Annotated in this window: 70 protein-coding genes, 3 tRNA genes and 1 pseudogene (1 of these 74 only partly in view); 29 read left to right on the top strand and 45 right to left on the bottom strand. The window is 65.8% G+C overall.

Translation table 11 applies throughout. The features are described 5' to 3' along the window. Window positions 1-212: 212 nt before the first annotated feature. Window positions 213-1,187 (top strand): acyl-CoA thioesterase, encoded by a 975-nt coding sequence (locus ACFVVK_RS09590; RefSeq protein WP_390266184.1) that lies wholly within the window; start codon window positions 213-215, stop codon window positions 1,185-1,187. A gap of 57 nt (window positions 1,188-1,244) precedes the next feature. Here ACFVVK_RS09590 and dnaB read toward each other — a convergent pair whose 3' ends face one another. Beyond that, window positions 1,245-2,627, bottom strand: a complete 1,383-nt coding sequence (gene dnaB / locus ACFVVK_RS09585; protein ID WP_390266183.1) for a replicative DNA helicase — start codon at window positions 2,625-2,627, stop codon at window positions 1,245-1,247. A 688-nt stretch (window positions 2,628-3,315) separates the two neighbouring features. On the opposite strand from dnaB, the gene ACFVVK_RS09580 reads away from it, so the two are divergent. Together ACFVVK_RS09580 and ACFVVK_RS09575 are read left to right on the top strand one after the other, a co-directional pair. Then, window positions 3,316-3,780, top strand: a complete 465-nt coding sequence (locus tag ACFVVK_RS09580; protein ID WP_390266182.1) for a hypothetical protein — start codon at window positions 3,316-3,318, stop codon at window positions 3,778-3,780. A gap of 3 nt (window positions 3,781-3,783) precedes the next feature. Beyond that, entirely contained in the window at window positions 3,784-4,356 is a 573-nt protein-coding gene (locus tag ACFVVK_RS09575) for a hypothetical protein (RefSeq protein WP_390266181.1), read from the top strand. A 13-nt stretch (window positions 4,357-4,369) separates the two neighbouring features. Here ACFVVK_RS09575 and ACFVVK_RS09570 read toward each other — a convergent pair whose 3' ends face one another. Both ACFVVK_RS09570 and ACFVVK_RS09565 read right to left on the bottom strand, forming a co-directional pair. Then, on the bottom strand, window positions 4,370-4,732 hold the full coding sequence (locus ACFVVK_RS09570) for a zf-TFIIB domain-containing protein (RefSeq protein ID WP_390266180.1): 363 nt from the start codon (window positions 4,730-4,732) through the stop codon (window positions 4,370-4,372). 55 nt (window positions 4,733-4,787) lie between these two features. After that, the gene (locus tag ACFVVK_RS09565) at window positions 4,788-5,414 is read right to left on the bottom strand and encodes an FMN reductase (protein ID WP_390266179.1); all 627 of its coding nucleotides are present in this window, start codon (window positions 5,412-5,414) and stop codon (window positions 4,788-4,790) included. Between the two features lie 128 nt (window positions 5,415-5,542). Here ACFVVK_RS09565 and ACFVVK_RS09560 point away from each other — a divergent pair, with 128 nt between their 5' ends. Then, window positions 5,543-5,965: a DUF1801 domain-containing protein gene (locus tag ACFVVK_RS09560; RefSeq protein WP_390266178.1), complete on the top strand. Its 423-nt coding sequence runs from the start codon at window positions 5,543-5,545 to the stop codon at window positions 5,963-5,965. Between the two features lie 218 nt (window positions 5,966-6,183). Here ACFVVK_RS09560 and rplI read toward each other — a convergent pair whose 3' ends face one another. From rplI to rpsF, 4 genes are all read right to left on the bottom strand, one after another. Then, entirely contained in the window at window positions 6,184-6,636 is a 453-nt protein-coding gene (rplI, locus tag ACFVVK_RS09555) for a 50S ribosomal protein L9 (protein WP_018775331.1), read from the bottom strand. 17 nt (window positions 6,637-6,653) lie between these two features. Then, the gene (gene rpsR, locus ACFVVK_RS09550) at window positions 6,654-6,893 is read right to left on the bottom strand and encodes a 30S ribosomal protein S18 (RefSeq protein ID WP_003800144.1); all 240 of its coding nucleotides are present in this window, start codon (window positions 6,891-6,893) and stop codon (window positions 6,654-6,656) included. Between the two features lie 125 nt (window positions 6,894-7,018). Then, window positions 7,019-7,591: a single-stranded DNA-binding protein gene (locus ACFVVK_RS09545; protein ID WP_090954879.1), complete on the bottom strand. Its 573-nt coding sequence runs from the start codon at window positions 7,589-7,591 to the stop codon at window positions 7,019-7,021. A 53-nt stretch (window positions 7,592-7,644) separates the two neighbouring features. Next, the gene (rpsF, locus tag ACFVVK_RS09540) at window positions 7,645-7,950 is read right to left on the bottom strand and encodes a 30S ribosomal protein S6 (protein WP_026266755.1); all 306 of its coding nucleotides are present in this window, start codon (window positions 7,948-7,950) and stop codon (window positions 7,645-7,647) included. A gap of 267 nt (window positions 7,951-8,217) precedes the next feature. Between rpsF and ACFVVK_RS09535 the strand changes: the two genes are divergently transcribed. Next, complete coding sequence (locus ACFVVK_RS09535) at window positions 8,218-8,901, top strand: DUF1345 domain-containing protein (protein ID WP_390266177.1); 684 nt, start codon at window positions 8,218-8,220, stop codon at window positions 8,899-8,901. A gap of 12 nt (window positions 8,902-8,913) precedes the next feature. Here ACFVVK_RS09535 and ACFVVK_RS09530 read toward each other — a convergent pair whose 3' ends face one another. The 12 genes from ACFVVK_RS09530 to ACFVVK_RS09475 all read right to left on the bottom strand — a co-directional run bounded on the left by ACFVVK_RS09530 (window position 8,914) and on the right by ACFVVK_RS09475 (window position 25,417). Further along, window positions 8,914-10,242, bottom strand: a complete 1,329-nt coding sequence (locus tag ACFVVK_RS09530) for a M18 family aminopeptidase (RefSeq protein ID WP_390266176.1) — start codon at window positions 10,240-10,242, stop codon at window positions 8,914-8,916. A 337-nt stretch (window positions 10,243-10,579) separates the two neighbouring features. After that, window positions 10,580-12,136 (bottom strand): amino acid permease, encoded by a 1,557-nt coding sequence (locus ACFVVK_RS09525; protein WP_390266175.1) that lies wholly within the window; start codon window positions 12,134-12,136, stop codon window positions 10,580-10,582. Window positions 12,137-12,510: 374 nt separating this feature from the next. Continuing rightward, window positions 12,511-13,236 carry a response regulator gene (locus ACFVVK_RS09520; RefSeq protein WP_390266174.1) on the bottom strand — a complete coding sequence of 242 codons (726 nt, stop codon included), beginning with the start codon at window positions 13,234-13,236 and terminating at the stop codon, window positions 12,511-12,513. Next, window positions 13,196-14,614, bottom strand: coding sequence for a sensor histidine kinase (locus tag ACFVVK_RS09515; RefSeq protein WP_390266173.1), 1,419 nt, complete (start codon window positions 14,612-14,614; stop codon window positions 13,196-13,198). The genes ACFVVK_RS09520 and ACFVVK_RS09515 overlap by 41 nt, the downstream gene beginning before the upstream one ends. Before the next feature lie 35 nt (window positions 14,615-14,649). Then, window positions 14,650-15,540 carry an ABC transporter permease gene (locus tag ACFVVK_RS09510; RefSeq protein WP_390266172.1) on the bottom strand — a complete coding sequence of 297 codons (891 nt, stop codon included), beginning with the start codon at window positions 15,538-15,540 and terminating at the stop codon, window positions 14,650-14,652. 2 nt (window positions 15,541-15,542) lie between these two features. Then, window positions 15,543-16,481 carry an ABC transporter ATP-binding protein gene (locus ACFVVK_RS09505; RefSeq protein ID WP_390266171.1) on the bottom strand — a complete coding sequence of 313 codons (939 nt, stop codon included), beginning with the start codon at window positions 16,479-16,481 and terminating at the stop codon, window positions 15,543-15,545. Window positions 16,482-16,659: 178 nt separating this feature from the next. Further along, window positions 16,660-18,156 (bottom strand): bifunctional phosphatase PAP2/diacylglycerol kinase family protein, encoded by a 1,497-nt coding sequence (locus tag ACFVVK_RS09500; protein ID WP_390266170.1) that lies wholly within the window; start codon window positions 18,154-18,156, stop codon window positions 16,660-16,662. Between the two features lie 88 nt (window positions 18,157-18,244). Further along, entirely contained in the window at window positions 18,245-19,432 is a 1,188-nt protein-coding gene (locus ACFVVK_RS09495; RefSeq protein WP_390266169.1) for an MFS transporter, read from the bottom strand. Between the two features lie 97 nt (window positions 19,433-19,529). After that, complete coding sequence (locus tag ACFVVK_RS09490) at window positions 19,530-21,212, bottom strand: ABC-F family ATP-binding cassette domain-containing protein (protein WP_390266168.1); 1,683 nt, start codon at window positions 21,210-21,212, stop codon at window positions 19,530-19,532. Between the two features lie 135 nt (window positions 21,213-21,347). Beyond that, on the bottom strand, window positions 21,348-23,369 hold the full coding sequence (locus ACFVVK_RS09485) for a penicillin-binding transpeptidase domain-containing protein (protein WP_390266167.1): 2,022 nt from the start codon (window positions 23,367-23,369) through the stop codon (window positions 21,348-21,350). 69 nt (window positions 23,370-23,438) lie between these two features. Continuing rightward, window positions 23,439-24,095 (bottom strand): response regulator, encoded by a 657-nt coding sequence (locus tag ACFVVK_RS09480; protein ID WP_390266166.1) that lies wholly within the window; start codon window positions 24,093-24,095, stop codon window positions 23,439-23,441. Then, window positions 24,092-25,417: a sensor histidine kinase gene (locus tag ACFVVK_RS09475; RefSeq protein WP_390266165.1), complete on the bottom strand. Its 1,326-nt coding sequence runs from the start codon at window positions 25,415-25,417 to the stop codon at window positions 24,092-24,094. Before ACFVVK_RS09475 ends, ACFVVK_RS09480 begins: the two co-directional genes overlap by 4 nt. A gap of 188 nt (window positions 25,418-25,605) precedes the next feature. On the opposite strand from ACFVVK_RS09475, the gene ACFVVK_RS09470 reads away from it, so the two are divergent. Both ACFVVK_RS09470 and ACFVVK_RS09465 read left to right on the top strand, forming a co-directional pair. Beyond that, entirely contained in the window at window positions 25,606-26,712 is a 1,107-nt protein-coding gene (locus ACFVVK_RS09470; RefSeq protein ID WP_390266164.1) for an ABC transporter permease, read from the top strand. Between the two features lie 42 nt (window positions 26,713-26,754). Continuing rightward, window positions 26,755-27,480 (top strand): ABC transporter ATP-binding protein, encoded by a 726-nt coding sequence (locus ACFVVK_RS09465; RefSeq protein WP_390266163.1) that lies wholly within the window; start codon window positions 26,755-26,757, stop codon window positions 27,478-27,480. Here ACFVVK_RS09465 and ACFVVK_RS09460 read toward each other — a convergent pair. The 5 genes from ACFVVK_RS09460 to ACFVVK_RS09440 form a co-directional block, all read right to left on the bottom strand. Beyond that, window positions 27,477-28,925, bottom strand: a complete 1,449-nt coding sequence (locus ACFVVK_RS09460) for a phytoene desaturase family protein (RefSeq protein ID WP_390266162.1) — start codon at window positions 28,923-28,925, stop codon at window positions 27,477-27,479. The two genes, ACFVVK_RS09465 and ACFVVK_RS09460, sit on opposite strands and share 4 nt — an antisense overlap. Next, window positions 28,918-30,387, bottom strand: a complete 1,470-nt coding sequence (locus ACFVVK_RS09455) for a glycosyltransferase family 87 protein (RefSeq protein WP_390266161.1) — start codon at window positions 30,385-30,387, stop codon at window positions 28,918-28,920. The genes ACFVVK_RS09460 and ACFVVK_RS09455 overlap by 8 nt, the downstream gene beginning before the upstream one ends. A gap of 198 nt (window positions 30,388-30,585) precedes the next feature. Continuing rightward, the gene (locus ACFVVK_RS09450; protein ID WP_390266160.1) at window positions 30,586-30,816 is read right to left on the bottom strand and encodes a hypothetical protein; all 231 of its coding nucleotides are present in this window, start codon (window positions 30,814-30,816) and stop codon (window positions 30,586-30,588) included. Window positions 30,817-31,475: 659 nt separating this feature from the next. Beyond that, window positions 31,476-32,060 carry a histidine phosphatase family protein gene (locus tag ACFVVK_RS09445; protein WP_390266159.1) on the bottom strand — a complete coding sequence of 195 codons (585 nt, stop codon included), beginning with the start codon at window positions 32,058-32,060 and terminating at the stop codon, window positions 31,476-31,478. Beyond that, window positions 32,061-33,539: a CCA tRNA nucleotidyltransferase gene (locus tag ACFVVK_RS09440; protein ID WP_390266158.1), complete on the bottom strand. Its 1,479-nt coding sequence runs from the start codon at window positions 33,537-33,539 to the stop codon at window positions 32,061-32,063. Between the two features lie 170 nt (window positions 33,540-33,709). Here ACFVVK_RS09440 and ACFVVK_RS09435 point away from each other — a divergent pair, with 170 nt between their 5' ends. From ACFVVK_RS09435 to trxA, 5 genes are all read left to right on the top strand, one after another. Next, complete coding sequence (locus ACFVVK_RS09435; RefSeq protein WP_390266157.1) at window positions 33,710-34,258, top strand: NUDIX hydrolase; 549 nt, start codon at window positions 33,710-33,712, stop codon at window positions 34,256-34,258. Between the two features lie 81 nt (window positions 34,259-34,339). Then, window positions 34,340-36,391, top strand: a complete 2,052-nt coding sequence (gene murJ, locus ACFVVK_RS09430; protein ID WP_390266156.1) for a murein biosynthesis integral membrane protein MurJ — start codon at window positions 34,340-34,342, stop codon at window positions 36,389-36,391. A gap of 171 nt (window positions 36,392-36,562) precedes the next feature. Beyond that, window positions 36,563-38,209, top strand: coding sequence for an ABC transporter substrate-binding protein (locus ACFVVK_RS09425; protein WP_390266155.1), 1,647 nt, complete (start codon window positions 36,563-36,565; stop codon window positions 38,207-38,209). Window positions 38,210-38,413: 204 nt separating this feature from the next. Continuing rightward, entirely contained in the window at window positions 38,414-39,370 is a 957-nt protein-coding gene (gene trxB / locus ACFVVK_RS09420) for a thioredoxin-disulfide reductase (protein ID WP_390266154.1), read from the top strand. A gap of 39 nt (window positions 39,371-39,409) precedes the next feature. Next, window positions 39,410-39,736 carry a thioredoxin gene (trxA, locus tag ACFVVK_RS09415; protein ID WP_090954833.1) on the top strand — a complete coding sequence of 109 codons (327 nt, stop codon included), beginning with the start codon at window positions 39,410-39,412 and terminating at the stop codon, window positions 39,734-39,736. Between the two features lie 5,697 nt (window positions 39,737-45,433). On the opposite strand, the gene ACFVVK_RS09410 is transcribed toward trxA, so the two are convergent. The 8 genes from ACFVVK_RS09410 to rpmH form a co-directional block, all read right to left on the bottom strand. Continuing rightward, window positions 45,434-46,744: a ParB/RepB/Spo0J family partition protein gene (locus ACFVVK_RS09410; RefSeq protein WP_390266153.1), complete on the bottom strand. Its 1,311-nt coding sequence runs from the start codon at window positions 46,742-46,744 to the stop codon at window positions 45,434-45,436. A gap of 68 nt (window positions 46,745-46,812) precedes the next feature. After that, entirely contained in the window at window positions 46,813-47,880 is a 1,068-nt protein-coding gene (locus ACFVVK_RS09405) for a ParA family protein (protein ID WP_390266152.1), read from the bottom strand. A gap of 87 nt (window positions 47,881-47,967) precedes the next feature. Then, window positions 47,968-48,618: a 16S rRNA (guanine(527)-N(7))-methyltransferase RsmG gene (rsmG, locus tag ACFVVK_RS09400; RefSeq protein ID WP_390266151.1), complete on the bottom strand. Its 651-nt coding sequence runs from the start codon at window positions 48,616-48,618 to the stop codon at window positions 47,968-47,970. Window positions 48,619-48,634: 16 nt separating this feature from the next. Further along, the gene (locus tag ACFVVK_RS09395; protein WP_390266150.1) at window positions 48,635-49,222 is read right to left on the bottom strand and encodes a protein jag; all 588 of its coding nucleotides are present in this window, start codon (window positions 49,220-49,222) and stop codon (window positions 48,635-48,637) included. Next, complete coding sequence (gene yidC, locus ACFVVK_RS09390) at window positions 49,222-50,199, bottom strand: membrane protein insertase YidC (protein ID WP_390266149.1); 978 nt, start codon at window positions 50,197-50,199, stop codon at window positions 49,222-49,224. Before yidC ends, ACFVVK_RS09395 begins: the two co-directional genes overlap by 1 nt. A gap of 16 nt (window positions 50,200-50,215) precedes the next feature. Further along, entirely contained in the window at window positions 50,216-50,626 is a 411-nt protein-coding gene (gene yidD / locus ACFVVK_RS09385; protein WP_390266148.1) for a membrane protein insertion efficiency factor YidD, read from the bottom strand. Beyond that, window positions 50,619-51,029, bottom strand: coding sequence for a ribonuclease P protein component (gene rnpA, locus ACFVVK_RS09380; protein WP_390266147.1), 411 nt, complete (start codon window positions 51,027-51,029; stop codon window positions 50,619-50,621). The genes yidD and rnpA overlap by 8 nt, the downstream gene beginning before the upstream one ends. A gap of 41 nt (window positions 51,030-51,070) precedes the next feature. Next, complete coding sequence (gene rpmH / locus ACFVVK_RS09375; RefSeq protein ID WP_003800212.1) at window positions 51,071-51,208, bottom strand: 50S ribosomal protein L34; 138 nt, start codon at window positions 51,206-51,208, stop codon at window positions 51,071-51,073. Between the two features lie 462 nt (window positions 51,209-51,670). Here rpmH and dnaA point away from each other — a divergent pair, with 462 nt between their 5' ends. From dnaA to ACFVVK_RS09320, 11 genes are all read left to right on the top strand, one after another. Continuing rightward, on the top strand, window positions 51,671-53,092 hold the full coding sequence (gene dnaA, locus ACFVVK_RS09370; protein ID WP_390266146.1) for a chromosomal replication initiator protein DnaA: 1,422 nt from the start codon (window positions 51,671-51,673) through the stop codon (window positions 53,090-53,092). A 584-nt stretch (window positions 53,093-53,676) separates the two neighbouring features. Next, window positions 53,677-54,801, top strand: coding sequence for a DNA polymerase III subunit beta (gene dnaN, locus ACFVVK_RS09365; RefSeq protein ID WP_390266145.1), 1,125 nt, complete (start codon window positions 53,677-53,679; stop codon window positions 54,799-54,801). Between the two features lie 126 nt (window positions 54,802-54,927). Further along, window positions 54,928-55,812 carry a phosphogluconate dehydrogenase (NAD(+)-dependent, decarboxylating) gene (gene gnd / locus ACFVVK_RS09360; protein ID WP_390266144.1) on the top strand — a complete coding sequence of 295 codons (885 nt, stop codon included), beginning with the start codon at window positions 54,928-54,930 and terminating at the stop codon, window positions 55,810-55,812. A gap of 27 nt (window positions 55,813-55,839) precedes the next feature. Then, window positions 55,840-57,054, top strand: a complete 1,215-nt coding sequence (gene recF, locus ACFVVK_RS09355; RefSeq protein WP_390266143.1) for a DNA replication/repair protein RecF — start codon at window positions 55,840-55,842, stop codon at window positions 57,052-57,054. Between the two features lie 6 nt (window positions 57,055-57,060). Further along, window positions 57,061-57,618 (top strand): DUF721 domain-containing protein, encoded by a 558-nt coding sequence (locus ACFVVK_RS09350; RefSeq protein WP_390266142.1) that lies wholly within the window; start codon window positions 57,061-57,063, stop codon window positions 57,616-57,618. Window positions 57,619-58,029: 411 nt separating this feature from the next. Beyond that, window positions 58,030-60,111: a DNA topoisomerase (ATP-hydrolyzing) subunit B gene (gene gyrB / locus ACFVVK_RS09345; protein ID WP_390266141.1), complete on the top strand. Its 2,082-nt coding sequence runs from the start codon at window positions 58,030-58,032 to the stop codon at window positions 60,109-60,111. 59 nt (window positions 60,112-60,170) lie between these two features. Continuing rightward, window positions 60,171-62,918, top strand: coding sequence for a DNA gyrase subunit A (gene gyrA / locus ACFVVK_RS09340; protein ID WP_390266140.1), 2,748 nt, complete (start codon window positions 60,171-60,173; stop codon window positions 62,916-62,918). Further along, on the top strand, window positions 62,915-63,526 hold the full coding sequence (locus tag ACFVVK_RS09335) for a DUF3566 domain-containing protein (protein ID WP_390266139.1): 612 nt from the start codon (window positions 62,915-62,917) through the stop codon (window positions 63,524-63,526). Before gyrA ends, ACFVVK_RS09335 begins: the two co-directional genes overlap by 4 nt. 97 nt (window positions 63,527-63,623) lie before the next feature. Continuing rightward, window positions 63,624-63,697, top strand: a tRNA-Ile gene (locus ACFVVK_RS09330). Between the two features lie 62 nt (window positions 63,698-63,759). Further along, on the top strand, window positions 63,760-63,882 hold the full coding sequence (locus ACFVVK_RS09325) for a DLW-39 family protein (protein ID WP_371261721.1): 123 nt from the start codon (window positions 63,760-63,762) through the stop codon (window positions 63,880-63,882). Between the two features lie 72 nt (window positions 63,883-63,954). Continuing rightward, a tRNA-Ala gene (locus ACFVVK_RS09320) sits at window positions 63,955-64,030 on the top strand. 59 nt (window positions 64,031-64,089) lie between these two features. Here ACFVVK_RS09320 and ACFVVK_RS09315 read toward each other — a convergent pair. Next, on the bottom strand, window positions 64,090-64,458 hold the full coding sequence (locus ACFVVK_RS09315; RefSeq protein ID WP_390266138.1) for a cupin domain-containing protein: 369 nt from the start codon (window positions 64,456-64,458) through the stop codon (window positions 64,090-64,092). Between the two features lie 118 nt (window positions 64,459-64,576). On the opposite strand from ACFVVK_RS09315, the gene ACFVVK_RS09310 reads away from it, so the two are divergent. Continuing rightward, entirely contained in the window at window positions 64,577-65,521 is a 945-nt protein-coding gene (locus ACFVVK_RS09310; RefSeq protein ID WP_390266137.1) for a DMT family transporter, read from the top strand. Here the strand turns inward: ACFVVK_RS09310 and ACFVVK_RS09305 are convergent. Together ACFVVK_RS09305 and ACFVVK_RS09300 are read right to left on the bottom strand one after the other, a co-directional pair. Continuing rightward, window positions 65,518-66,411 carry a glycosyltransferase gene (locus tag ACFVVK_RS09305; RefSeq protein ID WP_390266136.1) on the bottom strand — a complete coding sequence of 298 codons (894 nt, stop codon included), beginning with the start codon at window positions 66,409-66,411 and terminating at the stop codon, window positions 65,518-65,520. The genes ACFVVK_RS09310 and ACFVVK_RS09305 overlap by 4 nt on opposite strands. Window positions 66,412-66,630: 219 nt before the next feature. After that, window positions 66,631-67,605 (bottom strand): hypothetical protein, encoded by a 975-nt coding sequence (locus tag ACFVVK_RS09300; protein WP_390266135.1) that lies wholly within the window; start codon window positions 67,603-67,605, stop codon window positions 66,631-66,633. A 154-nt stretch (window positions 67,606-67,759) separates the two neighbouring features. On the opposite strand from ACFVVK_RS09300, the gene ACFVVK_RS09295 reads away from it, so the two are divergent. Together ACFVVK_RS09295 and ACFVVK_RS09290 are read left to right on the top strand one after the other, a co-directional pair. Then, complete coding sequence (locus ACFVVK_RS09295) at window positions 67,760-68,305, top strand: peptidylprolyl isomerase (RefSeq protein ID WP_390266134.1); 546 nt, start codon at window positions 67,760-67,762, stop codon at window positions 68,303-68,305. Between the two features lie 9 nt (window positions 68,306-68,314). Continuing rightward, on the top strand, window positions 68,315-69,184 hold the full coding sequence (locus ACFVVK_RS09290; protein WP_390266133.1) for a rhomboid family intramembrane serine protease: 870 nt from the start codon (window positions 68,315-68,317) through the stop codon (window positions 69,182-69,184). Window positions 69,185-70,189: 1,005 nt separating this feature from the next. Here the strand turns inward: ACFVVK_RS09290 and ACFVVK_RS09285 are convergent. Next, window positions 70,190-70,792, bottom strand: a complete 603-nt coding sequence (locus ACFVVK_RS09285; RefSeq protein WP_390266132.1) for a DNA-3-methyladenine glycosylase I — start codon at window positions 70,790-70,792, stop codon at window positions 70,190-70,192. Window positions 70,793-70,953: 161 nt separating this feature from the next. After that, window positions 70,954-71,208 carry a cell division protein CrgA gene (locus ACFVVK_RS09280; protein ID WP_390266131.1) on the bottom strand — a complete coding sequence of 85 codons (255 nt, stop codon included), beginning with the start codon at window positions 71,206-71,208 and terminating at the stop codon, window positions 70,954-70,956. 184 nt (window positions 71,209-71,392) lie between these two features. Here ACFVVK_RS09280 and ACFVVK_RS09275 point away from each other — a divergent pair. Together ACFVVK_RS09275 and ACFVVK_RS09270 are read left to right on the top strand one after the other, a co-directional pair. Then, window positions 71,393-72,200: pseudogene (locus ACFVVK_RS09275) on the top strand (class E sortase). Between the two features lie 170 nt (window positions 72,201-72,370). Continuing rightward, a complete protein-coding gene (locus ACFVVK_RS09270) occupies window positions 72,371-73,012 on the top strand; it encodes an anthranilate synthase component II (protein WP_390266130.1) in 642 nt (213 codons plus the stop codon). Window positions 73,013-73,043: 31 nt separating this feature from the next. On the opposite strand, the gene pknB is transcribed toward ACFVVK_RS09270, so the two are convergent. The 7 genes from pknB to ACFVVK_RS09235 form a co-directional block, all read right to left on the bottom strand. Beyond that, a complete protein-coding gene (gene pknB, locus ACFVVK_RS09265; protein WP_390266129.1) occupies window positions 73,044-75,023 on the bottom strand; it encodes a Stk1 family PASTA domain-containing Ser/Thr kinase in 1,980 nt (659 codons plus the stop codon). A gap of 6 nt (window positions 75,024-75,029) precedes the next feature. Beyond that, on the bottom strand, window positions 75,030-76,880 hold the full coding sequence (locus ACFVVK_RS09260) for a protein kinase (protein WP_390266128.1): 1,851 nt from the start codon (window positions 76,878-76,880) through the stop codon (window positions 75,030-75,032). After that, window positions 76,877-78,334 (bottom strand): peptidoglycan D,D-transpeptidase FtsI family protein, encoded by a 1,458-nt coding sequence (locus tag ACFVVK_RS09255; RefSeq protein WP_390266127.1) that lies wholly within the window; start codon window positions 78,332-78,334, stop codon window positions 76,877-76,879. The genes ACFVVK_RS09260 and ACFVVK_RS09255 overlap by 4 nt, the downstream gene beginning before the upstream one ends. Then, window positions 78,331-79,773, bottom strand: a complete 1,443-nt coding sequence (locus ACFVVK_RS09250) for an FtsW/RodA/SpoVE family cell cycle protein (RefSeq protein WP_390266126.1) — start codon at window positions 79,771-79,773, stop codon at window positions 78,331-78,333. The genes ACFVVK_RS09255 and ACFVVK_RS09250 overlap by 4 nt, the downstream gene beginning before the upstream one ends. Further along, window positions 79,770-81,575 carry a protein phosphatase 2C domain-containing protein gene (locus ACFVVK_RS09245; RefSeq protein ID WP_390266188.1) on the bottom strand — a complete coding sequence of 602 codons (1,806 nt, stop codon included), beginning with the start codon at window positions 81,573-81,575 and terminating at the stop codon, window positions 79,770-79,772. Before ACFVVK_RS09245 ends, ACFVVK_RS09250 begins: the two co-directional genes overlap by 4 nt. Window positions 81,576-81,646: 71 nt before the next feature. Further along, window positions 81,647-82,129, bottom strand: a complete 483-nt coding sequence (locus ACFVVK_RS09240) for an FHA domain-containing protein (protein WP_390266125.1) — start codon at window positions 82,127-82,129, stop codon at window positions 81,647-81,649. After that, complete coding sequence (locus ACFVVK_RS09235; RefSeq protein WP_390266124.1) at window positions 82,126-82,875, bottom strand: FhaA domain-containing protein; 750 nt, start codon at window positions 82,873-82,875, stop codon at window positions 82,126-82,128. The genes ACFVVK_RS09240 and ACFVVK_RS09235 overlap by 4 nt, the downstream gene beginning before the upstream one ends. Before the next feature lie 384 nt (window positions 82,876-83,259). On the opposite strand from ACFVVK_RS09235, the gene ACFVVK_RS09230 reads away from it, so the two are divergent. Continuing rightward, a tRNA-Leu gene (locus ACFVVK_RS09230) sits at window positions 83,260-83,342 on the top strand. Window positions 83,343-83,422: 80 nt separating this feature from the next. Here ACFVVK_RS09230 and ACFVVK_RS09225 read toward each other — a convergent pair. Next, window positions 83,423-83,484, bottom strand: partial view of a TetR/AcrR family transcriptional regulator gene (locus ACFVVK_RS09225; RefSeq protein WP_390266123.1) — the 3' portion only. The gene runs 631 nt beyond the window's last position; the window shows 62 of its 693 coding nt (coding positions 632-693); the start codon falls outside the window, past its right edge — the gene reads right to left on this strand; it ends in the stop codon at window positions 83,423-83,425.

The raw sequence follows: 83,484 nt of genomic DNA, 5'->3' as shown, positions 1-83,484 counted from the left end.
CGGGGGCGCTCCGGGGGGGCCCCCCCCCGGGCCCACCCACCCCCCCCCCCGGGTTGGGGGGGGGGGGGGGGGGGGGGGGCCCCCCCCCGCGGGGGCCCCCCCCGCCGTCGTGCGTCCGGGCAACGGCGCAGTGGCGCGGGGTTATGGCGTCCCGGACAGCGATTGTGTCGCCCGACCCCGGCCCCTGCCTGGCCGTTCAGTAAACTTCCAGCATGAGCGAGACTGCGCCCAATGCCGTGACCCTGCGCTTCCTGGCCGCGCCCACCGACGTCGGCCACAGCGGCTCCGTCGACGCCGGCACCGTGCTGGAGTGGGTGGACAAGGCGGCCTATGCCGCCGCCGTCGGCTGGGCGAAGTCCTACTGCGTGACGGCGTATGTGGGGAACATCCACTTCGCTGACCCGGTCAACAGCGGGGACATGGTGGAGGTCGAAGCAACGATCGTCTATACCGGGCGGTCCTCAATGCATATCCGCACCGTGGTGTCCTCGTCCGATCCGAAGGGCGGACCGGCCACCATGCGCAGCCAGTGCATCGTGATCTTCGTGGCCGTGGGCGCGGACGGCAAGCCCATTCCCGTGCCGGAATTTGAACCGGCGACGCCGGCAGAAATCGAGCAGCGGGACGACGCGCTGGCCCGGATCAAGGTCCGCGAAGAAATCGTCCAAGCCATGGGCGGACAGGAATATACCGAGGCCGGAACGGCCGAACAGGTGGTGCTGCGGTTCATGGCGGCGCCCACCGACGTGAACTGGGGCGGGAAGGTCCACGGCGGCATCGTCATGAAGTGGATCGACGAGGCCGCCTACGTGTGCGCCTCCCGCTACTGCGGCAAGGACACCGTGGCCGTATTCTCCGGCGGCGTGCGGTTCTACCGGCCGCTGCTGATCGGCGACGTGGTGGAGGTGGAGGCACGGCTGGTATACACCGGCACAAAGGGCATGCACATTGCCGTCCACGTCCGTTCGGGCGATCCCAAGGGACGCGAGATGCACCTCACGACCTACTGCCTCACGGTTATGGTGGCCCGCGACGAGACCGGCGCCTCGGTCCCGATCCCGCAGTGGGTACCGGTGTCCGAGGAGGACAAGAGGCTGCACGGCCACGCCCGCGATCTGCTCGAGATCCGCGGCCGGGCCCCCGGGAACCGGCTGCCGAACCACCTGCTCGCGACAGGCAAGGACTAGGCGGTACCGGGCTGGGCCGGCTCCGGCCAGCCCGGTACCGGACTGGCCGGAGCCGGTCTAGAAGCCGCCGCCGCCGGCGTCGGCCGCCATGTTGGCAAACCGCGAATAGTGGCCCTGGAAGGCGACAACAATGTCCTTCGTGGGGCCGTTACGGTGCTTGGCGATGAGGATGTCCGCCTCACCGGCGCGCGGGGACTCCTTGTCGTAGACGTCCTCACGGTGGAGCAGGATCACCATGTCGGCATCCTGCTCGATGGAACCGGATTCGCGCAGGTCCGAGACCATGGGCCGCTTGTCCTGGCGTTGCTCCGAGCCGCGGTTCAGCTGCGACAGTGCGATTACGGGCACCTGCAGCTCCTTCGCCAGCAGCTTCAGCGCACGGGAGAACTCGGAGACTTCCTGCTGGCGGGACTCCACCTTCTTGCCCGAGCTCATCAGCTGCAGGTAGTCAAGGATCACGAGCTTGAGGTCATGCTGCTGCTTAAGGCGGCGGCACTTGGCGCGGATTTCCATGAGCGACATGTTGGGGCTGTCGTCAATGAACAGCGGGGCATCGTTCATGCGGCCCATGGTGGTGGCGATCTTGGACCACTGCTCGTCCTTGATGGTGCCCTTGCGCAGGTCCTGCAGGCCGATCGTCGCCTCGGCGGACAGCAGGCGCATGGCGATCTCGTTGCGGCCCATTTCGAGGGAAAACATGACCGTGGCGAGGTTGTTCTTGATGGCGGCCGAGCGGGCGAAGTCCAGCGCGAACGTGGACTTACCGACGGCGGGGCGCGCGGCGATGACGATCATTTGGCCGGGGTGCAGGCCGTGGGTCAGCTCGTCGAGCTCATAGAAGCCCGTGGGGACGCCCACCATGCCCTCGCCGCGGTGTCCGGAGGCCTCGATCTCGTCCACCGTGGATTCCATGACGTCCTTGAGGACCACATAGTCCTCGGCGGTGCGTCGTTCGGCCACGGCGTAGACCTCGGCCTGCGCCTGGTTGACGAGGTCCTCCACCTCGCCGTCCTGGCCGTAGCCGAGCTGGACAATCTTGGTGCCGGCGTTGACAAGGCGGCGCAGGACCGCGCGTTCGGCCACGATTTCGGCGTAGTATCCAGCGTTGGCTGCCGTAGGGACGGTCTGGATGAGTTCGTGCAGGTAGGCGGGTCCGCCGATCCTGTTGATTTCGCCGCGCTTGGTCAGCTCGTCCGAGACCGTCACGGCGTCCGCGGGCTCGCCCCGGCCGTAGAGGTCGATGATGGCCTCGTAGATGGTTTCATGCGCCGGACGGTAGAAGTCCTGGCCGCGCAGGATCTCGACGACGTCGGCGATGGCGTCCTTGGACAGCATCATGCCACCCAGCACGGACTGCTCCGCCGGGATGTCCTGCGGGGGCTTGCGGCTGCCCTCGGCTCCCCGCGTACCCTCGACCGAGTCCAGATGCGTAACTGACAAAACTGCCGTCCTCCATTGTGTGCCGGGGTGAACGGTCCATTCACCCCGGCGCGTAAGCCCTGCGCCTTCAGACCCAGTGGCATGAGCCGGCCCAGCCGGCCGTTCCATTCGTATCAGTCAGCTCCGACAGTTCATGCCGGCGCCGCCTGTCGCAGTGATCAACACCGCCAGTACCCAGCGCTGCTATCGGTAGCGCGGGCATCAACTGCGGAGCACCGCCGCATCCCACCCAAATTTGGGACCGGGATGCCTGGCGGGGACCACCCTGCGGCGCCCGTTCTGGCTTCCTGGCCCGGATCTCCTGCCACGTTATCTGCCGTTCGAACAGGCACCAACCCGGCCAGCCGGCCGGCCTGTGGATAAGCTGTGCACTAGTGCCCGCTGCTTGTGCACAGTCTGTGGGTAGGGCTGTGGATAGAAAGAAATTTCGGTCCGTAACTCGCCTTTGACCTGCGGAAACATTGGATTCATGTTGTGGACACAAAACTATTTTTCGTGAAGCTTCATCCACAGCTTGCACCTCGGGTTGGGGATTTGGCGCCGCGCAGGAGGCCACATTCACCGCCGAATCCGCGACTTTCGTGACCGGACTCACGGTGGCGTGGCCGCTTTGACCCCGGTCCCGGCGTGCTGTACGCGGGGTGCAGAACATGCTGTGGACAACCGCAATCTGGCATAAGCTCTAATCATGGGCGATGTACTGCTAGTCATGTTGCCTGCCCTTATTCTGGCGGCGGTGCTGTGGGCGGCCACCACGGCCCTGAAGCCCCGGAATTTCGGCATCTCCGACGCCGAGCGCTACCAGCGGGAGCTCGCGGTGAAATCCCAGGCCCACTATGCGGCGCAGGTCCAGTCTGCTGTGGCCGCCCGAGCCCGCATCGAAGCGTCCGTTCGCCCCAGCCAGAACTCCCAGCAGCAGTCGCAGCAGGAGGACCATGCACGGACCGCCGCGATGCTGGTCCGAAACGCCTCAGCGCCCGCAGGGGACCGCCACGCGGATGACCTTCTTGCCACCGGACACTTGAGTCCGCAGCTCTTCCTGGAACTGCAGTCGCTGGCCCGTAGCGGCCACAAGACCAAGGCCACCCGGTTGCTGCGGCAGTCGACCCACTCAGACCACCAGACCGCCAAGAATTACGTAGAACGGCTCTAGCACATGGACTCCCTGCTCACTCCCGTACTGATCTTGGTGCTCGTGGCCGCCTGCGTGCTGCTGGTGGTCCGGGCTTGGAGCCGCCGCAGCCAGCGGGCCCGGCCGAAGGCGGCACCGCAGCCCGCCCCCGACCCCGTTGAGCTGGCGCGTGAGGCGGCCGGAAAGCTCAGCGAGGAGCAGCACCGGCGGCTGTACGCCCTGATCGCACAGGGACAGGCCATGGCGGCGATCAAGGTCTATCTCGAGGCCACAGGAGAGGGCCTACGGGCCTCCCGTGACGCCGTCACGGCACTCGCGGCCCATCCCCAGCCGTTCCGTCCCCCCGAGGCCGCTCCGGAAGCGGCGCCGGACGACGACGACGTGCCACAGCGTTTCTCGTACCGCTACCGCGCGATCGCCAGCAAGGGTGACGTCACGCGCGAGGTGAGCAGCAACATGCTCAACGATGAGATCTACGGAAGAATCCGCACCCTCGCCAAGAGCGGCGACACCGAAGCTGCAGCGACGGCCCTGACACGGCACTCGGATATCTCCATGAAGCAGGCCAGGGAGTTCATCGCGCTGCTGGACGACTGAGCGCCGCGGGGGGCTAGAAGTCGAACAGGTCCCCCAGCCAGCCCTCCTTTTTCTTCGGGCGGGGGCGGTCGTCATACCGCGGCTGGTCATACCGGGGCTGTTCATACCCCGCACGGTCGCGGCGGTCCGCATACCGGCCCTCCTCATACCGCCGATCGTCCCGGCGCGGGTCAGGGTTGTAGAGCGGCGGCGGAACCGGGACGGGCGACGGCAGCGGCGCCGCGGGCGCGGCCGCGGTGGACTCCGCCGCCCGGTCAATGATCTTGTCGAGCTCGCCGCGGTCCAGCCACACTCCGCGGCATTTGGGGCAGTAGTCGATCTCCACGCCGCTGCGTTCACTCATGATCAGGTCTATCGAATCCACGGGACATTTCATGTCCCGGACAACGAGCGGAGGCCCGAAAAGGTTCGACCCGTCCGGGTGGCGGACGCTACCGCGGGCCGGAGATACCGGCAAGCAACTGCTCAAACGGCAGGGACTCCAGCGCGGCCGGCTTCTGCCGGGTACCGGGTTCCTGAAGCAGGCGAGCAAACTCGCCGGCTGCCCGGTCCACGCGCACCGACAGCGGTGAACCGCCGTCGTCGTTGTTCCCCCAGTCCTGGGGTCCTGCGAAGACCGCGGTGGGAGTAATCCGGGCACGCAGGTAGGTGAAAAGCGGCCGCATCGCGAAGTCCAGCACCATCTGGTGCCGGTCCGTACCGGCCGTGGCTCCGACCAGAACAGCCTTGCCCTCCAGCGACTTGGGATCGAGCACGTCGATGAAGGACTTGAAGAGGCCGCTGTAGGACGCGCTGAACACGGGGCTCACAGCGATGATGCCGTCGGAAGCCTCCACTCCGGCGATCACCTCGGCCAGCCGCGGCGCCGCGTAGCCCGTCACGAAGTTGTTGGCGATGTCCACGGCGATGTCCCGCAGTTCCACGACCTCAATGTCCGCAGCATGGCCGGCCGCGGCCAGCTGCCGCTCGGTCGATGCCGCCAGCTGGTCCGCCAGCAGACGGCTCGACGACGGGACGCCGAGTCCGGCGGAGATTACGGTGATACGGCGGGTTTCCACAGGTGCTCCTCAATTGAATCCAGGTCAGCAACGGCATTACATGCATTTGCATCTACCTTGGTAAGGGCCGGGTGTGCGGATTTATTCCCGCGGATGACAGGCCGGCCAGTGTCTGCCAGACTGCCGCCATGGCTGAAAACAAGACCCAGGCAACGGGCGCGTCCGTGGAGGCTTTTCTGGCCGCCGTCGAGCATCCCGTGCGGCGCGGGGACGGGCGCCGCCTGGTGGAACTGATGTCCGCGCTCACGGGCCAGCCGGCCGAAATGTGGGGTCCGAGCATTGTGGGGTTTGGCCGCTACCACTACAAGTACGCCACGGGCAGGGAGGGCGACGCCCCGGCCGTCGGGTTCTCGCCCAGGAAGTCCAGCCTCTCGCTGTACGGTCTCACGTCCGGGTCCGAAACCGCCGGGCTGCTGGAACGCCTTGGAAAACACAAACTCGGCGCCGGGTGCCTGTACGTCAACAAGCTCGAGGACATCGACGAGACCGTGCTCACGGAGCTCATCCGGCGCGGCTACCGGCACGCCACCAGAGCGCTGCACCACGGCTAATCCCGCCACCCCCAGCCGCCAAGCCTCACCGCCAACCAACGCGGGGTCCCTTCGCATCCAGTAAACCCTCCGCACTGGGCCGTAGCTGACGCCGCGTTGGTTTAAAGCGCGTTGGTTTAAAGACGGAAGGCCCCCGCGGTCGGATCCCATGAGGATCCGGAAGCGGGGGCCTTCAGCAGTTCACGACCGTCAGGCCGTGGCGCCAGCAGCCTAGAAGACTACTTGCCTGCTACGACGTCGAGTTCGATCACAGCGGAAACGTCGTCGTGCAGACGGACGTTTGCCTGGTAGGAACCGGTCGACTTGATGTGTGCCGGCAGTTCAACCTTGCGCTTGTCGATGCGGCCCAGGCCAGCGGCCTCAACAGCGTCGGCCACGTCGCCCTGCTTGACGGTGCCGAACAGGCGTCCGGTTGCGCCAGCCTTGACGACCAGCTTGACCGGCTTGGCGGAGAGTGCAGCAGCCTGCTTCTGAGCGTCTTCCAGGGAAGCGTGCTCGCGGGCAACGCGGGCAGCCTTGATGGACTCAACCTGCTTCTCGCCACCCTTGGACCAGGTCAGGGCGAAGTTGCGGGGCAGCAGGTAGTTACGTGCGTAACCGTCCTTGACCTCGACAACATCGCCAGCAGCACCGAGACCGGTTACTTCGTGGGTCAGAATGAGCTTTGCCATGTTAGTTAATCCCTTCCTTAGCCGCGGCCAGCGCCGGAGTAAGGCAGCAGAGCAACTTCGCGGGCGTTCTTGATTGCCTGGGCGATTTTGCGCTGTTCCTGCACCGTGACGCCAGTGACGCGACGGGCGCGGATCTTTCCGCGGTCGGAGATGAACTTGCGCAGCAATGCTACGTCCTTGTAGTCGATGACAGTGATGTCAGCGGCCTTCAAGGGGTTGGACTTTGGTTTGGGCTTACGGAGTTCAGCCTTAGCCATCGTGGAGCTCCTATTCGATGGAGCCCGTGGATATTGATCCACGGGATGGTGGTGATCCGGCGCGGTCTGCGCCCGGCCGCCATACGGCGTCCCGGCGGTTTTCGTTGCCGGACCTTAGATGTTGTTTAGAAGGGAGGTTCGGAATCCGGGCCGTTGCCCCAGCCGCCGCCAGCGTTGCTGACCCCAGGCGTGGCCCACGGGTCCTCTTGCGCTGCGGGCTGGTTGCCGCCCCAGTTTCCACCGGAGTTGCCGCCCTGGTTTCCACCAGAGTTGCCACCGAATCCGCCGCTGTTGCCGCCGCCGAAGCCGCCCTGTCCACCCTGACCGCCGGAGCGCTGGGTGCGGTTGACCTTGGCATTGGCGTAGCGCAGGCTGGGGCCGATTTCATCGACCTCAAGCTCGATAACGGTGCGCTTCTCGCCTTCTTTTGTTTCGTAGGAACGGCTCTTCAGGCGGCCGGAGACGATCACGCGCATTCCCTTGGTCAGGGATTCGGCGACGTTTTCGGCTGCTTCGCGCCAGACCGAGGCGCGGAGGAACAGGGTTTCCCCGTCCTTCCACTCATTGGACTGCCGATCGAAGGTGCGGGGAGTAGAAGCGATGGTGAAATTCGCTACGGCCGAACCTGACGGTGTGAACCTGAGCTCGGGGTCATTGGTGAGATTACCGATGACCGTAATAGTGGTTTCGCCTGCCATCTACTGCCTCCTTGTGCGTTCCTGCGGGATGAAGTTTGAAGGTTGACGCTGAATTATTCAGCAACAACTTTCTGCTCTTCGGGGCGGGTGATCTTGGTGCGCATGATGGTCTCGTTGAGACTCAGCTGGCGGTCAAGTTCCTTGGCGGTAGCCGGCTCAGCGGTGAAGTTCACCACGGCGTAGATACCTTCGGACTTCTTCTGGATTTCGTAAGCCAGACGACGGCGGCCCCAGATGTCAACCTTTTCGATGGTTCCACCATCGTTGGTGATGACGTTCAGGAACTTCTGAAGCGACGGCTCAACGGCACGCTCTTCGACCTCGGGGTCGATGATTACCATCAATTCGTAAGGACGCATATGTGAACCCACCTCCTTTGGGCTAAGCGGTTACGGCATTTCCGTAACAGGAGGTTCATTTGCGGTGCCATGCGGCGCCCGGGCCACCGGAACGGGGCTGGGCGCAGCACAGACTTCACTATCTTAGTGCATCACTGCTGGTTCCGGCGACTCCTGATGGATCAACGCTAGTCCGGCCATTAGGCGGCGGGAAGCGGGCAGGACGCCGATGTGGAAAACCGCCGGCACCGGGGCCGGGAAGCCCTCGCTTTGTGCCATGATCTGAAAATGCACTCCGACTCTGACTCCACGGCCGTGCCGCCGCCAGTGCGCCGCAGCCGGCTGCGCTTCGCCGTCATGGTGCTGGTCGGTCTGCTGGCCGCCGGAGTGACCGGCATGGCGGGCTACTGGGTGGAGGCGCCGGCGGTCGGCTGGGCCTGTGCCGCGGCCTGCTACGTGGTCTGGGTATGGCTGGTGGTGGGCCGGCTGGACCCTGCCGAAACCTGGGCCCACGCCACGGCCGAGGACCCGTCGCGCAGCGTCACCGACCTGCTGATCCTGGCCGCGAATGCGGCGAGCCTCGTGGCGGTGGTCGCCGTCGTCATCGATTCGCACAGCAGCGACTACGCAGCACGCCTTGGCGGCGGGGTGCTCGCGCTGGCTTCGGTGGCGCTGTCCTGGCTTCTGGTCCAGACCCTCTTCACACTCCGGTACGCCGAGCTGTACTACAGCACCGAACCACAGGCAGGAGCGGCCGTGGGCGGGATCAGCTTCAACCAGGCCGGCCCCCCGCAGTACACGGATTTCGCCTACCTCGCCACAAGCCTCGGGATGACCTACCAGGTCTCGGATACCGCCTTGGAAAACCACAGCGTGCGTGCCGAGGCGCTGAAGCACAGCCTGTTGTCCTACGTTTTCGGGACCATCATCCTGGCCGCGACGCTCAACCTTGTGGTCGGGCTGACCGCCTAGGGCATCCCGCGGCTACGCCGCGGTCCGGAAGAAAACTTCGGTGACCTTCGCCAGCCGGTGCGGGTCCTCGACTCCGCAGAGCTCGCGCGCCGAGTGCATCGAGAGCAGGGGCACGCCGACGTCGACCGTCCGGATCCCCAGCCGCGTCGCGGTCAGCGGCCCGATCGTGGAGCCGCAGGGCATCACGTTATTGGAGACAAATTCCTGGTAGGGGATGCCGGCGCCCTCGCACAGCCGAGCCCAGAGGGCGGCCCCGGCGGCGTCGGTCGCGTAGCGCTGGTTCGCGTTGATCTTCAGCAGCGGGCCGCCGTTGAGGACCGGCCGGTTGGCGGGGTCGTGCCGCTCCGGGTAGTTCGGGTGCACGGCGTGGCCCGCGTCGGCCGAGACGCAGAACGACGCCGCGAAGGCCTGGCGTCGCTGGCTGGCCGAAGCCCCGAGCCCGTCAGAGATCCGCACCAGGACGTCCTCGAGGAGGGGTCCGCACGCGCCGGAACGGGACGCGGAGCCGATTTCCTCGTGATCGAAGGCGGCCAGCACGGCGATCGGTGCGCCGTCGGACACGGGCGTTCCGGCGTGGGCGATCAGCGCCGTGAGCCCGGCGTGCGTCGCCGAGAGGTTGTCGAGCCGGCCTGAGGCGAAGAACTCGTCTTTGGCGCCGAAGACCGCCGGGGCCTGCGTGTCCGCGATGACGACGTCGTACCCGCCGATCTGCGCCGGATCCACCGCGACGTCCGTGACCCTCGCCGCAAGGAGCCCCAGCAGGTCCTCGCCGGCGGGATCGCCCAGACCGAACACCGGATTCATGTGCTGCTGCTTGTCCAGGACCAGGCCTTCATTCACGGCCCGGTCCAGGTGGATGGCCAGCTGCGGGAAACGCAGCAGCGGACCCGTCGCCGTCAGGTGCTGAGTGCCGTCGCGCAGAACGAGGCGGCCGGCGAGCTGCAGTTCGCGGTCCAGCCAGGAGTTCAGGAGGGGGCCGCCGTAGACCTCAACACCGGCCTGGAGCCAGCCGAACTTGCCGGTGGTGGACTTCGGCTTGAGCTTGAAAGACGGCGAATCCGTGTGCGCTCCGAGGATGTTGAAACCCGTGGTCACCCCGGCACCCGGCGGGGCCACCCAGGCGATGAGGGCGCCGTCGCGGACCACATAAAACTTGCCGGCCGCTTCCGCGGGGCCCCCGGGTGCGGAGCCAGGCCACGGTTGCAGCTCGTCGAGGCCGGTGAAGCCCGCCTCGTCCAGCCGGCGCGCGCCCTCATGGACGGCATGGAAGCTCGACGGCGACGCGCTGACAAAGGCGCCGAGGTCCTGGATGTGGTGTGCGGCAGAGCTGGGTGAGGGCATGGCTTCGAGTCTAGCCCGGTGCTCGGTCCGGGGCTGTCGGGCCTTAGACGCCGCCGGCTGCCGGGTGCAGGGTCGGCATGCGGCGCGAGGCTCCTCGGGACATGTCCTCCGGCTGCGGCGAAGACTGGACATGTCCCTTGCCGGTGCCGCGCCCCTCCCTAGCCCGCGGGACATGCCCTCCCCCTCGCCCCAGGGCCGGGCATGCCCTCCCTCCGCGCCAAGGAATGGACATAATGCCGCTATGTCCAGTGGTGGGCGCCGGGGGAGGGCATGTCCGGTGGTGGGGTGGCTTGAGCCGGGCTCGCCTAATCCGGTGTTGCCGCCGGAGGGCTGGGACCTATGGCATCGGGCGGGCCGCCACGACCGCATCGTCGTCGGAAGCCACACCGCTCGCCGCCACGACGGCATCGTCGGCGGAAGCCGCACCGCTCGCCACCACGACGGCATCGTCGTCGGAAGCCACACCGCTCGCCGCCACGACGGTGAGGGACTCGGCGTGGTCCGCGGCCGCCCCGGAGGTGCCTGCTGCCGGGGCCCTATCCGCCGCAGCGTTTCTGCGGTAGCGGAAGACTCCGATGCCCACCACGACGGCGGCAAGAGCCAGCGAGAGCAGCAAGGATTCGCGGGTGGATTCCAGGATCACCATGCCGATCAGGAGGGCGACGATGCTGCCGATGGCCAGCCAGGTCAGGTACGGGAAAAGCCACATCTTCAGCTGGAGGTCCTTGGCGGCGGAGCCCATGCGGCGGCGCAGGATCAGCTGGGAGGCGGCGATGACCAGCCACACGAACAGCGCAATGGCGCCGGAGGTGTTGACCAGGAACAGGAAGACCGTGTCCGGGGCGATGTAGTTCAGGCCCACCGTGACAAAGCCGACCACCGTGGAGGCCAACACCGTGTAAGTCGGCACGCCGCTCTTGGAAATCCGCATCCAGGACTTCGGCGCGTCCCCGCGCCGGGACAGCGAGAACAGCATGCGGCTGGCGGTGTAGAGGCCCGAGTTCAGGCAGGAGAGCACCGAAGTCAGCACCACGATGTCCATGATGGTTCCCGCTCCGGGGATGCCGAACAGTTCGATCACCGCAACGTACGGACTCTTGGCGACTGAGGCCGAGTTCCAAGGCAGAAGGGTGACCACGATGGCGATGGAGCCAATGTAGAAAACGAGGATGCGCCAGACAGTGGACTTCACGGCCTTTTTGACGGCGTCAACCGGGTTCTCGGATTCGCCGGCGGCGATGGTCGCAATTTCCGCGCCGAAGAAGGAGAAGACGACCACGAGGATGCCGGCCAGGACGGCGCCGGGTCCGTTGGGCATGAATCCGCCGTTGCCGATCAGGTTGTCCAGCCCGGGTGCCGGGACACCGGGGATCAGGCCGAGGATCGCGGCCACACCGAAGAGCAGGAACAGCACGATCGCCGCCACCTTGATGGACGCGAACCAGAATTCGAACTCACCGTAGGACTTCACGGACCCAAGGTTGGTCAGCGTCAGAAGCACCATTAGGGCCAGCGCCCACACCCACTGGTCGATGCCGGGCACCCAGCGGTGCATGATGGCCGCCCCGGCTGTGGCCTCGATGCCGAGGACAATGATCCAGAACCAGGCGTAGAGCCAGCCGATGCTGAAGCCGGCCCAGCGGCCCAAGGCCTTGTCTGCATACGTGGAGAAAGAGCCGGTTTCCGGGTTGGCCGCAGCCATTTCGCCCAGCATCCGCATCACGAGGATGACCACGAGTCCCGCCGCGGCGTAGGCCACGAGGATGCCAGGGCCAGCCTGCTGGATTGCGGCACCGGAACCGACAAACAGTCCGGCGCCGATCACGCCGGCGATGGCGATCATGGACAGATGCCTGGGTTTCAGGGATTTTGAGAGCTGCTGGTCAGCGTGCATGGATGCGCCGTCCTTCGTGGGGGTTCAGGCCAGTTCTATGCCGGCACCCCATGGAATCCATGCTGTGCGGCGGGCCACAGTGTCGTTTCACCCTAGACCGCACCAGACCGGGCCCGACTTGTGCACTCCCACAAATAACTGGCAGGGGAACCGGGCTATGCACCAACAAGAGAGCCTTATAAGCAACATAAGATTACCTACAGGCAATACGGCAATGTGCCTGAAACCACTGCTTCATGCCCTTCGGCTACCGCCGTGCCCTTTACCCGCCGGTAGGCTGCCCGGCCGACGGCGGCGAAGGCCGCCCGGTGGGGCGGCCGGTGGCCGACCCGAAGCCAGCCCGGCGGCGCGGCCAGCCGCCCCGCCTGCTGCGCTCAGTAATCGGCGTTGCTCGGCACCACGAGGCCGGTCTCGTACGCGTACACCACCGCCTGGACGCGGTCGCGGAGGTGGAGCTTGGTCAGGATCCGGCGCACGTGCGTCTTGACGGTGGCTTCGGACAGGAAGTACCGGTGCGCGATTTCGGCGTTGGAGAGTCCCTCGGCCAACGCCCCGAGCATCTCGTTTTCGCGCGGGGTCAGGTCCTCCAGCAGCGGATCCTTCGCAGCCCGGGCCGCCGGGCGCGCCGGGACCAGGTCAGCGGCCCCAGGGCCCGCGGTTCCGGCGCCCCGGACATAGGTCTCCAGCAGCCGCTGCGTCACACGCGGGGCCACGACGGCGTCGCCGCTGGCCACCACGCGGACGGCGCTGATCAGTTCCGTGGGGGCCACGTCCTTGAGCAGGAACGCCGAGGCCCCGGCCTGCAGGCCGGCAAAGGCGTATTCGTCAAGGTCAAAGGTTATCAGGATGATGATCTTGGCGCCGGAACCGGAGGCCGCGATGGCCCGGGTCGCCTCGATCCCGTCCAGCACGGGCATCCGCACGTCCATCAGGACGACGTCGGGCGCGAGCTCCCTGACTTGCCGGACCGCTTCGGCGCCGTCGGACGCCTCACCCGCGATGCACAGATCGTCCTCGCCCTCCAGAATCAGGCGGAACCCCATCCGCAGCAGCGGCTGGTCATCCACCAGCAGAACGCGTGTGGGCCCTTGCTCGGCCATTGTTCCCCCCTGGTTTGGTTGTAGTGAGTTCGCTGGCACTGGAGGCGGCTGCCGTCTCGTCATGGCAGTTCAGTTCCGCGTGCACCCGCCAGCCGCCGTCGCCCGTGCGCCCTGCCTGCACGGTGCCGGCATAAATCCTGGCCCGTTCGCGCATCCCGGCGATTCCCTGGCCGGTCCCCCCGGTGCCGCCGGTGCCGGCCCATCCCCGGGGGTCAGGTGTGCCGCCCCCGGGACCGCCGGGATCAACGGTGCCCCTGCCGTCGTCGGTGACGTCGATGGTGACCAGGGGGCCGTTCCGAAGGATGCTCACGTCCACGCGGCTGAGAGCACGCCCGTAGCGCAGCACGTTGGTCAGCGACTCCTGCACGATCCGGTAAACGGTCAGCTGGAACGCCGCATCGCCGGGCAGGGACGGGCCCGTGTGCGTGTAGTGCAGCGGCAGGCCCGCGGTGCGGAAACCCTCGAGCAGTTTGGCCAGGTCGCCTCCCGCCACGAGCGGACCGCGCGGAGCGTGCCCGGCGGCGGAATCGTCGCGCAGCACGCCGAGCACGCGCCGCATGTCGGCCAGCGCGGTGCGTCCGGTGTGTGAGAGTTCGGCGAGGACGCCGGCGGCGCGGTCGGGATCCTTCCGGACCACGACGGCGGCGCCGTCCGAAAGGCTGACCATGACGGTCAGCGAGTGGGCCACGACGTCGTGCATTTCACGGGCGATGCGGTTCCGTTCGGTGACCGAGCCCAGCCGCTGGGCCCGTGCGGCCCAGGCGGCAATCTCTTGTTCGTGCTCGCGGCGCTGGCGCACGGAGATGCCGATCCCGGTGGCGATCACGTTGGAGAGCGTAATGCTGACTGCTGCGGCGATGCTCGCGACCAGCTGGAAGTTCTCCGGGGTGCGGCCCGCTATGTCAGGCAGCCGCCCGTCCAGCGGGCCAACGGCCAGCAGAAAGTAAAGGACCACCAGCGGTCCGGTGGTCAGGGCCAGGGCCGCCGCGGCGAACCGCCGGGTGCGGACGACGGCGACGGCGTACAGCGAAAACCAGAGGCCGGCCGAGACATTGGAGCCCCAGGGATGCAGGAACGTGACCGCCACTTCCAGTGCTCCGACCGTAGCCAGCACGCGCACCGGATAGGCGCGCCGGAAGAGCAGCGCCGGCGCGGCCGCCGCGAGCAGCACGGCCACCGGCCAGCCGCCGTGCGTGAGGGACTCGACCGCCGTCGGCGTGACCAGAACCAGATAGCAGAACACCACCAGGACATCCATGACCCGCGGATGAGCCAGCAGGTAGCGCCGGAGCCGGCCGCGGCGGCGGGCGGTGAGTTCAGCGAGGGACGCGTCGGCCGGACCGGCCGGCGCGTCCCTCGCAGGTACTGCATCGATCATGCTCTGAGCCTAGACGCTGCGCCCGCGGCGCCGGCCTAGACGTCCCGCTTCTTGAGCAGGACGGCGGCCAGGAGCACCGGGATCACAACCCAGGCACCTAGCACCAGGCCGGCCTGCCAGACTTCCAGGGTGTTCGGGACATGCTCCACGGCGGTCAACGGTTCCACGGTGTTGCCGGGCAGGTACTTGCGGGCCTCCTCGAAAAAGTCACCCGGAATGAGCTGGAAGGCGATGGGGGCCACGAAGAACAGGCCGACCAGGCTCATGATGCCGCCCGCGGAGTTGCGGATCAGCGTGCCGAGGGACATGCCGATCGCCGCGACCGCTGCCACGTAGAGGCTGTTGACGAGAAGCAACTTGACCGACTGTGAGCTTCCGAGATCGAGTCCGAGGCCGTAGTTGTCCAGGATCGGCACCGACACCAGTCCCGCGGCCAGGGCAGATGCTGCCGTGACGATGAACGACGTCAGCACCACCACCACGAGCTTCGCGGCGAACGCCGGGATGCGCCTGGGAACCGCCGCGAACGTGGACCGTGCCATGCCGGTGGTGAACTCCGAACTCATGAGCAGCACACCGAGGGAGCCGAGGATCAGCTGGGCAAACGCGATGCCGGAGGTGGGTACGCCGACGGCGAGGTCACCGCCCTGCGCCGCGAACCTGGCGCCCGCCTCCGGGTCCTGGGCAGCGGCTTGGGAGAACTGTCCCGTGCCCCACGCGGAGAGCGCCCCGAACCCCACCATGACCACCACGGTGGAGCCGAGCAGGATCAGCGTGGACAGAAGAGTGCGGAACTTGATGAATTCGGAATTGAGGACGCGCAGGAAGCTGGGGCCGGGGCCGGTACTGGTGCCGTTTCCGGACCGCTGCCCGCGGCTGTCGGCGTCGCGGGGCGATGACGTGGATTCAACAGTGGTGGAGCTCATGATTACTTGCCTCCGGCTTCGACGGGAGCACCCGTGGTGATCAGCGAGTGGTATTCGACCTCATCCTTGGTCAGCTCCATGTAGGCCTCCTCGAGGCTGGCCTGGAGCGGGGTGAGCTCGTACAGCAGAACGTGGCTGTCGAGGGCTGCGCGGGCGATCTGCCGGGGGTCCAGTCCCTTGACTTCCAGGAGCTCGCGCTCCTGGACCTCGACCGAGACGCCGGTGCCGGCCAGCAGCTGCATGAGCCGGTCCGGCTGGTCGGTGCGGACCCGGGTGCGGCCTTGGCCCTTGCCGGTGATGATCTCCTGGATCGGGGCGTCCGCAATGATCTTCCCGCGGCCGATCACGATCAGGTGGTCGGCCGTGACGGCCATTTCGCTCATGAGGTGGCTGGAGAGGAAGACGGTGCGCCCCTCCGAGGCCAGGTACTTCACCAGATTGCGGACCCACACGACGCCCTCCGGGTCAAGGCCGTTGACGGGCTCGTCCAGGATGACGGTCTGCGGGTCGCCCAGCAGGGCCGCGGCGATGCCCAGCCGCTGGCCCATGCCGAGCGAGAAGCCGCCCACTTTCTTGCGGGCCACGTCGGCCAGCCCGGTCATCTCGATGACTTCGTGGACGCGCTTCTTGGGAATGCTGTGGGTCGCGGCCATCGCCAGCAGGTGGTTGTAGGCCGAGCGGCTCGTGTGGACGGCCTTGGCGTCGAGGAGCGCGCCGACGTCGCGCAGCGGGGCGGCATGTTTGGTGAGCGGTGATCCGTTGACGGTCACGGAGCCCGACGTCGGCCGGTCCAGCCCCATGATCATGCGCATGGTGGTGGATTTTCCGGCCCCGTTCGGGCCCAGGAAGCCGGTGACCCGGCCGGCTTCGACGGTGAAGTTGACGCCGGCGACGGCGGTCTTGTCGCCATAAACCTTGGTCAGGCCTCGTGCTTCGATCATGGAAGCGTTCCTTTGCGTAGCGGGGATTGTCCGGGCCACCGCATTCGTGGGCCCGTCTGCACACCCCACGCTACCGACGCGGTTCCCGTATTTCGCCGGTCTCAGGGATGATTCAGGGGCGAATCAGGGTAGTCCGGGAGGATGACATCCCGCAGGTGAGGGGCGGGCCGGCAGGGGCTCAAAGGAGCGGCGAGTAGTACGTGAGCGCGTCGCGGCGGACCGTGAATTCCACCCTCCGCACCCCGGGCATGACCTCTCCGTCGACAGCCAGCACCATGGGCCCGTTCCCGGGTTCCACCGTGATCCGGTCCGTTTCGCTGAGGTGCGTGATTCCGGACGTGCCCACGGTGCCGGTCAGCACCGCCCAGAGCAGCCGCAGCCGGGCGAACGGCTCGTCGGCGGTGATCATCCGCAGGTCCAGGACACCGTCGGCCAGCACGGGACGGACAAGCGGGGCGTGGTCCCGGGGGTAGTACCGGCCGCGCCCGATGTACAGAATCCAGAGCCGGTGCCGCACCCCGTTGACGATCAGGGTGGTGGGGGTGCCGGCCGCGAAGGTGCGGAACATGGCCACGACGCCGGCCAAGGGTTTGCCCAGTGCCGGCTGGAGCTGCTCGCGTCGGCGGACCAGGTTCGGGTAGAGGCCGACGCTGGCGGTATTGAGCATTGTCAGTTCGAGGCGTTCGGGGCTGTCGGGAAGACCGCGTTCGACCCTCACGTGTCCGATGTCCGCCAGTGCGGCCTCGCCACGGTCGGCCGCCCGCAGGGCCGCCTCGAGGGTGGGGGTGCCGGCGTCGCGCGCGAAATGGTTCAATGTCCCGCCCGGCAGCACCAGCAGGGGGAGGGAATGTTCGACGGCGGCAGCCGCGGCAGCTCCGACCGTTCCGTCTCCGCCCCAGACGCCGAGCGCGGCGGTGCCGGGGCGTGTTGCCACGCCCGCGATCCGGGCCGCGACGTCCTCCTCGTGACCGATTTTCTGTATGTACGCCTTGGGGAATACTTTCTGGAGGGCGTCCGCGGTTTCTGCAGCGTAGGAGCCCCCCAAGGTGTTGACGCCAATGCTGAGCCCTTGTCCGTCCGGGAGCTCTGCGGCCCGGACGGCATTCCGGCGGGTCTCCGGGACAGGCGGCCACACCGGCCACCAGCGGCGGGTGACGAGGGCGGCACCGGCGCCGATTGCGGACCCGAACGCCACGTCGGAAGGCCAGTGGGCGCCGGTGTGAACCCGGGAATAGGCCACACCCGCGGCAACCGGCGCCAGTGCCGCCCCCAGGGAGGGGCGGACCAGGCCCACGCCGAGCGCGAACGCCACGGCTGAGGCGGAGTGGCCCGAAGGCATTGATGAACTCGTGGGCTGGGGGTTGACGAAGCGGAAGACCGGCAGATGTTCAGGCAGGGGCCGGGTCCGGGGCAGGAGAGTTTTGAACACCAGGTTGGTGACCGCCGATGCCAGGCCCTGCGCTATGACCCCGTGCAGGGCAGCCTGCCGCGTCTTTCCGGGCACGAGGGCCATGACCCCGGCAATGCCAAACCAGAGCTTGCCCTTGGTGGCGGCGGCGGACAGGCGACGGAAGAAATCGTCGTGGCTTCCGCCTGGCAGATTTGAGACCGCGCGGACCAGTTTGCGGTCTAAGCTCGACAGGCGGCGTGGCGCCTTCCTCAACATGGTGCGCATCTGACCACCATACTGCCGGAGGCCGCCCATCGCAGGAGGTGGCCCGGGGGCACTGACAGAACCTTTGCGGGCTCCCTCCTGCGGCTCCCTACCGGACGCGCAGGCGCCTCGCGGCCCCGGCGAGCAGCAGGGCCACCACGATCGGAACCCCGATCGCGAGCAGGGCAGCCCGGATGCCGGTGGCGTCGCCAAGGTAGCCCAGCAGAGGCGGTCCTGCGAGGAACGCGATGTAGCCCAGCGTGGACACGACGGACACCCGGGCGGCCGCCTTCCGGGGGTCATCCGCGGCGGCGGACATCCCGATGGGAAAAGCCAGGGCAGCCCCTACGCCCCAGAGCACGGCACCGGCGGCGGCCAGCCAAATTGTTCCGGCGAACACGAAGAGGCACAGGCCCACGGCCGCGGCGGCCATGCACGCGCGGAGCACGGCGACCCGGCCGTAGGAGTCGATCGCCCGCCCACCGAAGAACCGCATGGCGGTCATCGCCAGCACAAAGGCGGCGAACAACAGTGCGCCCGTGGACTGTTCGGCACCGAGACCGTCAACCGCCGCCTTGGCGATCCAGTCGTTGCCGGCACCTTCAGTAAGGGTGGCGCCCAGGACGACGACGCCGATCAGCAACGTCCGGCCGTCCCGCCAGGCCGGCGCGGCCTTGCCGTGGCCGGGTTCACCTGCCTCGGACGGAACGGTGGCCACATGGGGCAGGAAGTAGCGCGGGGCCACGGCGGTCAGAACCGCGACGACGGCGGCGATGACCAGCAGGTGCGCCGGGAGCCCGACGCCGAGGGTGGACAGTCCGGCGCCGATCAAGGCTCCGAGGAACGCGCCGCCGCTAAAGGCCGCGTGGAACTGCGGCATGATGGTGCGGCCGAGCCGGTGTTCGACGTCGGCGCCTTCAATGTTCTGCGAAACGTCCCACAAGCCGACCCCGATGCCGAAGAAGAACAGCGCGATTGCGGTCCCCGGAATGGATTCAGCCAGCAGGGACAGCGCCACGCCGACGCCGGCCGCCGCGGCCACAAGCCCGGCGCCCCGCACGGTGTTCGCCGTGCCGATCCGGCCCACCACGGACCCCGCGGTGGGCAGCGCGATCAAGGAGCCGACGGCCACGCAGAGCAGCAGCGTTCCCATCTGGCCGGAGGTGATGTGCAGGATCTCCGTCACCGCGGGGATGCGGGCGGCCCAACTGGCGAAGACCAGCCCGTTGATTCCGAAGACGAGGAACGTGGCCCCGGCGGCCGCCTTCAGGTGCGGTTCGATTGCCGTGCTGGTCATACGGTCGCTGCTTTCGCCAAGTGTTGGGCAGGTTGGGCAAGTTCTTCGGCGCTGAAAGCCTTGTCAGAGAAAAGGGAACAACGCTGGACGTGCGGCGTCAGCGGGCGCGCTCGACGCGTTTTTCGTCCCAGACCGGTTCGGCCGATTCGTAGACTTTGCCGTCGGAGCCGAAGACCAGGAACCGGTCAAAGGTGCGGGCAAACCAGCGGTCGTGGGTGACCGCCAGAACGGTGCCCTCGAAGTGGTCGATCGCCCGTTCCAGAGCCTCGGCCGAGTGCAGGTCCAGGTTGTCCGTCGGCTCATCGAGCAGCAGCAGGGTGGCACCGGAGAGCTGCAGCAGCAGGATCTGGAACCGCGCCTGCTGGCCGCCGGAGAGGGATTCGTACTTCTGCTCGGACTGTCCGGCGAGGCCATAGCCGTCCAGGGCGCCGGCCGCGGCTTCGCGGCCCAGGCCGGAGCGGTGCTCGTCGCCGCGGTGCAGGATTTCGAGCAGGGTCTTGCCGAGCAGGTCGGGCCGCACGTGCGTCTGGGCGAAGAAGCCGGGCCGGATCCGGGCACCGAGTTTCACGGTGCCCTCATGCGGGACCTCGGCGATCTCGACCTCGGAGACCGGCAGATGCTCCCGCTCCGGGTCGGTGCCGCCGGTGGCGAGCAGCCGCAGGAAGTGGCTCTTGCCCGAACCGTTGGACCCCAGGACGCCCACCCGGTCGCCAAACCAGATCTCCGTGGAGAACGGCTTCATGAGGCCGGTCAGTTCCAGTTTCTCGGCCACGATGGCCCGCTTGGCCGTCCGGCCGCCCTTGAGCCGCATCTGCACGTTCTGCTCGATCGGCAGGGCCTCAGGCGGGCCGGCCTCGAGGAACTTCGCCAGCCGGGTCTGGGCGGCCTGGTACCGGTTTGCCATGTCGGAGCGGAACGCGGCCTTGTTCTTGTACATGTTGACGAGTTCCTTGAGCTTCACGTGCTCCTCGTCCCAGCGCTTGCGCAGCTCCTCAAAGCGCGCGTTCCGGTCCGCGCGGGCGTCGACGTAAGAGCCGAAGCCACCGCCGTGGATCCAGGCTCCTGCACCGTTGATGCCCGGTTCCAGCGTGACGATGCGGGCCGCCGCGTTGTTGAGCAGCTCCCGGTCGTGACTGATGAAGAACACGGTCTTTTTCGAGTCGTTCAGCTTGGCCTCAAGCCAGCGCTTGCCGGGGACGTCGAGGTAGTTGTCCGGCTCGTCGAGGAGCAGGAGCTCGTCGGGGCCGGCGAAGAGGGCCTCGAGCACCAGCCGCTTCTGCTCGCCGCCGGAGAGGCTCGACGCCGGGCGGTGCTGTGCGCGGTCAAACGGCAGGCCGAGGGCCGCCATGCAGACCTCGTCCCAGACGGTCTCGACGTCGTAGCCGCCGGCGTCGCCCCAGTCCACGATCGCCTGCGCGTACTGCATCTGGGTGGGCTCGTCGTCGTGCTCGAGCATGGCAAGTTCCGCCTCGTCCACGGCGCGCGCGGCCGCAGCCAGCGCGGGCGGGGCGGCGGAGACCAGCAGGTCCCGGACGGTGGAGTCGTCCCGGACCTGGCCGACGAACTGCCGCATGATGCCCATGTTGCCGGATCGGCCGATCACGCCTTCGTCAGCCACGAGATCGCCTGCGATGATCCGGAACAGCGTGGTCTTGCCGGTGCCGTTCGGCCCGATCAGCGCGGTCTTGGTGCCGTCCGGGACCTTGAAGGTCACCCCGTTGAGCAGCTGTGTGCCGTCGGAGAGGAAGTAGTCGATGCCGGAAACGTCAATATGAGCCACGCGTTCAATCTTCCCACGGCCGGGCGAGGCGCCAGGCGGCGGTTACCCCCAGGACCTGCGGGAGCGTCAACCGATTCCGGGAAGGACCTGCGGGAGCGTCAACCGATTCCGGGCAGGACCTGCGGGAGCGTCGGGTCAGCCGGCCCGGGTGAGGAATTCCTTGAGCAGGGGTCCGGACGTGGTGGCCCCGAGACCGCCGTCCTCGACGAAGACGGCGACGGCCAGATCCCCGTGTGTCGCCACGATCCAGGCGTGGGTCTTGGGCGGGGAGTCGTTGCCGAACTCGGCGGTGCCGGTCTTCGCGCCGACGGGCGCGCCAGGGACGGACGCCAGGAAACCGGCATGCCCGCTGGTCACGACCGCACGCATCATGTCCGCCAGCGACGCCGCCTCCGCCGCCGTGATCGGCTTCCCGGCGGCTGTAGCCGGTGCGGGGGCAGGCGCAGCCGACGCTGCTGCGTCACCGGACGGCGGGACTGCCGGCGAGGTACCGGGTGTTGCAGTCCCGGTGCCAGCGGCGGCCGGGTCGGCAACGCCCGCGTTCGGGTTCAAAACGAGCTGGGCCGCGACCGGCGCGCCCTTCGCCACGGAGCCCGCCATGATGGCAGCGGCCAGCGGGGAAAGGAGCACCTTGCCCTGGCCGATCATGGAGGCGGCATGTTCGGTGCCTTCGGCTTCGCCCGGGACAGAGCCAAGGAAGGCGGCGGCTCCCAGTGCGGGTGCCTCGACTGCGACGCCCAGCGAGGTCGCGGCGGATTCGAGCTGGGCCTGGCTGACGCCGTCCCGCGCGTTGATGAAGGCCGTGTTGCACGAGTGCGCAAAGGCATCGCGCAGTGTCACGGACCCCAGGGAGGACTCGGGGTAGCCCTCGGCGTTCTTGAACGTGCGGCCGTCCACGGTGAGGGTTGGCGGGCAGTCGACGGTGGAGTCCGGAGTCATGCCGTTACGGAACATAGCCAGGGAATCAACCATTTTGAAGATCGAGCCGGGGGCGTACTGGCCCAGCATTGCGGTGTCGTAGCCGTTGCTGCCGGGTCCGGAGGCGGCCGCGAGGACGGCGCCGCTGGAGGGCCGGAGGGCCACGATGGCCGACGCCGGGCCGACGTCGGCGAGGACGTCCTCGGCCAGCTGCTGCAGCTTCGGATCCAGGGTGGTCTTCAAGGCCGTTCCGGCCTTGACCTCGGTCCGGAACAGCACCCTCCGCGGGTCAGTCGGGGCCGCCTTGATCTCCTCGGCGGTGAGGCCGGCTTTCTGGGCCCTGATCACAATCCCGTCGCTGCCGCGCAGCTGCGCGTCATACTGCTGCTGGAGGCCGCCGACGCCGGTGGTGTCGCCGGGCTTGAGGGCACCGCCCGACTTCTCGATCTGCTCCGCGTTTGCCTCGGCGGCGGTCCCCAGCAGGGCCCGCGCGAAGGTGCGGGTGGGCGCCAGGGGGAGGGAGTCGGGGACTGCCCGGCCGCCGGGAATCGCCGAAATCTGCGCGTCGGTAATGGTCCGGTTGCCGTCGTCGCGCAGCGTGATGGCGGAAACGAACGCCTCGGGACCGGCCGCCGCGACCTGCCGGGAGTAGGCAGCCGGATCGACGCCCACCAGCTTTGCCAGCTTGGTGGCGGAGTCCGCCGGGTCGGCGCCGCCGAGCGCAGGCTTGTCGACACCGACATTGACCACGGGCCGGTAGGTGACGAGGGGAACGTTCCCGGCCCCGAGGATGGCGGCACGCTGCGGGGTGTCCGTGGCCCGGGTGAGGATCTCGCCGTCAGCGAGTTCCGGGACCAGCATGGCCGGCTTCCACACGGTGAGCCACTTGTCACCGGACTTCTTCAGCTGCGCGGATACCGTGTATTTCCATTCCTCCGCGCCGACTTTCCAGGCGTAGTTGAGCGGGAAAGTGGCCGTGTCCGCGTCAAATGTCAGCTCTCCGGCCTGCACGGCGGGCTTGTCCGGGTCGAGCCCGTGGAAAATTTCCTTGAGCTGGTCGTTCGCGGCGCCGGATTCCTTCCCGTCAAAGCCGACGGATCCGACGTCGAGCGCGGACACCGCGGTGGCGAGCTGCTTGGCAGCGTCTTCCGCGCCGGCCCGGCCGTCGCCGCAGGCAACCAGCGAGGTGCCGACAACAAGGCCCACGAGGGCCAGTGCAAGTTTTGGTGAGTTCCCCATGGCGTAATTATGCCCCGAGGCACGGACAACCCGGTCACGGGACCTCACACGAACCGCTGCCTGACGGGCCTAGCCGCGCCGGATAATCCTGCGCTGCACGGCCACGGCAATTGCGGCGGTGCGGTTGTCCACGCCGAGCTTGGCATAGATGTGCACCAGGTGGGTCTTAACCGTTGCCTCAGAGATGAACAGCTGCTTCGCGATTGCACGGTTTCCCATGCCGGTGGCCAGCAACTCCAACAACTGAACCTCGCGGGCGGAGAGGGCTGGCTCCGGGTTCCGGATCCGGCCCATCAGCCGGGCTGCCACCTCCGGAGCCAGTGCCGTCCCGCCGGCCGCCGCAGAGACCACAGCCTGGCGGATCTGCTCGGGTGGGGCATCCTTGAGCATGTAGCCGCTGGCCCCGGCTTCGATGGCGGAGAGAATGTCAGCGTCCGAGTCATAGGTGGTCAGGATGAGCACCGGCGGCGCCGGCCGGCCGGCCTCGCCCGCCTTGATCCGTCCAGTGGCGGTGACGCCGTCCATGCCCGTGCCCATCTGCAGGTCCATGAGCACCACGTCGGCGGGCTCGCCGAGGGTGTGCAGCTTGGCCAGTCCGGCCAGTGCGGCACCGCCCTCCGCGGCTTCGGCGACCACTGTGATGCCTTCCAGATCACCCAGCATGGCCCGCAGCCCGGCCCTGATCACCGGGTGATCGTCCACCAGGAACACTCGGATGGCGGTCATTCCCGGCTCCCTCTGGATTCCAACGACCGTGGGGATTCCAACGGCCGGGCGGCGGAGCGTGACGCTACGTCCAATGGCAGCCGAATGGCCACCACCGTGCCGTCACCGGGAGCGGATTCGATGTCCACGTGGCCGTGCAGGGCGGCCACGCGTTCCCGTAGCGCAGTCAGTCCGTAGCCGGACCCGTCCGTGCGGGCGGGTTCTATTGCGGGGTCGAACCCGGTGCCGTCGTCGTAAATGTCCATGGCCACCTCCGTGCCCAGGAACGAAAGGGTGACGACGGCGTTGCTCGCCCGCGAATGAACCCGCACGTTCGCCAGGCTCGCCTGCGCGGCCCGGAGCAGGGCGGCCTCATGGGCGCTTGGGAGTGCCACCGGCACACCTTCGACGTCGAGCCGGCAGCTCAATCCGCCACCGCCCGCGGCTGCTTCGGCTTCGGTGGTTTCGCACAGCCGGTGGAGGCCGGCCAGGAGGGAGCCTTCGGCGAGATCGGGGGACTGGAGTGCCAGGACGAAGTTGCGGGCCTCTGCAAGATTGGCTGCGGCAGTGTCCTTGACGATGCGGAACCGTTCACGCGCAACGTTGAGATCGCCGTCGTCCAAGGCCTTCTCGGCCGCCCGCCCCATCAGCACAATGCTGGACAGTCCCTGGGCCAGGGTGTCATGGATCTCGCGGGCCAGCCGGGCGCGCTCGGCCAGGGTCCCGGCATCGTGCTGGGTTCGGGCGAGCTCGGCACGGGTGCGGCGGAGTTCTTCCGCCGCCAGCCGCTGGTTTTCCGCCTCCAGGAACAGGGCCCGGTAGGCCAGACCGGTGACCACGGCGAAGGCTGCGCCGAACGCAGGGCCCAGCACCATGGGCAACTGCAATGCCGCACTGGCCTGAGTTGCAGTGCCGCCGTTGTGGAACCAGAGCGCCGTGATGACCAGAACGGTGCTCAGGGCGATCGCCGGCAGGGCCAGCCGCCGCCGGAGAATGTGCAACTGTAGGAAGAACAGCGGGAAGGCCAGCCAGACGAAGTCGGCGCTGGCCCGGATCAGCAGGAGCCAGAGCAGGCAGACGCCGCCCAGCCACCAGGCGGAATAGGGTCGCGGATCGAACCGGGCCCGGTATAGGGAGTGCCGCTTTTCCAGGACCGTACCCATCAGGTAGAACGCGGCGAGTAGCAGGGCCAGCAGCAAGGTGATCCATCCCGGGCCCGCGATCCCGCCGGCCGCGAGCCGGACGAGCGCCACCGCGAGCAGCACCGCGAAGCCGACGTGAAGGCTGACGCGAAGGACGCGCAGAATGACGGCCGTCCCGGTGTTGTCGGCTTCTCCCTCCATGTTTCCAGCGTAGTGCCGTCTGGGTTGATCCCCTGCGGAAAACGTCCCGTCGCCCGCGGAATCAACCATTCGGTTGATCGTGCGGCCGTCCGCCCGGCGCCCGCGATCCAGCCTCGCGGCCGATGCTTTGAATCGGGGCATTGGGAAGGCTAGAAGCAACGCCATAAATGCCACGAAAAGGGAAAACCATGTACCTCGCTATCCGCGATATCCGCTTCGCCAAGGGGCGGTTCGCCCTCATGGGCGCGGTCGTCGCCCTCATCACGCTCCTGCTCGTTCTGCTCTCCGGGCTCACCGCCGGACTGGGCAATCAGTCGACGTCGGCCCTCGCGGCCCTCCCGGCCGACCAGCTGGTGTTCGGTGCCCCGGCCGGGGGCACACCCAAGGCCTCGTTCACGGAATCCGAAGTCACGCGCGACCAACAGACGGAATGGTCGGTGCGCGATGGCGTCGACCGGGCCGAGGCTGTCGGGATCAGCCAGAGCCGTTTCCAGGTGCTGGACGACGGAGATGTGCCAGCCGGCACGGGAAGCGTGGCGGTCTTCGGCACCGAGCCTGGTGCCGGGCTGGCTCCCGCCCCGCTGGCGGACGGAACGATCGCCGTCGGAACCGGCCTGGCGAAGGAACTGGACCTCAGCATCGGCAGCCGTGCCTCGGTCGGCGGCACCGAGCTCGTCGTGACGGCCATCGTTCCGGACCAGTGGTACTCGCACACCGGCGTCGTCTGGACCACGTTGGAGAATTGGCGCAGCCTGGCGCACATCCCGGATGGGGGGACGGCAACGGTGCTGGCCGTGAACTTTGACGGGGGCGCCGACGCCGGAACCGCGGTGGATCTCGACGCCGCCAACTCAGCCGCCGGCACTGTCAGCACCACCGTTACGGGCTCCTTCCAGGCCCTGGGCTCCTACAAGAGCGAGAACGGTTCACTGCTGCTTATGCAGGCGTTCCTGTACGGCATTTCGGCTCTCGTGATTGTCGCCTTCCTGACGGTGTGGACGGTCCAGCGCACCCGGGACATCGCGGTCCTGAAGGCCCTCGGCGCGTCCGGACGCTACATCCTCCGGGACGCCATGGCGCAGGCCGCGCTGGTCCTGCTGGCCGGCGCGGCCGTGGGTGGTCTGGTCGGCATTGCGGGCGGATACTTCGCGTCCCGCGTCGCGCCGTTCCTCCTCACCGCCGGAACAACTCTGCTGCCAATCGCCGGAATCGTGCTCCTGGGCCTGGCCGGGGCTGCCCTAGCGGTCCGCAACACCACAGCGGTCGATCCGCTCATGGCCCTCGGCGGCAACTGAGCTGCCGGTCCGCACTCGACATATTCTTGAAAGGCACATCTCGTGAACCTCACACTGAACCCCGCACTGAACCTCGTCAACGTCACCTTGGAGTACCCCGATGGAGACGGCATCCTCACGGCGGTGGACGACGTGAGCCTGAAGGTGCACCCGGGGGAGTTCGTGTCCCTCGTCGGCCCCTCCGGGTCCGGAAAGTCGTCCTTGCTGGCCGTCGCCGCCACCCTCGTCCGGCCCTCCGCCGGCCTGGTGGTGATCGGTGGACAGGACGCTGGCGGACTTCCGGACGCCGGCCGTACGGCGCTGCGCCGGAACAAGGTCGGCATCGTCTTCCAGCAGCCGAACCTCCTGCCCTCCCTCACCGCCGTCGAGCAACTCGTGATCACGCGGCGTTTTCGCGGCGGGGCCAGCCACGCGGACGCGGAACGCGCCGCAGGACTGCTGGAACTCGTAGGTCTCGGACCGGCCATGGCTAAGCGTCCCCACCAACTGTCCGGCGGGCAACGGCAGCGCGTCAACGTAGCCCGGGCGCTCATGGGAGACCCTGCCGTGCTGCTCGTGGACGAACCCACGGCGGCCCTTGACCACGACCGCAGCGACGCGATTGTCCGATTGCTCCGGCAGGTCACGGACGAGTTCGGCGTGGCTACGGTCATGGTCACGCACGACACCGATTTCGTACCGATTACAGATGCCGTGGCCACCATGCGCGACGGAAGGCTTTCCGCGAAGACGGGAGCGTCAGGCGTAAAGGCCGCCGCCGGGGGTTAGCCCGCGTGGTAGCCGAGGTCGGGCACGCCCATCCCGAACATGTCCCGCAGGGCATATTTCGCCGCGTGGAAGCCGGGCATCCCGGAGACCCCGGGACCCGGCGGAGTCGAGGACGAGCACAGGTAAACCCCGGGCAGCGGTGTCCGCCACGGAACGCGGCTCAGCACGGGCCGCCGGAGCATGCCCCGCAGGTCCAGGCGGCCGCCGCTGAAATCCCCGCCGACGTAGTTCTCGTCATAGGCCGCCAGTCCGGTGGCCGTCGTGACCCTGAACTCGACCACCAGGTCCCGGAATCCGGGTGCGAACCGTTCCAGCTGGGCCGTGACGGCGGCGCTCATGTCCACCGTGGAGCCTGCCGGAACATGGCAGTAGGTCCAGAGGATGTGCCGGCCGGACGGGGCGCGTCCGGCATCGAAACGCGACGGCTGGGAGACCAGCACGTAGGGCCGCTCGGGGTGCCGTCCGCCCGCGACCTGGCCCTCCGCTTCGGCGGTCTCGGCCCGGGTGCCGCCCACGTGGACCGTCCCGGCGTCGGCGAGGCCGTCCGCCGCCCATGGCACCGGTCCGGAGAGGATGAAGTCGACCTTGCAGGCCGCGTTCCCGAAGCGGAAGGACTCCAGGGCACGCCGGTAACCGGCCGGGAAGCTGCCGTCCCCCAACTCCAGGAGCCCGGGGGGCGCCACGTCGAGCAGGGTGGCCCGGGCCGGCGGCAGCTCGGCAAGGGACCCGATCCGCCTCCCGGTCTCGATCACCCCGCCATGCGCTTCGATGTCGGCGGTCAGCGCCCGAGCAATCGCTGCCGATCCGCCGCGCGGAACAGGCCAGCCGCCGGCATGTGCCAGGGCCCCCAGCAGCAGGCCGGCCCCGGCGGCAGTGAGCGAGGGCAGCGGTGCCACGGCGTGCGCGGCGGCACCGCTGAGCAGCGCGGGCGCCAGATCCTCCCTGAATCTCGCATTCCACAGCCGCGACCCCTGTTCGAGCGTCCGGAGGACAAAAACCGCGGCCGCGGCGGGATCCCGCGGCACCCGCAACAGCTGGTTCAGGGTCAGCTCGGCGACATCCTCCGCCCGGGATACGAGCGGTGCCATGAGCCGGCGGTAGGCGGAACCGTCCCGCCCCAGTTCGGCAGCGGTGCGGTCCAGGGAGCGGTAGGCAAGAGCCGCCCGGCCGCCGTCAAGCGCAGAGCCGAAGGAGACGTCCGGCACCGCAAACGGCACCCGCCGGGACAACTCGAAGCGGCGGAAGAAGGGCGAGGCCAGCGCCATGGGGTGCACGGCCGAACAAAGGTCATGAAAGTGGCCGGGTTCCATCAGTTCGGCGGTGCGCAGGCCGCCGCCTGGGGCGGCGGCGGACTCGAACACGCGGACTTCGAGGCCGGCCCGCGCCATGGTCGCCGCCGCAGCCAGCCCGTTGGGACCGGATCCGACGACGGCGACGTCAGTCACCTGCGGCGGCCCTCCGCCACGGCAGCAGGGACGCCGCGGGCCGGCGCAAGTCCACCCGCAGCCAGTCCGGGGCACCGTCGAAGGGGCCGCCGTGCGGATCATCGACGCGGTAGCGGCGGATCACGTCGCAGGACGGATCCCAGATGTCCCAGGCCACACGAACCATCAGGTAGCCGGTGGCGACCATGTGGGCGACCACTGCCAGGACGTAGTAGGGCATATCGATGTTGTGCTGGGTCGAGCCGCCGCTGGTCGCCTGCCCCAGATACATCCAGATGGCCCCCCAGTGCAGGGCCTCGATGGCCTGCCAGATCAGGAAGTCCCGCCAGAGGGGCCGCGCGAGGGCGATGAGCGGGATCAGCCACAACACGAACTGGGGCGAGTACACCTTGTTTGTGAGGATGAACGCCGCCACGATCAGGAACGCCAGTTGCGCGATCCGCGGCCGCCGCGGCGCCGCCAAGGCGAGGACCGCAATGAGGATGCAGGCCAGGAGGAACATGTCCAGCGCCAGGGAGTTGATGGTCTGGGCCTCAAGCTGGGCCCAGCCCAGGCGGCCGGCCAGCAGGTTGTAGGCGAACCAGGGCGAGCTGTAGCCCGCCGGCCGCTCCTGCGTGAACTGATAAAAATACTTCCAACCGTCCGGATTCGCTGCGGCCACCGGGAGGTTCACCGCCAGCCAGGTCCCCGCGGCGGCGCCGGCGGTGACCAGCAGAGCCCGGATGCGTCCGGTCCGAAGCGCCAGCAGCAGGACGGCACCGAGGATCAGCAGGGGGTAAAGCTTGGTGGCCGTGCCCAGACCGATGAAGATTCCCGCCAGGACGAGTTTGTTGCGCGAAAAGAAATACATGCCAAGAGCCAGCAGGCACACGGCCCACATGTCCCAGTTGATGACGCCGGCCAGGACGATGCCGGGGGCGAGGGCCACCATTGCCGCATCCCAGGAGCGGCGGCGGTACGTCCGTGCCGTGGCCAGGACCGTGATGATCCAGACGGCGGCGATCAAGGTGGCGTTGACGTCGAAGTAACCCAGGACCCGGGGGTTCCCGGTTCCGGCGCCGGGCACCAGCAGCGCCGTGGCTCCCGCAATGAATCCCATCAGGACGGGATACTCAAACAAGCTTCCCTGCGTGATGAAGGGGAACGCACCGTCGCCAAGGCCACGGTTGCGGAACAGCTCCGGAAAGTCCGAATAGCACGTGGCGTAGAACTGTCCGGGTGTTTCCCAGCCATTGGTGCGGCAGAAGTTCTTGAGCAGAATCCCGGCCAGGGCAGCAAGGACGGTGAGGATCACCAGCACGCGGTCCAGCGTGAAAAATCCCGGCGAAACGACCCCTGGCGCCGAGCGGTGGCCCAAGGGGCCGCCCACGAGTTCCGTGAAGTTCCGGAGAAAGGGGTCGCTGCGGCTCGGAATGACCAGTCGGACCCGTTTACGCTGTTCCGGCGGCTTTGTCTCCTGCATGACCTCGAGCTTACCGGGGTGCCGGTGGCTTAAAGGGCCGGGCTTAAAGGGGCGGCAGTTAAAGGGGGGAGCCCGTGCGTCGCCGCACGGGCTCCCGGGAATCGGTTCCAAAGTGGGACATGAAGTCTCCTTCGCTGCGGACAGTCCTGCCGGTGTCTGCTCCCGTTCCTGCAGGGAACGACGGCGGAAGTGTCCGGGTCAGCGGACGAGGCCGGCCCGGTACAGCGCGAGGAATACATCGTCGCGTTTCTGGTCCAGAAGCTGCCCGTTGAAACGGGCCGCTTCGCTGCGGGCCGGCTTCCTCGTCAGGAACAAGGCCTTGTAGAGCTTTTTCATCATGGTTGTCACCTCCTCTTGCGGGTTCGGTCGGGGCTGGCGCGTGGCGGGTGCGGAGGCTTGGCGGGCAGGGGGAGTGGTTGCGGTGGTCACGGGGACCTTTCCTTGAGGGGATTGCAGGCCGGCCTGGGTACAGGAACGGCCTGGCTAAATGGACTGCTGAGTGAAATAGGCGGGCGGCATTTTGGGCATGACAAATAGAGCCCTGTTTTACACTGAATTCGAACGGCCGAATCCGGGCGCGCCAATTAGGCGCAGAATTCCGACGCTTTAATTAAGCTGAAATTCTTGGTATGGCGAGATGTTCGATGGAGAATGGCCCCTGGACGCGGTAGTGCCGTAAGCCCCAACAAGAAGCTGGGTTCCGAACTATGGGGTGCTGCGCAACCGCGTGGTTCCGCCTGTCAGGCCGCCGTCAAAGGGCTTCCACCGGAGGAAGCCTGTTACCGCCGGTCCCGGGCTGCATTATCCGGGACGGGAAGGTGTTAGTGGACGGTCAGTCCTGCATTTGGGCGCGGTTCAGCGACGGAGGCCGGGGTTGCGGTGGTGGAGTGCATCCGTCCGCTAGTCAAAGTAATCATCATTTTCCCAACCTCCTTTTCTGTCCTGCGTGGCACCGGCTGACTGGCCGGGCGACGCGCGCCGTGACCCCGGCAAATCGCTCTGGGGTCAAAAACAAAAGTACACCACGAATGCAGCAGTTGCCTACCGAATTCAGAAAGTTTTTCAAATTCTATTATTACTAGCCGGAGTTAGAGTCCCCAGCGCACGATTGCCGGGGTCTTCTTGTCCCATCCCAGGGTGCAGACCTTGGCGGTGCCCAATACGAAATGCCGGCCCTCACGCGGGTCGAGTCCTAGCCAGCGGGCGGTCAGGATCCGGGAGAAGTGACCGTGGGCGACGATCAGCACGTTGTCCAGGCCGGATTCCAGCACCCGCGCCACGATCTTGTCCGCCCGGGCCGCGACGTCGTCGAGCGCTTCGCCGTTGGGAACGCCGTGCGTCCAGATCAGGTATTCGGGGTTGTCCTTGCGGATGAGGTCTGAACTGATGCCTTCATAGTCGCCGTAGTCCCATTCGACCGCCAGCGGCTCCGGCTGGGCGTCGGGGTAGCCTGCCAGTTCGGCGGTCCGGCGGGCGCGGCGCAGCGGTGAGGTCAGCACGAGGTCGAAGTCGACAGTCTCCAGCACCCGGCGCGCCTCCACGGCCTGCTGCTCGCCCTCCACCGTAAGCGGCATGTCCGTGAGGCCGGTGTACTGTCCGCTCTTGGACCACTCGGTTTCACCGTGCCGCAGGATCCACAATTGCGGGCGGGGGCCGTTGGAAGGTGCGTTCACTTAGGACTCCTCAGTGGTGGAAGGGTCGACGCCGGCCGGCGCCGCCTCGGGCTGGGCCGCCCACCATTCCCGCAGGCGGGATTCGGCGGCGGCAGGATCAAGCGGACCGTGCTCCATGCGTTCTTCCAGCAGGAATTTGTAGGCGCGTCCTACGACAGGGCCGGGCTTGAGCCCCAGCAGTGCCATGATCTGGCCACCGTCCAGGTCGGGACGGACGGCATCGAGGGATTCCTGTTCCCGCAACGCCGCGATCCTTACCTCAAGGTCGTCGTAGGCGAAAGACAGCCGGTCCGCCTTGCGCTGGTTCCGGGTGGTGACGTCCGAGCGGGTGAGGCGATGCAGGCGCTCCAGGAGGGGCCCGGCGTCGGTGACGTAGCGGCGGACCGCGGAATCGCTCCAGCCGGCCTCGCCGTAGCCGTAGAACCGCATGTGCAGCTCGACCAGCCGGGCCACAGCCTTGATCGAGTCATTGTCGAAGCGGAGCGCCTTCATGCGCTTGGCGGTCAGCTTGGCGCCGACCATGTCGTGGTGGCGGAAACTCACGGCGCCGCCCGGTTCAAAGCGGCGGGTGGCCGGCTTTCCGACGTCGTGCATGAGAGCGGCGAAGCGCAGCACAAAGTCCGGGCCGGGAACCGGGCCGTCCGCCGGCGTTTCCAGGGCGGCGGCCTGCTCGAGGACCTGGAGCGAGTGCTGGTAAACGTCCTTGTGGCGGTGGTGCTCATCGGATTCCAGGCGCAGCGCCGAAACTTCGGGAAGCACGAGGTCCGCGAGCCCTGTATCCACGAGCAGGTCCACGCCGGCCCGCGGATGCGAGGCGCAAATGAGCTTGATGAGTTCATCACGCACGCGCTCGGCCGAGATGATGCTGATCCGTTCCGCCATCCGGACCATCGCTTCCCGGACTTCGGGGTGCAGCGACACCCCTAGCTGGGCCGCGAACCGGGCGGCGCGCATCATGCGCAGCGGGTCATCGGAGAAGGATGTTTCCGGTGGCCCCGGCGTGTTGAGGATCGAGGCGTGCAGGTCGCGCACACCGCCAAAGGGATCCACCAGCTCCATCATGGGCAGCCGCAGCGCCATGGCGTTGATCGTGAAGTCCCGCCGCAGCAGGTCATCGGTGAGCGAGGTTCCGAAGGCCACCACCGGCTTCCGGGATTCCGGATCATAGGCGTCGGCCCGGTAGGTGGTGACTTCGATTTGGAAGCCGTCCTTGCGCATCCCGATGGTGCCGAAGGCGCGCCCGATCTCCCAGTAGTTGTCCGCCCACTTCTTGATCAGGGCAACGGTCTGGTCTGGGGTGGCGTCGGTGGTGAAGTCCAGGTCAGGAGAGTTCCGGCCCAGAAACAGGTCGCGGACGGGGCCGCCCACGAGGGAGAGCTCGTGGCCGGCATCGACGAAGCGCTGCCCAAGCTCCAGAACCACCGGGTCCACCTGGAAGGAAACGGTGTGGGAGTCAGTCTTGTGATGTGCGTGCGCCATAGTTACTTAAGCTTGTCAGAAATCCGCGCGAGCACCACACCGGACGCCCCCGGGTTCCGGCCGGTTGGTTCCGATTGCGGACGAAGCGGCACAGACCACTTTCCCCGCCGTCTGCTTTCCGGCCATGTTTAGGTCATCAACAGCGGGCAAGAGTCGTTAGAGTGGTCATCATGGCCCATCCCGTACCGAGCGCTCCCGGCAGGAGGACAAACGCACCGTTGCCGTCGGCAATAGGTGCCAACGTCGCGCCGGTCCAGCACGCGGGCCACGCTGCCCTGCCCACCGTGGAGGAAATTTCCGCCGGCGGCGTCGTGGTGGACATGTCCGACGCCGAACTGCGGGTGGCGATTATTGCGCGCCTTAATCGCGGGGGGCGTCTGGAATGGTGCCTGCCGAAGGGGCATCCGGAAGGCAAGGAAAGCAACGAGGAAGCTGCCGTCCGCGAGATCGCGGAGGAAACCGGGATCGAGGGCAAGATCCTGGCGCCGCTGGGCAGCATCGACTACTGGTTCACCGTGAGCGGGCACCGGGTCCATAAGACGGTGCATCATTACCTCCTGCGTGCCACGGGCGGGGAACTCACGATCGAAAACGATCCGGATAAGGAAGCCGTGGATGTCGCCTGGGTGCCCATCCATGAGCTGGCCCGCAAACTCTCCTTCCCCAATGAGCGCCGGATAGCGGATCTTGCCAAAGAAGTCCTCCCGGAACTGCATTAGCCGTATCGAATCCTCACCGGGCCGGCCGGTCACGGCCACGGATAGCGACTAATGCCCCGCCCGGGTGAGACGATGAAGACGATGTCACCAGCCAAACCCGCCCCCGTACCCTCCGGTCCCGATTCCCAAGCCGTCCAGCCCGGAGAAGCCCGCTCTAGCGCCATCATGGCAGCAGGAACACTCGTTTCGCGTTTTCTGGGCTTCGCCAAAACCTGGATGCTGGCGGCCGCGCTGGGCCTGGGCTCCACCGTCAATGACACCTTTATTAACGCCAACAACCTCCCCAACCTGATCTTCCTGCTGGTGGCGGGCGGGGTGTTCAACGCGGTCCTCGTCCCGCAGATCATTAAGGCAAGCAGGGCGCCGGACAGGGGAGCGGACTACATCAGCCGGCTGCTGACTCTGGCGGTCCTGGTGTTGCTGGTTCTCACGCTGCTGGTCACGCTCCTGGCCCCTACAGTCATTCAGCTGACCACTCAGGGATACTCGCCACAGCAGAAGGCGCTGGCAGTCTCATTCGCGTTCTGGTGCCTTCCGCAGATCTTCTTCTACGGTCTCTACGCCCTGCTGACTCAGGTCCTCAATGCCCACGGGGCCTTCGGTCCGGCGATGTGGGCGCCGATCGTCAATAACGTTGTCGCGATCGCCGGGCTGGGCATGTTCATCGCCATCATGGGCGCCAACGCCTCCAACCCCCACACCATTGACAACTGGGGGTCCTTCCAGACGTTCCTCGTGGCCGGTTTCTCCACAATCGGTGTCCTCACGCAGACCGCCGTCCTGCTCATTCCCGTGTTCCGGCTCCGCCTCGGCCTGCGGCCGCGCTTCGGCTGGCGGGGGGTCGGCCTGGGCCACGCCGCCAAGCTGAGTGTCTGGACCCTGGCGACCGCCGCCGTCGGGCAGCTGGCGTTCCTCTATGTCATGCGCATCGCGACGATTCCCGGCGCCGAGCGCCTCCGTCTGCAGGAGGCAGGGGACCCGGCGGCCAGCACCATGCCGGGCAACGCCGTGCTGGAGGTGGCGAGCCAGCTGTATCTGCTGCCGCACTCCATCATTGCCCTGTCCCTGGCCACGGTGCTGTTCAACCGGATGACCCGCGCGTCACAGGAGGGGGACCGGGCCGCGCTGCGCCGGGCCCTCTCGCACGGGCTGCGGACCATGGCCGTGGCCACCGTCTTCGGCGCGCTGGCCCTCTTCGCCCTGGCCGGACCGCTGGGCATGTTTTTCTCCGGCGACGTGCGCCAGGACGGCGTCATGCTGGCCCAAACCCTGACCATCCTGGCCCTTAGCACCCCGTTCATGAGCGCCAACTTCATGATGTCGCGGGTGTTCTACGCGAACGAGGACGCGCGGACACCGTTCTTCATCCAGCTGGTCCTTGCCCTGGTCAACGTGGTGGCTGCCTTCGCGATCCAGTTCCTGCCGTTCGATCACATCATCTTCGCCATCGCCATCCTCTACACCGGCGGCAATGTCCTCTCCGTGATTGTCAGTGCATTCTTCCTCCGCCGGCTGCTGGGCCACCTCGACGGGCCCCGCATCGCCAGCTCCTACATCCGCATCGGCTACGCGGCACTGGGTTCCGCCCTGGCCGGAGCCGTCGCCCTGTGGCTGCTGGGGAGCTACAACCCGGACGGCTACGCCTGGAGCAGCCGCATCGCCGCCCTGGTGACGATCGTCGTCGTCGGCCCCGTCATGCTGGCCGCCTACTTCGTGATGCTGAAGGTCCTGCGGGTAACCGAGCTCCAGGACCTCCTGCAGCCGCTCCTCGGGCGGCTCCGGCGCGGCGCCCCCGAGGAGGCGTCCGCCGCGTTCCGGGCCGAAGGCGCCGCAGAGGCACGCAACGTGCCGGAACGGGCCACCGTTTCGGTGGACACCGGCCTGATTCCCCGCATTTCCGGCGAGTTCGACGCTGCTTCTTTCCGGGCCGGTCCCGACATCCGCGAACAGGACACCTTCGCTTATGGCCGGCCCGCCGGCCCGGAGGGTGGCTACTTGCCGGCCGAAGACGTTCCCAGCACCGCGCTGGGTGGCCTGGGCCGGGGCGACGTTCCGCTGCCTGGCCGCCGGACCTACCAGGGACCGGCAGGCCACAACCCCTATTTCGCGTTTAGCCGGAAGAAGAAAAAATGATCCCGGCTCCGCTTCACACAGCCGCGCTCCCGCGTCCCGGACAGAGCATCGGATAGGATCGAACACTAACAAGGGGAGTTGCCGACCAGCGGCCAACCGGCGTGCCGGAGGGCATACCGTCGCTCAGAGAGCGGCCACGTCGGCAGGTCCCGGACAGTCTAGGAGGAGCCCGTGTCCCACCCGATCGATGTTGGATCAGTACTCGGCGGCCGCTACAAGGTCACGGCCACTGTACTGGCCTCACACGACCAGGATCTGGTGCTGGACGGCGTGGACCAGGTGCTCAACCGGCCCGTAAGCATCCTCGTCGCCGGGCCGGACAACGCCGACCAGGTGGCCCAGAGCGCCCGCGAGGTTGCCACGGGCGAACGCCCCGGCAGCGTGCAGATCCTGGACCTCGGCGTCAGCGACGCCACCACGTACCTGATCACCAACCACACCTCTGCCGCGGACCTGCTGGATCTCGTCGTGTCCTCCAACCCGCCCTATGTCGAGCCCTTTTTCACGGACACGCTGGGCAGCGAGATCTTCGGGCAGGCGCGCTCCCACGAGCCAGAGACCTACGACGGACTCTACGACGAAGAGGAAGTCGACGCCGGGTACATCAACTACGGTCAGTCCCAGCCGGTCGCTGGCCAGCGGCCGGCGTCGCCGGCAGTGCCGCCCGCTGGTGTACCGTCCCGGCCTGCGTCCGCGCCTTCCGCCGGGTCTTCCAATGGGTCATCGAATGGCGCCTCCAAGGGTGCCGGCGCGGCGGCCGCAGGGGCTGCCGCCGCGGGGGCCGCAGCCGCGGGCGGGAAGGCCCCCAGGACCGCCAGTACGCCCACGACTGCACCGCAGGAGACCGCGCCGCACCCGACGGCGCCGCATCCTGTCCAGGAGGGCACCGCAGGCCGCGAGGCCGAGCACGATGCGTCGCTCCCTGCAACCGCCGGGGCACCGAAGGTCTCCCTGTGGGCCGACGATGACTACTCCGGCGCCGACCAGCGCGACGGCGGCGACCACCGCGGCAGCGCCGTGGCAGGCGCCGGAGCGGTGGGCGCCGGACTGGCTGAGGCGGGCTTCGACACCGCAGACCGCGCGCCAGTTAGCTTCCCTGCATCCGCCCGTTCCGCCGTCGACGAGGGCGACTACGACGAGTACGAAGAGGAAGCCGAGCCCCGCCGGGAGCCGCGTTCGGCGCGCTGGCTCGTCGGCGGCCTGCTCGCGGCCGTCCTGGTGGTAGGGCTCATCTTCGCGGTCACCAATCTGGGCAGCCTGTTCAAGAGCAGCCCCCAGACGAACGCGGGGACGTCGGCCTCAGCGCCATCCGGTGCACCGGAACAGTCCTCTGCTCAACCGTCGGCGACCGCCAGCCAGGAGCCCGCTGCCGGGCCGCCCGCCATCGAGAACGTGACGCGGCTGGGCAACTTTGATTTCGCCGGAAACTACGACTCCGACCTCGTCAAGACCTTTGACGGCAACGGGGCCAGCTTCTGGTCCGACATGGAATTCGCGACGGACAACTGGGGCGGCCTCGCGTCCGAAGTTCCGCTCGCCGTCAAGCTGAAGGGCCCCTCCAAGGTCTCCTCCGTCACGCTGAGCCAGCTCGGAGCGTCCGGTGGCAGCATCAGTGTGTACACCAATGACCGTCCGTCGCTGGACGGGGCGAAGCAGATTGGCACCAACAGCTTCACCTCCCCGGACCTGACCATGCCGCTTTCCGAACCGGTCACGGCGCAGTACGTCATCGTGTCCATCAAGACGCTGCCGAAGCTCGCGGCTCCTAAGACCCGCTACGGGTACGGCCTGCGGCTCGCCGAGATCAAGGTCCAGTAGGCAAGGTCCAGTAGGCAGGGTCCAGTTGCGGGCCTTGTCATCCGGGGCCCTCACCGGCTGCGGCCCCGGTAAACCGGTACCCTGAGTAGTGGTGTCGCTCCGTGATGCCCACTTCGGCCGGAATATTCAGCGCCGGACAATAGTTGTGCCATGTGGCCGGCCATGGAGGCGGGCGCATCGACAAAGGAAGAGGTTCACCGTTCAGTGAGCAACGCAGAAAACACTGCCACCGAAGTACGTGATGTCATCATCGTCGGCTCCGGCCCGGCAGGCTACACCGCAGCGGTGTACACGGCGCGCGCGAACCTGAAACCGCTGCTCCTGGCTGGCTCGGTCACCGCCGGCGGCGAACTGATGAACACCACTGACGTGGAGAACTACCCGGGATTCCCCGAGGGCATCATGGGTCCGGACCTCATGGAGAACTTCGAGAAGCAGGCTGCCCGCTTCGGCACTGAAATCCAGTTCGAGGACGTTACGGAACTCGACCTGGACGGCGAGATCAAAACCGTGACGATCGGCACGGGGGAGACCTTCAAGGCTCGCTCCATCATCCTGTCGACCGGCTCGGCCTACCGTGAACTGGGTCTGCCGAACGAGAAGCGGCTCTCCGGCCACGGTGTCAGCTGGTGCGCAACCTGCGACGGTTTCTTCTTCAAGGACCAGGACATCGCCGTGATCGGCGGCGGCGACTCGGCTATGGAGGAGGCGCTGTTCCTCACCAAGTTCGCCAAATCGGTCACCGTGGTCCACCGCCGGGACACCCTCCGCGCCTCCAAGATCATGGCGGACCGCGCCTTGGCCCACGAGAAGATCAACTTCGTGTGGAACAGCGGTGTTGAAGACGTCCTGGGGCAGGACAAAGTCACCGGATTGAAGTTGAAGAACTTGGTGGACGGGACGGAAACTGAGCTCGCCGTTACCGGTGTGTTCGTAGCGATCGGCAATGATCCCCGCACCGATCTGGTCAAGGGCAAGCTGGAACTAACCGCAGAGGGAACCATCGCCGTCGACGGCCGCACCTCAAAGACCAGCGTTGCCGGTGTTTTCGCTGCAGGCGATGTTATCGATCCGACCTACCGCCAAGCAATCACCGCATCGGGCTCCGGTTGCGTGGCCGCTCTGGACGTCGAGCACTACCTGGCAGATTTCCACGCCTAAACGGCGTTCAACAACCCATCGAAGAGAGAGACAAGGTTTATGAGCAACGCAAAAGACGTAACTGACGCCAGCTTCAGCACCGATGTACTGGCTTCCGACAAGCCGGTCATTGTGGACTTCTGGGCCGAATGGTGCGGCCCCTGCCGCAAGCTCGGGCCGATTCTCGACGAGATTTCGGTGGAGTACAGCGAGAAGGTCGAAGTGGTCAAGGTGAACGTTGACGACAACCCGGCCATTGCCGCTGAGTACGGCATCACCTCAATCCCGGCGGTCTACCTGTTCCAGGGCGGCGAGGTCAAGAGCACCGTCATCGGCGCCCGCCCCAAGCAGTTCTTCGAGAAGGAATTCGCGGACGTTCTGTCCTGAATCCGAACTGGGTTGTGCTTGGTTTGCTGGGTGTCCTAAGACGCGCTCAGGCCTTGGAGCCGTAACCCGCTCATGGTGGCCCCCGCTTTCTGCGGGGGCCACTTTTTTGTGCCTAGGCGCCGTTGTCGTCGCGGACGCCAGCTGGGGCCCGGTGTCGGTCGCCGCCGGGAATTTGTGGGGCGGCCCTGTCGGATTCCGCCGCGATGATCCGGATAGGTAGCCGGATCAGTGAGAAGCCGCGGCATTTTCTTGCCCGGGGGAGGGCCGGCTGCCGGGTGTTGTTTTCGGGCCTTGGGAGGGCTCCGCCGGAGGAAAGCAACTCATCCGGCCACTCGAGGTCTGTGAAGGCCACCGGCGTTGGACGTGGCCGACTGCAATCTGACGGAGGGGCAATGGACCGCGACTGCCGATCCTTGGTGCTCCACGTGGAGGGAAGTTACTTTACTGGGTTGTGCGCCGCCCGGAGTTTCTGCAGGCGGCCTCGACGGTGTGCTGTTCCGGCCAGTGGATGAAGTTGGCCGAGGATTGGCGCGGAAGGCCCGGATCATGCAGCCAGTGTTGACCATTGAGCACCCGGAAGGGGCGGGTTCTAATGCGGCGAACAGCGTGTTTCACGTGAAACAACGCGCCCGATGGGGGTCGGTGTTTCACGTGAAACAGGGCGTCCGACGAGAGCGCCTGTCGCCAGGTCCTCCTGACAGAGACATCATCCTGGCAGATGACGCGCGGCGCAGCCCTGGCCCCCTGCGCGGGCCTTCGGTGCGCTTGCCACGCGGGACCCATGTAGCTGGTCACGTCCCAGAAGTGGGCCAAGGGATCCTTAATACACCGCTTCGGTCGCCGCTGCGGCGTCTTGCAAAGTCTTGCGCGGCCACCGGAGGCTGCTGTTTCACGTGAACCAGGCTGAAGCGGTGTTGGTTCAAGGTGAGGATGATTGCTCCATCAGGCACTGGCCTGGCGCACGTGCTGGAGCGCCAGAACTTTCCGTACTCAACAGCGGAAATTAACCTTCCCGGACAGCGGGAGGTGGGGCGTGCTGGATCTGTTGCTGTGCTGGAATGGCAATGGGTGACAGTGCGCGACCATTTCGGTTTCTTTTGCGGGCCGTGCGGGCGTCCGTCCGAACACGGCTGCCTGGCCTGAACCGATGCGTTCCCGCCATTGGTCCGTTGCGTTCCACCGGTGTGTGAGCTACTTCCTGTGAAGGTGGGGACCCGGGGCCAGCAGTCGAGGCCTGCTGCGCGACGCCCACTCCGCGCCTCCGCCCCATGTCTCCAGCGTAGGCGCCGCTGTAGCGGTTGGAGATGCGCTGTTTCACGTGAAACACCATGCGTAGCACCAATTAAGCGAGAGTTACGTGTCAGTTATCACGGGGGGATAGCGTCCTCCGCGTAGGTTTCATCGGGGCCGTGAATGAGAGCTCTGGACGAGAATGCGCCACTCTTTCGTCGAGAGACGAGCGCGCAGGCAAGCACTGTAGTATGCTGGCGGCCTAGGGATAGCGGTCAAGACCGCGGAATGCCAAGCCGATGTCGTTTCACGTGAAACATGCGTGAGCAGCCTCCACAGAGAGAAGGCTTCAGCTGGGGCGCTAAGTAGGCAAGAGATACCGCGCAGGCCCGCGCGGCTCTAGCCCTGCAGAATGTAACAGGTGGCGGAGAGTCCCCGCGCAACGGACCGGAAAACGAACCGGCTCCGAAGTCTCCGGGATTGGCTCTAGCTACGCCAGGCACCGATAACCCTACGGGCGGTGGGGCTTCGGGCGGCCGCACTTCCGTCGATCAGATCGTGGATCATGTATTTGTGCCGCACTGCGGACACCAAGAGCTGCTACGGCCGCCGCACCAATCACCGCATCCTCAAACACTGGCATCGCGGAACACTGGTCTCCGGTATCTGTTGGACCGCGCTTGCGATCAAACGCTGATCCGTGCACTGGGCATCCAGTCCGCACGGCAGTAGGATCCGGGCCCAAAGCTCAATCTAACAACCACGCTGCCCGTAGCCACGTCCTGTCCTGAAACGCCAGTCAGCGGACCACGTTCGTCCATGTTGTCACCACCGGGGCGGCCTTATCCACGGCCAACTACGCCGAGGACGGGTATGGTCGTGGTGCCTCGCTGACAAAACCCACGGGCGGTGCACCTGCCGCGGAGCGCCAAGCATCGCCTGCGTCTGCGGAGGGTCCGGGGGGACATGCTATTTCCTGATGAGGCGGCGCTCCAAGACCATGGCTCGCTGTGTTGGGCCAGGCCGGGAGCATTCCTGGTAGTCGTCTTGCACGACAGCACTCCGGATCCGCGGATGCTGGCCTAGGGCATCACGTGCAGAACCGAACAAGTCCTCACCCGGGGCACTCGCCGGTGTGCCCAAAGCGCCGTGCCATCCTGTGGAGGCCACGTTCCATTCTTGAGGTGGCCCATTCTTGTGGGGGCCATGTTCCGTTCTTGCGAAGGCGCGAGAAGCGTACCGGTCCTCCGCCGTTCACGAATATCAAGTCATCTGAGCGCCGGATCAGGGGACTCTTCCCGATACACTCAGTGATCCCATCCGTCGATCCGCTGGCGCTGTTCCGGCGCGTTGGATCTACTCTTTCATCATGGCCTCGGCCGGTTAGGTAAAATCCGACGGCGGTTTAGCTCCTTCTGTAGCGACATGCGCATCGAGCCTGGGGATGCGATTTGCTGCCGGCAGGCCACCGCGGTGCACCTCCTACTCTCGACTCGTGCTCTTCTCCACAGAAGTTATGCACAACGTTATCCACAGCCCGTGAGAGATTATTCACACCGCCTGAATGAGGGCCCAGGTACCGGGTTCGGACGGAGCGACGAAGGACAAGGGAGACCGGTGATTCCCTGGGGAGGGAGGGGGAGGACCGGCGGGTGACGCGCGGGCACCGCCGTCGCAAGTTTCCTTTACCTGTGCGGGAAATTTAACCGATCTGCGTGGAATCAGGGCGGTCGGAGCGCGGCTTTCGTTGTCGCCTGCTTCCGTAGTAGCCGCGTTTCACGTGAAACTCTTGCTCAGCATGGAGTGCCGAGAAATGGTCACGGGACGCATGGGCATCAGCGCTCCCCTCAGCCCCACCGACGGAAGCGGACGGAGACCGAATCCACAAAGTTATCCACCACGTTATCCACACCGATATCCACCGGTCGTCCACAGGGGGGCGCCGACACCCACCGCGGTGCGGAGCACCCTCAAACCTCCCAACGCCCTCTCCGCGACTCCGGGAAGCACCGCGCTCACGGCCTGCAGCGCGGTGGTCCGGCCTTCGCCGGCGAACCATCTGGAGCACCCATCAGACCCCACGCGGACGGGCCGGGCTGCGAACGGCGACGCCGGCCGGTGAGCAAACAGGGACACCAATCTCGTCGGAGTCATGGCTCGGGGCCCATCCCACGCGGCCCAGCCGGGCTGCGAACCGAACCGACGAAGATGCCACCGCGACGCCCGTGATGACGGCCGGTGAGCAAGCATGCACACAGACATCGTCTGAGTCATGGGCCGGGGGACAGGAAGGCTTGCGTAATGCGATTTCATACAAACCCACCTACCACTCAGACTTTCAGGCGAGGTGTCACCGCCTGTCATGTGAGAGTGATCCGCCCGCTCGACCGCGCCTTGCCCTCCGGCTTCGTCGATGCACCGTCAAGCTCGTCAAGGCGTCAGTCATCTGGATGGTGAGACGACTGACAGGCAGGGTTGCGCAACTATTGAGGCCGCACTGGAGGGGCGTCCGGAGAGCTCCCGTCGGCGTACCATCCCAAGTCGACCTGTTCTGTCCTCGTAGATACCGGTGGTTACCGGCGGGCTCGACGCAGCTAGTTTCCGAGCCTGCGGTCTTGGCAGGTGTTGCTGTTCGACATGACCAGGCGTAGGACCTGGCGACCGGCCCCAGGTCCATAAGCAGCGAGGTGCCAACCGAAGCTCAACGGACGCCCCCGTGTCAGGCCTGGCACAACGGCGCGCAGTACAGCAGGCACCCGAACACGGCACATTCCTTCCCACAAAGGAGCTTCTGCGACACTCAGAGCTCGAGTCACAGGTGGTCCCTCCTGCGGTGCAGCAGCGTGCCAAGGATGTTCTACGGAGACGAGTGAGCGGGCAGCAGATCACTCTGGCGATCTTGGCGTCGCCCAAAGACAGAGGCGTAACTGACCTGGGGCCCACCGACGACGGAAGCGTCACTGACGTTTCGCCCCACAGATCTGCCGATCGGCGGAAACTGGTCGCGAAACCGGCCGGAGGAGAGGCAGTCCAGCGACGCCGCAACGCCAGAGAAGAAAGGTGTGCCTGCGTGCCAGCGAACACTGTCGGGCAAGGCGCCGGAAGTCCCGGCCCGAACGAGGGGGTGAGCTGGAATCTGCGTCGTACACAACAAGGTTTGTGAGGCCATCGCGTTGCGAACGGTAGGGAAGTTGCGGACGGGAGGGAAGTAGACGTCTACGCGTGTATGAAGGGGAGGGGTCTCATTGAAAGTGCAGTGCCATGTCAGTCACCCCAGGCACGCGGCTTCAGCCTAGGACCACCAGTTCTTACAACCAGCTTCTTGCAACCAGCGAAGGCGACGGCGTCTATATGCAATATGGTGCCGCAATTTGCGAAGCGAAAGTAGACCCGCATCGGGTTCAAATCCCTCAGGCCGGCGCGCGCAGCGCTCCAATCACGCGGATAGTTCGTTACGCTGGTGCTCCTCAGGCGGAACGCACCAGCCAGCGGCGCACTAACCGCTCCAAGCCCTCGGCCCCACCTTCAACAGAAGGCCCCGTGAGCTCTTACGGCAGGTGTGGCAAGCATGGACGCGGAGAACGTACTGGCCCAGGCGGCGCTCCCGCAGCGCGCCCCGGATGCCCCGACGCAGTTCACGGATGGGCACGTGCCCGAACCGCGGCACAGCCTCTTCCGTTTCACGTGAAACAAAGGGTGCGGCGGCGTCTCACGTAAGCACGAAACGAGGTGCACACAGCACACCTGGTGCATCAGGCGCGGGGTGCGGCAGCCTAAACCCGGCTTCACCGGTGCAATGACACCGCGTGCGCCCCGGTACGACAGAAAGTGAACGCGGTCCCGCATCGCGCGCCCCAAATGCCCCGAAATATGCCGTGGATGGATGACGTGCCGGAACCGCAGAGTAGGTTCTTCGGTTTCACGTGAAACACACGTTGCGGTGTTCCACGTGAAACAGGACGCGACATGAAGTACCCCCACGTGGTGCACGGGCGGCCAAGCACCAGTCCACCACAGGCCGCACCGGCGCCGCTACACCGGTGTGCGCTATGGACTGCCGGTACCCAGCGCGGTGAGCCGCTGAGCGGCAGTTCGATAGTTACGCCACTCTTGGGCCGCTCGTCGACAGAACGGCCCCAGGCTGCGGCTCCGTGGGCTGCGGTTCCGTGTTTCGCACCGTCCACGACCAGCTGCCACAGGCGCCGATGCATACAGTTCGCGGGGTTGCCTGCCCCATTCGGCCCTACGATGGGCGCCGAGCCAGCGCCGCCGGGCGTCCGCCTCTAACCTCCAGGGCGGGGAGAGCGCCCACCAGACAAGCTAGACTGCACCGGAAATGCAGTGCGCAGGTGGGTGAACGGAAGTTCCGCGGCCGCAAGCAAACGGCCGCACTAAAGAAGAAGGGCCTGTTTCACGTGAAACAGGCCCTTCGATAACTCGGTATTCATTTATGCAGTAGCTCGAGGATCAGTTTGGCGTTCCTGGCGTGAGCACATCCATGATGCGGTTCAGGTCCTCGACACTGGCGAACTCAATGCTGACGCGGCCCTTCCGGGCGCCGAGGGAGATCTTGACGTTGGTATCCAGGCGGTCAGACAGGGACGACGCCAGGTAGTCCAGCCGCTCGTGCCGTGCACCCGGGCGGGGAATGTTGTTCTTGGTCGGGGAAGCAGGGCTCTGGTAAAGAGTCACCGCTTCCTCGGTCGCGCGGACAGACATGCCCTCGGCGACAATCTTCTGGGCCAGGCGCTCCATCGCTGCCGCATCAGGGAGGGCGAGCAAAGCGCGGGCATGTCCGGCCGAAATGACGCTGGCCGCAACGCGCCGCTGCACCAGCGGGGGAAGCTTGAGCAGACGCAGCGTGTTGGAGACCTGGGGCCGAGAACGGCCGATGCGGTCCGCCAGCTGCTCGTGCGTTGTTCCGAAGTCCTCGAGAAGCTGCTGGTATGCCGCAGCTTCTTCGAGCGGATTCAGCTGGCTGCGGTGCAGGTTCTCCAGCAAGGCGTCGCGCAGGAGATCGTCGTCCGTGGTGTCGCGGACGATCGCGGGGATGGTGTCCAGTCCCGCGGCCTGCACTGCCCGCCAGCGGCGCTCACCCATGACGAGCTCATACGGCTCGCCACCCTCTTCGGTTGAAGTACGGACGACAATTGGCTGGAGGACGCCGATTTCGCGCACCGAGTGCACCAGCTCGGCCATGTCGTCCTCATCGAAGACAGATCGCGGCTGTTTGCGGTTCGGGTGGATGTCGGTGACCGGGATTTCGGCAAACCGAACACCGGGTACGGCCACGAGCTCAACAGCGCTTTCGGCATCCGGCTCGGACGCGGCATCGAACGCCAGCTGCCCGCCGGCTTCGGAGGCTTCCGGCTGCGCAAGGGCAGGCGACGACTTCGTCGCAGTTGTCTTCCTGGCAGGAGTTTTCTTGGACCCCGCAGGGGCCGCATCGGCGTCGGAGGCGTCAATGGCGGACGCATCCTCAGCAACGGCCTCGCCAGAGTCCCCCGTCTTGGCGGAACCGGAGTTGGCTGAACCGGACTGGCCCGCCTTCGTCACCGGCGTCTCCGCCTGCGGCGCCTCTGACGCCGGCACGTCCGTCTGCTCGGCGTCGTCGAGGAGAGTTGCGGCCCCGGCGCCGGAAGTCTGCTTCCGGGCCTCGGGGAAGAAGAGGTCCACGGGCCGGGACGGAGCAGCACCGTTTCCGGAGGCGTTAGCCGAGGCGGAACTTGGAATGAGTGCGCCAAGTCCACGGCCGAGGCCGCGTCGCTTATCGCTCATGGATAAATCCCTCCGGTGGAAGAGCCGGGACTCGCCTGGCTCTGGCTAGTGCAATTCTTGAAAAAATTCTAACGTTCGGCGATTTCCGCTGCGGCTTCCAGATAGGACAGCGCGCCGCTGGACGACGGATCGTAGGTCATGACGGTCTGCTGGTAGCTCGGAGCTTCTGAGATGCGGACGGACCGGGGCACCACGGCCCCCAGCACCTGCTGGGGGAAGTGTTCACGGACCTCCGCAGCCACCTGGGCGGCGAGGTTGGTGCGGCCGTCATACATTGTCAGCAAAATCGTGGAGACAACCAGATCAGCATTCAGGTGCTTCTGAATCATCTCGATGTTCTTCAGGAGCTGGCTGAGGCCTTCCAGCGCGTAATACTCACACTGGATCGGAATAAGGACTTCGCCGGCGGCGCAGAAGGCATTGACCGTCAGCAGGCCAAGGCTTGGCGGGCAATCTATGAAGATGTAGTCCAGCCGCTCCTCGCCGTTCTTGGCCCGCTCTTTGGAGTACACGTCGATGGCGCGGCGCAGCCGCTGCTCGCGGGCCACCAGGCTGACGAGCTCGATCTCGGCTCCGGCAAGGTGGATGGTGGCGGGCGCGCAGATGAGCTTGTCGATGTCCGGGCACGGGGCAACGACGTCCTTGAGCGGGACATCGTTGATCAGGACGTCGTAGATGCTGTCGACGTCGGCGTGGTGCTCAATGCCCAGCGCCGTCGAGGCGTTACCCTGCGGATCGATATCGATCACGAGCACGTTCAGGCCGGCCGCCGCCAGCGCAGCGGCAATGTTGACGGTCGTCGTTGTCTTGCCGACGCCGCCCTTCTGGTTCGACACGGTGAAGATCCTGGTCTTCTCCGGCTTGGGCAGCTGCCTGCCGAGCAGGCGTTCCCGGCGCTTGTTCTCATGCGCGAGCTCACGGGCGATGGGGCTGGAGTCGTCGAGGGTGTCCAGCACGTTGCCGGTGTGCGGGAGAGAGGTTTCACGTGAAACACTCGCCATGCCGGCCACCCTTGCAACCGGAGTCGGGTGATTTCCGGAAAAGTCGTGAGCGACGGCAGGAGACGTAAACGCCCGTGCGGAGCCCAAGGACATAAACGGCGGGATCCGTTGTGCGGAGGCTTCGCTACTGGTCACTGTGACACTCTCACTCTCATTCGGCTCTTGCTGCCGGTTACTAGCCTAACCTCTTCCCCTCAGACTCCCCGGGCACCGGGGCCGGTGCTAGGCAATCTTTTGAGGCTTGTTCACTACGATTCGGACTACGGTGGTGGGTTCTTCGAGCAGGTCTTCGCCCACCACCACCACGGATGTCTCAATGCCGCCCAGCTTGCGGATGACCTTGGCAGCCTTCTCGATTTCCTCGCCGGCGCTGCGTCCCTTGATGGCAACGACTTCGCCCTTGCCCGCCAGGAGCGGGATGGTCAGTCCTGCAAGGTTGGACAGTGCGGATACTGCGCGGGCCGTTACGACGTCGGCATTCACCAGCCCCACGGCCAGTTCAGCCCGGGTGCGCATGATCGTCACGTTCTCAAGCCCAAGGTCATCCACAACCTCCTGCAGCCAGATCACGCGCCGTTCCAGGGGCTCGATCAGGGTCAGCTCCAGGTCGGGCCGGGCGATGGCCAAACACAAGCCGGGCAGGCCGGCACCGCTTCCGACGTCGGCCACGTGGCTTCCGTGGGCAATCTGGCTTTCGATCACGGCACAGTTGAGCACGTGCCGGCCCCACAGTCTGGGCACTTCACGGGGCCCGATCAAGCCCCGTTCGGTCCCGGAAGTCGCCAGATGCTCGACGTAGCGCCTTGCCAGATCCAGCCGGTCACCGAAGAGGGACTCAGCAGCTTTGAGTTCGGCTGCAGTAATTTCCACCATCAAGCTAGTCAACGGTTCAGTCTGCGGAGACGACAATGTGCCGGTCGGCGCCTTCGCCTTCGGACTCGCTCACGAGACCCAGGTCAGCGACGACGTCGTGCACAATCTTGCGCTCATACGCGCTCATCGGCGCCAAAGCAACAGCGTCGCCGGATTCCTTGACCGCGGTGACGGCGTCTTCTGCGATCTTCTGCAGGTCACCGGCGCGATCGGCGCGGTACCCGTTGATGTCCAGCACCAGACGGGACCGGTTCTCGGTCGCGGAAAGGACGGCCAGACGGGTCAGCTCCTGAAGGGCCTCAAGGACTTCGCCGTCACGGCCGACCAGGCTCTCCAGCCCGGCCGTTTCCTCCTCGGCAACGATTGAGATGTACGTGCGCCCGTTGCGGACCTCGATGTCGATGTCGCCGTCGATGTCCGCGATGTCCAGCAGTTCCTCGAGGTAGTCCGCGGCAACGTCGCCTTCTTCTTCGAGGCGGCTTGCCGAAACACTCTTCACAGGGCTGTCTGCATCATGGGAGCCGTCCGAGGACACCTCCTGGGCATCGTTGCGCTCGTCGTCAAACTCGGCGGAAATAGCGTGTTCGGTGCTCTCGGCGGACATTACTTCCTCTTCCTGTTTTTACGCTGCGGCTGGACTCGCTGGGACTTGGCCTCTACGGCGGCGGCAGCAGCGGAGGCTTCGGCTGCGGCTGCTTCGGCCTTCTTACCGCCCAGCAACGGCAGGGCTGGCAAGCCCCTGGCTGCCCGGCGCTCGGCAAGGGCCTTGGCGGCCGGGGATCCGGGCGTGGGCATCCGGCGAATCACGAAGAACTGCTGGCCCATGGTCCAGAGGTTGGTGGTGGTCCAGTAGATCAGGACGCCGATGGGGAAGTTGATGCCGCCCACACCGAAGACGACCGGCAGGATGTAGAGCATCATTTTCTGCTGGCGCATGAACGGGCTGGCCAGGGCTTCTTCGGACATGTTCTTGGCCATGATCTGCTTCTGCGTGATGAACTGCGAGGCCGTCATGGCGAGGATCATGATGATGGAGAGGATCCACACTGCCGTTTGATTGCCGCCGCCGCCGTGCAGCAGTGAGGCGGACAGCGGGGCGCCGAAAATGGTGGACTCGTCGAACTGCTTGACCTGCTCGGCGCTCATCGCGCCGATGCCTTGCCCGGAAATCTTGGCCGAGCTGATGCCCGAGAGCACCTGGAAGAGGGCAAAGAAGAAGGGCATCTGGATCAGCATGGGCAGGCAGGCCGAGAACGGGTTGGTGCCGTGCTTCTTGTACAGGGCCATCTGCTCCTGCGCCATGGCCTGGCGGGAGAGCTGATCGGTCTTGCCCTTGTACTTTTCCTGCATCTTCTTCAGATCAGGCTGCAGCAGCTGCATGCCGCGCTGGGCCTTGATCTGCTTGACGAAGACCGGAATCAGGGCGGCGCGGATGACCAGCACGAGCCCGATGATGGACAGGGTCCAGGTCCAGCCGTTTGCCGGCGGCATGCCGATCGCGCTGAATCCGTCGTGGAAGCCCACCATGATGGCTGAAACCAGCCATTTGAACGGCGCCAAGATTGTTGCAAACAAGTCCATACGATATCCCTATTCGTCAGGCCGCAGTGCGGCCTTCTCCATCAGGCTGAGCACCCAGGTACTTGTCCGGATTGTTCAGCACAACAATTGTGGGGGTGCGGCCCGCCGGCCACTCCCGGTGCCCGGCGGGGACGTGGTCCACACCGCCGGCATTCCATGGATGGCAGCGCAACAGACGCTTGGCGGCCAGCCAGCTTCCCTTGACTGCGCCGTGCACAGTGATCGCTTCGAGTGCATAAGCCGAGCACGAAGGAAAGAAGCGGCAGACTTGCCCATACAAGGGTGAAATCACCTTGCGGTAAGCCATCAGCAGCAGGATGAGAGTGTTGCGGGGCACGTTCCAGACTACGGTGCCCAAGCGGCGCAGCACCGGTCCTGAAGTCGCAACACTCGGGCCCGGGACGACGGCGGCAGTTGAGTTACGCACGCGGGGTCCCTTCCTGTGTTGTCTCGTGAGAACCTGATGAAGCAGCCTTGGGAGGGCGGTTGCCCAGCCGTTTCATGGTTGTCTCCAGAGCGGCGTCATAGTCGGCGAGCAGCTGCTCCCAGCTGGCCGCCGCCGCGGCGGGCAGGGCCCGGACCACGATGGCGAACCCGCTGCCGTATTTCTGCAGCGACTTGGCACCGGCTTCTCTCAGTCTCCTCTTAACGAGGTTCCTGACAACAGCGTTCCCGACACTCTTGGAAACGATGAACCCGATTCGGCTTGGCTCATCGGCAGCAATAGCTGCCGTATATAACACTACGTTCCGGCGTCCATTGCGGACACCGGAACGTACAGTTGTTGAAAAATCGGTTGATGTCCGCAGACGGTTCTTGGTGGCTAGCACCCTTAAACTCGCACAGGGATGTGGACCGACGAGTCAGTTATTTAGGCCGACAGTTCGGTGCGGCCCTTGCCACGGCGGGCTGCCAGGATGGCGCGGCCGGCACGGGTACGCATACGAAGGCGGAAGCCGTGCTTCTTGGCTCGACGGCGGTTATTCGGCTGAAAAGTCCGCTTGCTCACGTTAGTTACTCCAGTGGATCAAAGGTGCGCCCACCCGATCAAGGGGAAGAACTGGCCGACGCTAAGTTTTGTATGTGCCGCTGCTCCGACTCGCACGACGCGGGGCGTCAAGAAAGATTCAGATGAGGCGAAAAGCGGTACACATGGGACTTCACAACGTTAGGGGTTACTGCCCGCCGGAGTCAAACCGCGGAGCGCGCCTCAGAGTTTCCCCAGCTGTGGCTAACCTGCGTCGGCGCCTGTGGATGAAGTGCGTCACGGCCACGGTTTTAGAACTACAACCATGTGATTATCCACAGGACTGATCCCAGCTATCTTCTAGCGTTTTCATCCCCTACAGTGTCTCAGTAACCCCTTATCCACGGACTGTGTATAACCCTGTGGATTTAGCCGCGGCCGGTGCGCTGCGTTGGACCAGGTGGATGCACGTAATGCAGGCCAGCAAGTTTGAGGAACCGATTGATGACAGTAGACGAAGCCAACCAAGCCAACACTGTCGGAAGTTCCTGGCGGCGGGTTGTGAGCCTGCTGGAGAACGACCACCGTGTCTCTCCCCGGCAGCGCGGCTTCGTCATCCTCGCCCAGGCACAGGGCCTGATCGGTTCCACCCTGCTGGTGGCGGTCCCCAACGAGCTCACCCGCGAAGTCCTGCAGACCCAGGTCAAGGACGCACTGGATGATGCTCTCCGTAGCGTCTTCTCCGACGAGATCCGCTGCGCGATCGACGTCGACACCGATCTGGTGCCCCTGCACACTGAACCGGAACCCGCCGTCGAGCTTTCGCTGGCCGCGGACCCCGCCGTGGAATCGAAGCCGCAGCCGATGCTCCCGAGCACCTCGCACGAATTCGGCCGCCTCAACCCCAAGTACGTCTTCGACACCTTCGTGATCGGTTCATCCAACCGATTTGCGCATGCGGCCGCCGTCGCCGTGGCCGAGGCACCGGCCAAGGCCTACAACCCGCTGTTCATCTACGGCGATTCCGGACTCGGCAAGACCCATCTGCTCCACGCGATCGGCCACTACGCCCGCCGGCTCTACAGCGGCATCCGGGTCCGCTACGTCAACTCCGAGGAATTCACCAACGACTTCATCAACTCCATCCGTGATGATGAAGGCACCAGCTTCAAGACCACGTACCGCAACGTGGATGTGCTGCTGATCGACGACATCCAGTTTCTGGCCGGCAAAGACCGGACCCTGGAGGAGTTCTTCCACACGTTCAACGCCTTGCACAACAACAACAAGCAGGTGGTCATCACCTCCGATCAGCCGCCCAAACTGCTCGCCGGTTTCGAAGACCGTATGAAGTCGCGCTTCGAGTGGGGCCTGCTGACCGACATCCAGCCGCCGGAACTGGAGACCCGCATCGCGATCCTCCGGAAGAAGGCCCTCAGCGAAGGCCTCTCCGCGCCGGATGATGCCCTCGAATACATCGCGTCAAAAATTTCGAGCAACATCCGCGAGCTTGAGGGCGCCCTCATCCGCGTCACGGCCTTCGCCAGCCTGAACCGGCAACCGGTCGACGTCGCACTGGCCGAGATGGTGCTCAAGGACCTCATCACCGACGACGGTGCCCAGGAAATCACCTCGGCCCAGATCCTCACGCAGACGGCCGACTACTTCAAGCTCAGCATGGAAGAGCTTTGCAGCAAGTCGCGCACCCGCACCCTGGTGACTGCACGGCAGATCGCCATGTACCTGTGCCGGGAACTCACGGACATGTCCCTTCCCAAGATCGGGCAGGAGCTCGGCGGCCGCGACCACACCACCGTGATCCACGCCGACCGGAAGATCCGCGAACTCATGGCCGAGCGCCGGGTCATCTACAACCAGGTGACCGAGCTGACCAACCGGATCAAGCAGCAGCAGCGCAATTCCTGAGCCGCGCCTCCGGCGCACTCTTACCTTATTAACAGGGGGATGTGGACAACCCTGTGGACAGTTAAGGGGACAACTGCGGTTAATGGGCTTAAAACCCTTAAGGCGCCTGTGGATCGGCTCAGCGGCCGAAAATCTTGTCCCCATCCACACCCTGTTTAAAACCTCCTGTGCCCACAGGTCGTGAACAGGGCTTAACCGCGGATTCGTGGTGCAGGATCGAGTTATCCACAGTTTCCACAGCAGTTATTAACACTACTAATCCCAAGAAAATGAAATTCCCTCAAACAACAATCTCCATCCAGCCCTCCGATCAGTGCCCAGGCCCGTTCCGGTCCGGCGCAGGAGACCAGCCCGCGAACAACACAGGTGTAAGCCGGGGATGGGAGAAACGCTCACCTTGGGGCTAAGCTGTCTGCAGAGCGTCCGTCCCGGACATCTTTTGTGGTTCCTGACGGGCCACGGAGCCGGGGGTGCGGACGCTTCCTTTGTTGAGCGCGTCCGGCGTTCCCGCCGGATCCGCCACAATTCGGCGAGCTTTAACGATTTTCAGTACTGACAGCAGCAATGAAAGGCGGCACCCTTCCGTGAAGTTCAGAGTCGAACGGGACGTCCTGGCAGAAGCCGTGACATGGACGGCCCGGTCGTTGTCTCCGCGGCCGCCCGTTCCCGTACTTTCAGGCCTGCTCCTGAAGGCTGAAGCCGGTACGGTCAGCCTTTCGAGCTTCGATTACGAGACCTCCGCGCGGCTCGAAATTCCGGCTGACATTTCCACCGAAGGCACCATCCTGGTGTCCGGACGCCTGCTCGCGGATATCTGCCGCAGCCTCCCGTCCGCCCCCGTCGAGGTCGAGACAGACGGCAACAAGGTAACGCTCACCTGCCGCCGAAGCAGCTTCCACCTGGCCACGATGCCCGAGGCCGAATACCCGCCGCTGCCGGCCCTGCCCACAATCAGCGGCACCGTCCCGGGTGATTCCTTCGCCCAGGCCGTCTCCCAGGTGATCATCGCGGCCAGCAGGGACGACACCCTGCCGATCCTCACCGGTGTGCGGATGGAGATCGAGGACGATCTCATCACCCTCCTGGCCACCGACCGCTACCGCTTGGCCATGCGTGAAGTCCCGTGGAAGCCCGCAACTCCGGGTCTCTCCACCAGCGCCCTGGTCAAGGCCAAGACGCTGAACGAAGTAGCCAAGACCTTGGGCAGCAGCGGCGACATCAACATCGCACTGGCCGACGACGACAGCCGGCTGATCGGCTTCGAGAGCGGCGGCAGGACCACCACGTCGCTCCTGGTGGACGGCGACTACCCGAAAATCCGTTCACTTTTCCCGGATTCCACGCCCATCCACGCCACGGTGCAGACCCAGGAACTGGTCGAGGCTGTGCGCCGCGTCTCGCTCGTGGCCGAACGGAACACGCCCGTCCGGCTTGCCTTCACGCAGGGCCAGCTGCACCTGGATGCCGGCACGGGCGAGGACGCCCAGGCCTCCGAAGAACTCGAAGCCCAGCTGTCCGGCGAGGACATCACGGTAGCCTTCAACCCGCACTACCTGATCGAGGGCCTCAGCGTCATCGAAACCAAGTTTGTGCGCTTCTCCTTCACCACCGCACCCAAACCGGCCATGATCACGGCCCAGCAGGACGCCGAGGGCGAGGACCAGGGCGATTACCGTTACCTCGTCATGCCCGTCCGGCTGCCCAACTAGTCCCCACCGCCACCCTCGCCTCGCAAGCTCGGCCAGGGAACCCTGGCGGCGTGGGCCCAGGCAGTTGTTGTCGTTCCGGGCCCCAAAACGACAACCGACACCCAATGCAGAAAGAGAACCCGCACTATGCACATTGGACTAATCGGCCTTGGAAAAATGGGCTTCAACATGCGTGAACGCCTGCGCAACGCCGGGATCGAGGTCACTGGCCTTGACCGCAACCCGGACGTCACCGACGTCGCCAGCGTGGATGAACTCATCGCCGCCGTCCCGGCTCCCCGCCTCATCTGGGTCATGGTTCCCTCCGGCGACATCACCGACTCCGTGATCAGCGAACTGGGGAACAAGCTCGACGCCGGTGACCTCGTGATCGACGGCGGCAACTCGCGGTTCACCGAGGACCAGAAGCACGGGGCCGTCCTGGCCCAGAAGGGAATCCGCTTCGCCGACTGCGGCGTGTCCGGCGGAGTCTGGGGCCTCCAGAACGGCTACGGCCTCATGGCCGGAGGCGATGCCGCCGACATCGAACGCGCCCTCCCCGTCTTCGACGCGCTCCGTCCCGCCGGCGAACGTGCCGACAGCTTCGTGCACGTGGGCGGCATCGGCGCAGGCCACTACGCCAAGATGGTCCACAACGGAATCGAATACGGCCTGATGCAGGCTTACGCGGAAGGCTATGAACTCCTGGCCGCGAAGGACATCGTGGATGACCTTCCCGGAACGTTCCGGGCCTGGCAAAAGGGCACCGTTGTTCGCTCCTGGCTCCTGGACCTCATGGTCAAGGCCCTCGACGAGGATCCCGGACTGGAATCGATTTCCGACTACGTCGAGGATTCCGGTGAAGGCCGCTGGACCGTCGAGGAAGCGATCGCCAACGCCGTACCCGCACCGGCGATCACGGCAGCGCTCTTTGCCAGGTTCTCCTCCCGCGAGGACAACTCGCCGGCCATGAAGATGGTGTCCGCGCTGCGCCACCAGTTCGGCGGCCACGCGACCCGGCCGGCCAAGTAATCCCGCCGCTGAGGTCCTGAAACCCGCGTGTACCTAGAAAAACTCTCGCTCACAGATTTCCGCAGTTACGCCCAGATGGACCTGAGCCTTGAGCCCGGAGTCACTGTCCTGGTGGGGTCCAACGGCATCGGCAAGACCAACCTGATGGAGGCCATCGGGTATCTGGCGACGCTCAGCTCCCACCGGGTCAGCACGGACGCGCCGCTGCTGCGCTTTGGCACCGAGCGGGCGATGATCCGGGCCAAGGTGGTCCGCGGCGAGCAAGCCACTGTGCTTGAACTGGAAATCAACGCGGCCCGGGCCAACCGGGGACGGATTAACCGGAGCAACCCGGTCCGCGCCCGGGACCTGCTGGGCATCTGCCAGACGGTGCTCTTCGCCCCGGAGGACCTGGCGCTGGTCAAGGGCGATCCGTCCAGCCGCCGCCGGTTTCTGGATGAACTCCTGGTCAGCCTGATGCCGCGCCACGCCGCGACCAGGAGCGACTACGACCGGGTGCTGAAGCAGCGCAACGCCCTGCTCAAATCGGCGCGGGCCGGAAAATTTACCGCCGGCCATGAGGCGACCCTGGACGTCTGGGACCAGCACATGGCCCGCGCCGGGGCCGAACTGCTGCATGCGCGACTGGAACTTGTGGACCGCCTGCAACCGCACCTGAAAAACGCCTATGCGCAACTCACCGACGGCTCCAAGGACGCCGCCGCGGCGTACCGTTCCACGCTGCAGGACATTCTCGACGACGACGGCGGCGCGCCACGGCCTGCGCTGGAGGCCGGCGCCGTCGGGGTCCCCGCACCTGCGGAGGACCTGCGCCTGCTGTCGGTCGAGCAGCTCACCGAACGCTACATCCAGGCCTTTGCGACAGCACGTCGCAAAGAGCTGGAACGGGGCATCTCCCTGGTGGGCCCGCACCGCGACGAGCTCGAGCTTCTGCTCGGATCCGCTCCGGCCAAGGGCTACGCCTCGCACGGGGAAACCTGGTCCATGTGCCTGTCCCTGCGCCTGGCCTCGTATTACGTTCTGCTCGATGACTCCCGCACGGGCGGGTCGGCCCCGATCCTGATCCTGGACGATGTCTTTGCCGAGCTTGACGTCCAGCGGCGGCGTAAACTGGCCGCAATAGTATCCGGCGCCGAGCAGGTGCTGGTCACCGCCGCCGTGGAGGCCGACATCCCGGCCGAGTTGACTGGACGGCGGGTGAAGGTCATCCCGGGAGGAATCGATGAGCAGGACTGTCGATGAATGTCGATGAATAAAGATAGCGGCGGCCTGCAGCCGGGCCGCGACCCCGACGCCATCGATGCGGCCCAGGCCGCACTCAACAGGATGCGTGAGGCCGCAGCGGCACGCGGGGAAATCCGGCGGGCCGTCCCGCGCTCCGGGTCGAGCGCCCAAAAGCCCGCCCGGAGTCCGCGGGGAACCCGTGGTTTCTCCCAATTCCACGGCACCGGCAGGGATCCGCTGGGCCTGGGAAAGGTCGTGGGACGCCTCGTGGCCGAACGCGGCTGGAGCTCGCCCGTGGCCGTCGGCTCCGTGATGGCGCAATGGCCCGCCCTGGTGGGACCGGAGATCTCGGCCCACTGCACTCCTGAAAGTTTCACCGACACCACGTTGCACGTGCGGACTGATTCCACGGCGTGGGCAACGCAGCTGCGGCTCCTGAGCAGCAGCCTGCTGGAGAAGTTCCGCACCGAGCTCGGCGACGGCGTCGTCACCAGCATCCAGGTGCTCGGGCCTGCGGCGCCGAGCTGGCGCAAGGGCCTGCGCACCGTCAACGGCCGCGGGCCCCGTGACACCTACGGATAGGTCCGGCCGCCGCAGCGCCCACCGGACCTGAAGCACTTCTTGCAAAACTATTGAAAATCCGCAAGCGGTGTGCAGAGCGCTTGAACGCCCCGGGGCCGTATATGCCCCTACGAGTGGACCTCGAAAGGCTTGCAGGGGGAGCCAGCGGCCTCTCAGGGGGTACTTTCCTGTCCGTTCGGCGCGCTGGAATGCGGGTTTGGGCCCTATAGCACGATAGAATCGTGGTAGATAACTGGGCGCCGGTGAAACGTTGACTGAGTCCGTTTCCGATGCTGTATCAGCGTGCGGCGGACGGATCCTCAAGTCGGCGGAGCACCGCGCGTCGTCAGTGACGTGCCTGTAGGCAGGAGTCCTTTCCACGGTAGAGGCAAGGGCCGGCCTCCAATGAACATAGAGGAGTCGAAAGCGTCTGTGGCTAACGACAATGCAGAGATCCCGGTAATGGAAGACGTCGTGGAAGCGGCGGCTGAAACCTCCGGCACCGCGACAACGCGCGAATACGGTGCCAGCGACATTACGGTCCTTGAAGGTCTCGAAGCGGTCCGGAAACGTCCGGGCATGTACATCGGTTCCACCGGTCCCCGGGGCCTGCACCACCTCGTCTACGAAGTGGTGGACAACTCGGTTGATGAGGCACTGGCCGGCTACTGCACCCACATCGAGATCGTGCTGCAGGCCGACGGCGGCGTCAAAGTGGTGGACGACGGCCGCGGCATCCCGGTCGACATGCACCCCACCGAGCACAAGCCCACGGTGGAAGTTGTCATGACCATCCTGCACGCCGGCGGCAAATTCGGCGGTGGTGGCTATGCGGTCTCCGGCGGCCTTCACGGGGTGGGCATCTCGGTGGTCAACGCGCTGTCGAGCCGGGTCAACACCGAAGTCCGCCGGCAGGGCCACGTGTGGCGGATGTCCTTCGCCGACGGCGGCAAGCCGCAGGGCGAGCTGGTCAAGGGCGAGGAGACCTCCGAGACCGGAACCACGCAGACCTTCTACCCGGACGCCAGCATCTTCGAGACCACGGAGTTCGACTTCGAGACGCTGCGCGCACGCTTCCAGCAGATGGCATTCCTGAACAAGGGACTGCGGATCACGCTGACCGACGAACGCCAGGCTCCGGAGGAGCCGGCCGAGGACGCCGACCTGGATCTGGACGCGGTCGCCACCGAGGGCGAAGTCCCGGCCGAATTCCACACCGTGGTGTACCAGTACGACAACGGCCTGCTGGACTACGTCAAGCATCTGAACTCCGGCAAAAAGGTTGATGTGGTCCACGAGGACGTCATCGCCTTCGAGACCGAGGACACGGAACGGCACATCGCCCTGGAAATGGCCATGCAGTGGACCAACGCGTATTCCGAGAGTGTCCACACCTACGCCAACACCATCAACACCCATGAGGGCGGCACCCACGAAGAGGGTTTCCGCGCCGCGATGACGTCGCTCATCAACCGCTACGCGCGGGAGAAAAGCATCATCAAGGAAAAGGATGACAACCTCACCGGCGATGACATCCGCGAAGGCCTGACGGCGGTCATTTCCGTGAAGCTGTCGGAGCCTCAGTTCGAGGGCCAGACCAAGACCAAGCTCGGCAACTCCGAGGTCAAAGGCTTTGTCCAGCGCGTAGTCACCGACGGCCTGGGCGACTGGCTTGAGCGCAACCCCGGCCCGGCACGTGACGTGATCCGCAAAGCCATTTCCGCGGCCCAAGCCCGTATGGCGGCCCGGAAAGCCCGCGACAACGCTCGCCGCAAGAGCCCGCTTGAGTCCTTCGGGATGCCCGGTAAGCTCTCGGACTGCTCGTCGAAGAACCCGGAGAACTGCGAGGTCTACATTGTGGAGGGCGACTCGGCCGGCGGGTCCGCCAAGCGTGGCCGCAACCCCGAGACCCAGGCAATCCTGCCGCTCCGGGGCAAGATCCTGAATGTGGAACGTGCCCGCCTGGACAAGGCGCTCGGCAACACCGAGGTCCAGTCCATGATCACCGCCTTCGGCACCGGCATTGGCGAGGACTTCGACCTCGCCAAGCTGCGCTACCACAAGATCGTGCTCATGGCCGATGCCGACGTCGACGGCCAGCACATCACCACCCTGCTGATGACACTGCTGTTCCGCTACATGCGCCCGCTGATCGAAAACGGCTATGTCTACCTCGCGCAGCCGCCGCTGTACCGGATCAAGTGGTCCAACGCACCCCACGACTATGTCTACAGCGACCGGGAGCGCGACGCGAAGCTGCTCTCCGGCCAGGCCGCCGGCCGCCGTATCCCCAAGGACAACGGAATCCAGCGCTACAAGGGTCTCGGCGAGATGGACTACACGGAGCTGTGGGACACCACCATGGACCCCGAGCACCGGACCCTGCTGCAAGTAACGATGGACGACGCCCTAGCAGCAGACCAGATCTTCTCCGTCCTGATGGGCGAGGACGTGGAATCGCGCCGGAACTTCATTCAGCAGAACGCCAAGGACGTCCGGTTCCTGGATATCTAGCGGCCCCCAGCCCCTGATATGCCCGGACTGATATATACCTGAAACGGAAAATACAGACTATGAGTGACGAAACACCCGAGGTCCCTGCCGGTCCGGCGGGCTCCGAGCCGGTCCTTGACGACGCCATCCTCGAGGGCGACGTCCTGACTGACCGTGTCGAGCAGGTGGACCTGCAGACCGAAATGCAGCGCTCCTACCTTGACTACGCCATGGCGGTCATCGTGGGCCGCGCCCTGCCCGATGTCCGTGACGGCCTGAAGCCGGTCCACCGCCGCGTGCTGTACGCGATGTTCGACGGCGGCTACCGCCCTGAGCGCTCTTTCAACAAGTGCGCACGCGTGGTGGGCGAGGTCATGGGGCAGTACCACCCGCACGGCGACACCGCGATCTACGATGCCCTGGTCCGTCTCATCCAGGACTGGACCATGCGCTACCCGCTGGCCCTTGGCCAGGGCAACTTCGGCTCGCCCGGCAACGACGGCGCGGCCGCCCCCCGGTACACGGAAACCAAAATGGCACCGCTGGCCATGGAGATGGTCCGGGATATCGATGAGGAAACCGTCGACTTCCAGGACAACTACGACGGCAAGAACCAGGAACCGACCATCCTGCCTGCCCGTTTCCCCAACCTGCTGGTCAACGGCTCCTCGGGCATCGCCGTCGGCATGGCCACCAACATCCCGCCGCACAACCTCCGCGAAGTGGCCGACGGCGTCCAGTGGTACCTCCAGAACCCGACCGCCAGCCGGGAGGAACTGCTCGAAGAACTCCTCCTGCGCATCAAGGGGCCGGATTTCCCCACCGGTGCCACAATCCTCGGCCACAAGGGCATTGAGGATGCTTACCGCACCGGCCGCGGTTCCATCACCATGCGCGCCGTCGTCAGCGTCGAGGAGCTCCAGGGCCGCACCTGCCTGGTGGTCACTGAACTGCCGTACCAGGCCAACCCGGACAACCTGGCCATCAAGATTGCCGAACTGGTCAGGGACGGCAAGATCTCCGGCATCGCCGACCTCCGCGATGAGACCTCCGGCCGCACCGGCCAGCGCCTGGTGATCGTGCTCAAGCGCGACGCGGTGGCCAAGGTGGTGCTGAACAACCTCTACAAGCACACCCAGCTGCAGGACAACTTCGCCGCCAACATGCTCGCCATCGTTGACGGCGTGCCGCGCACGCTCAGCCTGGATGCGTTCATCCGCCACTGGGTCACCCACCAGATGGACGTCATCGCCCGCCGCACGCGCTACCGCCTGCGCAAGGCCGAGGAGGAAGCGCACATCCTGCGCGCCCTGCTCAAGGCCCTCGACGCCCTCGACGAGGTCATCGCGCTGATCCGTGCGTCCAGCACCACCGAGGCCGCACGTGACGGCCTGATGGAACTGCTGGACATCGACGAGCTGCAGGCCAGGGCCATCCTGGACATGCAGCTGCGCCGGCTCGCCGCGCTGGAACGCCAGCGGATCCAGGAGAAGCACGCGGAACTCGAGGCCCTGATCACCGAGTACAACGCGATCCTGGCCTCCGAAGAGCGCCAGCGCGAAATCATCAGCACCGAACTGGCCGACATCGTGGCCAAGCACGGTGACGACCGCCGCACCAAGGTGCTCATGGGCTTCGACGGCGACATGTCCATCGAAGACCTGATCCCCGAAGAGGAAATGGTGGTCACCATTACCCGCGGCGGGTACGTCAAGCGCACCCGCAGCGACAACTACCGTTCCCAGCAGCGCGGCGGCAAGGGCATCAAGGGTGCCCAGCTGCGCGGGGACGACGTCGTGGAGCACTTCTTCGTCACCACCACGCACCACTGGCTGCTCTTCTTCACCAACCTCGGGCGCGTGTACCGCGCCAAGGCCTACGAGCTGGCCGAAGCCGGACGCGATGCCAAGGGCCAGCACGTGGCCAACCTGCTCGCCTTCCAGCCGGATGAGCACATCGCCCAGGTGCTGGACCTGCGGGACTACCAGGTCGCGCCGTATCTGGTGCTCGCCACCAAGCGCGGACTGGTCAAGAAGACCCGCCTGGAGGACTACGACACCAACCGGTCCGCCGGCGTGATCGCCATCAACCTGCGCGACGGCGACGAACTCGTCTCGGCCCAACTGGTTTCCGAAACCGATGACCTCATGCTGGTCTCCCGCAAGGGTCAGTCTGTCCGCTTCACGGCGACCGATGACGCGCTGCGCCCGATGGGCCGCGCCACATCCGGGGTCACCGGTATGAAGTTCCGGGAGGACGACGAGCTGCTCGCAGCTGACGTCGTCAAGGACGGATCCTTCGTGTTCATCGTCACCGAAGGCGGCTTCGCCAAGCGCACCGAGGTAGAGGAATACCGGCTCCAGGGCCGCGGCGGCCTCGGCATCAAGGTCGGCAAGTACCAGGAAGAACGCGGGCATCTGGTGGGCGCGCTCATTGTCCAGGAAGAGGATGAAGTCCTCGTGGTGATGGAGGGCGGCAAGGTGGTCCGTTCTTCGGTCAGCGGAGTTCCGGCCAAGGGCCGCGACACCATGGGCGTGATCTTTGCCAAACCGGACAAGAACGACCGCATCATCGCCGTGGCCCGCAATAGCGAACGCGGGCTGGAAAGCGAGGAGCCCGCCGAAGGTGACGGCGCCGTCGAAGGGACAGCCGAAGGTGAACGCGAGGACACTCAAACTCCGGCTTCTTCGCCGGATGACGTAACGTTGGCTGGAGATGGCGGATTGCACATGGAGTCCGCAACGGCAGAATCAGTACCGGCCCCGGAGTCAGATGAGTCATCAGGCCATACCGAGCTGGACGAAGACAACACCGGAGGTAACGAGTGAGTAATTCCGACTCATATCCCAAGCCGAGCAGCGGCGCAGCGGGCGGGGTGCGGCAGCCCGCCACCGCCCCGCGGGTAGGAGCTCCTACGCGTCCGCAGCAGCGACCAGGGATGTCCGGTGCAGCCACTGGCGCCGGACAGCGTCCGCCGGCCCCCAGCCAGCGCCCGGCGGTGCCCGGCCAGCGTCCCGCCGCGTCTGGCGGCCAGGCTGCCAGCGGCTTGGTCAAGCCCGCTCCCAAGGCCAAGGTCCGCCGGGCTAAGCTGCTGGTCAGCAAGGTTGACCCTTGGTCTGTGCTCAAAATGGCATTTCTGCTCTCGGTGGCCCTGGGCATCGTCACCGTGGTGGCGGCAATCGTGCTTTGGACCGTCCTGGATCTGACCGGGATTTTTGATCAGGTGGACAGCCTGCTCGGGACACTTGCGGGGTCCGAAAGCGGCGGCTTCGAATTGAAGAAGGTGGCATCCCTGGGGCAGGTGGCGTCCTTCGCCACCATCATCGCCGTGATCAACGTAGTGCTGCTGACCGCCCTCTCCATGCTATCCGCGGTGCTGTACAACATCGCCGCGACTCTTGTCGGCGGCATCGGCGTGACCCTCACGGACGACTAAAGCCCGTATTTTCCGCGGAATCCCGCGGGAAATAGCCTCGATTTGAGATCGGGCCGGGATGTGCTGTAAAGTCATATCTCGGCCCGATGAGGCATCGGGGCGTATAGCTCAGGCGGTTAGAGCGCTTCGCTGATAACGAAGAGGTCCCAGGTTCAAGTCCTGGTACGCCCACGGAACCTGTACCGGTTCTGGCAGAGATTAGTGAAGGTTCAGGTTTGCTGGACCGGAACGGGGTGCGCGTGAAGAAGTTGCTGGTTATCGCAGCTACAGTCGCAGGCGTGCTGCTCTACCGGAAAGTGCAGGAATCCGAAGCCCGGAAGGAAGTCTGGAGCAACTCAACCGATACGGTTGATTAGCCTGGAGCCTTGGGATGGAAGCCGGAAATCGGCTCTCCGGAACTAAGGTATGATTGTCGGGTTGCTTCTTATGGGGGCATGGCGCAATTGGTAGCGCACCTGCTTTGCAAGCAGGGGGTTCGGGGTTCGAGTCCCCGTGCCTCCACCATAGGAAAAGCCCCGGACCGCGGAAACGCGGTCCGGGGCTTTTTTGCATGCCTCTCTGGTTCACTCCTTGGGCTTGGCGTAGTCCGCCATCCCCTGCCAGTCGATGAACACATAGGGCTCGTCGCCGATTACCCAAGCATCGTGTCCGGGCGGGATGATGCCGAAGTCGCCCGGCCCGAACTCGGCCTCTTCGCCGTCGTCCATGACCACCTTAATCCGCCCGGAAATGGTGTAGCCCACGTGGGCAGCCATGCAGCTGTCAGTCTGGACAATCGGCTTGACGTGCTGGGACCACTTCCAGCCCGGCAGGAACGTTGCACGTCCTACTGCGCCCGCGTCAAGATTGACGAGTTCCAGCTGACCGGTCCCCTCCGTGAAGGGGCGCGTTTCCTCAGGATCATCGAAACTCTTGCGGATCATTGAAGCCATGTTGGTCTCCTTCGTCTCTGATGGCGAGACCGCGATTTAAGACTGGCACCGCCGTATGTGGCGGTCAAGGACCGCCGGAGTACCTAGGCCGCCCGCCCTTCCCCACTAGTGTTGGAGGGTGAACTTCTTACTTGCCGCCGTAGGGGTGCTGGGTGTGGCCTCGTCCGGGCCGCTGATCGCCGCCACGCTGGGCGCCACGTCGGTCGGCGCCCTGGCCATCGCCTTCTGGCGCAACGCGATTGCGGCCGTCGTCATGGCCGGTCCCGTGGTGGTCCGCAGCCCTCGTCAGTTCGGCAGGGTGACTGGAGCCGAGTTTCGCTGGTCGCTGGCTGCCGCCGTGGCCCTGGCGCTGCACTTCGCGTGCTTCATCACGTCCCTGCAGCTGACTTCGGTTGCGGCGGCCACGGCACTCGTATGCCTGCAGTCAGCGTGGATCGCCGTCTTCCAGCTCTTCCGGGGCGTCAGGCACCCGTGGCCGGTCCTGGTAGGCCTCGGCATCGCGTTCGGCGGCGTCGTGACCATCACCGGCTTCGATATGGGCGCCTCGTCCGAGGCACTCTTGGGTGATCTCCTGGCCGTGGCCGGCGGCGCCCTGGCAGGCATCTACACGCTCGCCGGCGGCAGGGCACGGCAGAGCATGAGCACCGGGGTGTACACGGCACTCTGCTATGGGATGTGCGCCGCCATCGTGGCCGGGCTCGCGCTGCTTGTCGGAGTACCCCTGGGAGGGTTCGACGCCGCCGGCTGGCTTGGAATTATCGCCATCACTGTGTGCGCCCAACTCGTGGGCCACACCGCGTTCAACTACCTGCTGGCGACCATGAGCCCGCTGCTCGTGTCCATGATTATCCTGCTGGAAATCCCCGGGGCGGCCCTCCTGGCTGCCGCGTTCCTCGGTGAGACGCTGCCGGCCGGGACCTATGCCGGACTGGCGATGATCCTGGTGGGGCTCGCCGTCGTCGTCCTGGGCCAGCGCCGGGTGCGCTCGCTCCGGGCTAGCGGGGAGGGATCCGGTGCGAAGGGACCGGATGCAGATCGGCTTGCGGACCTCGGCACCGACTAGGTCGGCTTGCCAGCCGCGTACTGCCCGCCGCGGCGGACGGGCTGGGGGGCGTTCACGGTGTGGATGGCCCGGAGCAACTTGGCGGGGAAATAGACCGAGAAAAACACCACCATGGGCGCCTTCAGCGCGATCTTCTTGACGTTGTGCGCTTTGTACGTGCGGTCAAAGCGGGTCACATAGTAGCGGTAGTCCCTGGGCGAGTCCTCGAGCCGCCGGGCGGACATGCCCGAGATCATCTGCGGCCAGTACTGGATCCGGAGATCGTGGTCGGCCAGATGCAGCGAGAGGTCGATGTCCTCGTGCATTTCGTCCCGTTCGTCCCGGCAGGTTTCCGCGCGGATGGTTTCCCAGGCTGAGCGGCGAAGGGCCATGTTGGAGCCGAACAGGAAGTGGTACTGATGCTTGGCGAGCTTGAGCATCAGTTGGCGCATTCTGTCGTCCGCCTTGAGCCCGAACCGGCGCATGGGCATGTCGTAGTAGACCACCGGGCCCGTCGCAGCGTGGATTGACTGGTCCACGAACGCGTTCTGGACCTGCTCCACCCAGTCCGGCTCCAGCACAGAGTCAGCGTCGATCCGCCCGATGATATCGCCGGTGGCAGAGTCCAGACCGAAATTGCGCGTGGGGATGAGCCCCTGAACGAGGTCCTGGCTGAGCAGGATGATGCGGCTCTCCGGATACTCCTGCTGCATTTGGCGCACGATCTCCACCGTGCGGTCCGTGGACATGTTGTCCACCACGATGATTTCGTCTGCGGGCACCGACTGGTAGACCGCGGCAATGAGGCACTGCCGGATGACGCTTTCCTCGTTGTACGCAGGGACCACAATGGACACGGCCGGCGGCAAAGCACTCAGCAAAGCTTCCTGGGGTGATCCATGGGGTGACATCCCCACAAACTTAGCATCTAGAGCGCCGTCCAATACGGGGCCGCAGCCCCGGCCACGCACGCGGCGCGAACGGTACGGCGTCGGCTCCGCTAAACAAAGGGAGGGATCCCGCACGGTGGCGGAATCCCTCCCTCGGAGAGTTGCGGAGAACTTACGGGTTGCCGGACGGCGGCTGGAGCTGACCGGTTCGGCCTTCTCGACCGGCCGGTGCCGGCGGCGTTACTGTTCCGGTTTGTCCGTGCCGTTCTTCATGTTGGACGCGATGTTACGGACGGCAGTCTGGGCGTCGGTGGCAACGTTGTTGGCGGTTTCCGCCGTCGTGTCGGCGGCGTCCTTGGCCGCATCCGCCGTTTTGTCGGCTGCGTCAGCCGTGGATTCGGCTGCCTTCGCCGTCCCAGCAGTTGCAAAGTCCTCCGCACCAGCTCCAGCGGCGCCCGCCTTGTCAGCAGCATCCGCGAATATCTCGGTGACAGTGGGGGTTGACACGGGGGCAGGCTTTACCGGCGTCGGAACCTTCCAAGGGTCTTCCACCGGCTTGGAAGCCTTCCAGGCGGCGACGCCGGCGGCGGCTGCGGCAGCGAGGACACCCAAGATCAGCAGGCCGCGGTGCTTGGGTTTCTGCTGCTCCCGCTTGCCGAGCTTGACGCTCGCCGTCTTGCCGGCATCGGCGGCGGCCGCCTTGATGTTCTTCCCGGCTGCCTGGGCCTGTGTCTGGACATTGTGGACCAAGCCGGAATCAATCAGCTTCTGCGCGAGGGCGTCCACGTGGACCGGAGCGCTCTCCAGCGTGCGGTGGACGGCCTCTGACGCCTGCCCGATCCCGGTGGAAAGCCGGGGAAGGTACTCGACCACGACCAGATCGCGGGCGTTGGCGATCACCGGTGCTGCCTTGTCCACGGCGACGTGCAGGCGCGGAGTGGCACCTTCGGCGGCGTCGTTGATCCTGGGTGCAAGCTGGGCCAGGCTCTCCTGAAGGCGGGGAGTGACGACGGCGACGCCGCCGGCCAGGCTTTGGGCTGCGGTCTTGAGCCCTTCCTGAAGTTTGGGAGAGGCGGTATCCAGCCCGTGCTGGAGGCGGGGAACAGCCCAATTCACTGCCGCTTCGACCCGCGGGGCCGCCCATTCCCTGGCGGTGTCTACTCCGCTGCTGACTGACTGCTCCAGGTCCCGGGCAATACGATCCGATTTCTTCACAACTACCTCCCGATTAATGTGACGGTCTGCAGTTAGCCTACGTGTCTAGGAACGCACCGGCTATTCTTCAGCCGGATTTCTAGTGGATTTCACCCAGCGCGGAACTGACGGTGCGGCCCTATGCGCGCTGGCACGGCATGGAAGAATAGGCGCTATGACTGCCAACACAACCGCAAAAGCCACCATCCACACGAGCCTCGGCGACATCGTCGTCAACCTCTTTGGAAACCACGCGCCGAAGACCGTCGACAACTTCGTCGGTCTGGCCACTGGCGAAAAGGCCTGGAAGCACCCGGAAACGGGAGAGGACAAGACGGGCACGCCCCTCTATGACGGCACCATCTTCCACCGCATCATCAAGGACTTCATGATCCAGGCCGGCGATCCCCTGGGCCGCGGCACCGGCGGACCGGGCTACAAGTTCGACGACGAAATCCACCCGGAGCTGACCTTCAACGAGCCGTACAAGCTGGCCATGGCCAACGCCGGTATCCAGATGGGCCGCGGCACCAACGGTTCGCAGTTCTTCATCACCACCATCCCCACGGGGTGGCTGCAGGGCAAGCACAGCATCTTTGGTGAGGTCGCTGACGAGGATTCCAAAAAGGTCGTTGACGCGATCGAGGGCGTCCGCACCGGCATGGGCGACCGTCCCGTCGAGGACGTCACCATCAACAGCATTGATATCGAAAAGCTCTAACCCCACACCATGAGCTACGGAACTCCGGCGGCCGAGCCGTCCGCGGACGTCCCGGTGTGCCCCAGGCACCCGGACCGGCCCGCCTACGTGCGCTGCCAGCGGTGCGGGCGCCCTGCGTGCCCCGACTGCCAGCGGGCGGCCGCCGTCGGATTCCAATGCGTCGACTGTGTCAACGAGACCAAACGCACGACGCCGAACGTCCGGACCGTCTACGGCGGTGCCGTCACTGCCGGCAAACCGGTGGCCACTTACGTCATCATCGGGCTATGTGCCCTTGTCTACGGGCTGCAGTGGATTGTCCCCAACGACGGAATCTACCAGCAGCTGGCGTACGCCCCGGCCTTGACGGACGTCGAGCCGTGGCGGATGCTGACCTCGGCCTTCCTCCACTCGCAGGGATTCCTGCTCCACATTGTCCTGAACATGTACACGTTGTGGATTTTCGGCCAGATCCTCGAACCCCTGCTGGGCCACACCCGCTTCCTGGCCGTCTACCTGCTCTCCGCCATTGGCGGCTCGGCCGGATTCCTTCTTTTAACCCCGGTCTATCCGGCCAACGGTCCTGTGGGGCTCGTCGGAGCCTCCGGTGCCATCTTTGGCCTGTTCGGTGCCTTGTTGGTGGTCCAGCGGCAACGCGGTGGCGATATCCGCCAGCTCCTGGTCCTGATCGCCATCAACGGCGTGGTCGGCTTCATGGTCCCCCAAATCGCGTGGCAGGCCCATCTTGGCGGCCTCATCACGGGCGCGCTGAGCGCCGCCGTCATCGCCTACACGCCCCGCGGCCCGCGGCAGGCCCTAGTGCAGGCCGTGGGACTGGCCGCGGTCCTGGCCCTGGTGATCATCGTGTCCGTCTTCCGGATGGTCAGCGCCGGCGCCTAGCCCCCTCCTGCTGCTGTTTCCCCGCAGCCGCCCTTTAGGTGCGGCTCTTCCCGCCTTCCTGCGCACCTTCGGCAACCCCCGCTGCACGAGTTCAGTTCCGTCCGGGGGCACATCGACACGAAAACACCGCCTGCGGGCCGCATATAGCGGTTTCTTGCCCTGAAAGCCGCCCCGGACGGCGCAGCCCTCTGCACGCCGCCAGGCTTTCGGAAGCTCCCGCAGCACCACAGCAGCGCGGCAAGTGGATGTTTTCCACAGGGGTTATCCACATTGTTAATAACTTACATCGGTGTAGTTCAATGATGGTTCCCCGGTTTGGCCGCCCCAGCTGGCGAATTTCCCTGGTTTTCGCGAAACCGAACGCTCGATCTCCACAGCTGTGGATAACTCCTGCCAGTCGCATTGTGCGTAAGTGGACAACACTCAGCCGCAGTTAAATTGCCTGAAATCCCGTCGAGGCTGCCTCTTCCGCCCGGCCTGCTGGGAAAACCCGACGCTCTTCAACGCGTTTCAACAGGGTTATGCACAAGTGTTAATAACTTGATGGTCCAAGCAAAGGCGCCCTTTTCCCCGCCGCAGGACGAACCAGCGGACTCGGGCATCTGTTTAATGACGTGTTATCCCCAGCTGTGGATAACGTGTGGGTAGCGTACTGTTAGTAAGTGGATAGTCTGCCCGGGCTGCTCGGAGCGGTTCCAGCGTTCTGTGCCGCGGCGGGCAGGACTCCTCCCGGCCGTCAGGGCCGCCCTATGCCGGAACCGTTTAGCCTGGCTTTTCCACAGCCAATCCACACTGTTAATTACCTCGAGGTCTCTGATTCCCGCTGGAGCGGTGTTGCCAGGATCCGGTTGGGACGCGCTGAAGCCCGTGGGAAACGGAAACGGGGCCCACATGCCCTTCAGTTATGCACACTGTGGATAAGTTTCCCCAGACTTGTGCACAGCTGTGGATAAAGAGGGAGCGCCTGTGCATCGGCTGCCTAGGTGCTGTCGGATTCCGCGGTAGCTAGGCCCAGATACCGGACGATCCGCGCCGGTGGCTGTCCATCAAATGGGTATCCACCATGCCGACCGCTTCCATCAGGGCGAACATCGTAGTGGGCCCGACGAAGGCGAACCCCTTCTTCCGCAAGGCCTTTGAAAGGGCGATCGACTCCGCCGAGGTTGTGGCTATCTGGTCGAGCGCGGTGGGCCGTGGTGTGGCGGCCGGCTGAAACCCCCAGACGAAGTCAACCAGGCCGCCGTCGTCCCTCAACGCCACAGTGGCGCGGGCATTGGTGATGGTCGCCTGGATCTTGAGCCGGTTCCGGACGATGCCTGCGTCCAGCATCAGCCGTTCCACATCCGCATCGGTGAACCTGGCCACCGTGTCCGGCTGAAAGTCCTTGAAGGCAGCGCGGAATGCTGGGCGCTTCCGCAGGATCGTTGCCCAGGAGAGCCCGGCCTGGAACCCCTCGAGGCTGATCCGTTCGTAGAGCCCCTGTTCGTCCCGGACTGGCATGCCCCACTCGGTGTCGTAGTACTCGCGAAGCATTGGGTCCACGGCGGCCCACGCAGGCCTCGCTAGTCCGTCGTCGCCGATAATAGAGCCGCTTACCGCCGGGGTCATCTGGAGTCCTTCTCTTAGGTTTGTGCCGCTCCCAGCATTATCGGTCAAAAGGGCGACGGTCGGCTTTAACGGTGACGGGCCGGCACACACAGTGTGCCGGCCCGTCAGGGGCTTTCGCAGATCACGGGCTCGCACCCGTCACTTCATGCTGTGCGCCGGGATCAGGAACGCCAGCGTGTGGTCATCAGGAAGCCGATGATCGCGATGCCGAACCCTGCGACGATGTTCCATGAGGCCCATGCCTGCACCGGGTAGGCGCCTTCGGTGATGTAGAACGTGATGATCCACAGCAGGCCGACAATCATCAGGCCGAACATGACGGGCTTGAACCAGACCGGGTTGGGCTTGTAGGCCTGCGCAGCAGAAGTCTGCGGGGCTACGCGGGCAGTCCTTTTACGCGGCTTCGACTCGGGCACTGATCCTCCTTGGCGGGCTGGCTCAAGAGCGGCAGCGTTGCTTGGTATCCTGCAGGAATTGAGCCCCTGGCGGCCAACGCGCTCTTGGTCAAGTTTGAATTCTTTTGCTCGCACAATTCTAGCTTGTAGATTCGGCCACACCGTTGAACCGCAACTGCCTTGAGGAGAACCCGCTGTGCCGCAGTTGGAGCAGCAATCCGGCCGGTCCGGCCGCCGCCCGGCATTGCGCCGCCCGGCACTGCTCCGGCGCGGCGTCCAGATCGCCGGCGAGCTGCTATTGACGGCTGGCGTCGTGCTCCTGCTGTTCGTGGCCTGGCAGTTGTGGTGGACGAACGTGGATGCCGACGCCCGGCAGCACGACGTCGTCAGGGACTTTGCGCGAGGGGCGGACGCTTCCGCGGTGGCCGGGTCGCCCGCCGCCGGCGGACCGGAGACCCGCGGATCGGGCGGCGGCGAGGCAGCCGACTCCGGTCCCGCCGCCGTGGCCGCGGAACCGGCGGAAGGCGCGACGATCGGCATCCTGTATGTTCCCCGGTTCGGTGCCGGGTACACACGTCCGATCGTTCAGGGGACCACCGCGGCGCTGCTGGACACTTTGGGCATCGGGCACTACGAGGGCACCGCGATGCCGGGCGGCGTCGGAAACTTTGCCGTGGCGGGCCACCGGCAGACTCACGGCGCCGTCCTGGACAGCATTGACGCACTGGTCCCCGGGGATCGGATCTACGTCCAGACCCGCGAGGGCTACTATGTGTACGTGTTCCAAAACAGCCAGATAGTCCTCCCGTCGCGGACGGATGTGCTGCTGCCGGTGCCGACCAGGCCGGGCGTCGCGCCGACGGAGAGCTACCTCACCATGACTACGTGCAACCCGCGGTTTGGCTCCCCGGGAACGCTTTGTGGCCTACGCCCTGCTGGAGCGGTGGCGGCCTGCTTCAGCGGGCCCGCCGGCCGAGATCGCTCCGCAGGTGGCCCGCACGGCGGAAGGCTGAGGCATGTACAGATGGCTATTCCGCCATCTTCCCGGGCCCTTGTGGCTCAGGATTGCGGCGGCGCTGGCGCTGGCGGCCGGAGCACTGGTATTGATGGTTCAGTTCCTTTTCCCCTGGCTGGCGCAATTCACCCAGTTAACAGATTCAACGATTGGTTCAGCAAGGCATCCATGAGCACAACCAAGATCCTGGTGGTCGACAACTACGACAGCTTCGTCTACACCCTGGTGGGTTATCTGCAGGAACTCGGAGCAGAGACCACTGTGGTCCGCAATGACGACGTCACCCTCGCCGAGGCAATCGACTTGGCCGAGGCGCGCGACGGCGTCCTCATCTCGCCCGGCCCGGGAAATCCGGCCGAGGCCGGCGTCTGCATTGAGCTCATCAAATGGTGCGGCAGCCACGATAAGCCCATGCTCGGCGTGTGTCTGGGCCATCAGGCGCTGGCAGAGGCCTACGGGGGAACCGTGACGCACGCGCCCGAACTGATGCACGGTAAGACGTCACTCGTGGAGCACCACGGTTCCAGCGTGTTTGCCGGCCTCCACTCTCCCCTCACGGCCACCCGCTACCACTCGCTGGCCGCGGTGCGCGAGAGCATCCCGGAGATCCTGGAAATCACCGCGGAAACAGGCACGGGCGTCGTGATGGGCCTGCAGCACCGCAGCGCCCCGCTGTGCGGTGTCCAGTTCCATCCTGAATCCGTCCTCACCGAGGGCGGCTACCAGATGCTGGGCAACTGGCTCGAATCGCTGGGCATGACCGGGGCCGCGGAACGGGCAGCGGACCTGAGTCCTCTCATCAAGCACTGACCCGGGCCATCAAGCGCAGGCCCGGACCGTACTAGGGAAACAGCCCGTCGAGGACGGCGTCCTCCTTGGCCGTTGTCTTCGTGGGGCTGGGCGTCGGTGACGGTGCAGGCGACGGCGGTGGAGGTGGGGCCGGTGCCTTCGCCACTGTCACCGTGATGGTTTTGCCCTGCTCCACGAGTGAATCCGCAGCATCGGCCTGGCCCGTGACCTTGCCCGGAGCCACTTGGGAATTCTCCACTTCGGTAACGTTGAGTTTCAGGCCCTGCGCCGTGAGTTTCGCTTCGGCCTCCGCCACCGGCAGCCCGATCAGTTGCGGTACCGCCACCTTCCCGGTGGAGACGACGATTTCGACGGCGTCCGCTACAGCCACCACCTTGCCCGGGGCCGGGTTGGTGGTGATGACAATGCCAGCCGGGACCGTGGGGTCGTTCGACAACTTGGTGGTGAGGGCGCCGGCCAGTCCCTTTTGGTGCAGGAGATCCCGGGCGGCCGCCTCCGTCCGGCCGGGCAGGTCCGTCGGGATGGTGACAGAACTGGGGCCCTCGGAGATGTTCAGGATGATGTCAGAGTTGGCTACCAGGGAGCTTCCCGCCGTCGGCACGGTGTCAATGGCAGTGCCTTTCGGGATTGTTTCGTGCTGCAACCGTGTGATTTGCGGTTTGAAGCCCGCGTTGTAGAGCCGCTGCAGGGCATCCGATTCCGACATGGACGTCACCGTGGGGACCAGCACCTTGGTCGCCTGCGGCGGGGCCTGGTTCATGAGGTTATAAAGCCACAGGCCGCCGCCTGCCAGCACCAGTAGCGTGAGGACCACCAACGTCGCGATCCAGGTGCGGCGGCGCGACTTCTGCCCTGGCGTTTGTTCGCGCTCGGCCGGCAACGCCAAGGGCAGGCTGCCGGTGTCCGCGGTGCCATAGAGTTCGGTGCCGTCGGGTTCCAGCAGAGCGTCGTCTTCGGACGTTTCGGCGGCTGGCCGCAACCGGCCGCCGGGGGCCTCGTCGAGGAACTTCGCCCCGGTCACCGAGAACGCCGTCGGCGCGGTGGGATCGTATCGGGGAACTTCGTCGGTGGGATCGGTGGGTGCCTCACTGGCGGTCGGCGGGGTCACGGGGATGCCGTTGCGGGCGGCCCGCAGGGCGCGGCGGAAGGCCCCTGCGTCCTGGAAACGGTCCGCGCGGTTCTTCTGCAGGGCCTTCATCAGCACCGTGTCCAGCGCCAGGGAGACCTCAGGGTTGAGGTTGCTGGCAGGATCGGGAATCTCTCGGACGTGCTGGTACGCCACGGAAACCGGGCTGTCGCCGATGAACGGCGGCCGGCCGGTCAGCATTTCATACAGCAGGCAGCCGGCCGAGTAGAGATCGCTCCGCGCATCGACGGCTTCGCCGCGGGCCTGCTCCGGCGACAGATACTGGGCGGTCCCCACCACCGCCTGCGTCTGCGTCATGGTGGCCGCCGAGTCAGCCATGGCGCGGGCGATCCCGAAGTCCATGACTTTGACGCTGTTTGATTCCGGGCAGAACATCACGTTGGCAGGCTTGATGTCGCGGTGCACGATTCCGGCCTTGTGACTGTAATCGAGCGCGGACAGCACGCCCAGGCTGAAGTCGATGGCCTGATCTATGCTGACGTCCTTGGCCCGGATCAGGTCACGGATGGTCTTGCCGGAAACGAACTCCATCACAATGTACGGCACACGTACGCTGTCGTTGTGGTCACCGGGGACCGCGTGGTCCCCGGTGTCAAAGACAGCCACAATCGAGGGATGGTTCAGCGCGGCGACAGCCTGGGCCTCGCGCTTGAACCGCGCCTGGAACTGGGGATCCCGGGCCAGGTCCGGACGAAGCAGCTTGATGGCGACAGTTCGTCCCAGCCGGGTATCGACGCCGCGGAAGACGTCCGCCATGCCGCCGCGGCCGATCAGTTCACCCAGCTCATAGCGTCCACTGAGGACGCGCTGCGTGTTCACCGGGCGGTCCTCTCTGGACGGCGGTGTGAGGGGTGCGTTGTTCATGGTCGCTTAGGGTCCGGACTTGGTCGCCGAAGGTGACGGCGAAGGTGTTGTGGCCGAGGCCTCGGCCAGGTGGTAGGTCACCACACTGCCGGCGACCACCTTGCTTCCGGGCTCCGGGTCCGAGCTCACGAAGGTCCCCGGATCCTGCTTCTTGCTCCGGGGACTGACGTCCGCTCCCTTGGCCCAGTGGAGCCCGGCGTTCTCGATAGCGTGCTGGACCTCGGTCTCGCTGGCGCCCACGGAAATCTCTGGCACCGCCACCATTTCCGGGCCCTTGGAGTAGCTCACGGTGATGGTGGTTCCGGGCTCTACCGAACCGGAGGGGTCGATGTTGGTGACAGTTCCGGGTGGCGAGTCATTGAAGACTTCGTTGCCCTTCACTCCCAGCCCCATGCCAATGAGTTCGCTGCGGACGTCGTTGTAGGACTGCCCCAGGTACTTCTCCGGGATCAGGTTGACGGCCGCCGGGGTGGACGCGGTGGGCGTCGCGGAGCTAGCACTGGGCGTGGGTGTCGCGGATGCCGACGCGGACGACGCCGACGGGGTGGCGCTGCTCGGTTTCGCGCTGCCGGAGGTGGCAATGCTCGTTGCCGGTCCCTGTGCAGGAAAGAGGTTGCCGGCTTGGGTCAGGACCACGCCGGCAAGGGCGAAGACGACCAGCAGGATCAGGGCGATCAGCGGCCAGGTCCACGGGCTGCGCTTGCGGCGCTGCGGCTCCTCTTCCGGCTCGTCGTACTCCTGCTCCTCCTCGTCCTGCACCCAGCTTCGCTCGGCTGCCAGGGCGTCAGCGCGGTTCAGCGCGTTCCGCGCACCGTAGCCGCTGGCCGCGGCCGCCCCGGCCGCGAGGCCTGCCGCTGCGCCGGCGCCGGCGGCGCCGACGACGGGCAGCGCGGAGGTTGCCGACGTCGACTTTTCCGCCGCGGCGCTGGAGCCGATAACGCTGGTGGCCGCCGTGGGGACATCGACGGGGGCCGTGATGGGCCCGGTTGCCGCGTCGAAAAGGAGCATCCCCGGGACCGCCGCGTGGGCCGCGGCAATGTCACCGTTGCGGATGGCCTCCGCCGCCTCGGACAGCTTGATGGCGTCGGCAGGGCGGTTCTTGGGGTCCTTGGCCAGCATGGACATCAGGAGGGCGCGGACGGGCCGCGGCAGGGATTCCGGCAGCGGCGGCGGCGCGTCGTTGACCTGGGCAAGGGCGATGGCGATCTGGGATTCACCGGAGAACGGCCGGTGGCCGGTGAGGCATTCGTAGCCGATGACGCCAAGGGAGTAGATGTCCGAGGCTCCGGTGGCGGTCTGCCCCGTGGCCTGCTCGGGTGCCAGATACTGGGCCGTCCCCATCACCTGGCCAGTCTGGGTCAGGGGAACCTGGTCGGCCAGGCGGGCGATGCCGAAGTCGGTGACCTTGACGCGGCCGTCGGGGGTGATGAGCAGGTTGCCCGGCTTGACGTCGCGGTGCACAAGGCCCTGGGCGTGGGCGACGGCGAGGGCGCGCGCCGTCTGGGCCATGATGGAAAGCGTCCGGTCCGGCGAGAGCACCTGTTCGTGTTCGATGATGCTGCTCAGGGGCTGGCCCGGAACAAGTTCCATGACGAGGTAGGCCGAGCCCTCTTCCTCGCCATAGTCGAAGACGTTGGCGATACCCACGTGGTTCAGGAGCGCTGTATGGCGTGCCTCGGCGCGGAACCGTTGCAGGAACCCGGGATCGCCCGTGTATTCCTCTTTGAGCACCTTGATGGCGACGATGCGGCCAAGGATCAGGTCTTTGGCTTTCCAGACTTCTCCCATGCCGCCGATCGCAATGCGCGTGGTCAGCTGGAACCTGCCGCCGAGGGTGATTCCTGAAGTAGGCCTCACTTATTCAACACCGCCTCAAAAATCTTCTTCGCGTTCGGACTGGTTAACTTTGCGCCGGTGTTGATGTCTACACCTTCCATGACGATGGTGACAGCCACCTGCGGGTCATTCGCCGGGGCAAACCCGGTAAACCATGAGTTGTTCAGGCCGTCGCCGAGTTCCGCGGTACCGGTCTTGCCTGCCACCGGCACGCCGGGGACCGCAGCCCGGCCGGCGATGCCTTCGTCGACAACGCTGACCATCCACTCGTTGATCTGGCGCGCGATCTCCGGAGTGGTGGACGTGCGCAGGGCCTGGGGCTTCGGCTCGCTGATGGCCCGCAGGTCCGGGGAGCGCACAGTCTTGATCAGGTTTGGCTGCATCTGCACGCCGTCATTGGCAATCGCGGCCGTCATGGTATTGATCTGCAGCGGCGTGGCGCGGACGTCCCGCTGGCCGATCGAAGACTGTGCCAACCCGGCGTCGTCCAGCGGCTCGGTCGGGAAGAAGCTCGGCGCGGAGTCCAGCTTGAGCTGGTCGCCGAAGTTCTGTCCGAATCCGAACTTCTGCGCCTGGTCCGCAATGGCCTGCTGTTTCAGGTCCAAAGCGATGCTGGCGAACGGCGTGTTGCACGACTGCTGGAGGGCAAAGGCGAACGACGCCGTGCTGCGGGTATAGCAGTTGCCCCCGGCATAATTGGGGAGCTTGTAGTCGATGCCCGGGAATGGCATCTCCGCCGGGTTGGGCAGGACACTGTCCTTATTGTATTTGCCCGAATTCAGGGCGGCGGCCGTGTCGATGAGCTTGAACACGGACCCGGGGGCCAGCAGCGCGCCGGTGGGGCCGCTGACGTTCTGATTCAGATTGATCCCGGGGATCTGGTTCAGCTCACCGTAATTTGCCTGCTCGGCGGCCGGATCCTGGGTGGCGATGAGGTTGGGGTCGTAGGACGGCTTGGAGACCATGGCCAGGATGGCGCCCGTCTTCGGGTTGGTGACCACGATGGAACCGCGCTGGCCGTCCGGGATGAGGTCGTAGGCCAGCTTTTGGATCTTCGGATCCAGCGTCAGTTCCACGGACGCTCCCTTGGGCTGGTTGCCGAGGAACAGCTGGCCGACGCGGTCCAGGAACTGCTGGTCCGAGCTGCCGGCCAGGACGTCATTCATCGATTTCTCAAGTCCGGTGAGGCCGTAGTTCTTGGAGAAGTATCCGGTGATGCCCGCGTAGAGCTCCGGCTGGGAGTAGGTCCGCTGGAACTTGCAGCTTTCCGTGGCTGGCACAGACTCTGCCACCGGCGAGCCGCCGACAATGATGGCACCGCGGTCGTTGCAGTAATTCTGCAGGATGGCGCGCCGGTTCCAGGCGTTGGCTTTGAGCTCGTCGGCACCCACCACCTGAACGTAGCTGAGCGCACCAAAAATCAGCACGAACATCGCGATGGCGGCGAGCCACGAGTTGCGGATGGCCTGGTTCATAGCTGTTTCACCGCCTCGGTGGGTGCGTCGGTACTGGTTTGCGGAGCGGGGGACTTGGCCGGTCTCGCCGGGAGGTCCTTGCGGAGGCCCGGTTCCTGGCCGGGCGGCAACGGCGTCGTATCCACAGGGCCGCGTGCCGTGTGCGAAATCATCAGCAGCAGGCCCACAATGATCCAGTTCGCCAGCAGCGAGGATCCGCCGGCCGCCAGGAACGGCGTGGTCAGTCCGGTGAGCGGGATCAGGCGCGTAACACCACCAATCACCACAAAACACTGCAGCGCGACCGCGAAGGAGAGCCCCGTGGCGAGCAGCTTTCCGAAAGCGTCGCGGGTGCCTAGTGCGGCACGGAAGCCGCGGGTGAACAGCAGCAGGTACATCAGGACGATCGCGAAGACGCCGATGAGGCCGAGTTCCTCGCCGAAGGAGGCGATGATCATGTCGCTGTTGGCAAAGGGGACGAGGTTGGGGCGTCCCTGGCCCAGGCCGGTGCCCACGAGGCCGCCGCCGGCCATGCCAAAGAGGCCTTCGACGATCTGCAGGCTGCCGCCGAACTGCCGGCCGTAGACCTCATCGGTGAAGGCGTTGAGCCAGCCGTCGATCCGCAGGGCGACGTGCGAGAACACGCGGGCGGCCACGAAACCGCCCACCGCGATCAGGACCAGGCCGATGATGACCCAGCTGATGCGGCTGGTGGCGACGTAGATCATGACGAGGAACAGCCCGAAGAACAGGATTGAGGAGCCGAGGTCCCGCTGGAAGACCAGCACGCCGATGCTGACGAGCCACGCTGTGATCATGGGGCCCATGTCCTTAAACCGCGGGAACTGCACCGGGCCGATTTTGCGGCCCGCCAGCAGGATCAGGTCCCGGTTCGACGACAAATACCCGGCAAAGAAGATGGCCAGCGTGATTTTGGCGATTTCACCGGGCTGGAAGGTCATGGAACCGATCTTGATCCAAACGCTCGCTCCCAGCACTTCACCGGCGGAGATGCCGGGGACCAGCGGCAGGATCAGGAGCACGGCGCTGACCGCCAGGCTGATGTAGGTGAATCGGCGCAGGATGCGGTGGTCCTTGAGGAACCAAATCACGGCGACCGCGACCGCCATCGCAATGAGAGTCCACCGGAGCTGATTGTTGCCCGTGTCTTCACCCACATGGTCCAGGCGGTGAATCATGGCAAGCCCCAGCCCGTTGAGGGCGACCACCAGCGGAAGCATTACCGGATCGGCATATTTGGCACGGATCCGCAACACTACGTGGAAGGCCAGGGCCGCCGCTGCCAGAAGGCCGGACTGGAACCAGAAGTCGGTGTCGAAGGCCTTTTGCCGGTCAACGCCCACGAGCGCCTGGGCTCCGATTCCGACAGCGAGTGCCAGGACCAGCAGGGCCAGCTCGACGTTCCGGCGCGGCCGGGCCACGGGATCGATGGGGGTCATTTGGCCACCTCGCAGGTCGTTGTCGGGGTGGCGGACGGGGAAGGCTTTGCCGCTTCGGAGGACGCCGTGGCGCCGGGGGCTGCCGTCGGGCCGGCGCTGGCCTTAGCGCTTGGGCTGGCCGTTGCGCTTGCGCTGGCTTTGGCGCCGGGGCTGGCGGTGGGCTTAGCGCCTGCGCTGGCCGTGGCGGTGGCCTTGGCGCCTCCGCTGGCGGTCGCAGTGGGGGACGGGGTGAGGCACTCGGCCGCCGGCGCGGTGGTGCCGGTTAGCTCGAGGTTCTTGACGATCCGCTGCGCGTCATAGAGATCACTGGCGGGCACGGTCTGGCGCACCCGCTGCTGCGAAAATTCTGGAAGGTCGGACATCTTGATGTCAGTCACCGCTTCGAGGGTTGAAAGCTGGATGGGGCCGAGCTGCTGGGAGACCCCGTTGAAGATGGCCACGTGCTGGTCATGCTCGCCGATGTAGTAGCGCGTCTGGGTCCAGGCGTAGCCGATCCACAGTCCCATTGCGAGCAGCGCGACGACGGCGGCGGCAATGGACACCGTGAGCCACCGGCGCGGCCGGCCGGCGGCCTTGAAGTCGTCGGCGTCCTCTCGGGCCTGTTCGGACTTGTGCGTCAGGACCGTTGCGGCCCGCCGGGCCACGGTGCGTCCGGCAATGGACGGGATGGAACCTGATTCCGCGGCTGCGACGGCGGCGCCCACGAGTTCGTGGGGGCGGCGGGAGAGTTCATCGCGCAGGACTTCAGCCGAGAGATGCTCGCCCAGGTGCGGATCGGTGCTGGTCTCGGGCTCCTGGCCGCCGGCAGCCTTGTCGGCTACCTTGCCGTCGCCCGCCGAACCTGAGCCCGGGGCGCCCGGGTTTCCCGCCGTCGCGGAGGTTGCAGACGTGGGGGTGTTGCCGGCGTCGTTTTTTGCCTCTGTCTGGCCTGTTGTTCCTGTCTCGCCGGAGGGCTTCTCCGCATGGGCCGGGCTGCCAGTAAGGGGGTCGGCGGTCGCGGGTCCGGCGGAAGCAGCGGGAGCCGACGCCGCGACGGCAGGGCTTGACGGCGGAGGGACGACGTCGACGGCGGCGGTCCGGACGTCGTCGGGCGTCTGCTCGGCGATGTCCAGCACCACGACGGTCACGTTGTCCGGGGCGCCCGCCTCGAGGGTCAGCTCAATCAGCAGGTTGGCGCATTCGTTCCGGTCCTGCGTCTCCCGCACCGTGCGCTCCACGACATGGCCCGCCACATAATTCAAGCCGTCGGAGCACAGCAGCCAGCGTTCCCCGGGCTGGACGGCCAGGGCATCGAGGTCCAGCTCCGGGCTGGCGTCGACGTCGCCCAGCACGCGCATGAGGACGTTCTTGTGCGGATGAGTTTCGGCCTCTTCGGGGCGCAGTCGGCCTTCGTCGATGAGCCGCTGGACGAAGGTGTGGTCAATACTGACCTGCTCGTATTCGCCGTCGCGCAGGCGGTAGGCGCGGGAGTCGCCGATGTGGGCGAAGTGCAGCTTGCCCTCGGCCAGCAGCAGGGCAGTGACCGTGGTGCCCATCCCGGCGAGCTTGGGATTGATGTGCACCAGCTCGGACAGCAAGGAATTGGCGGTCTGGATTTCGTCCGCCAGGACGGTGGCGGCGTCACCGTCGTAGTCATCGTGATCCAGGTGGATCATGTCCAGGACGGTCGCGGCGGAGGCAACATCGCCGCCGGCATGGCCGCCCATTCCGTCGGCGACGACGGCGAGGTGCCGGCCGACGTAGGCGGAGTCGTCATTCTTGGCGCGCACGCGGCCGACGTGTGAACGCGCGGCGTAGCGCATGATAAGCGGCCGCTTCGGGGCAGTTGTGTTGCCTTCGGCCCTGTCGGCGGGAAGATCCGGGACAGGCACCGCTACGGCCTCAACTCAATGACCGTCTTGCCGATTCTCACGGGGACGCCCAGCTCCACCGGGAGGGCACGCGTCAGCTGCTGGTCTGCCAGGTATGTGCCATTAGTGGATCCGAGGTCCTCGATGAACCAGCGGCTTCCCTGTGGAAACAGGCGGGCATGGCGGCCCGACGCATAGTCGTCCTCCAGGACCAGTGTGGCCTCCTGCGCCCGGCCGAGGAGGATCGGGCTTGCCGCGAGGGGGATAGTGGTGCCCTTGAGCGGACCCTCGGTCACGAGGAGCTGATGGGCCTGCTGTTTGACCGGCGCTGGCGGGGACTCGGCGAGGGAAGGGTTCTTGCGCACCTCCCGGGCCGTGGGGGCCCCGGCCGCCGCCTTGCGACCGATCATCAGATCGCGGCGCATGGCGGAGACGATGCCGAAGATCAGCACCCACAGAAGAATAAGGAACCCGAAACGCAGGGCCGTGATAGTCAGTTCGCTCATGCGCGGCCGCCTGTGTGGGCCGGCAGTAGACGGAAGATGATTTTGGTTCGTCCCATCATGATCGTGGCACCGTCGGTGAGTTCCGAACTGCCCACGACCTTTTGGCCGTTGACATAGCTGCCGTTCGTGGAGCCGAGGTCGACCGCCTGCGCTGAACCCGGTCCCGTCCGGATTTCCAAATGGCGGCGTGAGACACCGGTGTCGTCAATGAGGATGTCTGCGTCCGAGGACCGTCCGAGGACGATCGACGGGGCATTCAGCGAGTAACGCTGGCCGTCGATGTCCAGCACGGGCTGCAGTTGCGCCGGCTGGCGTGTCGGAGCCGCCGGCACATTGCTGTGGACTGCCTGCGGGGCCGGAACGGAAGGAGCGGAGGCCTTTTCGGTTCGCGAAGTGATATCGAAATCCCCGGCACGGTGGTCTTCATCCCGGCGGAAACTGATTCGGACCGGCCCCTGGAGGGTGTAGCCCTGGCTCCGGACGTGGTTGATGACGACGTCGCAGAGTTCTTCCGCCAGCGGTGTGCCCCACTCCTGGGCGCGGTGGAAGTCGTCACTGCTGAGGAGCACGTCAAAAACGTTGGGGGCCAGCGTGCGTCCGACGGCGATGGTGAGCGCCTTGTTGTCCACTTCGCTGCGGAGGCGGCTCGCGATTTCGACGGGCTCAACCTCGGCGCGCGAACCGGTGGAGAAGACGCCGCGGACGGCCTTTTCGATGCCACGCTCGACTTTGTCCAGCAATCCCATGGTCCCTCTCCTTTCCTGATGGCTGCAGGGCAGCGGTCGTTCTGGAACTCGGTTTCCAACGTTTGTGAGCCCGCTGTCCGCGGACACTCTTACATCAGATACTACTGGCCGTGTCTGGGAATGGCCTCAATGGACGCTGCAGGTCCAGCGCCGAAAAGTACGGTGACCGACCGCTGACGTGGGCGGACATCGCATTCTGGCGCTGCCGCACGTCCTTGCCCTGAGGCCGCCAACAGGCGCGTGAGGACCGGAAGATTTCCGCGAACAAGGAGGGCGCCGCCGCCGATTGGTGTTTTCCGGCAGTTGTCCGTTATGCTTGATCTCGCTGCTTTTACGAGGTTGGCGGTCCGGGAAACCGGCCCTCTTCCGGGTGAAGGAAGTTGCGCGCGAGTGGCGGAACGGCAGACGCGCTGGCTTCAGGTGCCAGTGTCCGAAAGGGCGTGGGGGTTCAAATCCCCCCTCGCGCACGCAAATGAAAGAACCCCGGTCTTCGGACCGGGGTTCTTTTCTTTAACCCCCGTGGCCGATATGTTCGACGCGGTGTCCGCTACGCCGTCCGGAGTGACCCGAGTCCGGTGAGGAGTGCCTCGAGCCCCAGGCGGAAAGCGG

The sequence above is a fragment of the Arthrobacter sp. NPDC058192 genome (assembly GCF_042883665.1).
Lineage (GTDB): Bacteria > Actinomycetota > Actinomycetes > Actinomycetales > Micrococcaceae > Arthrobacter.
This window is presented reverse-complemented; position numbering and strand designations above follow the sequence as displayed.

Excerpts from the sequence above, each read along its gene's own strand:
- ACFVVK_RS09590 (WP_390266184.1), top strand. The coding sequence starts at position 213 with ATGAGCGAGACTGCGCCCAATGCCGTGACCCTGCGCTTCCTGGCCGCG.
- ACFVVK_RS09580 (WP_390266182.1), top strand. The coding sequence starts at position 3,316 with ATGGGCGATGTACTGCTAGTCATGTTGCCTGCCCTTATTCTGGCGGCG.
- ACFVVK_RS09575 (WP_390266181.1), top strand. The coding sequence starts at position 3,784 with ATGGACTCCCTGCTCACTCCCGTACTGATCTTGGTGCTCGTGGCCGCC.
- ACFVVK_RS09570 (WP_390266180.1), bottom strand. The coding sequence starts at position 4,732 with ATGAAATGTCCCGTGGATTCGATAGACCTGATCATGAGTGAACGCAGC.
- ACFVVK_RS09560 (WP_390266178.1), top strand. The coding sequence starts at position 5,543 with ATGGCTGAAAACAAGACCCAGGCAACGGGCGCGTCCGTGGAGGCTTTT.
- rplI (WP_018775331.1), bottom strand. The coding sequence starts at position 6,636 with ATGGCAAAGCTCATTCTGACCCACGAAGTAACCGGTCTCGGTGCTGCT.
- rpsR (WP_003800144.1), bottom strand. The coding sequence starts at position 6,893 with ATGGCTAAGGCTGAACTCCGTAAGCCCAAACCAAAGTCCAACCCCTTG.
- ACFVVK_RS09545 (WP_090954879.1), bottom strand. The coding sequence starts at position 7,591 with ATGGCAGGCGAAACCACTATTACGGTCATCGGTAATCTCACCAATGAC.
- rpsF (WP_026266755.1), bottom strand. The coding sequence starts at position 7,950 with ATGCGTCCTTACGAATTGATGGTAATCATCGACCCCGAGGTCGAAGAG.
- ACFVVK_RS09535 (WP_390266177.1), top strand. The coding sequence starts at position 8,218 with ATGCACTCCGACTCTGACTCCACGGCCGTGCCGCCGCCAGTGCGCCGC.
- ACFVVK_RS09530 (WP_390266176.1), bottom strand. The coding sequence starts at position 10,242 with ATGCCCTCACCCAGCTCTGCCGCACACCACATCCAGGACCTCGGCGCC.
- ACFVVK_RS09525 (WP_390266175.1), bottom strand. The coding sequence starts at position 12,136 with ATGCACGCTGACCAGCAGCTCTCAAAATCCCTGAAACCCAGGCATCTG.
- ACFVVK_RS09520 (WP_390266174.1), bottom strand. The coding sequence starts at position 13,236 with ATGGCCGAGCAAGGGCCCACACGCGTTCTGCTGGTGGATGACCAGCCG.
- ACFVVK_RS09515 (WP_390266173.1), bottom strand. The coding sequence starts at position 14,614 with ATGATCGATGCAGTACCTGCGAGGGACGCGCCGGCCGGTCCGGCCGAC.
- ACFVVK_RS09510 (WP_390266172.1), bottom strand. The coding sequence starts at position 15,540 with ATGAGCTCCACCACTGTTGAATCCACGTCATCGCCCCGCGACGCCGAC.
- ACFVVK_RS09505 (WP_390266171.1), bottom strand. The coding sequence starts at position 16,481 with ATGATCGAAGCACGAGGCCTGACCAAGGTTTATGGCGACAAGACCGCC.
- ACFVVK_RS09500 (WP_390266170.1), bottom strand. The coding sequence starts at position 18,156 with ATGCGCACCATGTTGAGGAAGGCGCCACGCCGCCTGTCGAGCTTAGAC.
- ACFVVK_RS09495 (WP_390266169.1), bottom strand. The coding sequence starts at position 19,432 with ATGACCAGCACGGCAATCGAACCGCACCTGAAGGCGGCCGCCGGGGCC.
- ACFVVK_RS09485 (WP_390266167.1), bottom strand. The coding sequence starts at position 23,369 with ATGGGGAACTCACCAAAACTTGCACTGGCCCTCGTGGGCCTTGTTGTC.
- ACFVVK_RS09480 (WP_390266166.1), bottom strand. The coding sequence starts at position 24,095 with ATGACCGCCATCCGAGTGTTCCTGGTGGACGATCACCCGGTGATCAGG.
- ACFVVK_RS09475 (WP_390266165.1), bottom strand. The coding sequence starts at position 25,417 with ATGGAGGGAGAAGCCGACAACACCGGGACGGCCGTCATTCTGCGCGTC.
- ACFVVK_RS09470 (WP_390266164.1), top strand. The coding sequence starts at position 25,606 with ATGTACCTCGCTATCCGCGATATCCGCTTCGCCAAGGGGCGGTTCGCC.
- ACFVVK_RS09455 (WP_390266161.1), bottom strand. The coding sequence starts at position 30,387 with ATGCAGGAGACAAAGCCGCCGGAACAGCGTAAACGGGTCCGACTGGTC.
- ACFVVK_RS09440 (WP_390266158.1), bottom strand. The coding sequence starts at position 33,539 with ATGGCGCACGCACATCACAAGACTGACTCCCACACCGTTTCCTTCCAG.
- ACFVVK_RS09435 (WP_390266157.1), top strand. The coding sequence starts at position 33,710 with ATGGCCCATCCCGTACCGAGCGCTCCCGGCAGGAGGACAAACGCACCG.
- murJ (WP_390266156.1), top strand. The coding sequence starts at position 34,340 with ATGTCACCAGCCAAACCCGCCCCCGTACCCTCCGGTCCCGATTCCCAA.
- trxA (WP_090954833.1), top strand. The coding sequence starts at position 39,410 with ATGAGCAACGCAAAAGACGTAACTGACGCCAGCTTCAGCACCGATGTA.
- ACFVVK_RS09410 (WP_390266153.1), bottom strand. The coding sequence starts at position 46,744 with ATGAGCGATAAGCGACGCGGCCTCGGCCGTGGACTTGGCGCACTCATT.
- rsmG (WP_390266151.1), bottom strand. The coding sequence starts at position 48,618 with ATGGTGGAAATTACTGCAGCCGAACTCAAAGCTGCTGAGTCCCTCTTC.
- ACFVVK_RS09395 (WP_390266150.1), bottom strand. The coding sequence starts at position 49,222 with ATGTCCGCCGAGAGCACCGAACACGCTATTTCCGCCGAGTTTGACGAC.
- yidC (WP_390266149.1), bottom strand. The coding sequence starts at position 50,199 with ATGGACTTGTTTGCAACAATCTTGGCGCCGTTCAAATGGCTGGTTTCA.
- dnaA (WP_390266146.1), top strand. The coding sequence starts at position 51,671 with ATGACAGTAGACGAAGCCAACCAAGCCAACACTGTCGGAAGTTCCTGG.
- gnd (WP_390266144.1), top strand. The coding sequence starts at position 54,928 with ATGCACATTGGACTAATCGGCCTTGGAAAAATGGGCTTCAACATGCGT.
- ACFVVK_RS09350 (WP_390266142.1), top strand. The coding sequence starts at position 57,061 with ATGAATAAAGATAGCGGCGGCCTGCAGCCGGGCCGCGACCCCGACGCC.
- gyrA (WP_390266140.1), top strand. The coding sequence starts at position 60,171 with ATGAGTGACGAAACACCCGAGGTCCCTGCCGGTCCGGCGGGCTCCGAG.
- ACFVVK_RS09315 (WP_390266138.1), bottom strand. The coding sequence starts at position 64,458 with ATGGCTTCAATGATCCGCAAGAGTTTCGATGATCCTGAGGAAACGCGC.
- ACFVVK_RS09305 (WP_390266136.1), bottom strand. The coding sequence starts at position 66,411 with ATGTCACCCCATGGATCACCCCAGGAAGCTTTGCTGAGTGCTTTGCCG.
- ACFVVK_RS09295 (WP_390266134.1), top strand. The coding sequence starts at position 67,760 with ATGACTGCCAACACAACCGCAAAAGCCACCATCCACACGAGCCTCGGC.
- ACFVVK_RS09290 (WP_390266133.1), top strand. The coding sequence starts at position 68,315 with ATGAGCTACGGAACTCCGGCGGCCGAGCCGTCCGCGGACGTCCCGGTG.
- ACFVVK_RS09285 (WP_390266132.1), bottom strand. The coding sequence starts at position 70,792 with ATGACCCCGGCGGTAAGCGGCTCTATTATCGGCGACGACGGACTAGCG.
- ACFVVK_RS09270 (WP_390266130.1), top strand. The coding sequence starts at position 72,371 with ATGAGCACAACCAAGATCCTGGTGGTCGACAACTACGACAGCTTCGTC.
- pknB (WP_390266129.1), bottom strand. The coding sequence starts at position 75,023 with ATGAACAACGCACCCCTCACACCGCCGTCCAGAGAGGACCGCCCGGTG.
- ACFVVK_RS09255 (WP_390266127.1), bottom strand. The coding sequence starts at position 78,334 with ATGAACCAGGCCATCCGCAACTCGTGGCTCGCCGCCATCGCGATGTTC.
- ACFVVK_RS09250 (WP_390266126.1), bottom strand. The coding sequence starts at position 79,773 with ATGACCCCCATCGATCCCGTGGCCCGGCCGCGCCGGAACGTCGAGCTG.
- ACFVVK_RS09245 (WP_390266188.1), bottom strand. The coding sequence starts at position 81,575 with ATGCGCTACGCCGCGCGTTCACACGTCGGCCGCGTGCGCGCCAAGAAT.
- ACFVVK_RS09240 (WP_390266125.1), bottom strand. The coding sequence starts at position 82,129 with ATGAGCGAACTGACTATCACGGCCCTGCGTTTCGGGTTCCTTATTCTT.
- ACFVVK_RS09235 (WP_390266124.1), bottom strand. The coding sequence starts at position 82,875 with ATGGGATTGCTGGACAAAGTCGAGCGTGGCATCGAAAAGGCCGTCCGC.